At 45.5% G+C, this 115,343-nt stretch carries 113 protein-coding genes, 1 tRNA gene, 1 other RNA gene, 1 pseudogene and 1 other annotated feature (1 of these 117 running past the window's edge); of the genes and pseudogenes, 90 read left to right on the forward strand and 26 right to left on the reverse strand.

Annotated features, from left to right (window positions below; genetic code table 11):
• Positions 1-67: 67 nt before the first annotated feature.
• Positions 68-592 carry a 3D domain-containing protein gene (locus AA84_RS19370; RefSeq protein ID WP_420542178.1) on the forward strand — a complete coding sequence of 175 codons (525 nt, stop codon included), beginning with the start codon at positions 68-70 and terminating at the stop codon, positions 590-592.
• Positions 593-1,078: 486 nt separating this feature from the next.
• The gene (locus tag AA84_RS17395) at positions 1,079-2,650 is read left to right on the forward strand and encodes a DUF4153 domain-containing protein (RefSeq protein ID WP_236628075.1); all 1,572 of its coding nucleotides are present in this window, start codon (positions 1,079-1,081) and stop codon (positions 2,648-2,650) included.
• Between the two features lie 58 nt (positions 2,651-2,708).
• On the opposite strand, the gene AA84_RS0107340 is transcribed toward AA84_RS17395, so the two are convergent.
• Positions 2,709-3,482 (reverse strand): 2-keto-4-pentenoate hydratase, encoded by a 774-nt coding sequence (locus AA84_RS0107340; protein ID WP_037563232.1) that lies wholly within the window; start codon positions 3,480-3,482, stop codon positions 2,709-2,711.
• 227 nt (positions 3,483-3,709) lie between these two features.
• On the opposite strand from AA84_RS0107340, the gene AA84_RS0107345 reads away from it, so the two are divergent.
• Positions 3,710-3,967: a holin gene (locus AA84_RS0107345; protein ID WP_223362573.1), complete on the forward strand. Its 258-nt coding sequence runs from the start codon at positions 3,710-3,712 to the stop codon at positions 3,965-3,967.
• A 330-nt stretch (positions 3,968-4,297) separates the two neighbouring features.
• On the opposite strand, the gene AA84_RS0107355 is transcribed toward AA84_RS0107345, so the two are convergent.
• A tRNA-Arg gene (locus tag AA84_RS0107355) sits at positions 4,298-4,371 on the reverse strand.
• Positions 4,372-4,988: 617 nt separating this feature from the next.
• Here AA84_RS0107355 and AA84_RS0107365 point away from each other — a divergent pair.
• The 5 genes from AA84_RS0107365 (at position 4,989) to scfB (ending at position 7,949) form a co-directional block, all read left to right on the forward strand.
• Entirely contained in the window at positions 4,989-5,207 is a 219-nt protein-coding gene (locus AA84_RS0107365) for a hypothetical protein (RefSeq protein ID WP_028976653.1), read from the forward strand.
• 222 nt (positions 5,208-5,429) lie between these two features.
• Positions 5,430-5,570, forward strand: coding sequence for a hypothetical protein (locus AA84_RS18985; protein WP_156031452.1), 141 nt, complete (start codon positions 5,430-5,432; stop codon positions 5,568-5,570).
• Between the two features lie 372 nt (positions 5,571-5,942).
• The gene (locus AA84_RS18990; protein ID WP_156031454.1) at positions 5,943-6,083 is read left to right on the forward strand and encodes a hypothetical protein; all 141 of its coding nucleotides are present in this window, start codon (positions 5,943-5,945) and stop codon (positions 6,081-6,083) included.
• Positions 6,084-6,202: 119 nt separating this feature from the next.
• Positions 6,203-6,352, forward strand: coding sequence for a six-cysteine ranthipeptide SCIFF (gene scfA, locus AA84_RS17400; protein WP_037563235.1), 150 nt, complete (start codon positions 6,203-6,205; stop codon positions 6,350-6,352).
• A gap of 190 nt (positions 6,353-6,542) precedes the next feature.
• Entirely contained in the window at positions 6,543-7,949 is a 1,407-nt protein-coding gene (gene scfB, locus AA84_RS0107385) for a thioether cross-link-forming SCIFF peptide maturase (RefSeq protein WP_028976655.1), read from the forward strand.
• A 59-nt stretch (positions 7,950-8,008) separates the two neighbouring features.
• Here scfB and AA84_RS0107390 read toward each other — a convergent pair whose 3' ends face one another.
• Together AA84_RS0107390 and AA84_RS0107395 are read right to left on the reverse strand one after the other, a co-directional pair.
• Complete coding sequence (locus AA84_RS0107390; protein WP_028976656.1) at positions 8,009-9,010, reverse strand: zinc-dependent alcohol dehydrogenase family protein; 1,002 nt, start codon at positions 9,008-9,010, stop codon at positions 8,009-8,011.
• Between the two features lie 86 nt (positions 9,011-9,096).
• A complete protein-coding gene (locus AA84_RS0107395; protein WP_028976657.1) occupies positions 9,097-10,014 on the reverse strand; it encodes a YczE/YyaS/YitT family protein in 918 nt (305 codons plus the stop codon).
• Between the two features lie 375 nt (positions 10,015-10,389).
• Here AA84_RS0107395 and AA84_RS0107400 point away from each other — a divergent pair, with 375 nt between their 5' ends.
• The 3 genes from AA84_RS0107400 to AA84_RS0107410 all read left to right on the forward strand — a co-directional run bounded on the left by AA84_RS0107400 (position 10,390) and on the right by AA84_RS0107410 (position 14,838).
• A complete protein-coding gene (locus tag AA84_RS0107400; protein WP_028976658.1) occupies positions 10,390-11,331 on the forward strand; it encodes a 2-dehydropantoate 2-reductase in 942 nt (313 codons plus the stop codon).
• Between the two features lie 34 nt (positions 11,332-11,365).
• A complete protein-coding gene (locus tag AA84_RS0107405; protein WP_028976659.1) occupies positions 11,366-12,436 on the forward strand; it encodes a PTS sugar transporter subunit IIC in 1,071 nt (356 codons plus the stop codon).
• A 431-nt stretch (positions 12,437-12,867) separates the two neighbouring features.
• The gene (locus AA84_RS0107410) at positions 12,868-14,838 is read left to right on the forward strand and encodes a fructose-bisphosphatase class III (RefSeq protein ID WP_028976660.1); all 1,971 of its coding nucleotides are present in this window, start codon (positions 12,868-12,870) and stop codon (positions 14,836-14,838) included.
• A 67-nt stretch (positions 14,839-14,905) separates the two neighbouring features.
• Here the strand turns inward: AA84_RS0107410 and AA84_RS0107415 are convergent, their stop codons facing one another.
• Both AA84_RS0107415 and AA84_RS0107420 read right to left on the reverse strand, forming a co-directional pair.
• On the reverse strand, positions 14,906-15,697 hold the full coding sequence (locus AA84_RS0107415; RefSeq protein WP_028976661.1) for an SDR family NAD(P)-dependent oxidoreductase: 792 nt from the start codon (positions 15,695-15,697) through the stop codon (positions 14,906-14,908).
• An 83-nt stretch (positions 15,698-15,780) separates the two neighbouring features.
• Entirely contained in the window at positions 15,781-16,431 is a 651-nt protein-coding gene (locus AA84_RS0107420) for a TIGR01906 family membrane protein (RefSeq protein ID WP_028976662.1), read from the reverse strand.
• A 235-nt stretch (positions 16,432-16,666) separates the two neighbouring features.
• Between AA84_RS0107420 and AA84_RS0107425 the strand changes: the two genes are divergently transcribed.
• The gene (locus AA84_RS0107425) at positions 16,667-17,830 is read left to right on the forward strand and encodes an iron-containing alcohol dehydrogenase (protein WP_028976663.1); all 1,164 of its coding nucleotides are present in this window, start codon (positions 16,667-16,669) and stop codon (positions 17,828-17,830) included.
• A gap of 69 nt (positions 17,831-17,899) precedes the next feature.
• On the opposite strand, the gene AA84_RS18605 is transcribed toward AA84_RS0107425, so the two are convergent.
• The 3 genes from AA84_RS18605 to AA84_RS0107440 all read right to left on the reverse strand — a co-directional run bounded on the left by AA84_RS18605 (position 17,900) and on the right by AA84_RS0107440 (position 19,191).
• Positions 17,900-17,995 carry a YjcZ family sporulation protein gene (locus tag AA84_RS18605; RefSeq protein WP_037563237.1) on the reverse strand — a complete coding sequence of 32 codons (96 nt, stop codon included), beginning with the start codon at positions 17,993-17,995 and terminating at the stop codon, positions 17,900-17,902.
• A gap of 77 nt (positions 17,996-18,072) precedes the next feature.
• Positions 18,073-18,759: an SOS response-associated peptidase gene (locus tag AA84_RS0107435; RefSeq protein WP_028976664.1), complete on the reverse strand. Its 687-nt coding sequence runs from the start codon at positions 18,757-18,759 to the stop codon at positions 18,073-18,075.
• A gap of 69 nt (positions 18,760-18,828) precedes the next feature.
• The gene (locus tag AA84_RS0107440) at positions 18,829-19,191 is read right to left on the reverse strand and encodes a YolD-like family protein (protein ID WP_028976665.1); all 363 of its coding nucleotides are present in this window, start codon (positions 19,189-19,191) and stop codon (positions 18,829-18,831) included.
• A gap of 144 nt (positions 19,192-19,335) precedes the next feature.
• On the opposite strand from AA84_RS0107440, the gene AA84_RS0107445 reads away from it, so the two are divergent.
• From AA84_RS0107445 to AA84_RS0107495, 11 genes are all read left to right on the forward strand, one after another.
• Positions 19,336-20,580 (forward strand): aminopeptidase, encoded by a 1,245-nt coding sequence (locus AA84_RS0107445; RefSeq protein WP_028976666.1) that lies wholly within the window; start codon positions 19,336-19,338, stop codon positions 20,578-20,580.
• Between the two features lie 89 nt (positions 20,581-20,669).
• A complete protein-coding gene (locus AA84_RS17410; protein ID WP_051577870.1) occupies positions 20,670-21,734 on the forward strand; it encodes a tetratricopeptide repeat protein in 1,065 nt (354 codons plus the stop codon).
• A 211-nt stretch (positions 21,735-21,945) separates the two neighbouring features.
• A complete protein-coding gene (gene tig, locus AA84_RS0107455; RefSeq protein WP_028976667.1) occupies positions 21,946-23,250 on the forward strand; it encodes a trigger factor in 1,305 nt (434 codons plus the stop codon).
• A gap of 471 nt (positions 23,251-23,721) precedes the next feature.
• Entirely contained in the window at positions 23,722-24,990 is a 1,269-nt protein-coding gene (gene clpX / locus AA84_RS0107460; RefSeq protein WP_028976668.1) for an ATP-dependent protease ATP-binding subunit ClpX, read from the forward strand.
• A 402-nt stretch (positions 24,991-25,392) separates the two neighbouring features.
• Positions 25,393-27,111, forward strand: a complete 1,719-nt coding sequence (gene lonB, locus AA84_RS0107465; protein ID WP_028976669.1) for an ATP-dependent protease LonB — start codon at positions 25,393-25,395, stop codon at positions 27,109-27,111.
• Positions 27,112-27,394: 283 nt separating this feature from the next.
• Entirely contained in the window at positions 27,395-27,979 is a 585-nt protein-coding gene (yihA, locus tag AA84_RS0107470) for a ribosome biogenesis GTP-binding protein YihA/YsxC (protein WP_028976670.1), read from the forward strand.
• Positions 27,980-28,116: 137 nt separating this feature from the next.
• Complete coding sequence (gene hemL / locus AA84_RS0107475; protein WP_028976671.1) at positions 28,117-29,409, forward strand: glutamate-1-semialdehyde 2,1-aminomutase; 1,293 nt, start codon at positions 28,117-28,119, stop codon at positions 29,407-29,409.
• A 147-nt stretch (positions 29,410-29,556) separates the two neighbouring features.
• The gene (locus tag AA84_RS0107480) at positions 29,557-30,249 is read left to right on the forward strand and encodes a DUF421 domain-containing protein (RefSeq protein WP_028976672.1); all 693 of its coding nucleotides are present in this window, start codon (positions 29,557-29,559) and stop codon (positions 30,247-30,249) included.
• Positions 30,250-30,470: 221 nt separating this feature from the next.
• Entirely contained in the window at positions 30,471-31,874 is a 1,404-nt protein-coding gene (locus AA84_RS0107485; RefSeq protein ID WP_028976673.1) for a LysM peptidoglycan-binding domain-containing protein, read from the forward strand.
• Positions 31,864-32,850 (forward strand): hypothetical protein, encoded by a 987-nt coding sequence (locus AA84_RS0107490; protein ID WP_028976674.1) that lies wholly within the window; start codon positions 31,864-31,866, stop codon positions 32,848-32,850. The genes AA84_RS0107485 and AA84_RS0107490 overlap by 11 nt, the downstream gene beginning before the upstream one ends.
• Entirely contained in the window at positions 32,801-33,847 is a 1,047-nt protein-coding gene (locus AA84_RS0107495; RefSeq protein ID WP_028976675.1) for a protein kinase family protein, read from the forward strand. The genes AA84_RS0107490 and AA84_RS0107495 overlap by 50 nt, the downstream gene beginning before the upstream one ends.
• A gap of 10 nt (positions 33,848-33,857) precedes the next feature.
• Here the strand turns inward: AA84_RS0107495 and AA84_RS0107500 are convergent, their stop codons facing one another.
• Positions 33,858-34,040: a hypothetical protein gene (locus tag AA84_RS0107500; protein ID WP_010026919.1), complete on the reverse strand. Its 183-nt coding sequence runs from the start codon at positions 34,038-34,040 to the stop codon at positions 33,858-33,860.
• A 489-nt stretch (positions 34,041-34,529) separates the two neighbouring features.
• Between AA84_RS0107500 and AA84_RS0107505 the strand changes: the two genes are divergently transcribed.
• The 18 genes from AA84_RS0107505 (at position 34,530) to obgE (ending at position 53,318) form a co-directional block, all read left to right on the forward strand.
• Positions 34,530-37,163, forward strand: coding sequence for a valine--tRNA ligase (locus tag AA84_RS0107505; protein ID WP_028976676.1), 2,634 nt, complete (start codon positions 34,530-34,532; stop codon positions 37,161-37,163).
• A gap of 101 nt (positions 37,164-37,264) precedes the next feature.
• A complete protein-coding gene (locus tag AA84_RS0107510) occupies positions 37,265-38,587 on the forward strand; it encodes a bifunctional folylpolyglutamate synthase/dihydrofolate synthase (protein ID WP_028976677.1) in 1,323 nt (440 codons plus the stop codon).
• Positions 38,588-38,747: 160 nt separating this feature from the next.
• Positions 38,748-40,454, forward strand: coding sequence for a sensor domain-containing diguanylate cyclase (locus AA84_RS0107515; protein ID WP_420542177.1), 1,707 nt, complete (start codon positions 38,748-38,750; stop codon positions 40,452-40,454).
• A gap of 141 nt (positions 40,455-40,595) precedes the next feature.
• Complete coding sequence (locus tag AA84_RS0107520) at positions 40,596-41,582, forward strand: SPOR domain-containing protein (RefSeq protein ID WP_028976679.1); 987 nt, start codon at positions 40,596-40,598, stop codon at positions 41,580-41,582.
• A gap of 377 nt (positions 41,583-41,959) precedes the next feature.
• A complete protein-coding gene (gene radC / locus AA84_RS0107525) occupies positions 41,960-42,646 on the forward strand; it encodes a RadC family protein (RefSeq protein ID WP_037563241.1) in 687 nt (228 codons plus the stop codon).
• A gap of 112 nt (positions 42,647-42,758) precedes the next feature.
• Entirely contained in the window at positions 42,759-43,799 is a 1,041-nt protein-coding gene (locus tag AA84_RS0107530) for a rod shape-determining protein (protein ID WP_028976681.1), read from the forward strand.
• Between the two features lie 43 nt (positions 43,800-43,842).
• Positions 43,843-44,715, forward strand: a complete 873-nt coding sequence (mreC, locus tag AA84_RS0107535) for a rod shape-determining protein MreC (RefSeq protein ID WP_028976682.1) — start codon at positions 43,843-43,845, stop codon at positions 44,713-44,715.
• Positions 44,716-44,717: 2 nt separating this feature from the next.
• Positions 44,718-45,233, forward strand: coding sequence for a rod shape-determining protein MreD (mreD, locus tag AA84_RS0107540; RefSeq protein WP_028976683.1), 516 nt, complete (start codon positions 44,718-44,720; stop codon positions 45,231-45,233).
• Positions 45,234-45,338: 105 nt separating this feature from the next.
• Positions 45,339-46,031: a septum site-determining protein MinC gene (locus tag AA84_RS0107545; RefSeq protein WP_028976684.1), complete on the forward strand. Its 693-nt coding sequence runs from the start codon at positions 45,339-45,341 to the stop codon at positions 46,029-46,031.
• A gap of 26 nt (positions 46,032-46,057) precedes the next feature.
• Entirely contained in the window at positions 46,058-46,855 is a 798-nt protein-coding gene (gene minD, locus AA84_RS0107550) for a septum site-determining protein MinD (protein WP_010026357.1), read from the forward strand.
• A 205-nt stretch (positions 46,856-47,060) separates the two neighbouring features.
• On the forward strand, positions 47,061-47,852 hold the full coding sequence (locus AA84_RS0107555; RefSeq protein ID WP_028976685.1) for a M23 family metallopeptidase: 792 nt from the start codon (positions 47,061-47,063) through the stop codon (positions 47,850-47,852).
• Positions 47,845-48,684 (forward strand): M50 family metallopeptidase, encoded by an 840-nt coding sequence (locus AA84_RS17415; RefSeq protein ID WP_051577872.1) that lies wholly within the window; start codon positions 47,845-47,847, stop codon positions 48,682-48,684. The genes AA84_RS0107555 and AA84_RS17415 overlap by 8 nt, the downstream gene beginning before the upstream one ends.
• A 68-nt stretch (positions 48,685-48,752) precedes the next feature.
• Complete coding sequence (locus tag AA84_RS0107565; RefSeq protein ID WP_051577875.1) at positions 48,753-49,910, forward strand: ribonuclease E/G; 1,158 nt, start codon at positions 48,753-48,755, stop codon at positions 49,908-49,910.
• Between the two features lie 62 nt (positions 49,911-49,972).
• Positions 49,973-50,051 (forward strand) — a sequence feature (ribosomal protein L21 leader region).
• Between the two features lie 56 nt (positions 50,052-50,107).
• Complete coding sequence (gene rplU, locus AA84_RS0107570) at positions 50,108-50,416, forward strand: 50S ribosomal protein L21 (RefSeq protein ID WP_028976687.1); 309 nt, start codon at positions 50,108-50,110, stop codon at positions 50,414-50,416.
• Between the two features lie 12 nt (positions 50,417-50,428).
• Positions 50,429-50,755 carry a ribosomal-processing cysteine protease Prp gene (locus AA84_RS0107575; RefSeq protein WP_028976688.1) on the forward strand — a complete coding sequence of 109 codons (327 nt, stop codon included), beginning with the start codon at positions 50,429-50,431 and terminating at the stop codon, positions 50,753-50,755.
• 16 nt (positions 50,756-50,771) lie between these two features.
• Positions 50,772-51,068, forward strand: coding sequence for a 50S ribosomal protein L27 (gene rpmA / locus AA84_RS0107580; RefSeq protein ID WP_028976689.1), 297 nt, complete (start codon positions 50,772-50,774; stop codon positions 51,066-51,068).
• A 427-nt stretch (positions 51,069-51,495) separates the two neighbouring features.
• Positions 51,496-52,053, forward strand: a complete 558-nt coding sequence (locus tag AA84_RS0107585; RefSeq protein WP_037563244.1) for a Spo0B C-terminal domain-containing protein — start codon at positions 51,496-51,498, stop codon at positions 52,051-52,053.
• On the forward strand, positions 52,035-53,318 hold the full coding sequence (gene obgE, locus AA84_RS0107590; RefSeq protein ID WP_028976691.1) for a GTPase ObgE: 1,284 nt from the start codon (positions 52,035-52,037) through the stop codon (positions 53,316-53,318). The genes AA84_RS0107585 and obgE overlap by 19 nt, the downstream gene beginning before the upstream one ends.
• Positions 53,319-53,328: 10 nt before the next feature.
• On the opposite strand, the gene AA84_RS0107595 is transcribed toward obgE, so the two are convergent.
• Positions 53,329-53,865 carry a transcription repressor NadR gene (locus AA84_RS0107595; protein ID WP_028976692.1) on the reverse strand — a complete coding sequence of 179 codons (537 nt, stop codon included), beginning with the start codon at positions 53,863-53,865 and terminating at the stop codon, positions 53,329-53,331.
• 224 nt (positions 53,866-54,089) lie between these two features.
• Here AA84_RS0107595 and AA84_RS0107600 point away from each other — a divergent pair, with 224 nt between their 5' ends.
• The 9 genes from AA84_RS0107600 (at position 54,090) to yajC (ending at position 61,947) form a co-directional block, all read left to right on the forward strand.
• Positions 54,090-55,586, forward strand: a complete 1,497-nt coding sequence (locus tag AA84_RS0107600) for a LysM peptidoglycan-binding domain-containing protein (protein WP_028976693.1) — start codon at positions 54,090-54,092, stop codon at positions 55,584-55,586.
• A gap of 145 nt (positions 55,587-55,731) precedes the next feature.
• On the forward strand, positions 55,732-56,289 hold the full coding sequence (locus tag AA84_RS0107605) for a YhcN/YlaJ family sporulation lipoprotein (RefSeq protein WP_028976694.1): 558 nt from the start codon (positions 55,732-55,734) through the stop codon (positions 56,287-56,289).
• Between the two features lie 247 nt (positions 56,290-56,536).
• Positions 56,537-57,268: a YebC/PmpR family DNA-binding transcriptional regulator gene (locus AA84_RS0107610; protein ID WP_028976695.1), complete on the forward strand. Its 732-nt coding sequence runs from the start codon at positions 56,537-56,539 to the stop codon at positions 57,266-57,268.
• Between the two features lie 238 nt (positions 57,269-57,506).
• On the forward strand, positions 57,507-58,106 hold the full coding sequence (gene ruvA / locus AA84_RS0107615) for a Holliday junction branch migration protein RuvA (protein WP_028976696.1): 600 nt from the start codon (positions 57,507-57,509) through the stop codon (positions 58,104-58,106).
• A gap of 15 nt (positions 58,107-58,121) precedes the next feature.
• Positions 58,122-59,126, forward strand: a complete 1,005-nt coding sequence (gene ruvB, locus AA84_RS0107620) for a Holliday junction branch migration DNA helicase RuvB (RefSeq protein WP_028976697.1) — start codon at positions 58,122-58,124, stop codon at positions 59,124-59,126.
• 3 nt (positions 59,127-59,129) lie between these two features.
• Positions 59,130-59,336: a DUF2905 domain-containing protein gene (locus tag AA84_RS0107625; RefSeq protein WP_028976698.1), complete on the forward strand. Its 207-nt coding sequence runs from the start codon at positions 59,130-59,132 to the stop codon at positions 59,334-59,336.
• 70 nt (positions 59,337-59,406) lie between these two features.
• The gene (gene queA, locus AA84_RS0107630) at positions 59,407-60,453 is read left to right on the forward strand and encodes a tRNA preQ1(34) S-adenosylmethionine ribosyltransferase-isomerase QueA (RefSeq protein WP_028976699.1); all 1,047 of its coding nucleotides are present in this window, start codon (positions 59,407-59,409) and stop codon (positions 60,451-60,453) included.
• Entirely contained in the window at positions 60,453-61,598 is a 1,146-nt protein-coding gene (tgt, locus tag AA84_RS0107635) for a tRNA guanosine(34) transglycosylase Tgt (protein ID WP_028976700.1), read from the forward strand. Before queA ends, tgt begins: the two co-directional genes overlap by 1 nt.
• Before the next feature lie 25 nt (positions 61,599-61,623).
• Positions 61,624-61,947 (forward strand): preprotein translocase subunit YajC, encoded by a 324-nt coding sequence (gene yajC / locus AA84_RS0107640; RefSeq protein WP_028976701.1) that lies wholly within the window; start codon positions 61,624-61,626, stop codon positions 61,945-61,947.
• 53 nt (positions 61,948-62,000) lie between these two features.
• Here yajC and AA84_RS0107645 read toward each other — a convergent pair whose 3' ends face one another.
• Complete coding sequence (locus AA84_RS0107645) at positions 62,001-62,378, reverse strand: TIGR04086 family membrane protein (RefSeq protein WP_028976702.1); 378 nt, start codon at positions 62,376-62,378, stop codon at positions 62,001-62,003.
• Between the two features lie 212 nt (positions 62,379-62,590).
• Between AA84_RS0107645 and AA84_RS18355 the strand changes: the two genes are divergently transcribed.
• Positions 62,591-63,085 carry a YetF domain-containing protein gene (locus AA84_RS18355; RefSeq protein ID WP_028976703.1) on the forward strand — a complete coding sequence of 165 codons (495 nt, stop codon included), beginning with the start codon at positions 62,591-62,593 and terminating at the stop codon, positions 63,083-63,085.
• Positions 63,086-63,092: 7 nt separating this feature from the next.
• Here AA84_RS18355 and spoVB read toward each other — a convergent pair whose 3' ends face one another.
• The gene (gene spoVB, locus AA84_RS0107660) at positions 63,093-64,646 is read right to left on the reverse strand and encodes a stage V sporulation protein B (protein ID WP_028976704.1); all 1,554 of its coding nucleotides are present in this window, start codon (positions 64,644-64,646) and stop codon (positions 63,093-63,095) included.
• Positions 64,647-64,895: 249 nt separating this feature from the next.
• Between spoVB and AA84_RS0107665 the strand changes: the two genes are divergently transcribed.
• The 10 genes and pseudogenes from AA84_RS0107665 (at position 64,896) to ssrS (ending at position 77,720) form a co-directional block, all read left to right on the forward strand.
• Entirely contained in the window at positions 64,896-65,183 is a 288-nt protein-coding gene (locus AA84_RS0107665) for a post-transcriptional regulator (RefSeq protein ID WP_028976705.1), read from the forward strand.
• 70 nt (positions 65,184-65,253) lie between these two features.
• Positions 65,254-67,501, forward strand: a pseudogene (gene secDF / locus AA84_RS17425) (protein translocase subunit SecDF).
• Between the two features lie 23 nt (positions 67,502-67,524).
• Complete coding sequence (locus AA84_RS0107675; RefSeq protein ID WP_028976706.1) at positions 67,525-67,869, forward strand: LapA family protein; 345 nt, start codon at positions 67,525-67,527, stop codon at positions 67,867-67,869.
• Positions 67,870-67,928: 59 nt separating this feature from the next.
• A complete protein-coding gene (gene recJ / locus AA84_RS0107680) occupies positions 67,929-70,259 on the forward strand; it encodes a single-stranded-DNA-specific exonuclease RecJ (RefSeq protein ID WP_028976707.1) in 2,331 nt (776 codons plus the stop codon).
• A gap of 71 nt (positions 70,260-70,330) precedes the next feature.
• Positions 70,331-70,843, forward strand: coding sequence for an adenine phosphoribosyltransferase (locus AA84_RS0107685; RefSeq protein WP_028976708.1), 513 nt, complete (start codon positions 70,331-70,333; stop codon positions 70,841-70,843).
• Positions 70,844-71,174: 331 nt separating this feature from the next.
• Positions 71,175-73,349, forward strand: a complete 2,175-nt coding sequence (locus AA84_RS0107690; protein WP_028976709.1) for a RelA/SpoT family protein — start codon at positions 71,175-71,177, stop codon at positions 73,347-73,349.
• A gap of 16 nt (positions 73,350-73,365) precedes the next feature.
• Positions 73,366-73,812, forward strand: a complete 447-nt coding sequence (gene dtd / locus AA84_RS0107695) for a D-aminoacyl-tRNA deacylase (protein WP_028976710.1) — start codon at positions 73,366-73,368, stop codon at positions 73,810-73,812.
• Between the two features lie 608 nt (positions 73,813-74,420).
• Positions 74,421-75,680 carry a histidine--tRNA ligase gene (gene hisS, locus AA84_RS0107700; RefSeq protein WP_028976711.1) on the forward strand — a complete coding sequence of 420 codons (1,260 nt, stop codon included), beginning with the start codon at positions 74,421-74,423 and terminating at the stop codon, positions 75,678-75,680.
• A gap of 24 nt (positions 75,681-75,704) precedes the next feature.
• Positions 75,705-77,477 (forward strand): aspartate--tRNA ligase, encoded by a 1,773-nt coding sequence (gene aspS, locus AA84_RS0107705; RefSeq protein ID WP_028976712.1) that lies wholly within the window; start codon positions 75,705-75,707, stop codon positions 77,475-77,477.
• A gap of 56 nt (positions 77,478-77,533) precedes the next feature.
• Positions 77,534-77,720, forward strand: a non-coding RNA gene (ssrS, locus tag AA84_RS18610) — 6S RNA.
• A gap of 71 nt (positions 77,721-77,791) precedes the next feature.
• On the opposite strand, the gene pilO is transcribed toward ssrS, so the two are convergent.
• The 8 genes from pilO to AA84_RS0107745 form a co-directional block, all read right to left on the reverse strand.
• The gene (gene pilO, locus AA84_RS0107710; RefSeq protein ID WP_160168709.1) at positions 77,792-78,205 is read right to left on the reverse strand and encodes a type 4a pilus biogenesis protein PilO; all 414 of its coding nucleotides are present in this window, start codon (positions 78,203-78,205) and stop codon (positions 77,792-77,794) included.
• A gap of 73 nt (positions 78,206-78,278) precedes the next feature.
• Positions 78,279-78,800, reverse strand: coding sequence for a hypothetical protein (locus AA84_RS0107715; protein WP_028976714.1), 522 nt, complete (start codon positions 78,798-78,800; stop codon positions 78,279-78,281).
• Positions 78,797-79,729, reverse strand: coding sequence for a type IV pilus biogenesis protein PilM (gene pilM, locus AA84_RS0107720; protein ID WP_028976715.1), 933 nt, complete (start codon positions 79,727-79,729; stop codon positions 78,797-78,799). Before pilM ends, AA84_RS0107715 begins: the two co-directional genes overlap by 4 nt.
• 11 nt (positions 79,730-79,740) lie before the next feature.
• The gene (locus AA84_RS0107725; protein WP_028976716.1) at positions 79,741-80,493 is read right to left on the reverse strand and encodes a prepilin peptidase; all 753 of its coding nucleotides are present in this window, start codon (positions 80,491-80,493) and stop codon (positions 79,741-79,743) included.
• Between the two features lie 12 nt (positions 80,494-80,505).
• A complete protein-coding gene (locus AA84_RS17430) occupies positions 80,506-80,970 on the reverse strand; it encodes a prepilin-type N-terminal cleavage/methylation domain-containing protein (RefSeq protein WP_051575063.1) in 465 nt (154 codons plus the stop codon).
• A gap of 18 nt (positions 80,971-80,988) precedes the next feature.
• Complete coding sequence (locus tag AA84_RS0107735; protein WP_028976717.1) at positions 80,989-82,197, reverse strand: type II secretion system F family protein; 1,209 nt, start codon at positions 82,195-82,197, stop codon at positions 80,989-80,991.
• 4 nt (positions 82,198-82,201) lie between these two features.
• Positions 82,202-83,236 (reverse strand): type IV pilus twitching motility protein PilT, encoded by a 1,035-nt coding sequence (locus AA84_RS0107740; protein WP_028976718.1) that lies wholly within the window; start codon positions 83,234-83,236, stop codon positions 82,202-82,204.
• A gap of 23 nt (positions 83,237-83,259) precedes the next feature.
• The gene (locus AA84_RS0107745; RefSeq protein WP_028976719.1) at positions 83,260-84,918 is read right to left on the reverse strand and encodes a GspE/PulE family protein; all 1,659 of its coding nucleotides are present in this window, start codon (positions 84,916-84,918) and stop codon (positions 83,260-83,262) included.
• A gap of 102 nt (positions 84,919-85,020) precedes the next feature.
• Between AA84_RS0107745 and AA84_RS0107750 the strand changes: the two genes are divergently transcribed.
• From AA84_RS0107750 to AA84_RS0107760, 3 genes are read left to right on the forward strand one after another with little or no spacing between them, the layout of a single operon-like run.
• The gene (locus AA84_RS0107750) at positions 85,021-85,437 is read left to right on the forward strand and encodes a type II secretion system protein (RefSeq protein ID WP_236628077.1); all 417 of its coding nucleotides are present in this window, start codon (positions 85,021-85,023) and stop codon (positions 85,435-85,437) included.
• 13 nt (positions 85,438-85,450) lie between these two features.
• Positions 85,451-85,951, forward strand: coding sequence for a PilW family protein (locus tag AA84_RS0107755; RefSeq protein ID WP_028976721.1), 501 nt, complete (start codon positions 85,451-85,453; stop codon positions 85,949-85,951).
• Positions 85,929-87,464 (forward strand): hypothetical protein, encoded by a 1,536-nt coding sequence (locus AA84_RS0107760; RefSeq protein WP_152540359.1) that lies wholly within the window; start codon positions 85,929-85,931, stop codon positions 87,462-87,464. Before AA84_RS0107755 ends, AA84_RS0107760 begins: the two co-directional genes overlap by 23 nt.
• Before the next feature lie 66 nt (positions 87,465-87,530).
• Here AA84_RS0107760 and AA84_RS0107765 read toward each other — a convergent pair whose 3' ends face one another.
• On the reverse strand, positions 87,531-88,214 hold the full coding sequence (locus tag AA84_RS0107765) for an RsfA family transcriptional regulator (RefSeq protein WP_028976723.1): 684 nt from the start codon (positions 88,212-88,214) through the stop codon (positions 87,531-87,533).
• Between the two features lie 118 nt (positions 88,215-88,332).
• The gene (locus AA84_RS0107770) at positions 88,333-89,670 is read right to left on the reverse strand and encodes a replication-associated recombination protein A (RefSeq protein ID WP_028976724.1); all 1,338 of its coding nucleotides are present in this window, start codon (positions 89,668-89,670) and stop codon (positions 88,333-88,335) included.
• Between the two features lie 251 nt (positions 89,671-89,921).
• On the opposite strand from AA84_RS0107770, the gene cymR reads away from it, so the two are divergent.
• The 21 genes from cymR to AA84_RS0107880 all read left to right on the forward strand — a co-directional run bounded on the left by cymR (position 89,922) and on the right by AA84_RS0107880 (position 110,082).
• Entirely contained in the window at positions 89,922-90,344 is a 423-nt protein-coding gene (cymR, locus tag AA84_RS0107775; RefSeq protein ID WP_010025435.1) for a cysteine metabolism transcriptional regulator CymR, read from the forward strand.
• 52 nt (positions 90,345-90,396) lie between these two features.
• Positions 90,397-91,563: a cysteine desulfurase family protein gene (locus AA84_RS0107780; RefSeq protein ID WP_028976725.1), complete on the forward strand. Its 1,167-nt coding sequence runs from the start codon at positions 90,397-90,399 to the stop codon at positions 91,561-91,563.
• Positions 91,564-91,601: 38 nt separating this feature from the next.
• On the forward strand, positions 91,602-92,696 hold the full coding sequence (gene mnmA, locus AA84_RS0107785; RefSeq protein WP_051575070.1) for a tRNA 2-thiouridine(34) synthase MnmA: 1,095 nt from the start codon (positions 91,602-91,604) through the stop codon (positions 92,694-92,696).
• Between the two features lie 205 nt (positions 92,697-92,901).
• Positions 92,902-93,570, forward strand: a complete 669-nt coding sequence (locus tag AA84_RS0107790; protein ID WP_028976727.1) for a tetratricopeptide repeat protein — start codon at positions 92,902-92,904, stop codon at positions 93,568-93,570.
• 19 nt (positions 93,571-93,589) lie between these two features.
• Positions 93,590-95,947 carry an SF1B family DNA helicase RecD2 gene (gene recD2, locus AA84_RS0107795; protein WP_028976728.1) on the forward strand — a complete coding sequence of 786 codons (2,358 nt, stop codon included), beginning with the start codon at positions 93,590-93,592 and terminating at the stop codon, positions 95,945-95,947.
• A 216-nt stretch (positions 95,948-96,163) separates the two neighbouring features.
• Positions 96,164-96,361: a hypothetical protein gene (locus AA84_RS0107800; protein WP_028976729.1), complete on the forward strand. Its 198-nt coding sequence runs from the start codon at positions 96,164-96,166 to the stop codon at positions 96,359-96,361.
• A 74-nt stretch (positions 96,362-96,435) separates the two neighbouring features.
• Positions 96,436-97,497, forward strand: coding sequence for an AI-2E family transporter (locus AA84_RS0107805; protein ID WP_028976730.1), 1,062 nt, complete (start codon positions 96,436-96,438; stop codon positions 97,495-97,497).
• A 319-nt stretch (positions 97,498-97,816) separates the two neighbouring features.
• Positions 97,817-100,459 (forward strand): alanine--tRNA ligase, encoded by a 2,643-nt coding sequence (alaS, locus tag AA84_RS0107810; RefSeq protein ID WP_028976731.1) that lies wholly within the window; start codon positions 97,817-97,819, stop codon positions 100,457-100,459.
• Between the two features lie 38 nt (positions 100,460-100,497).
• Positions 100,498-100,764 carry an IreB family regulatory phosphoprotein gene (locus tag AA84_RS0107815; protein ID WP_010024681.1) on the forward strand — a complete coding sequence of 89 codons (267 nt, stop codon included), beginning with the start codon at positions 100,498-100,500 and terminating at the stop codon, positions 100,762-100,764.
• Positions 100,761-101,198: a Holliday junction resolvase RuvX gene (gene ruvX, locus AA84_RS0107820; protein WP_028976732.1), complete on the forward strand. Its 438-nt coding sequence runs from the start codon at positions 100,761-100,763 to the stop codon at positions 101,196-101,198. Before AA84_RS0107815 ends, ruvX begins: the two co-directional genes overlap by 4 nt.
• The gene (locus AA84_RS0107825) at positions 101,191-101,511 is read left to right on the forward strand and encodes a DUF1292 domain-containing protein (RefSeq protein WP_037563251.1); all 321 of its coding nucleotides are present in this window, start codon (positions 101,191-101,193) and stop codon (positions 101,509-101,511) included. Before ruvX ends, AA84_RS0107825 begins: the two co-directional genes overlap by 8 nt.
• 260 nt (positions 101,512-101,771) lie before the next feature.
• Positions 101,772-102,857: an endolytic transglycosylase MltG gene (gene mltG / locus AA84_RS0107830; RefSeq protein WP_152540360.1), complete on the forward strand. Its 1,086-nt coding sequence runs from the start codon at positions 101,772-101,774 to the stop codon at positions 102,855-102,857.
• A gap of 99 nt (positions 102,858-102,956) precedes the next feature.
• Entirely contained in the window at positions 102,957-103,631 is a 675-nt protein-coding gene (locus AA84_RS17435) for an O-methyltransferase (protein WP_231516872.1), read from the forward strand.
• Between the two features lie 4 nt (positions 103,632-103,635).
• The gene (gene udk / locus AA84_RS0107840) at positions 103,636-104,280 is read left to right on the forward strand and encodes a uridine kinase (RefSeq protein ID WP_028976735.1); all 645 of its coding nucleotides are present in this window, start codon (positions 103,636-103,638) and stop codon (positions 104,278-104,280) included.
• An 84-nt stretch (positions 104,281-104,364) separates the two neighbouring features.
• Positions 104,365-104,835, forward strand: coding sequence for a transcription elongation factor GreA (greA, locus tag AA84_RS0107845; RefSeq protein WP_081787905.1), 471 nt, complete (start codon positions 104,365-104,367; stop codon positions 104,833-104,835).
• A 343-nt stretch (positions 104,836-105,178) separates the two neighbouring features.
• Positions 105,179-105,754: a YrrS family protein gene (locus AA84_RS0107855; protein ID WP_028976738.1), complete on the forward strand. Its 576-nt coding sequence runs from the start codon at positions 105,179-105,181 to the stop codon at positions 105,752-105,754.
• Positions 105,755-106,024: 270 nt separating this feature from the next.
• Positions 106,025-106,666 (forward strand): class I SAM-dependent methyltransferase, encoded by a 642-nt coding sequence (locus tag AA84_RS0107860; protein WP_028976739.1) that lies wholly within the window; start codon positions 106,025-106,027, stop codon positions 106,664-106,666.
• A 19-nt stretch (positions 106,667-106,685) separates the two neighbouring features.
• A complete protein-coding gene (mtnN, locus tag AA84_RS0107865) occupies positions 106,686-107,384 on the forward strand; it encodes a 5'-methylthioadenosine/S-adenosylhomocysteine nucleosidase (protein WP_028976740.1) in 699 nt (232 codons plus the stop codon).
• A 274-nt stretch (positions 107,385-107,658) separates the two neighbouring features.
• Positions 107,659-108,576, forward strand: coding sequence for a PLP-dependent cysteine synthase family protein (locus tag AA84_RS0107870; protein ID WP_028976741.1), 918 nt, complete (start codon positions 107,659-107,661; stop codon positions 108,574-108,576).
• A 30-nt stretch (positions 108,577-108,606) separates the two neighbouring features.
• Positions 108,607-109,740 (forward strand): bifunctional cystathionine gamma-lyase/homocysteine desulfhydrase, encoded by a 1,134-nt coding sequence (locus tag AA84_RS0107875; RefSeq protein ID WP_028976742.1) that lies wholly within the window; start codon positions 108,607-108,609, stop codon positions 109,738-109,740.
• 117 nt (positions 109,741-109,857) lie between these two features.
• Complete coding sequence (locus AA84_RS0107880; protein WP_028976743.1) at positions 109,858-110,082, forward strand: YrhC family protein; 225 nt, start codon at positions 109,858-109,860, stop codon at positions 110,080-110,082.
• Positions 110,083-110,197: 115 nt separating this feature from the next.
• Here the strand turns inward: AA84_RS0107880 and AA84_RS0107885 are convergent, their stop codons facing one another.
• The 3 genes from AA84_RS0107885 to sda form a co-directional block, all read right to left on the reverse strand.
• Complete coding sequence (locus tag AA84_RS0107885) at positions 110,198-110,530, reverse strand: acylphosphatase (RefSeq protein ID WP_232057159.1); 333 nt, start codon at positions 110,528-110,530, stop codon at positions 110,198-110,200.
• 104 nt (positions 110,531-110,634) lie between these two features.
• Complete coding sequence (gene sigK / locus AA84_RS0107890; protein WP_028976745.1) at positions 110,635-111,336, reverse strand: RNA polymerase sporulation sigma factor SigK; 702 nt, start codon at positions 111,334-111,336, stop codon at positions 110,635-110,637.
• A gap of 118 nt (positions 111,337-111,454) precedes the next feature.
• Positions 111,455-111,595 carry a sporulation histidine kinase inhibitor Sda gene (gene sda / locus AA84_RS17440; protein ID WP_037563254.1) on the reverse strand — a complete coding sequence of 47 codons (141 nt, stop codon included), beginning with the start codon at positions 111,593-111,595 and terminating at the stop codon, positions 111,455-111,457.
• Between the two features lie 537 nt (positions 111,596-112,132).
• On the opposite strand from sda, the gene AA84_RS0107900 reads away from it, so the two are divergent.
• From AA84_RS0107900 to yqeK, 5 genes are all read left to right on the forward strand, one after another.
• A complete protein-coding gene (locus AA84_RS0107900) occupies positions 112,133-112,648 on the forward strand; it encodes a YqeG family HAD IIIA-type phosphatase (RefSeq protein WP_028976746.1) in 516 nt (171 codons plus the stop codon).
• Positions 112,649-112,654: 6 nt separating this feature from the next.
• Positions 112,655-113,755: a ribosome biogenesis GTPase YqeH gene (gene yqeH, locus AA84_RS0107905; RefSeq protein ID WP_028976747.1), complete on the forward strand. Its 1,101-nt coding sequence runs from the start codon at positions 112,655-112,657 to the stop codon at positions 113,753-113,755.
• 131 nt (positions 113,756-113,886) lie between these two features.
• Positions 113,887-114,183 carry a ribosome assembly RNA-binding protein YhbY gene (gene yhbY / locus AA84_RS0107910; RefSeq protein WP_028976748.1) on the forward strand — a complete coding sequence of 99 codons (297 nt, stop codon included), beginning with the start codon at positions 113,887-113,889 and terminating at the stop codon, positions 114,181-114,183.
• An 8-nt stretch (positions 114,184-114,191) separates the two neighbouring features.
• Positions 114,192-114,773: a nicotinate-nucleotide adenylyltransferase gene (locus AA84_RS0107915; protein ID WP_028976749.1), complete on the forward strand. Its 582-nt coding sequence runs from the start codon at positions 114,192-114,194 to the stop codon at positions 114,771-114,773.
• Positions 114,763-115,343, forward strand: partial view of a bis(5'-nucleosyl)-tetraphosphatase (symmetrical) YqeK gene (gene yqeK / locus AA84_RS0107920; RefSeq protein WP_028976750.1) — the 5' portion only. Its footprint extends 10 nt past the window's final position; 581 of the gene's 591 nt are visible here — the first part of the coding sequence; the start codon lies at positions 114,763-114,765; its stop codon lies off the right edge, out of view. Before AA84_RS0107915 ends, yqeK begins: the two co-directional genes overlap by 11 nt.

Raw genomic sequence — 115,343 nt, forward strand, 5'->3', positions numbered from 1 at the left:
CCGGATCGCCCGCGGCAAGCGAGCAGCTGGAGTGTCGTTTGTGCACAAGGTGATGAACAAAGCCCGAATGGAAGGCGGAAGTAAGGACTGGGCGCTTTTTGCCCGGTTTTTCTTAACTGGTTATTACACGAAGCATTTAAACTGTAACAAAACAAGAACGGTTATGATACACGGCTGTTATATAGAATTGGTAAATTGTATTCAGACGAAAACAAAGGATGGTTGTGTCATGAAAAAACTAACATTAATCCTCGCCGTGATCGTTCTTCTAATCTCCGTACTACCGAGTTCTTTTGCTGCAGCAAAAAGTAAATCGAAGAAAATCACCGTCAGTGCAACGGCTTATTGCGAAATGGGCCGTACCGCAACCGGTTATAATTATAAGAAACATCCGAAAGCAAAAGCGATTGCGGTGGATCCTCGTGTCATCCCGCTTGGCTCAAAAGTTTACATTCCTGGTTACGGCTATGCGATTGCGCGCGACACCGGCGGACGAATTAAAGGAAAAATCATTGATGTACATTTTAAAACGAGGAAACAAGCCATTAAGTGGGGAAGAAAAAAACTAAAGATTCGTGTCTATCGGCACTAAATAACAAAAAGGCTCATGTCCCGAGTTTAGGACGTGGGCCTTTTACATTATTAAAGTCTTTTTCTCTATTATTGCACCCGCGAATGATAGCGATCCCATGCGACGGCTGCAACGACTGGAATAATCACACAAATTGAGCCAAACACACCAAGTACAGTCATTTTACCCACCATCCTCATTTTTTGTTACCGCTTACATAGTTAGTATACCCGCCTCAGCTTGTTTTATACAAGTGAAAATGCCTTTTTTTTGCACGCATAAAGCAATGCTATTCAGCTGGTGACCGCTTTTGTGTGGATGATCCGCCGTGTTTGTTATAAAACAGTAAAAACATATCGAAAAACAATAAAATAATACTGATTTTCAATAATATCTATGCTATAATCCAATCGAGGTGAATGAAGTGGTGAAGAGGATACAACCTGCAATGACTGGTTTTTACTTATCCTTTATTAAGTTAGTTAAAAAGAAAGGTCGTGACGACAGATGGTCAATGATTTAGCAGAAAACGGAGCGAAAGAGAAACGGCCGCATGGCTATCAGAGGGGCAGCAAGCTTTTGCTCGGAACGATCCTGCTTGGCCTGCTTGCAAACGAGTGCTTTGTTGATCAGGCCTTCGGTATTTCGGTTCCGTTATTTGTACTAGCATTTTATGGTGTTTTTTTCTGGAACCTGGGCAGCACAGCTCTTGTACAGAAAAATTTTGCCGGGGGATTGATGATTCCCATTCTCTTGTTGACGTTAACCTATGTCCTTTTCTCAAATGAAGTGTTTCAGGTGCTCAATGTGCTCGCGATTTCAACCCTGATCGTGATGCAGACGACGCTTTCTGCGAAGCGAGCAAGAGCCGATTGGTATGCGCCCTCATTTGTGATTGATGTACTGATCGGCTTTATCTATCGTCCGTTTGCTTTTCTTGCAGTTCCTTTTAAAATTGCAGCGGAGCAGATAGGGCGACGGACGGCGGGTGGGAAAAACAAAACGTTGACGAATGTCTTCATTGGAATTGTACTCACCTTTCCGCTCGTGGTCATCATACTTATGCTGCTTTCTTCGGCGGATGAGCGATTCAATTACTATTTAGGGGCATTCCCCCATTGGCTGGCTGGTTTCAATCTCGATACATTAATGCCGCGTTTGATTTTTATAAGCGCTGTGGCTCTGTTTTCGTTCAGTTATATTTGGAGTTTGATGATGAAACCAAAGCAGCCTGCACGTTACACGGATTCAACGGAGCAGACGACGTTTGCAGGCTGTATGGATGCGACGGTGGTAACGACCATCCTAAGTATAATCAATGCCATTTACGTATTCTTTACACTGATTCAGTTTTCCTATTTGTTTGGCAGCTTCTCGCTTGGTCTTCCGCAGCAGTTTACCTATGCTGAATACGCACGACGCGGTTTTTTTGAACTGGTACTGGTCACTTTGATCAACTTTACACTTTTACTGGTACTGCTGCATCTAACAAAACAGAGTAGCGGGCGCGTCAACCGTGCGATACAAATCTTGGAGTCATTGCTCGTTTGCTGCACGATGGTCATGCTTGTTTCTGCATTTATCCGTATGTACCTTTATGAACAAATGTATGGATTTACTTATTTACGTGTGCTTACCCATGCGTTCATGATTCTGCTCTTTGTATTATTTCTGGTCACGCTGTTTCGTATTTGGAAGAAAGGGATCAAGCTATTTAAATACTACTTGCTCGCAGGCATAACCGCGTTTGTCGTGATTAACTATGCCAATATTGATGTATTGATTGCCCGATGGAACATTGATCGGTACAGTCAGACGGGGAAAATTGATGTGGCATACCTGGCAACACTGTCGAATGACGCAACCCCTTACTTGGTTCAATTGCTCAAGGCCAAGGATGACGCGGTTCGGAAAGTCGCGGAAAACCGACTTTTTGAACAGAAACAGATACTCAATCAACCACAGGCATGGCAATCGTTCAATCTCTCTAATCTGCGTGCAAAACAGTTGCTTGATCAAGAACAGTTGCAACGAAATCAACTCGATCCATCACTTTCTCATGAAATCTATGATGATTAAAAAATAACGCAAAACAACCGGATTCGCAGAGAATCCGGTTGTTTGCTCATTGATTGATTCAATTCACATGCAAGGTGACATCGCCCAATTGATGCGTAAATGTTGCAACATAAGTTCCTTTTTCCAATTTTTTCGGCAAGCAGAAGGTACCGGTCGAAACCGTTGTTCCTTTGCTGACTTTTTTTCCTTCTTGTGCGAGTCGTGCAACAAGCCATTTCAAGGCATGCAGTGGATTTCCGAGTACTTCGGATGCTTCTCCTGATGTCAGCGGCTTGCCGTTCAAGCGTACATCAGCATGAACATGGGCTAACTCGTCAACGGTCGGTTTTTTTGCTGCGGGTTTGCCGACAACGAGTCGACCGCACACGGCACTGTCTGAGATAACCAGTTCAAGTGGAAGGTTTGGAAACCAATCCTTGAAACGTGAGTCGGGAACTTCGATACCGGGGGCAACATCTGTTTTTGCGAGCAGCTGTTCTTCGTTATCTTCAGGAGACAAATCTTCCAAGGCGGTGAATTCCAATTCGAGTTCGAGGAGTGGCTCGTTGAGTGTTGCCAATGCAAGCTCGACCCCGTCATGCAAGACACTTGAAGCAACAACTTGTCCGTAAAGCGGCGAATCAGAGTTGAACATGTCTTGTGTCTGTTTGCTTGTTAAACTGATTTTATATCCCTTGACGGTTTCCTTTTTCTTTGCGTTAAATGCGTGCTGCACCTCATAGGCATGTTCCAAACTCAATGTCGAGGTATCCGCATTTTTAAAATCAAGCGGTTCATTTTTACTCAATGCCTGATACAACTGTTCTGATAAATCATCCTTTGTAACCAACATCCTAAGCGCCTTCTTTTCTGTTTTTTTATTTATCTATCTTTTTTTGTAGTGCTAATTATAATACTGAGAGATCGTGCGTCAACCCTCATTCACAAAAAAGTCAGAAAAAACGGGTTTATTTCTAAGGTAAACGGTTCACTCATTTAAAGAAACGATGAATAAACTATTTGTGAAAACACAATGTTGCCCGTCATGCTCCATACATGTCAGGGCTTAGAGGTGGTTGAATGAAGGAAATTATGAACCAAATTTTGTTGATTGCAACACTGATCGCGCCGATCACGACCGCACTTGTACAGGCTGTAAAGCAAACCGGCAAAATTAGCGATAACGATCTGCCGCTGAGCGCCCTTGGTATTGGCATCTTTCTCGGATTCTGTGCTTCGTTCTTGTTCACGGATGTCCCTATTGCTTACCTTGTTTGGGCAGGTGGAATCAGTGGCCTTGCCGCAACGGGTTTATTTGAGACTTTTAAACATAGGTAAAAGGGGATCCGATAAAAAACACTTGAAATATAACTAAACATAGTTGTATAGTATGAATAATCCTTCCGTTATATAAATGGATAGTCACCTTTTTACTCTGCTGAGATGCAGAGTTTTTTTTATGACGGATCGGTAAACCAGCGCTTGATAAAAACAGTTTGACAGGGATAAAGCCCCATTGCCATGATTTCTTGGCATAGAAAAGAACCTTCTTTTCTGATTCATTAAATCAAGAAAGAAGGCTAAACTTTGAAAAGAAAATATGATTATTCATTACATTTTGCTGATAAATAAATGGCTCCTTCAGAAATCTTATTATATCAGCGTTTATGTCCCAGAAGGGATTCGAACCCATGACCCACGGCTTAGAAGGCCGTTGCTCTATCCAGCTGAGCTACTGGGACAAATGTATTCACTTTTTCATGACGACCTATATTATTTTAGAGAATATGACAGGATCTGTCAATGGTTGCTGCAAAAACTTTTTCATCCGTGCTTTTGTTTGGTCAGAAGATCCCAAAAGCAATATACCCGTTGATTCATTCCTCAAACATAGGTATGACATGCTATAATCACACAGGCGATAAATGAAGCATATGAGCGGATGCGGTGACGCCCTCTGAAGGGGGGAAAGCCGACGATAGTATCCAAGCATTAACATTGATGACTAGTTTTGCAATGCTAATACTGATGCTGTCAGATAAAAAGAAATGATCCGCTTCATATGCCATTGCAGTGGCTTTGATTGAAGCAGACCATTTTCCGAAAGTGTAAGTTTTCATTGATGCGCTGCATCCACTCTTATCGCGGATATTGCTATTCCGTCAGTGTTCACGCACTGGTGGTTTTATTTTACATTTCTTGTTTCTTTATTATACCCGTTTACATGTAATGCAATGAGCAGAAAGATGACGGCTCAACATTGTGCAGTCCTCGGGAATGACATTCCTTCTTTAAGAAGGAGAGCTATACCCCAAAGCTGCCGAATCTCTGTTAAAGATGCCGTTAGGACAAAGCAGCAGTGGACAAACACCTTGATACAGCGCAAGTAGATATTGCTAAGAAGGTTATTGATGGATTGACTTCTATTGCTCAAACAGTCGTTGCTGGCTTTAATCAGCGCGTTGTAGCTGACGCCAAGGCAAAAGGAGTTTTCACATCTGAATTTGCTGCAAGTGTTAAAGAGGATGCAGTTAAAGCCGTGATTGCACAGGGCACCAGAGCTGATTGCGCTCGGTAAATCTGCGATTGGCGACATTGAAGAGCTGATTCCGCACTGGTGACCGTTAAAAAAAGATAAAAATTCAACATTTAAGAAACTATCATTGCTTCTCCGTAATGTAGTTAATCATGTGGGAGGACGTAAAAGATACGAGGTCACGCATGAAAAATGCGTTGTTACACGGTTGAAATTTGCCTTATGATTATAATAGATAGTTCAGAAAGGTTGGTCGCTACTTTAATGAAAAATGAAGATGAAAGATTGTTGCGATTATGGTTAAAAGTTCCAAAAAAATATAAAAAAGCAGTTATGGAAATTTTATGGTTTATTGGTTGGGGAATAGCGATTTTTACGGTTTATAAACTATTCTTTGGTAAATAGCATCTGCTAAATGAAACGCCCAAGGAATGGGGCAGAATTTAAGCATTAATGAATTTTGAATAGCTTTATTGATACTGATGTTGAATCATAGAATGTGTATAAAATAGCCATTTTGTTTAATCGATATGAACCAACTTTATGCGTTTTTTGTTTTCTGTAAGTAAACTTCTTAAGCGTTCGCTTTGAATAAAATCGGGAGGAAATGGGGGGCGAATTTTCTATTTGGTTGTCGCTGGTTTTCGATTATTTTGCAGGGTGCATATAGGTGACATATTATGTTGTAAACGGTAACGGATGCTACGATCGAGGTGTGGTCAGACATGATCTAAGATGATCTGAATGATCAACAATGCGCAGAGGAGCGGTTTACTAATGAGTAAGGAATACCATTCATTTGTTGAATTGCTGAAGGATGCACATCGTCGACTGGATCAAATAGAACGAGATATCCTAATGATTAATGAAGTCTGTGCTCGTATTGAGCATCAGCAGCTTGTTAAGCATGTCAAATAAATAGATCTTTGTTTTATTCTTTTATGTCTTTCAATGGCAAACATCACAGTCACCAGTCGATTCTTTTTGTATACTGATCTGAGTAGTGGTCTGAAGACAACGAAAAGAGGTTAGAAAAAATGAAAAGAATTGTTACCTTGAACACGATGAATTTAAAGGCGTCTGCAACAAATGGCGGACATGGCGAATGCCAAACATCCTGCCAGTCTGCATGCAAAACGTCTTGTGGTGTTGCCAATCAGCAGTGCGCAGAACCGGCAAATCGATAAGACCGTTAGTCAACCGCTCAACTGAACATTCAGCTGGGCGGCTATTTTCTTTGCTCTAATTTATGATTCTATTAAGCATGATTGGCACAGTGAAGCTCCGAAGCATGCACATGAATTTCGTGTGCGTCCTGTGCCCGACGTAGAAGTAATGAATAACATTTTGTTTTAAATAAGGAGCCGGATCGATCAGATGATTCATCAATACAAATTAAACGGATACAATATTGTGCTTGATACGTATAGCGGCTCGGTTCATGTTGTGGATGATCTCGCTTATGATGTGATTGAAATGTATGAGAAGAACGCACCCGATGCTATTGTGAGGCAAATGTTAGTTAAATATAGAAAGGATACGGATGTTTCAGAAACAAGCATACGCGAAACGATTGACGATGTTGCAGAACTCAAGAAAACCGGCAAACTCTTTTCTGAAGATGCGTTTAAAGATCTGTCGTTTAATCTAAAAAAGCGAAAAACCTATGTGAAGGCTTTATGCCTGAATGTTGCTCATACATGTAACTTGACTTGTGAGTATTGTTTTGCCAGCCAGGGAAAATACCATGGTCCGCGTGCGATCATGAGTGAGGAAGTCGGCAAACGAGCGATCGACTTCTTACTTGAGAACTGCGGGTTCCACCGTAACCTTGATGTCGACTTTTTTGGCGGCGAGCCGCTCATGAACTGGAAGGTCGTCAAGAGCGTCGTTGCCTACGCGCGCAGCAAGGAGAAGGAATACAACAAACAGTTCCGTTTTACACTGACAACGAACGGTTTGCTGCTGCGTGATGAGGTTGTTGATTTTCTCAATCAGGAAATGCACAATGTGGTGCTGAGCCTTGACGGGCGTAAAGAAGTACATGATCGTCTGCGCAAAACGATCACGGGAAAGGGAAGCTATGATTATATTGTCCCTAAGTTCCAAAACTTCGTGAAAAAGCGCGGTGAGAAGGAATACTATGTTCGCGGCACATTTACACATAATAATGTTGACTTTACTAATGATCTTTTTCATATGGCCGATCTTGGTTTTGACCGTCTTTCAATGGAACCGGTTATTTGTGATCCTAAGGAACCGTATGCGCTTAAGGAAGAGGATCTTCCGGTCATCTATGAGCAATATGAAATCCTTGCCAAAGAAATGCTGAAACGTGAAGAAGAGGGCAAAGGATTCATTTTCTATCATTACATGCTGGATTTGAATGATGGCCCTTGTATTCATAAACGAATTTCAGGTTGCGGGTCAGGGACCGAATATTTGGCCGTGACGCCGACAGGTGAGCTGTTTCCTTGTCATCAGTTCGTTGGCGAAGAAACCTATAGCATGGGAAATATTTGGGACGGAGTTAAAACACCGGAAATTCAGGAAGCATTTAAAGAAACCAACTGCTATTCGAAACCGGAATGCCAAGATTGCTGGGCAAAATTGTACTGTAGCGGCGGCTGCCCGGCCAATTCGCTGCATGCAACCGGTTCGCTTAATGGCAACTTTGAATTCAGCTGCGACATCTTCCGCAAGCGGATTGAATGTGCGATGATGATCAAGGTCGCCCAATCGATGAAAGCGATGGACCGGGAAAAACAGGCAGCGAATCAGTGAATTTAAGTCATAAAAAAGATCCCTTCTCATTTTGAGAGGGGATCTTTTTTATGATCAGATCACTGAGCGATGCGAGCAACCGCCTTCGTGATTTTTTCCTTAATTGTTCCATCGAGCATTTTTGGAATATCCTCGAGCTGCAGCTCATGCGTGATTAGTGTTTCGACATCAATTCGATTTGTCATCATCTGTATCGCATCCTGCATGGCGTGAGGATTAATAAATGCACCTTTTATGGTCAATTCCTTAAAAAAGACATCATAAGCGTTAATTCGAATCGAAGCTTCAGGATCAGCGACGCCGAACATCAGTACCTGTCCGCCGCGGCGTGCCAAGGCGATCGCGCGTTCCTGAGTTGCGGTAACGCCGACACATTCAATCACAAGATCATAGCTTTCTCCATGTTCTTCCTTCTCAGGATTGAACACGTCATCGGCACCAATTTGCTTGAGCAGCGCAACCTTCTTTGGATTCCGGCCACTGACGGCAACCTTCTTAAGGCCCATACTTGCCAAGATAGCGGTGAAGATCTGTCCCATAAAGCCATCGCCAACCACACAAGCGGTATAATGGGGCTTGATCATTAATTCATGAATGCCGTGAACCGCACAGCTGACCGGTTCCACCATCGCAGCAGCTTTTAACGAGAGGCTATCTGGAATCGGATAGACGTTTGTTTCCGGTACGTTCACAAATTCGGCCATACCGCCGTCTCGTGTGACACCGACTGCTTGATTGTTTTCGCAAAGCTGAGGACGGCCTTCGTGGCAGAAATGGCAAAATCCACATGGAATATTGGGGTCGATCGCAACCCGGTCACCGACGTTTAAAGCGCCGTGAACCTCTGATCCCAGTTCAGCAATGACTCCGGAAACTTCATGTCCGAGAACAACCGGCATGTTGGCATCACCTGAACCGGGAAGCCCCTTGTACAAATGTTTGTCTGTGCCGCAAACACCGACATAGCTGACTTTTACTTTGATTTCGTGATTTTTTAGTGGAGCTGCAGGGCGATCCTGCATTTCCATATGTTCTTTTTCCGTTAAAACAAGTGCTTTCATAGTAAAAAACTCCTTTCCTATTAGGCACGTACGACGCGAATTTGGGTGTAAAACAGATACACTATTATTTACCCTTTTTAACAGGACTAATCCTGTTTATCCTCCGATTTTTTTCTGCGGTTCTGCTCTTTTTTCAGAAGAAGCAATTGGGCAAATGAAGTTCTCAGCACCCGGCGTGCCTGTGTGGCGGTTTGACGTACCTGTCGAGTCTTCTGTTCGAGTTCTTGATCTGAAAAATGCGAGAGCTTTTTTTGTATTTCAACCGTGTGAATATAACTTCCCTTCACCAAATTGTAAGTTGATTTTCCTGCAACATCGATGCCGTGTCCAATTTTTTTACCGGATGGCTCTTTGCTGAAATCGACGAGCTGGTTTATCATTTTTTCACTGACATGCTGATCCCAAAAGGTAATCAGCGGTCCGGCAAAGAACGAAATAATAATTGTTGCGAGGCCAATTGGTCCGCCCATGATCAATGCGCCGATCATAAAAGCGATATCCTGTACGATACGGCAATAGAGATAACGGATCTTCAGCCGCGTTGATGCGATCGGGGCGAGTGCATCGTAGGGAGCGACGCCGAGGTCTGCGGTCATGTAGAGTGAGGTACCGAGTGTAAAGACCAGCAAACCAAGAATACCGTTTACGATTGATGTCAGCAGGGTTGGCTGATAGTGGAATATGGTCGAATATAGGGTTGAGAACCAATCGATCAGGAAACCGGCAAGTACCATATTAAAAACGGTTCCGATTCCGATCTTTTTTCGATCAAGGAGAAGGACAAGGACGATGATCACAATATTCGCCAGCAGTTGATAAACGCCCAAGCTTAAATGCAGCTTGTCTGATATGCCGATATTAATTGCAGTAAATGGATCAAGACCGACATTGCCGACTTTGCACAGTGTCGCACCCAGTGCGAGAATGGCTACGCCGACGAGGGAAACTAAAGATCTAATGACGCGTTCAAAAAACTTATGCGGATGCGTTTCTTCTTCAATCACAGAATTTCCTCCAATTTTTTTGCTCTATGCTGTTGTCAAAAGCTAAAATGATTTGATGTCCCATTGATTCTGCAGTTCCTCCGTATCAATGAGCGACAATTATGAAATTTATTTCCGGGCGGTAGTTCTCTATTAATTCTTTCAATAACTCATTATTTTGTCAAGGATAGCGTTAGCCGAGCGGCGCGATTCAAGGCGGATAAAACACGTGTGAAAAGTTTTTTCAGTTGCCTTGAGGCCACGTTTCTAATTGATAGAATGCGCTTTTTGATTACGCCTCATCCGAGATGAAAATATGGGAAAAATTTCACAAAAACGTCACGGTGAGAATATTATGTAAGCGCATACAAAACGATCAGCCAGGAGGAATAAAAAATGAGAATAGTGATTGCGGGGGCCGGCGCGATGGGGAGCCGTTTTGGAGTGATGCTGCACCATGCAGGAAACGATGTCGTTCTGATTGATAAATGGCGTGAACATGTTGAAGCAATTAAAAAAAACGGGTTAAGCGCGAACATTAATGGCCAACGGAGTACAACACGAATGCCCATTTTCTATCCTGATGAAATAGCGTCAAACAGTACGCCGGCCGATCTAATCATCGTGTTTACAAAGGCCATGCAGCTGGAAGACATGCTTCAATCGATTAAACCGCTTTTGGGATCGGAAACGATGGTCCTTTGTTTGCTCAATGGCCTAGGGCATGAGGATACGCTCGCGCGTTATGTACCCAAAAAAAACATCGTGCTCGGTATTACGATGTGGACGGCGGGATTGGAAGGACCGGGGAAAGTAAAGCTATTTGGAACCGGAGAAGTAGAATTACAAAATATTGATGCTGAGGGTGAAAAGCATGCCAAAAAAATTGTTGCCGAATTGAGAAACGCCGGTCTAAACGGGGTTTACAGCAGCAATGTGAAGTATTCGGTTTGGCGAAAAGCGTGCGTGAACGGGACGTTGAACAGTACGTGCACGATTTTGAACGCAAACATTAGCGAACTTGGCGCGACAACCGAAGCCATTCCGATTCTTAAAGCCATTATCAGTGAGTTTGCTGCAGTCGCGGCAAAAGAGCATGTCATCCTCGATCAAAAGGAAATTTTGCAGCATGTGGTTGAGACCTTTGATCCGAATGGGATTGGTCTTCACTATCCATCCATGCATCAGGATTTGATCAAAAATAATCGTTTGACAGAAATTGATTATATTAATGGTGCTGTTGCTAGAAAAGGAGCGGCTTATGGCGTACCGACACCTTATTGTGCTTTATTGACAGAATTGATTCATGCGAAGGAACAAATCCTTAAAGCAAAGTAGCTGAAGCCCAGGATTCATAAAGGGGGAATTGATGATGACGGAACATGAAGAACGACTCACCACGAAAGTTTTTATAAACAAAGTACTGTCGGGAACAGCGTTAGGGATCATTGTCGGTCTGATTCCCAACGCAGTACTGTGTGCGATTCTTAATTTGTTTGGCGATAATAGCATCGCGCTTTTTATTTCCCATGCGGTTGTTGTTTTTCAAGTCGCAACACCACTGCTTATTGGTGCGTTAATCGCTGTGCAATTCAAATTTAGTCCGATGAATATGGCGGTGGTTGCCGGGGCGGCTTATGTGGGCTCAGGTGTCACGCAGTTTTCACCGGCGATTACAAACAATGTGACCCACGCAGTGGGCGGCTATCTAAGCGCTGGGACCGGAGATCTGATTAATACAATGATTACAGCATCGATCGCAGTGCTTATGGTGCTTTGGATCGGGGCGAAATTTGGGTCGGTGAGCATTGTGCTTTCTCCGATTGTTATTGGCGGAGGTGCCGGTATTATTGGCTTGATTCTGCTGCCGTACGTTTCCTACATTACGACATCATTGGGCAGAATCATTAATGCCTTTACAACACTTCAACCCATTTTGATGAGTATCTTGATTGCCTGCTCATTTGCGATTCTCATTATCTCACCAATATCGACCGTTGCAATTGGAATGGCAATTCAACTGAATGGTGTCTCTGCGGGTGCGGCAGCCATGGGTGTTGCTGTAACGACGATCGTTCTGGTTATTCATTCGTGGCGAGTGAATAAATCCGGAGTGACCTTGGCCATTGCGTTAGGGGCAATGAAGATGATGATGCCGAATTTGTTCCGCCATCCGATTATCCTGCTTCCGATTCTAACTACTGCCGTTGTCAGCGCCGTCCCGGTTGCAGTGTTCGGTGTATCCGGTGTCCCTTCATCCGCCGGGTTCGGTCTCGTCGGCTTGGTAGGCCCCCTTGCCTCGATTACCGCCGGCCTTAATCCCTGGCTTGCCGTCCTCGTTTGGTTCATCATCCCGATCGTTGCCGGCCTTCTCGTGCAGTTTGTGCTCGAAAAACTATTGCGCCTATATAAAAAAGGAAAAGTATTCCATTATCTCGGATGATGGAGAGATAATGTGCAGCGCGCGACGTCCTAAGATGCCGCAAAAGGGGCAATGCGGAATCGCCCACAGCTAAGCATAGATTGTTTTTAAATAGAATATGCAGGGTGTCTCAATGGTCGATCACGATGAGACACCCTTTGTTTAATTGTAATGCGCATGGATTCGAGCGTTGTGATGCGGCAGACATGGCACGTCAGGAGGTGAATCTCTTTTTGGGACAGCCTCTGTTTGATGATGATTCTGTGATGCGACGTGATTTCGTTTCTTAATCAGAATGAAAAACAAATATGAGACACATATTGTTTAATGTGATATACTTAAACGATGATAGAAGCGATTGGAACAGGAGATGTTTTTCTTTAAACGTTCCGTTGAAAACGCTATCTTTATCGGCGCGAATCAGCACTATTTTAGGGGTGAAGGAGAAACCAATGGACACAAACTATTTGGATTTGCTCGCTGAAAGGTATGATCGTGAAGAAAAAGTTGTGACCGAATTGATAAACCTTGAGGCAATATTGAATCTGCCAAAGGGAACCGAGCATTTTGTCAGTGATCTTCATGGAGAATATTACGCATTTCAGCATGTGCTTCGAAACGGTTCCGGCAATGTGAAACAGAAAATCAGCGATTTATTTAAAAATTGGACACAAGAAGAAACGGATGCTTTTGCCACCCTCGTTTATTACCCGGAGGAAAAACTTCAACTTGTACGAAAGACGCTTCATCAAGATTCCTTTAACACCTGGCTGAAGACAACGATTGAACGAATGATTAAACTGACCGCGTTTGCGTCCACAAAATATACAAGATCCAAGGTGCGCAAAGCGCTGCCAGAGCATTTTGTCTACATTATCGAGGAACTCCTTTACAAAACGGACGAATTCTCCAATAAAAAAGAGTATTACTCCAAAATTATTAATCGGATTATTTCATTAGGTCAGGCAAATAAATTGATCATCGGACTGGCGTATACCATCCAGCGATTGGTTGTCGATCATCTCCATGTTGTCGGTGATATTTATGATCGCGGACCATACCCGGATCGAATTATGGATACGCTGATGAGCTACCACTCTGCGGATATTCAGTGGGGCAATCATGACGTGCTTTGGATGGGGGCTTATGCAGGTTCAAAAGTGTGTCTTGCCAACTTGATTCGCATTTGTGCTCGTTATAATAACCTTGATATTATCGAGGATGTCTATGGAATCAACCTGATCCCTTTGCTCAATCTTGCGGATAAGTATTATCATGATCGACAATCATTCCGGCCAAAAGTCGTGCGTGAAGACCGACTCTCGGAAGAAGAACGGCTGCAAATAACGAAGATTCATCAAGCGATTGCAATCATTCAATTTAAATTAGAAATGCAAATTATGAAACGGCGTCCGGAGTTTCATATGGAGCATCGAATGCTTCTCGAATGCGTCAATTTTGAAAAGCAAACCATTGACCTAAACGGGAAGACCTACCCGCTTAAAGAGACGTGCTTTGCGACCATTGATCGCGATGATCCGGGCAGGCTGCTTGACGAAGAGACCCAGGTGATCGATAAACTGCTCTATTCGATGCAGCATTCTGAAAAGCTGGCTAGGCATATGAACTTTTTAGTCAATAAAGGGAGCCTCTACCTCAACTATAACGGGAATCTGCTTATTCACGGCTGCATTCCACTTAATGAAGACGGAAGCATGAAGCAAATGACGGTTCAGGGAAAGCCTTTGTCTGGGAAACAGCTGCTTGATGCCTTTGAACGTTTCGTACGTGACAGTTTTGCCCATCCTGAGGAAACGGATGACTTTGCAACGGATATGGTTTGGTATCTTTGGACCGGAGAGAACTCTTCGTTGTTTGGCAAGAAAGAAATGACGACTTTTGAACGCTACTTTATTGAAGATAAGGAAACCCATGTCGAACAAAAAAATCCTTACTATGCATTGCGTGAACAGGAATCGATTTGCCGAAACATTTTGCGTGAATTTGATCTTGATCCTGATGAGGGACACATCATTAACGGGCATACGCCGGTTGAAGAACGGAACGGAGAGAATCCAATTAAAGCAAACGGCAAAATGATTGTCATTGATGGCGGCTTTTCTAAAGCATATCAGCCGAAAACCGGGATAGCCGGGTACACACTGCTTTACAATTCCTATGGGATGCAACTCGTCGCGCATCAACATTTTCATTCAAAAGAAGACGTTCTGATGAACGGAACCGATGTGTTTTCGGTACGGCGGCTGGTTGATCGAAGATTGCGACGGAAAAAGGTTCGAGAAACCAATGTTGGTCGTGAACTGATGAAGCAAATTGCTGTGCTGGACCAATTGCTCTTTTATAAATATCAAAAAAAGGCATGCATTCAAACGGATCGTCCCAATGAACATTTCTTGGTTTAAACGAAACGTCCAAACAAGGCGCGATGGTCTTGTTTGGACGCTTTTTAATCAGCAGTTTTTTGCTGGATTAATGATATTTGATTGATCCGCCATTTACTGGAAGTTCAGCCCCGTTGATATAAGAAGCTTGATCTGACGCCAGAAAGAGAACCGCGTGCGCGATCTCTTCGGGTCGGCCAATTTCGCCGCGGGGGATCTGTCGGACATTTTTGGCAAAATGCTGCACCGCTTTTTCGCCGTCCATAGTGAACTTCTCAGCCAGCATGTCGATCATACCTTCGGGCCGTTCCCACATATGTGTCCGCGTTGGTCCAGGTGAAACGCAATTAACGCGTACACCGTCTCCGCCAAATTCATTGGCAAGCGCACTGGTCAAATTTATCACGCCGGCTTTGCTGACACTGTAGTCAATCGCAAATTCATCAGGAACATGACCACTTTCTGATGCGATTGAAATGATCGATGCATGCGCTTGATTTCTTAAATAGGGCAGCGCGGCACGTGTGGTCCGGATCATGGAATACAAATTTGTCTGCAAGGTTTTATCCCAGTCATCATCCGTCAATTTTAGAAAACTGTCTTTATAGTTAGCGATACCGACATTATTGACTAAAATATCGATATGTCCGAAATGATCGACCGCTTCTTTGACGAGTGATTCTGCTCCCTCTTTTGTACTGAGATCGGCGGTTACGGGATGAAGTGTATCGGCGGGTGCAAGATCTTTTAAATGATCAGTAGTCAAATCACCACCCGCTACTTTTGCGCCTTCCTTTAAAAAAGACTTGGTGATTGCAAGCCCCATACCATTGCCGGCGCCGGTAATCAGGGCAACCTTATTTTGTAAGCCTAAATTCAAAAAAATCCCTCCTTACTCCTTTTGTTCCCCAGTTGAGGTGATGCCAAACATAACGGAGACGGAGTCCATGGATTGGGTGAGGCTCAAAGTGAAGTGCTGCGCTTTTTTAATTGTTTTGCGATGATCACGATGGCGCATACGGCAGCGACAATCATGAAAAGAATCAGCAGCGCAGCGTGAAGGAAGAAGGCTTCCGGGAGAATCGTAATAATCGGATCGGTCTGCGGATTAAATACCCAATAATCATTTCTGAAGAATAGTTTGTGGAACAGGATGAATGTCCCGTCAAAATCAATGGCAAACATCATGAGCGGGAGGAGCGTAAACATAATAAGCATGATTGCTGTCGGTTTAAAAAAGCTGAAATCCCGTTGCTTGCGCTTATGAAAAATTCCGATGACACTGATAATCGCTGAAACAACCAGTAGCAGTTCAATGGCCATAAAAATACGTTTCACATCTTGAAAATGAATGCGACCCGCACGCGAATAATCGAACGAAGGAAGGTGAAACGTCTGCGGCAGCGGGTTGATGAGGTACTGGATCGTATAGTTGTAATTCTCCACGATCTGATCATAGCTGAAGCCAGATTGACCTACGAGATCCAGATGCTGCACATCAAAATAATAAAGCGGCGTAAAACCAAGTGTAACAAGTACAGCAAAGCAGATGATAAAGATGGCAATACTGACAGCCAGTCCAAGCTGGCCGAGGCGATAGGTTGAAAAGAACAATCCATGACACATCCTTAAGCTTAAGGTTGAACCGCTAACTTCGTATACGCTCATTATCACCTATCGGACAAGAAAATTCAAAAAGAAATGTGACTAAACACCGGACTTGAGCGTATTCAACACGCATGATCGTTTTTGACAATGGGGTTTTCTCTTAACGAGAAAGCTGTGCTGCGGTTATAATGAAGGAGAACGAAATGACGGAAGATCTATTATGAAAGCGAGTGATCCTTTTATGGACAATTTTATTTATCACAACCCGACTAAACTCATCTTCGGCAAAGGGCAGCTTGATCAATTGAAAACAGAGGTCGCGAAATACGGCAAACGTGTTTTATTGGTCTATGGGGGCGGGAGTATTAAACGCACCGGGCTGTATGATCAAGTGCTCGAACAGCTTAAGGCAATGAGTGCCGAGGTCTATGAACTTGCAGGCGTTGAACCTAATCCACGATTGACAACGGTAAAAAAAGGCATTGCGCTTTGCAACGACCATGCGATTGACTTTTTGCTCGCTGTGGGAGGCGGAAGCGTGATCGACTGCACCAAAGCGATTGCTGTCGGCGCGAAGTTTGACGGTGATCCTTGGGCGTTTATTACTCGTCAAGAGACGGCAGAGGATGCCCTTCCATTCGGTACGGTGCTCACGCTTGCCGCGACCGGATCGGAGATGAACCCAAACTCTGTAATCACAAATTGGGAAACGCATGAAAAATACGGATGGAGTTGTCCATTTTCATACCCTGCATTCTCTATCCTTGATCCCAGCTTCACGTTCTCTGTACCGAAAAATCAAACCATCTACGGTATGGTGGATATGATGGCTCATGTCTTTGAACATTATTTTCATCCGGCAAAACATACACCCCTTCAAGACCGCCTGTGTGAGTCGATTTTGCTTACGGTCATTGAGGCTGCCCCGAAGCTTGTTCATGATCTTGAAAATTATCAGCTCCGCGAAACGATTCTCTATTGCGGCACAATGGCTTTGAATGGGATGGTTTCGATGGGCTTTGAGGGTGATTGGGCAAGTCACAATCTAGAGCATGCAGTATCCGCAGTGTATGATATTCCACATGGCGGCGGCTTAGCGATTCTGTTCCCAAATTGGATGAAGCATAATCTAGACGTTAATGTCGCTCGATTTAAGCAACTGGCCGAGCGTGTTTTCCATGTCGATCCGCTGGGCAAATCGGATCGGGAGGTTGCCCTTGAAGGAATCCGGGCGCTTCGTGAATTCTGGACAAGCATTGGGGCACCAAGTAGACTGGCGGACTATTCGATTGACGACAGCAAGCTTGATCTTCTCGCTGATCGTGCGATGGCCCGAGGCGCTTTCGGTCAATTTAAGGTTCTCGGCAGGCAAGATGCACTTGCCATTTATCAAGCTTCGCTTTGAGACTACAGAAAAATCCGCCAGCTTCTGAAGGAGCGGCGGATTTTTTTTGTCCTTTGATGGACGAAGAAATCAATAAACATAAGCAGCACCAATAATGATAAGTAAAATGAACAAAACGATCAGCAATGCGAAGCCGCTGCCATATCCGCCATATACAGCACCCATGAGTCGACACCTCCTCATCACGAGATACTTTATTTATATGAAACGATCGGTATCTGCGCTTGAGTTTTTGCCCAATTTTACTCGTGATGGGTTTGCTGCTTTTCGATCAGGTAAGGGGCGTTGTTGCGCGGTGAGTTGACATCGCGTGATACTTCGTAGCAGTCCATCTGCCCTGAATCATACGGACGAAGAAGATCAAGCAGTTTTTTCGGATCGCTGGAAGCATTGAGCCAACGTGCTTCATCTTCATGATTCAAGATCACCGGCATTCGGTCATGAATCGGCCGCATGATTGAGTTTGCCTCAGTCGTAATAATGGTGCAGCTGTGAATCAATTGCTGGTCTTTGGTCTGCCAGGAATCCCATAACCCGGCCATTGCAAAAAGCGATCCGGATTTCATAACAAATCGAAAGGGCACCTTTTCCCTAGGCGTCTGATGCGTCCATTCATAAAAAGAATCAGCAACAATAAGGCAGCGTCTTCTGCGGAACGCGTGGCGGAAGCTTGGTTTTTCCGCAATGCTTTCAGCCCGGGCGTTGATCAATTTCCAGCCGATTTTCTCGTCCTTGGCCCAAGAGGGAATTAAGCCCCAGCGGAGGAATCCCATTCGATTTCCACCCGAACTGTTGACGACAGCGACAATATTCTGACCGGGTGCGACATTATAATTGGGTTGATAGCGCGCTTCTCCCGATGCGTGCTTAATCTGAAATCGATAAATCAAATACTCAAAAGGAGCGATTAGCGTAAATCGTCCGCACATCGTATGATCCCTCCTGTCTTGATGTTCCACATAAAGTATAGCAGATCTGAACGCAGATTCTGCAAGGAGTCAAACGTCCTGCCGGCTGCTGAATCGAACGTCAACAATAGTTTGCGGTGGGAGGTTTTGAGAGATACCTGATGAATTGGAAATGCGTACCTTCTGAACATACGAATCAATGGATACGGTACAGTTCTTCAATGTATGGATTTTCCCATCATGATAATAGTCAAGATCGATGGGCAGCTTTCTGCTTGAGGCATCATGAATCATACGTTCAATTTCCTCAAGCTTTTGCTCATCTAATTGCGGTTTTGCGATTCTATCCGCGTGGCGTGCCATTTCTCTGAGTACGGCAACATGTTCAGGGAGCATCATTCGGCTTGACTCCCAGCGCATATTTGATCCTTTTGTCAATTTGTTATGCTTCACCCGAACCCCTCCTTATTTTCTAAGGAATAGTATACACGAATATACGTTCTCAGGTGGAGTCTATCAAAAGGTTTACCGGATCCAAAGTTTTCCATAGGTATAAAGTGGGCTATAATTAAGAAAAAGAAACATGGAGGCAAGATTATGGAACCATTTGAAGCATCATTAAAAAAGTTTGCCAAACTGGCGATAAAAATTGGCGTTAATCTGCAGCCCGGGCAAGGCTTGTTCCTGACGTCGCCGATTGAAGCCGCACACTTTGCGAATCTTGTTGCTGAGGAGGCCTACCAAGCGGGTGCAAAAGACGTCACGATGCGATGGGGCGATGATGAAACGGAAAGGTTGCGTCTGGAGCGGGCACCTGAAGAAGCGTTAAAGCAGATTCCAGATTGGAAATTTGCTGCGCAAAATGCAGCAGTCAAAGATAACTATGCAGTTTTACATATTTACGGACCCAACCCGGATTTGTTGGATACGATCGACGATGCGCGTGTCGGTGCCTATATGAAGGCATCCAGTAATGGGTTGAAGCCGTATATGGAATGCATTATGAAAGATGAAACGCAATGGTCGATTGTCGCATACCCGACAAAGGCATGGGCGAAAAAAATCTTCCCGAACAAAAATACAGGCGAAGCGCAAACGCTGCTCATGGAAGAAATTCTGCGTATCAGCAGAGTCAGCGGCAATGAGGATCCAATTGAAGCATGGAACGAACATAATGAAACGATGCACAAAGCCAGTGAATTTATGAACCGCATGAACTTTAAACAATTAATTTATTCTGGTCCGGGCACTGATCTGACGATTGATTTGCCACAAGGGCATATTTGGAGCGGTGGTTCAGGCCCTTCGACAAGCGGGATTATGTTCAACGCAAATATTCCTACAGAAGAGGTATTTACGATGCCGCATAAACGCGGTGTCAACGGTACCGTTTCCAGTACCAAACCGCTGAATGCCGACGGCCGCATCATTGACGGTTTCTCGCTCACTTTTAAGGATGGGGAAGTCGTTGATTTTACAGCAGAAAAAGGCGCAGATGCGTTGAGGCATCTGCTTGACTCTGATCCGAATGCGCGCCGGCTCGGCGAAGTGGCATTGGTTCCGCATCATTCACCGGTGTCTGAATCGGGACTCGTTTTCTATAACACGCTCTTTGATGAGAATGCATCGTGCCATTTGGCATTGGGGAAAGCATATCCAACATGTATTAAAGGCGGTAACGATCTCGATGAAGTCGGCCTAGATCAGGCGGGAGTAAACGATAGCTTAATTCATGAAGATTTTATGGTTGGATCTGAAGAACTGGATATTGATGGCATCACTCAAGACGGCAGGCGCGTGCCCGTATTCCGCAACGGTGCCTGGGCATTCTCATTTGATTGAGCAAATTTGAGGGAGCTTTTCGCACCTAAATTGCGAAGCCTGCCAGAAACTGATATTCTTAAAATAAAGTTTTGGAAGCGGGACGAACGATGAAAAAAAAAGGTGGATCGATTGGCGGCAGCGACAAGGTGGTGCCGATTCCTCATTTGGAAGAACGCTTACTGAGCAAAGCCATGCTGCTGGTTGAAGAGAATAGACACAAGGAAGCCTGTCAGTTGTTTGGCAAGCTTTTGGAATTGAATGTGCGGGATGTTCGTGCGCTTTACGGGTGGGCCGTTTGCTCCATTGAACTGGGGGATTACTCGGAAGCGGAAAAAGCCGTGGTGCTGCTGCTTGAAGCAGATACTCCCTATTTTTACGAGGTGTTTCGACTTTATCTTACCATTCTTATTGAGCGCAAGGATTATACAAGCGCGATCCGTGAGATCCTGACGATTCGTAAGAAAAAAGGATTACCCATCGAATTCAAAGAGTTTTTGGTTCACATGCAGAAATTCTGTCAGATTCGTCTGCATGAACCCTCGTGGAGCGATGTTGGTTTGGAGGAAGCCGATGAAACGGATCAAATGACGAAACCTGATGCGGACACGGAGCATCGGGAATCGTCCATTGACTGGCCGGCATTGGAGAAGGCGGACACCATTAGCCAAATGCTGCTCCTCAATAACTTAGCTGATCAATTAAAAACAACCCATCTTCCGGAAATCCAGCGTTTTCTACTCGATGATCAGCAGCCTACCGAGCTTAAGACGATGTTGCTTTGTGCGGTTAAGGAAGGACATCTTGCTCAGAAAGTGGCCGTGCACAAATTTGGTGAAATTTACGATGCACAGCTGGATCACGCGGATTTTTTGAATAAAGAGTTTGCGGATCAAATTGAAGCTGTAATTCGCCGGACGATGGAATCGGAAAATCCGACATTGACCACGTCGGCAGTTGAAATGGAGCGCATGTTTACCATGAATGTTTATCCGAAACCGATTGTACCGAGTCAACCAGAAGTTTGGGCAGCGCTCTTCTGCTTACGGGCGATGGGCGGTGAATCGGAACAGGAAAAAAAAGACGTTCTTGCGCATTTTGGTGTCAATGAGGATGATTTTTGCGCGGCGAGCAGCATGCTGCATGGTGTAGAGGCATACGACATTTGGTCTTAGCGTATTGAAACATGTGGTTATGTCGATAATTTGCAACAAATGTGTTTTTCATAGGAAACGGTTATGTTATAATAACATGGTTTGCAATTGCGTTGCCAAAGTAGTCGAGTCATTAGCCTCGAACTGGCGGACAAATGATGACTTTGTACGCCATTCAGGCAGAAAACCAAGATGCAGAATAGCATGAAGATAGATGTTGGAGGTAAAACGAATGACTGTAGATGCAAAATGGGAAAAAAAAGAAGGTAATGTAGGCACACTGACGTTCTCAGTTGATGCCGAAAGTTTTAATCAAGCCCTTGATAAAGCTTTTAAAAAGGTTGTTAAAAAGGTCAACGTACCTGGTTTCCGTAAGGGCCGTGTGCCACGCGTTCTTTTTGAACAGCGTTTCGGGGTAGAAAGTCTGTATGAAGATGCAATTGATTTTGTTCTTCCGAGTGCGTATTCTGATGCAATCGATCAAACCGGTATCGAACCTGTGGACAAGCCACAAGTAGACATTGAAGAGATTGGTAAAGGCAAAAAGCTGGTACTCAAAGCAGATGTAACGGTTAAACCGGAAGTTAAACTCGGTGACTATAAAGGTCTTGAAGTCGAAGAGAAGAGCACGGACGTTACCGATGAAGATGTCGCTCACGAAATCAAACATCTTCAGGAACGCTATGCGGAACTGGTTGTTAAAGAAGACGGAGAAATCGAAAAAGGCGATACTGCGGTTATCGATTTTGACGGCTATGTCGATGACAAACCGTTTGAAGGCGGAAAAGCTGAAAACTATTCACTTGAAATTGGATCCGGCTCCTTTATTCCCGGATTTGAAGATCAGCTCATCGGCGCGAAAGTCGGAGCTGAAAAAGACGTGGTTGTAACCTTTCCGGAAGACTACCATGCTGAAGAATTAAAGGGCAAGGAAGCGACGTTTAAAGTAAAGGTTCATGAAATTAAACAGAAACAGCTTCCTGAACTCGATGATGAATTCGCCAAGGACGTTGATGACGATGTTGAAACGTTCGCTGAATTACAAGAAAAAATCAAGAATCATCAGAAAGAACATCGTGAAGCTGATGCTGAAAACAGCAAGCGCGACGGCGTTGTGCAGCAAGCAGCCGCAAATGCAGACATTGACGTTCCTGAAGTGATGATCACGAATGAACAGGACAATATGGTGAAAGAATTTGAACAGCGTCTTAAAGGACAAGGCATGACTCTGGAAATGTATTCTTCACTGACAGGTACCGACGAAAAAGCGTTGCGCGATCAGATGAAGGAAGATGCTGAAAAACGCGTGCGTGCAAATCTGACACTTGAAGCGATTGCTAAAGCTGAATCCATTGAAGCTTCTGACGAAGAAGTTGAAGAAGAACTGAAAAAAATGGCGGATCAGTACAAGATCGGTGCAGATCAAATCAAAGCTGCAATGGGCGGAACTGACTTCATTAAAGGTGATTTGAAACTGCGCAAAGCTGTTGATTTTCTTGTGGAAAACAGCAAGCCAAAAGCTGCCGAAGCTAAATAAAGTGTGACATACATGAACTTTTTTGGCGGACGGTCTCGTCTGCCAATTATTTATATCTAAAGAAAGCGAAGAAAAATAAATAATTTTTCTTTGCAATACATAGTGTACTCAGTAAGGCATATAGCTTATCGGGAGCATGTATTTATGTTACAATGCCTACATAGTTAGTTGCCGAGTAGAACATCCGCTGCTGATCCAGAAATATCCGTTCTTATGCTTGGCTTCATCAATAACGATCAGTCTATGATGTTACAATGCCGGCAAATCATTTCCATTTATGCAGGTATTTTGTGATAAAATGCAGCATGGTTTTCCAGATGCAAAGCTTTCCAAGCCTCGTTCGATTTACGAGAAAAGGGGAAGGCTAAAAAATGCAGCGAATGCATGGGATGAACAAGAGTCAATACAAAAATTGACCAAGATTTCGCTCTTCTGAAACGTTGATAAGGAAAGCAGAACAGGGGTGAAAAAATGTTTAAATTCAATGAAGAAAAAGGACAGTTAAAATGCTCATTTTGCGGTAAAACCCAGGATCAGGTGCGTAAACTTGTAGCCGGACCGGGCGTTTACATTTGTGATGAGTGTATTGAGTTATGTACGGAAATTGTAGAAGAAGAATTAGGCACCGATGAAGAAATCGAATTTAAAGATATCCCGAAGCCACAGGAAATTTGCTCGATCCTGGAAGATTATGTTATTGGGCAAAAGGATGCAAAAAAGAGCCTGTCCGTGGCTGTATATAATCACTATAAGCGGATTAACAGCAAACAAAAGCCGGATGATGTTGAGCTTTCCAAGAGCAACATTATGATGATTGGGCCGACTGGTAGTGGTAAAACCCTGCTTGCTCAAACGCTGGCACGAATCTTGAATGTTCCGTTTGCTATTGCTGACGCTACCTCGCTTACTGAAGCCGGTTATGTTGGCGAAGATGTTGAGAACATTTTGCTCAAGCTGATTCAGGCGGCTGATTATGATGTTGAAAAGGCCGAAAAAGGGATTATCTATATTGATGAAATTGATAAGATTGCCCGCAAGTCGGAAAATCCGTCAATTACACGTGATGTATCTGGAGAAGGCGTGCAGCAGGCATTGCTGAAAATCCTTGAAGGAACGGTAGCAAGCGTGCCGCCACAGGGTGGACGCAAGCACCCACATCAGGAATTTATTCAAATTGATACGACCAATATTCTGTTCATCTGCGGCGGTGCCTTCGACGGGATTGAACAAATCATTAAACGTCGATTGGGCAAAAAGGTTATTGGCTTTGGTGCTGGCAGCAAAACACAGGACATGCATCGTGACGATGCACTGAAAAATGTCCTTCCCGAAGATTTGCTGAAATTTGGTTTAATTCCGGAATTTATCGGTCGTCTTCCGGTCATCAGCACGCTGAAACAATTGGATGAACATGCACTCGTTGAAATTCTGACAAAACCGAAGAACGCGCTCGTTAAGCAATACAAGAAACTGCTTGAACTTGACGACGTTGATCTTGAATTCGACGAAGAAGCGCTCGAAGCCATTGCGAAACTTGCGATCGAACGGAAAACCGGCGCCCGTGGGCTGCGTTCGATTATTGAAGGCATGATGCTTGATGTGATGTATGAATTGCCGTCCCGCGAAGATATTGATAAATGTATCATTACAAGGGAAACGGTTGAAGGCAAGGCACGTCCAACCCTAATTCTCGACGACGGAACCGAAGTCAGTGTTGAAAAGCCAAAAGAAAGTGCATAAGCTTTCGCTTTTTAGAAGAAACGTCTCCATCCGGGGACGTTTTTTTTATCCCGTCTTCAAGCCAATAGACCCGTGTCTTAACCGAGAATCAAAGTGGAACTTTCGCTAATTTAAAGGAACTTTCGCTAAGTGCGCATACGTCCTGTATGCAACGCGAAAGTCATCACATCCTGTGAAAGTACGTCCTGTATGCAACGCGAAAGCCGCCGCATCCTGCGGAAGTAAGGACCGGGTGCTTTTTGCCTGGTTTTTCTTACAGATAGATCACGCAAAACCCGGTTTTTTGCCTAGCTTTTTCAGGTTTGGTGTTTAACTCACTTTTTGATTGGAAATAATGGCCTTTAGAAGCAGAGCCACGAAAACAGGAGCCTGAATGTGTGGCCGCAATGGGAGGCAGAGCGAATGAGTTGGATGATCTTGCTTATTTTCACACAGATTTTTTTCGGTGTGATCATTGGTCTGTATTTTTTCAGTCTGCTGCGCAATCAGCGGGTTCAGAAAATATCTATAGATAAGGAATCAAAGAAAGAAATGGCTGAATTAAACCGAATGCGGAGCAGAGCGTTGTCCGAGCCGCTTTCCGAACGAATTCGGCCAAGAGGCTTGGACGATGTGGTGGGGCAGCAGGATGGGATCGTCGCACTTCGCGCAGCGCTTTGCGGAAAAAACCCGCAACATGTGCTCATCTATGGACCGCCAGGGGTTGGAAAAACAGCAGCAGCACGGCTTATTCTTGAAGAGGCAAAACGCAATTCGGAGTCTCCTTTTAGGCCTTCTGCACCATTCGTTGAGCTGGACGGAGCAACCGCACGTTTTGACGAGCGAGGCATTGCCGACCCGCTGATTGGATCGGTTCATGATCCGATTTATCAAGGCGCAGGTGCCATGGGACAGGCAGGAATTCCGCAACCTAAGGAAGGTGCGGTCACCAAAGCGCATGGTGGCGTATTGTTTATTGATGAGATTGGCGAGCTGCATCCGATTCAATTGAATAAATTGTTGAAAGTGTTGGAAGACCGCAAAGTGTTTTTGGAAAGTGCCTATTATAACGAAGAGAATCATCAGATTCCTGCATACATTCATGACATCTTTAAAAATGGGCTACCTGCTGATTTTCGCCTAATCGGTGCGACAACACGACGCCCTGAAGAGATTCCGCCTGCGATTCGTTCGCGTTGTCTGGAAATTTTCTTCAATGAATTGACACGCAGCGATCTTAAAAAAATTGCCAAACGAGCCGCGCACAAATTAAACCTGAATATTTCCGATGAGTGTTTGACAAAAATTGCTGAATATGCGAAAAGTGGACGTGAAGCCGTAAACATCATGCAGATTGCCGCAGGTGCTGCATCAGAGAAAAAGGAAAAAAATGCAGCGATTCATATGGATGAAATTGAGTGGGTCATACGTTCCAGCAGATTGGTGCCGAAACCAAATCGTAAGGTCCCGGCCGCTCCTGAAATTGGATTGGTCAATGGTCTTGCCGTTTATGGACCGGGGCTTGGCACGTTGATGGAAGTGGAAGCGTCTGCCGTGAAGAGCCGTCATGAAGGCAGCCTGATGATTACGGGGATTGCTGAAGAAGAATCGATGGGCAACTCATCGCGAACGATCACACGAAAGAGTATGGCACGCGCATCCGTGGAAAATGTATTGACTGTACTGAACCGAATGGGTCTGGCCGCATACCGCTACCATATACATGTGAACTTCCCTGGAGGAGCACTAGTTGACGGACCGTCAGCCGGAATTTCCATGGCTGTAGCGATCAGCTCGGCAATTATGCGCCGAAAAGTGTATCCAGACATTGCGATGACTGGGGAACTGGGGCTCCACGGTCAAGTCAAACCAATTGGCGGTGTGATGGCAAAGGTAGAAGCAGCAGTTGAAGCAGGCGCGAAACGGATCATAATTCCTACTGAGAATATGCAGGAGACGCTTAAGCATTTTGATCAGGCAGAAATCATTCCGGTTGAAGCGTTGCATCAAGTTCTGGAACTGTGTCTGTGCCCTGCAGAAGCGGATGAAGGTACCGGACAGCTTAGAGCAGGTTCCGAACTCTCGTTTAATCGTTCTCTATCTGCCCGACCAGCAAATGCAACGATTGAAAAACAAGGATAAAGGGTTCATCGGATTCCGGCTGCTGTATCAATCAGCACCCGGAATTTTTTTTTCGACAAAGCGAGTAAATACTTCAAGGTGTAACAAACCACGCAGAGACGTGCTTCCCGGATTCGCATGGTTATGCCCTGTTGATGTGCGTGCTTGGAGCGTTGTAAAAAGATCAGAGAAGCCGTAAGCCTGACGCTGATTGGACAGTATCGCGTCAGTTAAGATAGAATGTGTATACATGAGCAGATGCCGTACTTGCGCATAGCGAGTCAATCTGAGGAGAGAGATGAACATGAAAATAAAACAAGCAGACTATGTGATCAGTGCCGTTGGTCCGGCGCAATACCCAACGGAAGGTTTTCCGGAGATTGCGCTTTCCGGCCGATCAAATGTTGGAAAATCGTCCTTTATCAATACAATGCTCAATCGTCGCAATCTTGTGCGTATCTCTGAGAAACCAGGCAAAACGCAGAAATTGAACTACTTTATTGTTAATGGATCGTTTTATTTTGTGGATGTACCTGGATATGGGTATGCAAAGGTATCGAAAAAAGATAGAGAAGCCTGGGGACGAATGCTCGAAAAATACTTTGCCGAGCGTCAGGAGCTCAGTGCCGTCGTCCACTTAGTCGACCTACGCCATCCGCCGTCCAAGCAAGATATTCAGATGCACGAATTTCTTACTTATTACGGGCATCCGGTCATAACGATTGCGACCAAAACGGACAAGATTCCAAAGAGCAAATTTCAGAAGCACAAACAAATCATTCGTCGCGATTTAGGGCTTAAACCAGACGATCCTCTCATTCTTTTCTCATCATTTAATGGAATGGGGAAGGAAGAGGCATGGCGTGCGATTGAATCCTTTTTGAACTAAAATAGATACGGAATAAGGCAAGCGGTGCGAACGAGTGAACAACCATTTGAATGATCAATTCGATTAAACCGGTTCCGCTTGCTTGGTAAGCGATACATACACATGTGAAGAACATGTGCGAGGGGGAGTCAGATAAGATGAATTTCAGTAAATCAATTGCGGCTTATGAAGAAGCAAAACCGTTAATGCCTGGCGGTGTCAGCAGCCCTGTCCGCTCTTTTCCATCTGTAGATCTCAGTCCTATTTTTATGGATCATGGGAAAGGGTCGAAGATCTATGATGTTGATGGAAATGAATATATTGACTATGTGTTAAGCTGGGGGCCGCTCATTCTTGGCCACGCTGATGAAAAAGTTGTCGCTTTTATTAAAGAAACGGCTGAAAAAGGGACAAGCTTCGGGGCGCCAACAGTGCTTGAGAGCAAATTGGCAAAGTTAGTTATTGAGCGTGTTCCATCAATTGAGAAGGTGCGGTTTGTCAATTCTGGAACAGAAGCGACCATGAGTGCGATCCGACTGGCACGTGGATACACCGGACGGGATAAAATTTTGAAGTTTGAAGGCAGCTATCATGGCAGTGCGGATTCACTCTTAATTAAAGCAGGTTCAGGAGTGGCGACACTTGGGCTTCCGGATAGTCCTGGTGTTCCGGCAGAACTTGCTGAGGATACCCTAACGGTGCCTTATAATGATGCGGAAAGGGTCGCTGAGATCTTCAAACAATATGGCCATGAAATTGCTTGCGTGATTGTTGAACCGGTTGCCGGCAACATGGGCGTTGTCCCACCAATTGATGGATTTCTGCAGTCTCTGCGGCAGATTACAAAAGAATATGGTGCGTTGTTGATCTTTGATGAAGTCATGACCGGATTCCGTGTTGCATACGATTGTGCCCAAGGTTATTTCGGGGTGACTCCGGATTTGACGACGCTTGGCAAAGTAATCGGTGGCGGGCTGCCGGTTGGTGCCTATGGGGGACGATTGGATATTATGAGCCAAGTAGCCCCTGAAGGCCCTGTGTATCAGGCAGGGACGCTATCTGGAAATCCGCTTGCGATGGCAGCCGGTTATATGACGCTGAGTCAGCTGACCCCTGAGGACTATCCGCAATTCCGTGAAAAAGCAGATCACTTGACCAAAGGGTATAAGAAAGCAGCGGAAAAATACGGCATTCCGCTTACCGTTAATCAGGCGGGTGCCATGATGGGGATCTTTTTTACAGATCAGCCGGTTATTAATTATCTGAGATCGAAATCATCGAATCTGGATCATTTTAAGACTTATTTTGCGCAGATGATCGAGCAAGGTGTGTCCTTGCCGCCATCGCAGTTTGAAGGGGTTTTCTTATCAACCAAACATTCAATGGAGGATATAGAGAAAACGATTCAAGCAGCAGAACATGCGTTTCAATTCATTGCAGAACATGAATAAGGACTAGATCGGAATGACAGGTTCCGATCTTTTTTCATAACCAAGAATGAAGCCATGTGTAGTGAGGCGCCCGCACATAAATAATTTTCACGATCTCGTGAAAGACTAACTTTGAGACTAAGATTGGTCCGAAGGTGGTCGGAAACGATGCATTTTGTACAAGTAGCTGTTGAACTGATTGTCGGGTTTGTCTCTTTGTTCCTAATGACGAAGATATTGGGAAAGGCAACATTGGCACAAGTCACTGCTTTCGATTTTATTTCAGCGATCGTACTTGGTGAATTAGTTGGAAACGCGCTTTACGATAAAGAGATTGGCATTGGATCGATTGTTTTCGCAGTTGCACTTTGGGGGTTGATGATCTACGCCGTTGAATGGTCCACCCAGAAGTTCCGTGGAACGAGGCAACTCTTTGAAGGGAAACCAACAATCGTTATTCGCAATGGGCATATGGATCGAGAAGCGATGAAAAAGGAAAAGCTGGACATCAATATGTTGCAAAATCTGCTTCGGCATAAAAATGTCTTTTCCATTCGTGAAGTTGCGTTTGCAATATTGGAAACGGACGGGTCCATCAGTGTAAAACAAAAGTCGCAATATGCGACGCCGACGATGGAGGACCTTCAGAAGCAGCAAAAACCGGTGTATTTGCCGATAACAATCATTGAAGACGGAGAAGTGGATTGGGACAATTTAAAAGAAGCCGGATTGAACGAAGAGTGGCTGCTAAAAAATCTTCGCAGGCATCATATTCGCAGCTACAAAGATGTCTTTTATTGCGAATGGAAAAAAGATGAAGGGGTGTTTATCGAGAAAATGAATGCCAATGAGAGAAGATGAGGTTGTCCAAAAGCCTAGGGCTGAGGGCAGCCTCTTTTTTGGCTTTTGCTGTTAATGAGGGAAGCGGCTTTAGCACATGCATGCGCGAGAATCGTGCGGAATAGCTTGTTGACCGGTGCCGAGAACAGCGTATAAATTCGTACACATCCCGCCCATTTCGCATAATTCATTTTTTGATGCATAGAACAGTATTAAGAATGGATGAGAGGGTGGAAGGAAGAATGTCTCAATCGTCGAATGATCGATTACAGTTTTCAATAAATGAATCGGTATGGCTCAGAGAAGATGCACCAGCTGAAGAAATACTATCAATGGCGCTGGAACCGGATATTACGGTTGAAGAGAACTGGAATGACGTGACCATCAAAGGTTTTCTTCGATTGACCGGAGAATATAAGCCTGCAGATGTGGAAAATGTTTCAGAACAACATACAGCACCGTTCCGCACCATAGATGAAATCATGGATACGGGTAATGGAACAGATAAGTTAGAACATCGTTTTCCAATTGATATCACCATTCCTTCGGATCGCGTCCCAAATCTGGAAGATTTATTCGTGGTTATTGATTCGTTCGACTATGAACTGTCCGAGCATCGCCATATCCAGCTGCAGGCCGATATCTCAATCACCGGTCTAGCCAACAAGCAGCCTGTGACAAATCGAACGGAAAAGCCAAAAGCGGCAGCTCCTGTCCAGAAGCCTAAAGCAAAGCCGGCAGAACCCGTTAAAGCGCCCGAGCCAGTGCAAAAGCCGGCGGCAAAAGCAGAGCCGGCGCAGAAGCCTGAAAAAAAAGTGGAAAAACCGGCGAAACTGGAAAAAAGTGCAGCGAAAAAAACGCCAACGAAAAAAGCTGCGGATCAAAAACCTGAGTCCAAAAAGGAACCGACCAAAAAAGCAGCTGCCAAGAAAGAAACCGTCAATCAAGGGACTGCAAAAAAAGCAGCTGCCAATAAGGATACGCAGCCGGCAAAAGCAGCGAAAAAGCCTGCAAAAAAAGCAGAAGCCTCGGCTTCAAAATCAAAGCGCGGATCAGATGATGTATTCCAAAGTGGCGGTGATTTGAGCGCAGACTTTGACGAAATGCCGACCGATCGTTTGAGCGATGAAGCGGCGGAAACCTTTCAGTACGATGCATTTCGAAAACCGGAGGATGACCCGAGCGATACCGGCACGCCGGCAATTGCCTTCAATCGAATGGATCCAGAAGCTCAAGAAACCCCGGAATCGGCGCGTTCAGAAGTTCCAGCATCAGCAGCGCCAGCAGCGCCGTCAGCACCTCCGCTTGGATCGGAACTGGCAACACCGCCGGAGGACGTGCAAGAAAAGCCGACGGTTACAGAAGGTGCCCAACAAAAAGATGCGCCTGAAGGTAAAGAGAAGGCAGCACCAGATCCAACGAGCCTTTATTTAACGAAAGTACTTGCTGGTGATGAGGAAGAACAAAAGACGCGTATGAAAATTTGCATTGTGCAAGCGGGTGATTCAATTGAAACGATTTCTGAGCGCTATCACGTACCAGTAACCTCGCTTTTGCGCAAAAATGCGCGAACAACTGGAGACATTGAACCAGGTGAACTTCTTTATATTCCCAAGAGCTCAAAGGCTGTAAAAGATGAATCCTGATCTAGCGGCTGTTCTGTCCGCGCTTCAGGCGAATTATGGATTTCGACAGGTGAACGTTGCGCGTGAGCAGCCATTGCTTATTGATACGGAACGCGGGATTAAGAAAATTCGACGATGGACAGATGAAGCCTTGCTTCACTTACATTTAAAGTGGCGGAACCACGTAAAGAATGAACGTTTTTTTGTTGATCGGATGTATGTGACTCGGGCGGGGCTTCCATCGGTACGGCTCGGAAATTATTCAATGACGTGTCACGACGCGCCAAGGGAGCTGCTTGCACTGAACAATAATGAACAGCAATGGGCCGCCTTTTTAACTGATCTTAGCCGAACGAGCCGCAACTCGCCCATCAACGAATCGATGACAGAAATGCAGATCCAAGTTCATTCACTTTTTGAACAAGCAAAACAGATGCGTGTGGATCCGGAGATTTGGGCTATTGTTTCTGCTTGCTACTCGTCCGCATGTACGCGGGCTGCAGAGGCAGACCGTTTGCGTGAGCTGCATCAATACAGGCGGTCCGCTTTTTTATTGCCTGCAGATTTTTCACGTGAGTCGTGTAAGGCGCTCTTTGATACACTGTTCTTTGAACTTGGGCAATCCGAACCATCGGATGGATGCGGCGTTTTAGCGCGCTTTGTCTTAACCGAGGCTTTGCAGGCGCAGCGCGGGCAATCAATAGGTAAGCTGCTTCAAGAATTGGCGTTAAAGGGCTTCCTTGATCGGGAAAATGCGGATTTGATGCTTGCCGAATGGGTTGCTCCAGACGAGTGGATCGGTCTCTTGCAAGCGAGTTTGCAGGGCGATGTACCGGCGGATCGATCGTCAGAGGTATTCAAGTGCGTCTGGGATCAGAAAATTGAGTTGATCCGTTTATTGAAGAACATTGGCGTACAATCGGGGATGGCAGGCGGAGGTGCACCAAATGGATCAGAAGGACAGCAGCTGGATCAATCGAATACTCTTTTACTATGACCTTGTTCCGATCAGCCTTGCCGCCGAGGGCGGCCTAACCCGAGTTGATACGTATTTTGGACGCTTTGCTTTGAAACGAAAAGTTTTAAATGACCGGCAAGTTCGTGCACTTCAGACGGTTTACGCGCTAGCACGGCGACTGGTGATTGATGCGGTTTGTCCGCTTCCGACGAAATACGGCGATCTGATCATTCGTGACCAAGCGACCAGCTATTATTTAATGCCTTGGTTTCAGGAAACCGTTGATGCATCGAACCTCCCGGAACGTTATCGCCATCTCTTTCATAAAGCGGCACAACTGCATCGTCAGACGATGGAAAAAAAGCAAGAGTGCGCCACGCTTTACCAAGGGATGGTACGGGTACTCGGTCAGCGGCAAATGATTTGGGAACATTTTCTCTATACTGCCGAGCATCATGTTTACCCGTCGCCGTTCGAGCAGACTGTCCTTCAAAGTGCGTTTATTTATCTTGAAAACATGCAGCGTGCACGTGACTTTTTCAGTCGTGATAAAGATGAAGAAGGAAAAAGTAAAAAAATGCGTCGTGCGCTCTGTCACGGACGCCTTACTCCACTCCATCTATTGATTGAAAATGAACGCAGCTGTCTGACCAACTTTGAAAACAGCGAAGACGGCTTTTTCATTGTGGAAACGGCTGCTTTATTTGAGCAGGCAGCGGTAATGCTTGAGCGCAAGCAATCGGATTGGCGTACTTTTTATCAATCGTATCAATCGGCTTGTCCGTTAGATGAAGAAGAACAGGGTTTTTTGCAGCACTTTCTTTTGTTTCCCAGTGCTCACGCCGATTTGCTTATTCGTTACAGTCAATCGGAGACGGCCGATGAGCAATGGTTTGTAAGCCGATGGACCCGTCTTTGTGAGACGCATCAATTCATGTATACAGCAATCACAAAAATGATGAAAGAAGAGCAAAAGAGGAAAGATGAGCTGCGTAAACAAAAAGAAGCGGAAGAAAAGCAAGAGGCTGACGGTTAATTCGAATCGGTTACAGCCAATGTTTTAAAAACCCGATATAAATAAAAAAGAGAAGGGCGGTCAGCATGACATCCAAAGTGGTCGGCAGAAAGATCGTACGGATAAGCTGAAACAATGCAAGCGGAAGTACGATCACGCCTAAGCCTTCCCGGCATTTTTTAAAAAAAGGTTGCAAACGATTTTTCTTGAACACGCAAATCACTCCCATTGTTTCCATGACCATTCTCTTGGCTATACTATAGTCTATGAGCGGTGTATGCTTCATGTGCGGCAATTTTTTATAAGCAAACATTGACGAAGCAAACCGTATGTATATATAATAAGTACAAAACACATCTACGATCTGTGTTAAAGTGAAAATGCTGAGACAGGGAGAAGTACATTTCTTTAAGCTAGAAGAGACGAAACAAGTCTCTGTAAGAGAGAGAAGCCGGTGCGCTGAGAGACTTCTTTAGCCTGCGGAAATGGAAGTAGCCCTTGAGCAGTCTTTCTGAACGGTCGAATCGGCCTATTAGGAAGGTTCCGGGAATCCGTTATCGAATGAATGAGGCGCGTTTTTACGCGTAAATAGAGGTGGTACCACGGAGCTTTCTTCGTCCTTGTGACGGAGAGAGCTCTTTTTGCGTTTCAACACCTCATCCAAAATGGTTCAGATTATAGGTTAGAAAAAGGAGCGGTCAAGATGGAAAAAGAGTTGGCGACAAAGTACGATCCGAGCCAGACCGAAGAAAAGTGGTATAAAACCTGGCTGGAGAAGGATTATTTTAAAGCGGAGGGCGATCCGGAAAAGAAACCGTACTCGATCGTTATTCCGCCTCCAAATGTTACCGGAAAACTTCACTTGGGGCATGCTTGGGATACAACGATGCAGGATCTTTTGATCCGTTTCAAACGGATGCAGGGCTACGATGCCCTTTATTTGCCAGGCATGGATCATGCCGGCATTGCCACGCAGGCTAAGGTTGATGCGAAACTGCGTGCGGAAGGCAAGTCCCGTTATGATCTTGGGCGTGAAAAATTTCTAGAAGTTGCTTGGGACTGGAAAAAAGAATATGCGTCCTTCATCAGGAAACAATGGGCGAAGCTAGGGTTATCACTGGATTATTCAAGAGAACGGTTTACGCTTGACGAAGGCCTTTCCAAAGCCGTACGCAAGGTATTTGTCAGTCTCTATAACAAAGGATTAATTTACCGCGGCGCTTACATTATCAACTGGGATCCGGCTGCACGTACCGCGCTTTCTGATATAGAAGTTATTTATAAAGAAATTCCCGGTCATCTGTGGCATGTCAATTATTCACTTGCAGACGGTTCCGGATCCATCCAAATTGCGACGACGCGTCCGGAAACGATGCTCGGCGATACGGCGATTGCTGTTCATCCCGATGATGAACGCTATAAAGCGATCGTCGGCAAAAAGGCAGTTGTTCCGCTGATTGGACGAGAAATTCCGATTGTTGCCGACAGCTATGTTGATCAGTCGTTCGGAACAGGAGCGGTGAAAATTACTCCGGCGCATGACCCGAATGACTTTGAAGTCGGCAACCGACACCATTTGCCGCGTATCCTTGTCATTGATGAGACCGGGAAAATGAATGAAAATGCCGGCAAGTATCAAGGATTGGATCGCGAAGAATGCCGCAAGCAGATCGTTAAGGATCTGGAAACCTCCGGCGAACTTGCTTACGTCGAAGAACACGCGCATGCGGTCGGTCATTCGGAACGTACCGGTGTTGTTGTTGAGCCAATTTTGTCGACCCAATGGTTCGTCAAAATGAAGCCGCTCGCGGAAGCATCGCTGAACATGCAGGAAACGGATGATCGCGTGAACTTCGTCCCTGAACGGTTTGAAGGCACCTATCGCCGCTGGATGGAAAATATTCGCGACTGGTGCATTTCTCGCCAGCTTTGGTGGGGTCACCGCGTCCCGGCTTGGTATCACAAACAGACCGGCGAAGTTTATGTTGGCATGGAAGCGCCAAAGGACAGTGAAAACTGGAAACAGGATGAAGATGTTTTGGACACCTGGTTCAGTTCAGCACTGTGGCCGTTCTCAACGATGGGCTGGCCGGATGAAGATGCTTCAGATTTCAAACGCTACTTCCCGACCAATGCGCTCGTTACCGGATACGACATTATCTTTTTCTGGGTCGCACGGATGATGTTCCAATCCACAGAATTTACTGGAAAAAGTCCATTCAAAGACGTACTGATTCACGGTCTTGTCCGAGATGAACAAGGACGGAAGATGAGTAAATCGCTTGGAAATGGAATCGATCCGATGGATGTTATTGCTAAATATGGTGCTGATGCGCTCCGCTATACGCTTGCTACCGGAACAACGCCGGGGCAGGATCTGACCTTCCAATGGTCAAAGGTGGAAGCAAATTGGAACTTTGCCAATAAGATCTGGAATGCCTCACGGTTTGTGATCATGAACCTCGAAGGCTTCACGTTCAGCGATATCGATTTGTCCGGCAAGAAGTCGGTTGCCGATCGTTGGATACTGCAGCGCTTGAATGCGACAATCGAAAAAGTGACGGCACTTTATGAGACCTATGACTTTGGCGAAGCCGGCCACTACCTGTATCAATTCATCTGGGATGACTTCTGCGATTGGTACATCGAGATGGCGAAACTGCCACTATACGGGGAAGATGAAGCGGCAAAAGCAACAACCAAATCGGTACTCACTAATGTGCTTGATAAAATTTTGAAATTGCTGCACCCGATTATGCCGTTCATCACTGAAGAAATCTGGCAGCACATTCCGCATGAAGGCGAAACGATCATGCACAGCGACTGGCCGACCGTTAACGCGCAATGGAATGATGCAGAGGCAGAACAAGAAATGACCGCACTGCAAAATGTGATTCGTTCTGTGCGCAACATCCGTTCGGAAATGAATGTCGCACCGAAAAAACCGGTTGAACTGCTCATTAAAACGAAATCAGAACAAGAAACAACAATTTTTGAAGCAAATAAAGATTATATTGAACGTTTCTGTAATCCGGAAACGCTGGCGATTGGCACGGACATTCAGGCTCCGGAAAAAGCCGTATCTGCAGTCATTTCCGGCGCAGACATTTATCTTCCGTTGTCCGGTTTGATTAATGTTGATGATGAAATCAGCCGATTGAAGAAGGAACTTGAAAAAATGAATGCCGAGGTCGAACGGACCAAGAAAAAATTAAGCAATCCAAGATTCGTTGACAAAGCGCCGGAGCAAGTAGTGAACAAAGAACGTGAAAAACAAGCGGATTATATCGAAAAACGGGATAAATTAGACGCACGAATTGCTGAATTACAAGCGTGATTCGACTAAAATAGAAGATACAGTCATGGTTGATGACGGTGGCGGGATGTATCCCCCACCGTTTTCACATGGGGAACAAAAGTGATGCGGAGGACGCGGCAATGTTTGAAACAATTGATGAAACACTGAACTGGATTCACGGGCTGATCCCGCATGGAATCAAACCCGGTACGAAGCGAATGGAATGGATGCTGGCTGAATTAGGCAATCCGCAGCAAAAGATTCGTGCGGTTCACGTCGGCGGAACGAATGGAAAAGGATCGACGGTATGCTATTTATGGCATATTTACCAAGCTTCAGGCATGACGGTCGGCACGTTTATTTCACCATACATTACTTCCTTTAATGAGCGGATCATGGTGAATGGCAAACCAATCCGTGATCAAGATCTGATTAAGGCGGCGAATCTTGTCTATCCGCTGACGCTTGCTGTAGATCGAGAGACCGATCTCGGCCTTCCGACTGAATTTGAAGTTGTGACGATGCTTAGCTTTGTTTATTTTGCCATGATTCATCCTTGTGATCTGGTGATCTATGAAGTCGGTCTTGGTGGACGGCTGGATTCAACCAATGTCATTCATCCGCTCGTCAGCGTGATTACCAATGTTGCAATGGATCATATGAAGCAGCTCGGCAATACCATTAAACAGATTGCTTTTGAAAAAGCCGGAATCATCAAGGAAGCTACAGCTATTGTTACGACTGCCGAACATCCGGATGCCCAGGCTGTAATTCGTGATAAAGCTAGAGAAAAAAATGCTGAATTGTATCTCCTCAATACTGCGTTTTCCTATGATTCGCTCGGACATGATGAAGACGGCGAGCATTTTAATTTTACTGCCGACAAGCTTCATCTAAATGATCTTGTTCTCCACATGCGAGGGGAACATCAGCTGAAAAATGCCTCGGCTGCCCTGATGGCTGTCCAACATTTGGCGGAATGCTGCGGGCTTCCCATCACCGAGGCGGCTATTCGTGAGGGGCTTCTGAAGGCGGCTTGGCCGGGGCGTTTTGAACGGATGAAGCATGATCCACTCGTTATTATTGATGGTGCACATAATGTTCAGGGAACTGAAGCGCTTGTCCGCACCTTGACCAGATATTATGAAGGGCGAACGATTCATCTGCTTTATGCGGCACTGAAAGATAAACAATATGAACAAATGATTCATTTAATTGAATCGGCGGTGCATGATGTGACGTTTACCTCCTTCGATTACCCGCGCGCAGCAAGCAGTGATCTGCTCTATGCCGCGGGGCATCATCGAATCAAGAAAAAAGATCCGGACTGGATGCATGCTCTGAATGACATGATTGCTAAAACGAAAGCCGGCGAAATGGTGCTGGTGTGCGGGTCGCTCTACTTTATTTCTGCGGTTCGCCATGCCCTGCGTGATGGGAAGTCAAATGAAATGCGACCGTAATTTTAACTACAAAAACAGAAGGGCAAAAGAAGTTGAAGGGGCAAAAAAAAGCCTTTTCAACTTCTTTTTATTTTGCTACAATTACAATTAGTCAAATTGTAATAGGAAAATAGATAATTGTAAAAATTGGATTGTAATCGCACAGGATAAAAAGGGGGAAGTGCGATTGACATTACTGAAGCAAAGGGCAGTGATCATTTTTTGGCTCATGTCGATGGCAGGGCTTCTTCCGCTAATCTACGTCCTTGATCCACCAAGAAACATCACTTTTTCTTCCTTATTCACTGTAAGCATTGTCTTTATTCTCACCGCAATTTTCAGTTTTAAAGTTAAAGGGACCGATATTATTGTCCTTCAGGGAATCGGACTAGCTACCTTTCTAATATTCGGACTATTCATTGAAACGTTATTGACGCAACTGTGCATTATCACCTATTTGCTTTTTCAGCGGGTCGGGAAGTCGGATTTTTATCGGATACCGGTCAACTTGACCATGTTTTTGTTCGTTTCCATTTCTTCCGGATGTGCTTATTACGCACTAGGCGGCCAAGCAGTGACGGGAGCCCGCAATGTTTTGGCGTTGCATTTATGGCCGATTATAGCTTTCTATATTGCTGCCTATCTATCCAACAGCCTTCTTTTACTTGTCATTCGACGCGGGCTGCTCAATCAGCAAGTTGTTCTGAAACTATTCGACCGTGATTCTGCTTGGGAACTGGTGATTACGGCTTTAATGTTGCCGCTTGGTATAGCCTTCTATCTCATGTATACAACCAGGGGATGGGAAGGTATGATGATGATTGCGATTCCAATGGTCACGTTGTCAGTTATTATGAGACAAATCAACAACAGCCAGGAATTAGTCCATTTTCTTCAAAACGTGAATCATCTTGGTCAGCAGCTCACGGAAGAATTGTCCGTGAACCGTGTATTTGACCACTTGTTTGCTCAAATGCCCGCGATGATGACAACAGCGGATTATCTTTATGTTGTCCTGTACACGGAACCGGAGCACCCAAAGCTTGTCCGTCTCTATCGCAAAAATCAGGAAAGTGACTTTGTGCCCTTTCAGCAAGAAGCCGATATCAGTATGAATGTATATCAAGAAGCGAAAACGGTCACTGAAAGTGGAGAGGTGTGTGCAAAGTATCCGTTTCTCGACGCGGTGTCAAAAGGACAAGCGCGATCTTATTTGTCGGTGCCGATGATGCATCGTGGACAAGTCATCGGTGTTTTGACAATCGCTTCACATATCAACAGAGCCTTTACAAAAGCAAATAAAATCGGAATTGAAATTGTTGCCGATTTTCTTGCAATAGGGCTTGAGAATGCGAAGAATTTTGAAATTCGAAAAAAGGAAAGCGAGCATTGCCCGCTGACTGATTTGTTTAATTATCGCTACATGATGAAAATGATCCATCAAATGGTTCATGATCCTTCGCTAGAGGTTTTTTCAATTGTTATGATTGATATTGATAACTTTAAACGAATTAATGATCGGTTCGGGCATCAAAACGGCAATGCGATCTTAATTGGTGTCGCGAATCGATTGCGGAAAACGATTGGAGAACGTGGAATTGCTGTACGGTACGGCGGTGAAGAGTTTACCGTACTGCTTCCTGAAATCGATTCTGGCCAATGCTTTTCAATTGCTGAATTGATTCGCCGCGCGGTTGCAACGGAACCCTTCATGATTTTCAATGAAGAAGACAACCGCTACGACAAAATTCATGTGACGATCAGCCTTGGCACGGCAACGGCGCCTGTAGACGGCACGGATCCGTCTGAATTGATCTATAACGCGGATCACGCAATGTATAAAGGAGCAAAGCAGCAAGGAAAGAATCGAGTCGCTCGCTACTTTTGACCAATCGATGCTGTGCTGAAAATAGTCGAGAAAAAGAGAGAAATTTTTTGCGGATGAGACGACAAATGTCTCGTTCTTTTTTATGTCCGCTGTGCTAAGCTAGTCGGAAGCAGAGCTTTGTTTGGACAAAGGGGGATACCTGTGACCGCTAGGAATAATAAAACGCCCCAAGTGACGGTATCGTTTAATGGAGAAAAACATGCCTTGGAAGAGTGGACAAGAAAAGAAACAGCCGCAGATCAGGATAAGTCGCTGGACTGGATCGGCGCTTTCTCCGATGAGAACGATGAACTTCAGCAGCAACCCAAAAAAATAAGTACCGATTCAAATGCTTTTACGGAAAAAAAGCAGCCACCAGCAAAAAACAAATGGCAATCGGCGCACAAGAAACCGATGACGAAACTGCGTATGATCCGTTTCATCGGCTTACCGGCAGCGGCAGCGCTTGTCGTCGGATTGGTGATTGGCATGTCTCTTTTAATGGTGCTAAACGAACAAACGCCAAAAGAGAAGAACACATGGGCGAGCGGCGCGCAATCCAATCAGCAGACCGGCACCTCGACGATTGCCAGTAGCGATTTAAATTTATCACTCTATCTCATTCAGGCGGGTTTGTTTGGCTCGCCGGCTAAGGCGAAGCAGATTGCATCTCAGCTGAACGCACCTGCAGTTGTGATGCCTGTAACGGGAGGCAACGCCATTTTTGTTGGCGCAGCACAAAACGAAAAAGAAGCGGACCAAATGATTAAAGCGTTTGAAGGGAACGGCATGGATGTGTTTAAAAAGAAAATGACGCTGCAAGCGGCTGCTGCAGCAGCAAAAGATCAAAATAAAGCGAAGACGGCACGTGCGGCAAAGAAAATGATTCAGCAATATCTCGCCTTATCGGCGCAGCCTAACCGAATCGCAGCTTCTGGCCAGAATGTACTGCAAACCGTGGACAAGCTCTATAAATCCGTATCAGGCTTAAAATCAGATCGTGCTACTAAACAAGTGATGGATGATCTTAAACAAACGCGTGCAGCAGCAGCCCAATTGACCACAGATTCGTCCACACAACAGGCGGCTGCATTTCACAAGTGCCTGCTTGAGTCGATCGCACATTATAACGCGTTGATCCATTCTTAAAGAAACCGGATGTTTCATTAAGAATGTGTGGCGCCTGCAGAGAACAAAGCGCACAACGTATTGAAGTACAACAGATAAGAGGCGGCTTTGCTGCTAATACTGTGATGAGCGGTATGGCTTTAATCAGGCCGTTCTATGCCCGTAATCAAAGGCTTCTACGAGGCATCGATGTTGCGCGCGTAACAGAACGATTACAAAAAGATTATTATTGCTTATTTTTGCGTTTTTGTGACATAAACGGATGATTCGCGTCGAAAATAATGGGCGACTGTCCTAGAAAATAGACCATTTTTGTCATTTTTCATTCTGCAGAAAATCCTGAAACACGCTATGCTTGGCTTAAGGGATCTTCAACGTGCAGAATGGGGGAATGGTTTATGGTGAAGAATATAATGATGAAAGATGTACCAAATGGTGATCGTCCTCGAGAACGGTTGATTCGCGAAGGCGCTCCTGTTTTGTCAAATCAAGAGCTGCTTGCCATCCTCCTGCAGTCAGGGACAAGAAATCAGTCTGTAATGCAGCTTGCCGGCCGATTGGTCAGTCAATTTAACGATCTTGAACAATTGCGGGAAGCGAGCATCGAAGAATTGAAGCAAGTTAAAGGGATTGGCGCAGCAAAGGCGGTTCTTTTATTAGCCGTTTTTGAAATTGGTCGGCGTATGAGTCGAAAGGCTCACGATGCCAGGTACGCGATTCGTTCTCCCGAAGATGGCGCCGACTATGTGATGGAGGAAATGCGCACATTAAAACAGGAGCACTTTGTGGCATTATTCTTGAATACCAAGAACCAAGTGCTGCATAAGTGCACCATTTTTGTTGGTAGTCTCAACGCCTCTATCGTTCACCCACGTGAAGTGTTCAAAGAAGCAGTACGGCACTCGGCTGCTTCGATCATCTGCTTTCACAATCATCCAAGCGGCGACCCAACGCCCAGCAAGGAGGACATTGATGTAACCAGACGCTTAGCCTCTTGCGGAAAAATGCTTGGTGTGGACGTCCTGGATCATATCGTCATTGGGGACCGGCGATTTGTTAGTTTGAAACAGAAGGGGCTAATGTAAAATGAAAAGCGCATGATTCCAAACATTTCATTTCTAGCCCCCCTATAAATTCAAGATCAATTAAGATATAATTAAATGCATGAGTTTTTGCAATCGAAGGGAGATTACATAGATGTTTGGCGGATTTTCTAAAGATATGGGTATTGACCTTGGGACGGCGAACACGTTAGTGTACGTTAAGGGGAAAGGTGTTGTCGTCAGAGAACCATCGGTCGTCGCCTTACACACAGACAATGGTGTGATTGAAGCAGTCGGAACGCCGGCAAAGAACATGATCGGCCGCACACCGGGAAATATTGTTGCAGTTCGTCCGATGAAAAATGGTGTGATTGCCGATTTCGAGACAACCGCGACAATGATGAAATATTTTATTAATCAAGCACAGAAACAACGCTCCGTTTTTTCACGCAAGCCAAATGTGATGGTTTGTGTCCCATCGGGAATTACAGCCGTTGAAAAACGGGCCGTAGAGGATGCGACAAAACAAGCGGGTGCGCGTGAAGCATATACGATTGAAGAGCCCTTTGCAGCAGCAGTTGGTGCCGATTTGCCGGTTTGGGAACCAACCGGAAGCATGGTGGTAGATATTGGCGGAGGTACAACGGAAGTTGCCATCATATCACTTGGCGGGATCGTGACCAGCCAATCCATTCGTATCGCCGGTGATGATATGGACGAAGCGATCATTCAGTATGTGAAGAAAACCTATAACCTCATGATCGGGGAACGCTCCGCTGAAGCCTTGAAGCTTGAAATCGGATCTGCAGGCGATTCCGAAGAAATAGAAAAAAGTAAAATGGAAGTACGCGGCCGCGACTTGCTAACCGGTCTTCCGAAGACCATTGAAGTATCTGGAAAAGAGATCGCCGAAGCATTGCGCGATTCGGTCAATCAAATTATCGAAGCAGTCAAAGTGACACTTGAGAAGACCCCGCCTGAACTTGCTGCCGATATTATGGATCGCGGAATTGTTCTTACCGGAGGCGGAGCATTGCTGAATAACTTGGATCATGTTCTGAGTGATGAGACAAAGATGCCGGTAATTGTTGCAGAAAACCCGCTTGATTGTGTTGCAATCGGTACAGGACGTTCGCTTGAAAACTTGCCGTTAATTCGCTCCAAGGCGAACTCAATCTCATTAGCAAACAAATAATCTTTCAGCGCTAAAACGTGTGAACAGCTAAGCAGGTGTCTGTATGCCTTCATTTTTTTCAAACAAAAAATTAATCATCTTATTGACCAGCCTCATTGTCTTGATCGCACTGATCAGCTATTCCCTAAAGCAGGGGACACGTGCGAATTGGGCGGAACAATTTGTTCAGGATGTTGTCGGCGGTTTTCAATATGTGATCAATGTACCCGCTCGCTATGCAGCGGGTTTCTTTCAGAATGTGAACGATATTGAAAATGCTTATAAAGAAAATAAGCGGCTAAAAGAAAATCTGGCAAACTATGCCAGTGTTGAACAGGAAAACCGAACCCTCTCTGCGCAGAACAAGACATTAAGAGCGCAGCTTGGTTTAAAAAATGACCCGAAACTATCTGATTTTCGAAAGTATTCGGCAATGATGATCGGCAGAACGGTTGATCAATTTAATCAACTGTTGACGATTGATAAAGGTCGAGTCAACGGGATTAAGGACGGAATGCCGGTCATTACTTCCGGAAAACGGCTGATCGGCAGCATCACGAAGGCGAGCAGTTTCACCAGCAAGGTATCGCTGATCTCGGACGATCAGAACATAAATCAAATTTCAGCCGTTATTCAACCGAAAAAGGGCGACCCGATTCCGGGCATGATTGAAGGCTATGATCAGAACAAGGATCTTTTGTATTTTCGCAAAATCCCGATCAAAGCTAAAGTGCAAAAAGGCCAAGTGGTGACAACATCAGGCTTAAGCGGCAAATACCCTGAAGGACTCGTCATTGGTACGGTCATCAAAGTAACAACCGATCAATATGGGTTGACGAAGGCCGCTCAAGTGAAGCCGGCTGCAAATCTTAACGATCTAAGCTATGTTCTGGTCCTGGAGCGCAAAGCATCGGTTGCAAGTGATGAGGGGGAATGAGAATGAAGCAAAGTAAAATTTTCTTTCTTCTCTTCTTTCTATTCATCATTCAAGGGACCGTTATCCCGCTTATCTCTCTGTTCCATGCATGGGACAATGTACAATGGGTTCCGGAGTTTGTTTTTGTCGCCATCCTGATGATCGCGTTTTTCGGATCGCTCAGTTGGGGGATGAGGTATGCCCTCGTCTTTGGTTTTATGACCGACATCGTCTATTCATCGGTGCTCGGTGTCTATGCGTTCAGCTTAACGCTCACCGTTTATTTGATTTCTATGATTTCCCGATGGGTGAATTTAAACCTAGTGATGACCCTTCTCCTTGTTGCTGTCGGCGTTGTCGTTATGGAATTTCAGGTGTATGTCATTTACTTGATGATCGGTTTAACGGATCAGAATCTCAGCGTTTTCTTTCAAGCACGTGTGCCTGCAACGCTTGCGCTCAACGCACTCTTTACTCTGCTGATCTATTATCCATTTCGCCGAGATTTAGTGAAAATGTCTGACTGGATTAAAAAATGATTTAGTCCAGTTGCCGTTATCCAAACTTTTGTAGGGAACTGTATGTTTTAAGAAGGAATTTATTCTATTAATATTGAATATCAACATATCGAGGTGAAAATCCCGATGCCAGCCACTCAGTCACTTGTGACAATAAAAGGGCGCAAAGATGGTCTTGTTCTTGTCATGAATGAAGCTTGCGCTTATCGCGATTTGTTAATCGAACTTAAGGAAAAATTGGCAGCGAGTACGAATCTAGATCAAAACGGTCCGGTCATTTCTGTGAAAATTGAAGTGGGTAATCGTTATATCAGCACAGATCAGCGGGATCAGCTTAAACAGATCATCCACTCTTATGATCATTTAAAAGTGGAAGCCATTCATTCGAATGTGCTGACTTATGCAGAACTGGACCAGATCAAAGAGCAGGAGAAAATAGTCACGATGGTTCGAATTGTACGTTCAGGCCAAGTGCTCTCTGTTCAAGGAAATCTTCTCTTAATCGGAGATGTCAATCCGGGAGGCGTTGTGTCTGCCTCAGGAAACATATACGTTCTTGGGTCTCTGCGCGGAGTCGCTTCAGCAGGGCAAGGCGAAGATGGAAACAACGCGGTAATTGTCGCATCGATTATGGCGCCGACACAGCTCAAAATTGGGGAAACCATTAGCCGCAATGAGCGCAACACAGCCGAAGTGTTGACAGAACGACATAGGTTCGAATGTGCGTATTTGGACGATCATATTGGAAAAATCGTGATTGACCACATACAAGCCACAATAAAAAAAGGAAATCTACCATTTACGTTTAATAAGATGTAAGATTGATAGAAAAGGGGTGTGTAGCGATGGGAGAAGCAATCGTTGTGACATCTGGAAAAGGCGGGGTTGGAAAAACAACAACTTCCGCAAATGTCGGTACTGTTCTTGCCCTGCAAGGGAAAAAAGTCTGTCTTGTGGATACGGACATCGGCCTGCGCAATCTGGATGTTGTTATGGGACTTGAAAACCGAATCATCTATGATTTGGTTGACGTTGCACAAGGCCGGTGCAAGCTTAATCAGGCATTAGTGAAGGACAAGCGTTTTGAGTGCCTCAGCTTGCTGCCGGCAGCCCAAACAACCGATAAGGACTCGATCCAACCCGATCAGATGAAGAAAATCATTGATACGTTAAAAGCCGATTTCGATTACATTATTATTGATTGTCCGGCTGGCATCGAACGCGGCTTTAAGAATGCGGTTGCAGGGGCGGATCATGCGATTGTCGTGACGACACCTGAAATTTCTTCCGTTCGCGATGCTGATCGAATTATCGGTTTGCTGGAACAAGAAAAACAAGTTTCACCACCGCGATTAATTATCAATCGCATACGGCAGCATCTGCTTAAAAGCGGTGAAATGCTTGAGATCGATGAAATCATGAACATATTGGCGATTGACTTGATTGGTATTGTCATCGATGATGATGGCGTGATCTCTTCGTCAAATAAGGGGGAACCAATCGCGCTCAATCCTTCATCAAAGGCTGCAATGGCTTATCGGAATATTGGAAGACGGATTCTGGGAGAAACCGTTCCGCTTATGGATCTTGATGAAAAGCAAGGCTTTTTCCATCGGGTTAAAGCCTTGCTTGGAATGAGATAATCGAGAGAGTTAGCTTTTAAAGCGTCCGTGCGTAAAGAAATTCTTTGCGCATGGACGCTTTTTTCTTTGCTCATATTTAATAAAGACCGGGCATACAGTCTTTGTAGAGGCTTGTTCACAATGGACAAGATCATGCGATAGGCAAAATGCTGAAAGAAATTGAATGAACGAATAAAACGGATCCATGCGGAAAGGAAGCAAACCCATGAGCGATTTTATGGATTATAAGCGAAGACATCAGTTGCGCAAACAAAGAAAACTAACGATGCTGCGAGAGTCGCCAAAGGATTACAGCCTTCATCCCAAGAAATCAGGGAGCAGCATGATGAATGCGCCTTATTGGGCAGATCTGGAAGAGCCCCAAAAACCGCCGGTTAATCATACTCGCCGCTTCATGCTGCAATGTGTGGTCTCAGCTTTGCTTGTCGGGGCAGTCTATTGGGTAAATACAAACGACAGTCAACTCTCGGCGGTAAAACATTCCATAAAGACAGCGATGACTCAGGAATTCCAGTTTGCTGCCGTATCGCAGTGGTATGAGAACTATTTAGGCGATCCAATCAGTTTCCTTCCCAATATCCCCAAGGACACTAAAAGCGCCGATGAAGGATCAAGTGAGCATCAAACGCAAACGGATAAATCATCTTTTGCTAACCCGGTGACCGGCGAGGTGAAGACACCGTATAAATCGGCAACGAAGGGAGTCACCGTTGAAACCCATGCACATACAACCGTTAAAGCAGTAAAAGATGGTCTGGTTGTATTTGTCGGAAAGAAAAAGACAATTGGCGAAACGGTCGTCATTCAACATAAAGATAATGATGAGTCATGGTACGGAAAACTCGATGCGGCGGATGTAAAAGTATATCAGGAGGTGAAAAAAGGTCAAAATATCGGCGTTACTTCCGGTACGAACAATAAAAAAGGAAGCTTTTATTTCGCCCTAAAAAAGGGGGAAAAGTTTATTGATCCGATACAGGTGATGTCCTTTGACTAAGCTGCTTCCTAAGATTAAGATTCACCCTGTTTTCTGGCTGGTCATTGCTGCCGGAACATTGACCGGGCATCTTTGGGGAACGGTAATGGCCTTTGTCATTGTGCTGATTCACGAACTCGGTCATGCATTGACTGCTCGATTGTTCGGATGGAATGTGCTCGAAATCGAATTACTTCCCTTTGGTGGCGTCGCAAAAATAGATGAGCGCGAGACGCATCCTTTTTATCAGGAATGTTTGGTGCTGATTGCCGGACCACTGCAAAACGTTTGGCTGCCACTGCTTTCTTATGCGCTGCTGAATTTTCCGTTTTGGGGAATGAACGAACACAATCTCTTTCTCATGCAAAATAATGCGCTGCTGCTCTTCAATCTGCTGCCGATCTGGCCGCTTGATGGAGGACGTCTGACTCATGTCTTGATGGAGATGGTTTATCCCTATAAACTGGCTTATCGCCGCGCGCTTTGTTTCTCCGCAATTGCTTTAGGATTGTTCGGTGTAATCAGCTTGCTGCTCTATCCCTTTTCAATCAACAGCTGGATCATTTTTTTATTTATTCTCGTTGCGATCTATAAAGAGTGGCGCGTGATCCCGTTACGCTTTATTCGTTTTCTGCTTGCGTTATCAAGCGGCAAGCAGAGATTCGTACGGTTAAAGAAGCTGTCAGTTCCAGGTGAAATGTTGCTTACTGAAGTTTTTGCAATGTACTATAAAAATGCCGATCATCGTTTACGAATTATTGGCGAACCGAAGTCTGAACTTGATGGTATCGGACTGGTTCGTGATTATTTTAAAGGTGATTGTGAAGCAGCCACGATTCGTGAATGCCTATAAGTGCGAAGTTGCACCGCCCGATTCAATTTGGGATAATGAGCCTAAGCGAATTATGGGTGGGGGTTGCGATGGTCCAACTCGATTTAAGCATTGCGCTTGAAAAGCATTTGGAAGGCGTTCGAGCGGCAGTTTTCGAAAATGGGCGGGTGGTGTCCTTTTATCTTCAAAACGATGCAGCGGATCTGCGAATTGGGGATATCTTTCTTGGCCGTATTTCTGAAGATCGCCTCAGTCAAGTCGGTTGGTTTGTTGATCTCGGAGAGGGAAGGAGCGGCTTTCTTCCCCACAACCGCTGCGTCAAGCATCGCCCGGAGGATAAAGGCGCGTTTATCCTCGTTCAGGTTGATAAAGAGCCATGGAATCAAAAGGAAGCCGAACTTACAGAACATGTGCAGATGAAGGGGAAAACGATTATTTATTTGCCCTACAGTGGCTATGTTGCCGGATCACAGCGCCTTCCCGAACAAGTGCGCGATTCATTGAAGCGGGCGGCTGCCGCTTGGTGCGTTGATAACGAGGGCGTGATTGTGCGAACAGCAGCAGCCAAGCAGCAGCTGCAAACACTTCGGCAAGAGTTTCTTAATTTGAAGGATCAGTGGCGTAACGTTGAGAAAGCGGCTTCCTCGGCAACGCAGCCGAAACGGATCTGCCGCCAATTATCTTTTCTTGGCGAACTGTTTAATGAGCATCATTTTCCAGAGCATTGTACGGTGCTTACTAATTTTTTGATTGCCCAGAATGAAATTCCGGAAGGAGCGTCGGTACGGCATCTTGCGGAAACAAATCTCTTTCGTTCACTAAATATTGAGTCTATATATACGCATGCCTTTGCATCTAAAGTAGCACTGGAGTCGGGGGCGTCCCTTGTCATCGACTATACGGAAGCGTTGACGACAATTGATGTGAATTCAGGCTCAATGAAGATTCAGAAGAATCGTGATGAAGCGATTCGGCGAATTAATCGCAATGCAGCTAGGGAGATTGCAAGGCAATTGAGATTGCGTCAGATTGGTGGAATCATAATCATTGATTTTTTACGGATGAACCACGAGTCGGATCGGCAAGCCCTTTTGCAGCAGCTGATCCATGAAACCAAACCGGATCCAAACCATGTTCAGGTCTATGGATTTACTCGAGTTGGCTTAGTGGAAGTGACAAGAAAACGTCAGAGCTGGGGAATTCAGAATCAGGTCATGAGCATGATGAAAAATGCAGCTCATCGTTGACAGACAGCAATGGACTATGTTAAGATTCAACATGTTATTATGTTGTTAAAGGACTTAGGAGCATCTCGCTCCAACCGCTCAGAATAGGTTATAATGCCCGCCAATTTGGGCAGCCTTTCTCTGGCGAGTCTGAGATGACAGATATGTTTGGACAAACCGATTTGTCACAAACATAATCTTAAAGGAGGTGCATCGGAATGTACGCAATTATTGAAACCGGAGGCAAGCAGCTGAAGGTAGAAGAAGGAAAAACGATTGTTATTGAAAAGCTTGCCGGTGAAGCAGGCGATGCCGTTACGTTTGATAAGGTGCTTTTTGTTGGCGGAGAATCTGTAAAGGTCGGCGCACCGACTGTTGAAGGTGCAACGGTAACGGGTAAGGTTGTTGAACAAGGCCGCGACAAGAAAATTGTTGTGTTCAAGTTCAAAAGAAGAAAGAACTACCGTCGCAAACAAGGTCACAGACAGCCATTCACAAAAGTTGTCATTGAAAAAATCAATGCGTGACGGTGGCTTGCGGTGGTTAATCTAACCATTCATCGTGATCCTCATGGGCAGATTGTTGCCTTTAATTTAACCGGTCATGCCGATAGCGGTCCCTACGGAAGTGATCTTGTGTGTGCAGCGGTTTCTGCTGTTGCGTTCGGATCGGTTAACGCCGTTGAATCGCTGGCAAATCTGCAGTTGGACGTGCGGCAGAAAGATAGTGGTTATCTTGAATGTGCGATCCCGGATCACGCTGCTGGCAGTGATTTGGAGAAAGCCCAGTTGATCTTGGAAGCAATGCTTATCTCAATGCGTACGATTGAACAGTCGTATGGTCAATATATTCGTATTAGTGATTAAAGGAGGTGCCTTAAAGATGTTGAAATTAGATCTTCAATTTTTCTCATCGAAAAAAGGTGTTGGTAGTACAAAAAACGGTCGTGACTCCATCGCAAAGCGTCTAGGCGCAAAACGTGCAGACGGTCAAACGGTGACAAGCGGCTCAATTCTGTATCGTCAGCGCGGGACTAAGATCTATCCGGGAACGAACGTTGGACGCGGTGGCGACGACACATTGTTTGCAACGGCAAATGGTGTCGTTAAGTTCGAAAAGTTCGGTAAGAACAAGAAAAGAGTCAGTGTCTACCCGGTAGAAGTGGCTAAAGAAGCTTAATGCTTTTTGTGCATGAATAAGTATTGAGGCGGCAGATGACTTTTTGCGCAAGCAAAAGGTTTATCTGCCGCTTTTTTACAGGAAAAGAAAGTATAAGATTTTGCCCTGTCTTCAAACCAATAGCCCAGTGTCTTGGCTAAGAATCAAAGCGGAAGTACTCTGGCGCCAGCGGGATTGCGCTTTGTTGATGCGTGCCAGCGAGCAGATGAAGTGTCGTTTAAGCCTATCCAGTTTTTTTCATGCAGCGACTTTTGCTCAATTAGAATGTGCCTCTACAGGGCATCGAAGGCCTGGCTGCTTAAGTCGAAAAACGCCGCAATCGCCAGTGGGGATGCAAGGTTTTTTTTCATGATTTGAGTGACGCTTTCGCTTGTCGTTCCCCGACAGGGATCTGTTATACTGGTCTTGTGCGATTGGAGGTGCGGCAATGTTTAATGAACAAAAAGCGATGGAATTGTTGAGTTTCGCGCGGCATGGCCTATTGAATGATTTGCAGTTGATTAAGGGTTATCTTTTTCTAAAGCAGCCGGAAAAAGCGGAAGAAATTGTTGAACGGGTCACAGAGAAACTTCATAATCAAACGGGACTGACTCGTTTGCAGATCCCGCAATGTGCGGTTTTTCTAATGCACTACAGCTGGACTGCTCAGGACTTTCATGTTACTTTTCATATTGACGGTAAGCAGAAGAACTTATCTGCCTATGATCATTCACTGGCGCTCTTGTTCAAGGAACTTTTTTCGATCATCGAACAACATGCGTCGCCTTTGTCAGAAAATAAGGTAGAGATTATTTTTGATACAACGGAACCTGAAACACGCATATCGGTCTATTTTATAGGGATACTTACGGATCCTCATGCTGCGGAACAACAGGTAAACAATCAGATTGTGTATCAATCGTTTCAATGGGTTGAACACTACATAATAAACGATGGAAGCAATGAAAATGAAGTGAGGTGGACAATGTGTTTGTCGATCAAGTAAACGTGTTTGTGAAAGGCGGCGATGGCGGCAACGGCATGGTTGCCTTTCGGCGCGAAAAGTATGTGCCTGACGGAGGTCCGGCGGGCGGCGACGGCGGCAAAGGGGCCGACGTGATCTTTGAGGTTAATGAAGGGTTGCGCACCTTGATGGACTTTCGTTACAAACGCCATTTTAAGGGAAAAAAGGGAGAAAACGGCCGAACGAAGAATCAACATGGCAAAAGTGCGGCTCCGCTCGTTGTCCAAATTCCACCGGGAACGGTTGTTAAGGATAAGGAAACAGGGAAAGTGCTTGCTGACTTGACTGAGAACGGGCAGCGTCAAGTGATCGCAGCAGGCGGACGCGGCGGACGTGGCAATACCCGTTTTTCGACACCGGCAAACCCGGCCCCGTATATTTCTGAAAATGGCGAGCCGGGTGAAGAACGCGAAGTACAGCTGGAGTTAAAGCTCTTAGCAGATGCGGGGCTTGTTGGTTTCCCAAGTGTTGGCAAATCAACGCTTCTTTCTGTCGTGACTTCAGCAAAACCAAAAATTGCTGAGTATCATTTTACGACGCTTGCGCCGAACCTTGGTGTTGTAGCTGTTGATGAAGGGCGAAGCTTTGTACTTGCCGATCTTCCGGGACTGATTGAAGGTGCAAGCAGTGGTGCGGGTTTGGGGTATCAATTCTTGCGCCATATCGAACGTACACGGGTCATTATTCATGTGGTTGACATGTCGGGAAGCGAAGGCCGGGATCCTTATGAAGATTATCAGAAAATCAATGAAGAGCTGAAAAGTTATCAACTGCGTCTCTTAGAACGTCCACAGGTTATCGCTGCTTCGAAAATGGATATGCCGAAAGCTGAGGAAAATTTGAAAACATTCAAGGAAAAAGTTGGTCCTGATGTTCCGATATTCGCTATTTCTTCTCTGACGAAAGCAGGATTAAAAGAATTAACACAAGCCGTGTATCAATTGATCTTGACCACACCGGAATTTCCAATGGAAAAACCGGAGCAAGAGGATGGCAAGGGATTGTACACTTTTAAAAAAGAAGAAGCACCGTTTGTGATTACACGGGATTCGGATGGTGTTTTCAATGTTTCTGGTCCAAAGGTCGAACTGTTGTTTAAAATGACGAACTTCAATCACGATGAAGCTATTCGGCGTTTTGCGCGTCAGCTGCGCGGTATGGGTGTGGATGATGCGTTGCGTGAAAAAGGGGTCTCTGAAGGAGATACCGTTCGGATTATGGATTTTGAATTTGAATACTCTGATTAAAAAAGGCAGGTTACAAGAGGTAACCTGCCTTTTTTAGCGCATGTATTGCATGATTGATCTTTTCTAGGTCACTTGCTTCAAGTTCATGAACGTGCACGCCGTCGGTGAGGGAAGAGAGCAGTGATGCACCGGTTTTTTGTAAGTTTTCGACAAAGTGTTGCACATCGGAACGATTGCGCACCATCAATGAGCGAGTGATTTCGCCATATAATGGATGTTCCACAGTTACGTTCAGAACCGTCACACCGCAGTCAACAATTCGATTCAATTCGTCTTCGGTCTCGCTGATTGAATGTTTGCATGCAACGATCTTTGTGATTTGCTCCTGTTTGCTTTTTTGGAGCAACAGATAGCCTTGCGAAGTGGCTATAATCGGCTGCCCTTCAGCCTTGAGAAGCGAGATATCTTGAACAATGACTTGTCTGCTTACCTTCATTTTTTCGGCGAGTTCATTGCCTTTAAGCGGATCTGGTGTTTGCGCCAAAAGACTCAGAATCGACTTTCTGCGCTCATCCCCGGATATTCTTTTTCCTCTTGTCGTTTTCATGGTTTTGCACCCCATCAATTTTTTACCCATTCAATCGTTTGATTTGAATGATTGTGTGTGACTGCTCTTTTAAGTATAAGACAAATCAATGCTTCTGTGTATGGGTGACGGCTTGGCTCCCATTGATTTGAGTGATCGGCCGATAACTTTCGATTGGAAAGAGTGGCAAAATGCCCAGAAACACCATATATATAAAATGACTTTCACAGGAGGGATGGAGAACCGTGAAATTATATGTTGTCCAAAAAGGCGATACCATGGAAGAAATCGCAAGAAAACATGGCATGACAATTGACGAATTCAGGAAAATGAATACAGATTTAAGCGAAGGTTCCTTGCAACAAGGGGAGAAGGTAAAGGTGGCAATTGGAAAACAGCCGATCAAGCGAAAGATTTCCGCTCGATCCGAGGTGACGCACGCGTCTGCTCCTCAACCTCAGCCGCAGGCGCCTGAACCGGAACCACCGCAAACACCTGAACCAGCGCCTTCCCAGCCGCAGGCTGTGCAAGAGATCAAGGAACAGCCGAATGCAGTTCCTAATGCCCATGTTTCCGGAACAGAGGATACAGAATATCCGCAAATTCTCTACCCCAAAAGCCCGGAAGATAACGAATGGAGTCCGACAGACACAGGGATGTATCCCAATTATTCTGCCCCACAACCGTCGTCGGGCAGTCCAACAAATGAGGGGCCTTCTGATCCGAACGCAGGTAGCGCGGTTAGTCCTGCTTATGGAGGGTCAACCTATCCAACCTACCCGAACGTGGGAAATGTGGTCAGTCCGATTACACAAAGCCCAACCTACCCGAATGTAGGGAATGCGGTCAGTCCGGCAACGCAAGGGCCAACGTATCCGAATATGGGGAATGCGGTCAGTCCGGCAACGCAAGGGCCAACGTATCCGAATATGGGGAATGCGGTCAGTCCGTCGACGCAAGGGCCAACGTATCCGAATATGGGGAATGTGGTAAGTCCGTCGACGCAAAGCCCAGCGTATCCGAATATGGGGAATGCGGTCAGTCCGGCAACGCAAGGGCCAACGTATCCGAATATGGGGAATGTGGTCAGTCCGTCGACGCAAGGGCCAACGTATCCGAATATGGGGAATGTGGTAAGTCCGTCGACGCAGAGCCCAGCGTATCCGAATATGGGGAATGTGGTCAGTCCGTCGACGCAAGGGCCAACGTATCCAAATATGGGAGGCCCCGTGAGCCCTGCACAACAAAGTATAAATCCATATTATCCTACCCAAACTGGAGCAAATCAGAATTATCCGCAGAAAAAAGGCGGTTCATATCCGAAATTGCAGCCTTGGAAAGGGAAACAACCGCAATACCCAATTGGAACAAAATCAGTACCTTTGGATCAGCCGTATACAGGAGCTTCTAAAGGTGGCAAGCACCCTTCAATTGTGTCTCCGCAAAAGGGTGGTGCATATGGAAAAACGCAAGGATCACAAACGGCGCCTGCTTATACGGGAAAGCTTTCACCGGTTGGTACCGGCTCCTATGGGATGCCACCATATCCTTATACTCCGGTTAATTCGAAAAAGCCATGTAACTGCGGCGGACCGGTTTCAAACTATGGAAATGCTCCGGTAGCAGGGTACTATGCAGGCAATCAGCCACCACATCAGAAACCGATTCCTTATAGTGCACTGTCAAATCCTAAGGCACCTACCTATCAACCGTTAAAACAAGAAGGAAAGTCAAAAAAATAAAGATGCGTGCAATGAGTGAAGACGGTTTTAGACGCGAATCGCTGCTTCTCAATTCGTTTTCTATTTTTTGTCAGTTTATCGGTAAAAATTCTTAGCGTAAAAATTGCCTCCTTCACACATCATAAGTGCGAAAGGAGGAGTTAAATTGAAAAAAGCAGTACTTAAATTGGGGACCGTACTCTCACTTGGGGCTTTCTTGGCAGGGTGCCAAGCAGATAATGCGGCAAACAACAATCCAAATGTTGCACCGCGAGACGTCAATTATCGTACGGGGTACAACAATCCGAATACAGCGCCTGATTACACAAATTTCAACAATCCGAATGGTCCGCGTGCAAATCAGATGAACTATGGCGATCAGAGGCGTTTAGCAAAACGTATCTCTGATCGGGCCGCTTCAGTTGATGGGGTGGATCAAGCGCATGTGCTCGTCACAGGCAATACGGTTGCAATTGGTGCCGTACCGGAAAAAAATGAGAACGTTGCAAACTTGAGAAAGCAGATCCGTCTTCAGGTTCAGCCACTAGCCGGTGATCGTGAAGTGCTCGTTTCAACGGATAATCGTTATGTGAAGCGCATAACCGCAACTGAAACAGATTTTAATGCGGGAAAAGCAACACGTGAAGTGCGTTCTGATATCGTTGGCATTATTGACGATCTGACCAATGCAGTGAAACGTCCTTTTGAAAACAACAGTCGCTGATCAATGCCTCTAAAGCAGCAAAAGAGCAAAGGCAGAGCCCTTTGCTCTTTTTTTTAGAATAAAAAATGGTTATAATGGGAACGGAGTGAATTTTACGGAGTACGCGAAAGTATAGGATAAAAGAACATAAATGGTAAAAAACGACGACGAACAAGAACAGAGGACGGCAATTGCCGGTTCTTTTTTTGACATTTATGTTTTTTCGACTAAGATGCGTTCAGCCGTAATTTTTGGGAGGAGAACCATTATGTCTGGACATTCAAAATGGAATAACATTCAGCATAAGAAAAATGCTGTTGATGCAGCACGCGGAAAAATTTTTATGAGGTTATCCAAAGATATCTTCTTGGAAGCGCGCCATGGTGGCGGCGATCCGTCAATGAATTCCGGGCTTCGCCACGCGATTGAAAAGGCGAAAGCTGCAAATATGCCAAATGACAATATTTCCCGGGCAATCAAGAAAGCAACCGGCGATCTTGATGGTGTGACTTATGAAGAAATCACTTATGAGGGGTACGGACCAGGCGGTGTAGCTGTAATGGTCGACGTCCTGACGGATAATCGTAACCGCTCTGCCTCGGATATTCGCCATGCCTTTACAAAAAGTGGCGGAAATCTAGGCGAAAGCGGCAGTGTCGGATTTCTGTTCGACAAACAAGGCATCATTGAAATTGAGAAGAATGATGAACTGGATGAAGATACAGTGATGATGGATGCAATCGATGCGGGTGCAGAGGACATGAAAACGGAGGATGACCGGTTCATCATTATTACAACACCTGACGTCTTTGAAGATGTTCGCAAAACATTGAGTGAAGATAAAGGATATGAAGTTGACCGCGCGGAAGTTGCCATGATCCCGACAACAAAAACAGCATTGACCGGCAATGATCTTGAAAAGATGAAAACATTGATTGAAGTGCTGGAAGACAATGATGATGTTCAGGATATTTATACCAATCTTGAAGAAAACGATTGATTCAGCAGAAGTGGAGAAAAGGGGCATTCGTCGCGGATGCTCCTTTCTTTTGCGAGATAAGGAAGTTCATGATTTTGAATTTGCTTCTCCTGAAATAAGCGGCATATCAATCGCTGCGAGACATGTAATCGCTCGGACGCCTTGCATTGTTTTTATTGGGACAAAAATGTGTCATATGCTATGATAGAATGAGTGAACTGACTTCAGAGCAGAAATGAACGGATGAGGAGTTACTTACGTGTTTGATTACATAAGGGGAATTTTAACCTATCTTTCCGGAGGCGGGATCGTTATTGAACAGGGCGGGTTCGGCTATCGAATTATTTGTCCTAATCCATTTACCTATCAGCCTTTGCTGAAAAAGGAAGCGAAGGTTTATCTGTATCAATATGTACGCGAAGACGCGAATATTTTATACGGATTTCAGACGAGGGAAGAACGGGAACTGTTTGTCCGACTGCTCTCTGTTTCCGGAATTGGACCGAAAAACGCACTAGCGATTCTTGCCTCCGGTGATCCGGATGAAGTGATTCAAGCGATTGAAGCGGAAAATGAAAAATATTTGACCCGTTTTCCTGGCATTGGCCGCAAAACCGCAGGGCAAATCATCCTCGACCTAAAAGGCAAACTGCAGGAATTCGCAATAAGTCCTGCTGCAGAACTGTTGGATGAACCCGAAAAGCGGTTAAACAATGCACTTGCCGAAGCGATGGACGTTCTGTCTTCGCTCGGATACTCGGAACGAGAAATTCGAAAAATCGTGCCTAAACTTGAACAACAGAATCTTAGTGCTGAAAATTATGTCAAGGAAGCGTTGAAACGATTATCAAAGCTATAAAAGGAGGGCGTCTAATTGGAAGAGGATCATCTGCTTTCGCGTGATGCGTTGCTTGAAGATCAAGGGCTGGACCAATCCATTCGTCCTTCCGACTTAGATCATTATATCGGTCAGGAAGAACTGAAGCGGAATCTTAAAATCTTTATACGTGCTGCAAAAGCGCGGCAGGAACCGCTTGATCATGTTCTTCTCTATGGACCCCCGGGGCTAGGAAAAACGACGCTTTCAATGATTATCGCAACGGAGATGGGTGCAGGAATTCGCACCACTTCCGGCCCGGCACTGGAACGACCTGGCGACCTAGCTGCGGTGCTCTCATCCTTGGAACCGGGCGATGTTCTTTTTATTGACGAAATTCACCGGCTGCCGCGCCATGTTGAAGAAATTCTGTATCCGGCGATGGAAGACTTTTGCATGGATATCATGATTGGAAAAGATGAAACCGCGCATTCGGTTCGGCTGAACTTGCCGCCGTTTACCTTAGTTGGGGCTACGACACGTGCCGGGTATCTGTCTCCGCCGCTTCGCGATCGTTTTGGCGTGATTCACCGCCTGCAGTTTTATACACCGGAAGAATTGTCTATGATTATTAACAGAACGGCAGGTGTATTGAAAACAGAAATTGCCGAGAATGCCTGCATTGAAATTGCCAGACGTTCGCGCGGTACGCCGAGAATTGCTAATCGCCTGTTGAAACGGATTCGCGACTTTGCACAAGTTGAAAACAATGGCATGATTGATCAGCAGACGGCGCGAGATGGGCTTACGCGACTGCATGTTGATGAAGCAGGACTCGATCGTGTTGATCGTCAACTGATTCTGGGGATAATCAACCAATTTAATGGCGGACCGGTCGGTTTAGATACTCTTGCCGCATCAATTGGCGAGGATCGGCATACGATCGAAGACGTTCAAGAGCCGTACTTGCTGCAGATTGGATTTATTCAGCGCACACCGCGCGGACGGATTGTGACCGACCAAGCGTACCGGCATTTTCATTGTAAACGAGAGGACGAGTGATAAATGGGTGATTTCGGGAAAGTGCTCATGATTGCTGGCGCCATTATCTTTCTAATCGGCCTTTGCTGGCCGCTTATTGGGCGGCTGCCTGGAGACCTCATTTTTAAAAAGGGAAATGTCACCTTCGTCTTTCCAATTGTTACCTGTATTCTTGTTAGTTTGCTCTTATCCTTAATTATGTACTTCATTAATTTATTTCACAGAATGTAAGAATGCCGGCAGCAGAACGCACTTTATCCACTGCGTGTGCGGCATTCTGGAAATGAAAGAGAGTGCTGATATGGATTTATCTGATTTTGATTATGATTTACCTGAAGAATTAATTGCGCAGACCCCGCTGAAGGATCGCGCCGCATCACGTTTAATGGTGCTTAATCCAAATAAAGACATGATTAACCATCATCATACATTCAGCGAAATCATCGATTACCTGAATCCCGGTGACTGCCTCGTGCTTAATGACACGAAAGTATTACCGGCACGGTTGATCGGTCATAAAGAAGAGACCGGCGCAAAAATTGAATTGCTGCTGCTAAAACAAAAGGAAGACGACTGCTGGGAATGCTTGGCCAAACCAGCGAAACGTGTTCATAAGGGAGCGCGCGTTTCATTTGGCGATGGCAAACTCATCGGCGAATGCGTTGAGGAACTGGATGAAGGACGGCGCATGATCACATTCCACTATCAGGGCATTTTTTATGAGGTTCTTGATGAGCTGGGCAAGATGCCGTTGCCTCCTTACATCAAAGAACAGCTTGATGATCCGGATATGTATCAAACCGTCTACGCAAAGCACCGCGGTTCTGCTGCCGCTCCGACAGCAGGCTTGCATTTCACAAAAGAATTGTTGGCCGACATTGAAAAAAAAGGTGTACATGTTGTCTTTATCACGCTGCATGTCGGTCTGGGCACGTTCCGTCCGGTTAAAGTGGACAAGATTGAAGAACACACGATGCACGCTGAATTTTACCAAATGACCGCTGCGGCTGCCGATACGCTGACCCAAGCCCGCATGCAAGGCAAGCGAATCATTGCCTGCGGAACGACTGTGATTCGCACACTGGAAACGATCGCGGCTAAATACGATGGTCAGCTCAGAGAAAGTTCGGGTTGGACCGATATTTTTATCTATCCGGGCTTTCGCTATCGCGCCATTGACGGGATGATTACCAATTTTCATTTACCAAAATCGACGTTGATTATGCTGGTCAGTGCGTTTGCCGGACGTGATTTTACTCTGAAGGCGTACCGCGAGGCGGTAAAAGAACGGTATCGTTTCTTTAGTTTTGGCGACGCTATGTTTATTGAGGAAGGAATTAACCATTAATGAGTCAACCTGCAGTTACTTATGAATTAATTAAAACAGATAAAAAGACAGGCGCGCGGCTTGGCAAGCTGCACACACCACACGGGACCTTCGATACACCGATGTTCATGCCCGTAGGCACGCAGGCGACGGTGAAAACGATGAGTCCGGAAGAATTAAAAGAAATGGGTGCCGGGGTCATCTTGAGCAATACCTATCATCTTTGGCTGAGACCAGGTGAAGACATTGTTCAGGAAGCGGGCGGTCTCCATCCGTTCATGAATTGGGATCAAGGTATTTTAACCGATTCCGGCGGCTTTCAAGTGTTCAGTCTCAGCAAGCTGCGCGATATCTCAGAGGAAGGTGTTCATTTCCACAATCATTTGAATGGGGAAAAGCTGTTCTTGTCTCCTGAAAAGTCGATTGCAATTCAAAATGCACTCGGTTCTGATATCATGATGGCTTTCGACGAGTGTCCGCCGTTTGATTCATCGTTTGACTATATGAAAGCATCTGTAGAACGGACAAGCCGTTGGGCCGCACGCTGTCTCGAAGCCAATGTCAATCCGGACCGTCAGTCGCTTTTCGGAATTGTTCAGGGCGGCGGGTTCAAAGCATTGCGCATGCAGTCGGCGCGTGATCTTACGTCGCTTGATTTTCCCGGCTATGCGATCGGCGGACTATCGGTTGGTGAACCCAAGGAAAAGATGAACGAAATGCTGACCTATACAACGCCGCTGCTTCCTGCGGATAAGCCACGCTATTTGATGGGCGTTGGCTCTCCGGATTCGCTGATTGACGGCGTGATTCGCGGTATCGATATGTTTGATTGTGTGCTTCCAACACGCATTGCCCGTAATGGAACATGTATGACTGAGCATGGCCGGCTCGTGATCCGTAATGCGAAATTCGCTCACGATTTTCGTCCGATCGATGAATCATGCGATTGCAAAGTATGCCGGAATTACTCACGTGCCTATATCCGGCATCTTGTAAAAGCGAATGAAACCTTTGGATTTCGCTTAACCACTTACCATAACCTTTATTTTCTGATAAAATTAATGAAGCGTGTCCGATCTGCGATCAGAGAAGATCGACTGCTTGAACTTAAAGCGTCATTCTTTGAGTCGTACGGGTTTAATAAACCGGGTGCAAAAAACTTTTGAGGTGTAGAAGGGACGATTTGAATCAATGCAAATCATTTTCTTGTTATTGTTCGTGGCGATTTTCTATTTTCTGTTAATTCGCCCGCAGCAAAAAAGAACGAAAGAAGCCAGACAAATGCAGTCTTCTCTTTCAAGAGGGGACAAGATCGTAACCATTGGCGGGCTTCAAGGAACGATCGATTCACTCGATGATCAAACAGCTACATTGCGTTGCGGAGCAGGTAAGCTGACTTTTGAACGTAACGCGATTCGTGCGGTACTGAAAAAAGCAAATGCTCCGGAACCGGAAAAGATTGAAGAAGGCAAAGATAAAAAGACTGAAAACGATACTGAAACGGAAAAGAAATAATGAACGGAAAAAGGCGGCCGGATTACGGCCGCTTTTTTCATACGTATGCCGATTCAGTGTTTCGACGCAAACAAGTTGACACCAATCGCACCGCCAAGTGCCGAGGCGGCAATGTTGGCGATCAGAAACAAGTACTGATTGACTCCAGGCGTCTGATCCAGCCCGAGATATTGAAAAAAAAGATTGAACAGACAATACGCTAGACCGGTGAAGGTGCCGATCAAAAGTCCTTTTTCTTTTGATTTTGCCCCGGCAATGACCCCGCCGACAAACAGAGCAACGAGTGAAATCACAATCGGAAGAATGGACCCGTTTGATTCAGCAAATGATGTAAAGCGAAGCAGCGATGCGAGCAGAAATGCTGAAGCAAGGACAATCACAATCGCTGCGATCATGCCGTACGTAACGGCGCTCAGCCAATTTCTAGACATAGTGATCACCTCCGAATATAAGGATTACAGGAAAAGCAGATCTTGTCGGCTGATGGACCGCACACCGGCCGACAAGTCGCGTGCGGCCTCCGAATTCCTGATAATAAATCTTATTCGGACAAGTTCGCTTTCATGACCGATCCAATTCATGAAATCAGTTCCTTTGCTCATAATAAATATATCGATTGAATTTATTCGAGAGGGGGATGGGCATGGGTACATCGGTCATTCGTATGGTCTGTCTGAGTTTAATGATTGCTATAGGGTTTCACAATATCTTATCCAAAAAAATATCGGAACTCAGCGCATTGCAGCAACTTTTGATTTTTGCAGCAGCTAATCTTATTGTTGTTGCCGTTGCCTTTCCAGATCATCCGCTGCTGCCGATGCTTGTTCCATTTATCATCCTTCTGCTCATTGAGCACATGCGATTCTGGCCTGCATACCTCGCCCATTTTATTAAGGGTTCTGATCCGATCAAAAAAGCAGAACCACAGCCTCGCTCCTATGGGCCGCCGAGAATTGGACTCTCGCTGATTGAAAATGGTAAAATACGGCACGATCATTTAACAGAGATTGGAAAGACGCAATTTTGGCTCAGACAAGAACTGCGCAAATTTGGCTACCGCAATATTCATCAAGTCAATTACTTGACCATGGACTCATTGGGCAATTTCTACATGGATTTAAAGAAATACTTGCATTAAATTTAATTTAACTAAACCATTTGCCAATCAGCGGGAGCTGGCTCACTTGCTCCTTTTGCACGAGTCCGAGAAAAGAAGCGAGTACGAGGTACAAGATGCTGATCAAGGCCAGTAATGCGACCGTTCTTGGAAGAAGTGACCAGCCAAGCAGGGCATGATGTGTCAATATATTTGCTGCATAAGCAGTACAAGCGATCAGCAGAAACGTCCGAATATAATCGCGAATAATCAATGAGAATCCGATTTTTTTAAACATCACGGCAGCATGCAAAACCGTCACAAGAACGACGTTGGTGCAGATCGCAAGCGCTGTTCCTTTTATACCGAACTCAGGTCGGCAAGTCAGGAGAAACAGCATGATGGTTTTGACAACCGCTCCGGTCAATGTGTTGTACATTGCAGCTTTAGCTAGATCAAGTGCTTGAAGGACAGCATGCATCGGTGCTTGAAAATAAAAAATCATGAAGAACGGCGACATTAGATAAAGAAATTGCGCGGATTCCGGCGAGCTGTAGATAATCGTCATGAGTGGTTCAGCAAAACAATACGTCACGACAACAGATAAACCGCCGGTGACCATTGCGATGCGCAGCGCTTGATTCAGCCGATAATGGATCATACGAAAAGACTGGCGCGCATAGGCCTCACTGACCGCCGGGACCAGCGAGACGTGCAGTGCATGCGTAATGAAGCTAGGCAGCAGAAGCAATGTCATCGCATATCCGGTTAACTGCCCGTACAATTGCGTTGACTGTGCAATTGAATAGCCGGCAATGACTAAGGCATGAGAGACAATCATCGGTTCAAGGAAATTGCCAAGCGAAGAAATTAAGCGGCTGCCCATAGTTGGCAGGCCAATCCGAAGCAGATCGCGCAGTACTTCACGGGTGCCCTTCAGCGCTTTCTGTTTTGGCCGCTTTAACTTGATTCCTTCGCCATGTTTAAATACATAGAGCATGTACATCAGTGAAGCACACTCACCCGCGGAGCCAGCGACCATTGCGCCTCCTGCCGCGTAAGCAACGCCATAAGGCATCAAAAGATTGGCTAGAGTGGCAACAAGCGAGATCCGCACCACCTGTTCCACAATCCCTGAGTAGGCATAGGGTTTCATGTTGCGTATTCCTTGAAAATAACCACGCAGCACTGAGCTGACGGCGACAATTGGAATGACCGGTGTGATTGCGAGCAGCGGATAGACAACCCGCGTATCGGCGAACAGAAACTTGGCGGTGATTGGGATCAACAGCAGCATCATTGCTGTGAGGACGACGCTGATGACACCGACAATCGCAAGCGACCAACCAAGCACCAGTTTGATCTTTCGGTAATTGCCGAAGGTTTGTGCTTCAGCGACTAATTTGGATATGGCAACAGGGAGCCCCAATTCGGTTAGCGTCACCACAAGCAGCATGGCAGGAAATGCCATCATGAAGAGTCCGACGCCTTCATCGCCGATCACACGGGCTAGAACCATCCCGTTAATCATGCCGAGAATACGTGTGACGAGTCCAGCTGTCATTAGTATAAAGGATCCTTTTAAGAATGATTGTCGTGTCATGATCGGACCTGCCTTTACGTGCAAATTAATGAATCTCAGTAGTGGGGAAAAAAGGATACGTGCATGCAACTTCTTATTTGCACGCGGTCTATGAGGAGTATATGCGAAGGAGATGGTCAAGCATGACAAGCCGTCTTCTTTTTTTCTAGGAAAGGGTGAAACACATCAGGAAAAGAGCAGCGACTTCACACATTCTGTTTTTTATTGCTTCTTAAATATGCTATTATATGCATTATGGGAGGAATCGACATGCCGGATGAACGGAACGATATGGAAAAATGGCGGATCACCATTGAGCCGTTTTTGCGTAGCAAATTAAATGAATTTCATTTGCTCGGACTGAATCATTTGAAAATGGATGAATTCTGGCAATTTGTAAAAGAATCTCTGGAAAAAAAGAAAACGGACAAGCCTGAACGGATTCATGAAGTCGTTGCCGCAGTGATGGCACTGACCGTGAACGACTACATGAACAAATTGCGCGTCGATATGTTTAAAAACAGTTCAACAGCTATTGACCAGTCGCTGTTTAAATAAGCAGCCGCGTATACAGGTATTTTCCGTAAGAACCGGAGCTCGGATAAAGAGAAGGGAGCAGGCTTGAACAATGGTTAAAAAAGGACCGATCTTTTCCTTTTTTGCGCTATTGATTGTGTTGGGTATCATCATTGCTTTTTCAGTAAAACCCATCATACATAACGTGAATTTAGGACTTGATCTGAAAGGCGGATTCGAGGTACTGTATCAGGTCAAACCGCTTAAATCAGGTCAAAAAATTGACAATGAAGCGATGAGTAATGCGGTCGCATCGATTAATAAACGAATCAACGTACTGGGTGTCAGCGAACCGAATATTTCAATTGAAAATGGGAATCGAATTCGCGTTCAGCTCCCCGGCGTTAAAAATGAACAGCGTGCGCGGGAACTCTTGTCGACAACCGCAAAGCTGGAATTTCGTGATTACAAAGACCGACTGATGATGGACGGTTCCGACTTGGTTCCGGGCAAAGCGAAGGTTGCTTTTGACGAGATGAACAAACCGAAAGTAACCCTCCAATTAAAGGATCCGTCTAAATTCGCCAGTGTCACAAAGAAAATCACCGGCTATTATCCAAATAACGTGCTTGTCATTTGGATGGATTACCAAAAGGGTGATTCCTATGAAAAGGAAGCGGCCAAAAACAAGCATAAGTTTATTTCAGCGCCTTCTGTAAGTCAGGAGCTGAATACATCGGATGTAGAGATCTCCGGTAGTTTTACGGTACAGGAAGCAAACGACCTGAAAGACTTGCTTAATTCCGGGTCATTGCCAGTTCGTCTTGTCGAAACCTATTCCACTTCAGTGGGTGCACAGTTTGGACAAGATTCCATGAAAGAAACGATCTATGCCGGTGCAATCGCTGTTGCGGCAATCATGCTGTTCATGCTGTTGTTCTATCGATTGGGCGGACTGATTGCCAGCCTGACGCTCGTCATCTATATGGCTGTCGTTATGGGCGTATTCGTTGGTATGCAGGCAGTGCTGACCTTGCCGGGAATTGCCGCGATGATCCTTGGTATCGGCATGGCTGTTGATGCCAACATCATTACACTTGAGCGAATAAAGGATGAATTGCGGGGCGGGAAGACCGTGCTTTCTGCATTTAAAGCAGGGAACAAACGGTCACTGCCGACTGTTGTTGACGCCAATCTGACAACGATTATCGCCGCAGCGGTGCTGTTCGTACTTGGTGTCAGCGCGGTGAAGGGCTTCGCCGTAATGTTGCTGATCAGTAATGTGGTTACTTTTGTGACGTCTGTTTACGGTGCGCGCATCTTGCTTGGCTTGCTGGTTCACAGTCATGCACTTGATAATCACCCATGGCTGTTCGGTGTGAAGAGGAGTGATATCCGTGGATCTAAATGATAAGATGAACTACAAACATTACAATAAATTTTACGACCGTTTGGACTTTATGAAGCACCGAAATCTCTTTTTCACGATTTCCGTTGCATTGATCATTCTGGGGATTGTTTCACTCTTTATTTTTAAGTTGAACCTAGGTATCGATTTTTCAAGCGGAACACGGGTTGACGTGCAGAGCACGCAGCCGATTTCAGTAGAAAAAGTGGACAAGGCGTTTCGCGCAATGAACTATGAACCGGAACGACCGGTGCTTTCCGGTACGCACAATAACATCGCAACGGTGCGCATCAACAAAGAATTGGATCATAATCAAATTGCGGAATTAAAGAGCAAAATGAAGGATCAGTTTGGTATTGAACCGAACGTAAGCACCGTATCGCCTCAAGTGGGGCGCGATTTGGCGAAGAATGGTTTGTATGCCTTGATCATTGCCTCTGTTTTTATCATTATCTATGTATGGGTGCGCTTTGAATTTCTGCAAGGACTAACAGCAGTGCTGGCGCTGATTCATGATGCCTTCTTCATTGTGACCGTGTTCAGTCTGCTGCATATCGAAGTAGATATTTTGTTTATCTCAGCAATTTTGACCATTATCGGTTATTCGATTAACGATACGATTGTTACGTTTGACCGCGTACGCGAGAATATAAAAATAAGCAGAAAGCGGCTGTCCACAATCGAAGAATTCGGCGATATCGTAAATCTGAGTATTCGTGAGACACTGACTCGATCACTGAACACCGTGATTACCGTGCTAATTCCAGTTGTTCTTCTTTTGATCTTTGGCAGCGAATCGATTCGCACGTTTACGATCGCCTTGTTTGTCGGACTGCTTTGTGGTGTCTACTCGTCCATCTGTATTGCTTGTCCACTGTGGGCCGTGTTGAAAGTTAACTATTTGAAGCGACGCAAAAGAAGAAGAACGGTTTCAACACAACCGCAAAATTAATGAAAGGAATGGGGGCGCGGCAAATGAAGAAACAGTGGAAGATTCTGCTGATCCTTATTTTTATCCTGATCATTGTTCTGTTTTCGATTGCTAATGTGGATTCAGTCAAGTTCAGCTTTTTATTTGGCAATGTACATCTGCCGCTAATTCTTGTCATTATCGGTTCGGTCCTGATTGGTGCTGTACTGATCGGTTTATTTACTTATCCGCCAATCTACAAACAGCGTCACCGGATCACCAAACTTGAGCGTGATCTAAGACGGATGATTGAGCTGCATCCGGAGGATTCGGAACGCTTGAAGGTGGATCTGGGCGGCGAAGAAGCTGCAGCGAATGAGACACGCGCAGGAAATCGACGGTCAAAATGATGATAAAAAAATCCGGCTGAAGCGAGGAACCGGTTTGAATAAGGGAGGCGCTAAGGCGGGTGCTTGAATCAAACAATCGTTGGAAGATAAGAGAAGTAGATGAAGAAAAGGTGCAGCGGCTCTCTGAGTCGCTGCATATTTCTGTGATGACGGCACGTTTGCTTGTTGCTCGCGGCATCGAAGCATCAAAAGAGGCCCAGCTTTTCTTGCACGAAGAAGAGATGAAATTCTATGATCCTATGATCATGAAAGGAATGCGCGAGGCTTCATCACGTATACAGCAAGCGATCGCTTCCGGGGAACGGATACGGATATTTGGCGATTACGATGCGGACGGTGTGACGTCAACGGCGATTTTGACACGAGCGCTGCGCGCATGCGGAGCGGATGTCACTTCCTATATCCCGAATCGCTTTAAAGACGGCTATGGGCCGAATATCGGCGCTGCCCGGCAGGCAAAGAAGGATGGCATCACACTGATCGTCACTGTGGATTCGGGAATTGCTGCGTTTGATCCTGCAGAATGTGCCGGACGGATGGGGATTGATTACATCATCACCGATCATCATGAGCCGCCGGAACAGCTGCCCGAGGCGTACGCCATACTGAATCCGAAACAAACGGATTGTCCTTACCCGTTTAAGGAATTATCAGGAGCAGGCGTCGCGCTTAAATTGGCACAAGCGGTTTGTGACACAGCTGTTTTTGATGAGCAGTGGGTCGCACTGGCTGCGATCGGTACAATCGCCGACCTTGTTCCGCTTATCGATGAAAACAGGCTGATTGCTGCTCAGGGCTTGAGAAAAATCAACGAAGGATCGCTACCCGGCATTGATGCGCTGAAGGTAAAAGCGTCGGGTGCCGGTCCTATTGACAGTGATGGGATCGGGTTTCAAATGGGACCGCGATTAAATGCAGCCGGCCGCATGACGGATGCTGCAGAAGCACTTGATTTGCTCCTGAGCGAGGACATGGATGAGGCGGTTATGCTGGCGGAGCGGCTTGATGCGTTGAATCAGCAACGCCGGTCGATTGTCGATCAGATTGCCAAGGAAGCAGACCAACAAGCAGCAACTTATATGGATCAGGGCAGCAAAGCCCTTGTTCTTTCGGGGGAAGCCTGGCATCAGGGTGTTATTGGCATTGTAGCATCTAAAATTGTCGGCAAGTATTATCGTCCGGTGATCATTCTCAGCATTGACAAAGAAACAGGGATTGCGAAGGGATCCGGCCGTAGTATCGAAGGATTTAATCTTTATGAAGGTCTGAAGGCGTGCAGCAATCATTTGATTCAATTCGGCGGACACAAAATGGCGGCCGGACTGTCTCTTGCCCAAACAGAGATTGATCACTTTCGTGCAGCATTTAACGAGCAAGCGAACCATATGCTGGATGCACAAGAGCTCATTCCGCAACTGACGGTTGACGGTACCGCTAAAGTAGATGATCTTTCTGTCGAGCTGATCGAAGAAGTAGCGAAGCTGGCTCCGTTTGGAACCGACAATCCGAAACCGCTATTCCTGATTCCACAAGCGCCGTTGGCGAAGCTTGCTACAGTTGGCCGGAATAACGATCATCTTAAGTTGACGCTGAAGGGGAGCGAAAAGCAGCTCGAAGGCATCGGTTTCGGCTTTGGTAAATGGATACAGAAAATCGCACCTACGGATGAACTTGCTGCGGTTGGCGAACTGGGCATTAATGAGTGGAATGGATTCCGCAAAGCGCAGCTCATGATCCGAGATTTGCGTGTGGAAGGCGTGCAAGTGTATGATTGGCGTGCTCTGCGCGATCTTCAGGAAAAACTTCAGGTGCTTCGCGCAGAATCCGTCCCACTGCTTACTTTTCAAGAAGACACCGCCGCCCATTTCCAATTGGACGACGTGATGCGCTACGAATCCGGCATGACGCTCTCAGGGCATGTCGTTGCATTATTAGATCTTCCCGATGATGAAGAGCAGTTGTCTGCATTCCTTAGTACGCATCCGCAGCTCAACCGCTTCTATTGCATTTTCTATCACTCTCGTGATCATTATTTCTCCGCATTCCCGGAACGCGATCACTTTGTTTGGTATTACGCACTAATCCGGCAGCGTCATCGCTTCGAACTGCGCAACATGATGCGGCAAATTGCCGGTTACAAGGGTTGGAGCGAACAATCGATTTCTTTGATGACACAGGTGTTTTTTGAACTTGGTTTTGTTAAAATAGAGAAAGGCATTTTATCAGAAATTCCTTCACCTGCGAAAGCGCCGCTGACTTCCTCGGAACTCTACCGAAAGGAAAAAGCGCAGCGCGATTTGGAAGCACGGTTTTGTTATGCACCGATCAGCGAAGTGAAACAGTGGCTGATTGTACAATTGAGACAGAGCGAAAAGCAAGGCATCAAATGAGAGATGACAACAATGCGGTCTTTAAGAAATAACACCGAATTGATCATTTATGGAAATGGAGCGCATGTCAGATGGATTATGCAAACTATATTAAGTCGGTCATGGATTTTCCGACGAAGGGAATTAATTTTAGAGATATTACCTCGCTTCTTGAGGAAGGACCGGTATATCGGGCGGCCATTAATGATCTCGCTGCTTTCGCTGAAAGCAAGAATGCTGAAATTGTAGTCGGTCCTGAAGCACGTGGTTTTGTCATTGGCGGACCGGTGGCGTATTCTTTGGGAATCGGATTTGTACCGGTTCGTAAACCGGGGAAACTTCCGCGTGAAGTGGCTACAGTTTCCTATAAAAAAGAATACGGGATTGATACGCTGTGTATTCACAAAGATTCGATCAAGCCAGGGCAACGCGTCTTAGTGACCGATGATTTGCTGGCGACCGGCGGCACAATTGAAGCAACGATTAAGTTGGTGGAACAGCTTGGCGGCGTTGTTGCCGGGGTTGCCTTTTTGATTGAATTGACCGGACTTGGCGGCAGTGAGCTTCTTAAAGATTATGATGTTCTGTCTTTAATCAACTACTAAACGTACAATCGGAGTGCCTGACTTCAGGCACTCTCTTTTTCGCAGAAGAGAAAAACTGAGCGTAAAGCGCGGGCAAGATCTGCTCGGTTATTCTGAAAACTGGCACAAATAGGGTTTCTCATTTCTCTCAAAGGGAACACTAGATAAGCAAATACTTTACAATCTTTATTGATTCTTTGATAATAGGTTTAACAGGTCTCGATGATTGGGAGAAAAGCCATCCATCATCGGTCGTGATAACTGATTTGTTTGAATTATAATTATAAAATAATGGCTCTCATCAATTTGGGTTCAAAAGGGAAATGAGGATCGGCATACAGGTGATGATACGATGACGATGGAAGAACTAATTCAGCAGGCATCGACCTACTTAGATGCAAAAGATATCGAAATAATCAAAGAAGCTTACCGGTTTGCGGATGAGGCGCATAAGGGACAAGTCCGCAAATCGGGCGAACCCTATATCATTCACCCAATCGAAGTTGCCGGTATTCTAGTCCAACTGAACATGGATGTCATTACGATTGTCAGCGGTTTTCTGCATGATGTCGTTGAAGACACGCCGGTTACGCTTGATGATATACGCGCGGAATTCGGAGACAATGTCGCAGAACTTGTCGATGGTGTGACGAAGCTGAGAAACTTCGAATATACCTCGAAAGAAGATCAGCAGGCCGAAAATCACCGGAAAATGTTTGTGGCAATGGCTCGTGATCTGCGCTGCGTCATTGTAAAACTTGCCGATCGTTTGCATAACATGCGCACACTGAAATACATGCGGCACGAAAAACAAATTCAAAAAGCGAATGAGACGCTTGAAATTTATGCACCGCTCGCGAACCGGCTGGGAATTTCAGCGATTAAATGGGAGCTGGAAGATATATCGCTCCGCTACTTGAAGCCGCAGCAATACTATAAGATCGTCAACTTGATGAAACAAAAGCGCGAAGAACGTGAAGCGTATATCGCCAAAGTTGTTGAGGATCTCAAGGCTTATGTAAAATCCGTGCACATTCCTGCAGAAGTGTCCGGACGGCCAAAACACATTTACAGCATCTATCGCAAAATGGTCAACCAGCATAAGCAGTTTAATGAAATCTATGATTTGTTTGCGGTACGTATTATTGTCAAAACGATCAAAGATTGTTATGCGATTCTGGGTATCATCCATACGCATTGGAAGCCAATGCCTGGACGTTTTAAGGATTATATTGCAATGCCAAAGCCGAATATGTACCAGTCGTTGCATACAACGGTCATCGGTCCAAAAGGTGATCCGCTGGAAGTTCAGATTCGTACCGAAGAGATGCATGATGTAGCGGAATACGGAATCGCCGCACACTGGGCTTACAAGGAAGGCAAAGTTAAGAACATTAATAACAAATTTGAGGACAGGCTCACCTGGTTCCGTGAAATTCTGGAGTATCAGAATGAAACCGATGATGCCAAGGAGTTCATGGAAACGCTCAAAATGGACTTATTCTCAGACACCGTGTTTGTCTTTACCCCGAAGGGTGATGTCATTGAACTTCCGGTTGGGTCGGTGCCGATTGATTTTGCTTACCGTATTCATACTGAAATCGGCAACAAAACGGTCGGGGCGCGTGTCAATGGCAAAATGGTTCCACTGGACTACAAGCTGAAAACCGGCGATATTGTTGAAGTGATGACCTCCAATCATTCGTACGGCCCAAGCCGTGACTGGCTGAAAATTGCAAAGAGTTCGGCGGTGAAGAACAAGATCCGCCAATGGTTTAAACGGCAGCAGCGCCAGGAAAATGTAGCACACGGTCGTGAACTTTTGGAGAAAGAATGCCGCAGTCAGAATATAAGCATTAAGGAAAACTTGACTGAAGAGAAGATCATGGAGGTTGCCAAAAAGTTTAACTTCTCCCATGAAAATGAGCTCTTCGCAGCGATCGGCTACAATGGCATCACCGCCAAACAAGTCCTTACCCGTTTTACGGAAGATACGCGTAAACCGACGGAGGCTGAAGATGCCGAGGAGAAGATGAAACAGCTCTCCGAACCCAAACCAAATACGCAGAATCGTCGCAAGACCTCGTTGGGCGTGCGTGTCAAAGGGGTCGATAATCTGCTCGTTCGTTTGGCGCGCTGCTGCAATCCGGTACCTGGCGATGCGATTGTCGGGTACATTACCCGCGGGAGAGGAGTCACGGTTCATCGAGTGGATTGTCCGAATATAAGTCATGAAGATGATCGGCTTATGGATGTTGAATGGGAAAACAACGAGTCCAAGGCGAAAGAATACAATGTGGATATTGAAGTCACCGCCTATGACCGCAATGGACTGCTCAATGAGGTGTTGCAATGTGTCTCCGATTCACATACGGCCATTAACGGAATCTCCGGTCGCGCGGATAAAAATAAAGTGGCAACGATTCATATGACCATTGCCATTACCAATATCGATCATTTGTATCGCGTCGTTGAGAAAATCAAACGGATTCCCGATATTTATTCGGTTCGGCGCGTGATGCAATAAAAAGGATGAAGTGTCAATGAAAGTTGTGTTACAACGGGTAAAGCATGCAAAAGTGGACATCGACGGCCAAACGGTCGGTCAAATTGAAAAAGGTCTGCTGCTTCTGGTTGGAATTAAAACCGGCGACACTGAAGAGGATCTTCGTTATGTTGCCGATAAACTGACCGGGTTGCGTATTTTTGAAGATGAGAGTGGAAGAATGAACGGTTCAATTAAAGAAATGGGTGGTGCTGTGCTGTCAGTATCGCAGTTCACTCTCTATGGCAATACGTCAAAAGGAAGACGGCCGAGCTTTATCGAGGCAGCACGTCCCGAGATTGCCGAACCGCTTTATCACGCATTTAATGAAAGGCTCAGAGCGAATGGACTTCATGTCGAAACCGGCGTTTTCGGTGCCGATATGGCAGTATCTCTGGTGAATGACGGACCGGTCACATTGATTGTGGAGAGCAAAAATCAATAATTACTGTAACTTATTGTTCCAATTGTTTGCTATTTATGAGGAATTGGTTACATCGATGACGTGATTAGTTACACGTTTTGCAGGGGGAGTTATAACTTTGCGATGCGTGGTTACAACCTCAGAGTGATATGCACCGTGCACTGAGAAGGATTGATCTAACCCTGTTTTACTTGAAATCCGCTCGATGCACAAAAATTCGCGAAACCTTGACATTTTATTGGAAGATACGTACTATTAAAAGACGAACAAAACCAGTGACGAAGAGGTTTTTCGGAGCAATCGATCGAGAGAGAAGGCATGCCTGAGGCTGGAAGTATGCCGATCGTTCCCGGGAAATAGACACTTCAGAGGTGCTTTACTGAACATCCGATTTACTTTTTTTAATTGGACAGTAGGAAAAGCCGTTTCCGGGCGTTAACCGGCTCTTGAGAGGAAGCATTTCAATGCTTTAAATGAGGGTGGCACCACGAAGCTAATTCGTCCCTTGTCTGTCGGCTCACCGATGGACAAGGGACTTTTTATTTATTCATATCCAGCATCCGTACTTTTAAGCAGAGAAAAATAAAGGATTAAGCATGCGAAAACAGTTAAAGGAGGAACATTCTGCAATGATACAAATTCCCCGCGGAACCTATGATGTTTTGCCTGAAGATGCATTCAAGTGGCAGAAGATCGAAGCAGCAGCGCGCGAAATCTGTGCGCGCTTTAACTACAAAGAATTACGGACGCCGTTGTTCGAGTCGACCGCTTTATTTCAGCGTGGTGTCGGCGACACAACCGATATCGTCCAAAAAGAAATGTATTCGTTTAAAGATCGCGGTGGGCGTGAACTGACGCTGAGGCCTGAGGGCACCGCTTCTATCGTTAGGGCTTATGTTGAGAACAAGCTGTACGGCGATCCCAATCAGCCACAGAAACTTTATTACATAGGACCAATGTTCCGCTATGAACGTCCACAAGCCGGTCGTAACCGCCAGTTTACTCAGTTTGGCTGCGAAGCCCTTGGCTCTGCAGATCCGTCCATTGATGCAGAAGTTATTTCGCTCGCAATGACCTTTTATCAAACCCTTGGCTTGAAGAAATTGAAGCTTGTTTTGAACAGTCTCGGCGATCCGGAAAGCCGCAAAGCGCATCGTGATGCACTGATCGCCCACTTTAAACCGTCCATTGGCGAATTTTGCGATGACTGCCAGCAGCGTCTTGAGAAGAATCCGCTGCGCATTCTCGACTGCAAGGCGGATCATCATCACCCACTGATGGCGACTGCCCCGTCAATCATTGATTATCTGAATGATGCATCGCGTGACTATTTCAACAAGGTGAAAGCCATCTTGGACGAGATGGGTATCGACTATGAACTCGATCCGACGCTTGTCCGTGGATTGGATTACTATAACCATACAACCTTCGAAATTATGGGAGCTAGTCAAGGTGCAATCACGACCTTGATGGGCGGCGGCAGATACAATGGTTTGGTCAGCGAACTTGGCGGGCCGGAAACACCGGGCATTGGCTTCGCGCTCAGCATTGAACGCTTGCTGCTTGCCCTTGACGTTGAGGGCATCTCCTTGAATTCCGATCCGGCACTTGACTGCTTCGTCGTTGCGATCGGCGAAGCAGCCGAGCAAAAAACACCGGTGCTGCTGAACCGATTGCGTTTGGCCGGGCTGACCGCTGATAAAGACTATATTGGGCGTAAAGTCAAAGGCCAATTCAAACAAGCCGATCGCGATAAAGCGAAGTTCGTTGTCGTCGTTGGCGATGAGGAGCTTGAACAAGAAAAGGCAGTAGTTAAGAATATGGCTGATGGATCTCAAGAAGCGGTCGCGTTTAAGGACTTAACGGATTATCTTAAAGAAAAAATCTGATTCAATATAAATGGAGGGAACGACATGTATCGCAACACAAATTGCGGTGAATTAACCGAGGCATTCGCCGGCAAGAAAGTTACCTTGGCCGGCTGGGTGCAAAAAAGAAGAGATCTTGGCGGAGTTATTTTTATCGATCTTCGCGACAGGTCAGGGGTTGTCCAGATTGTCTTCAACCCACAAGTCTCACAAGAAGCTTGGAACAAAGCAGATAAACTGCGCAGCGAATATTGTGTCACTGTGACCGGTGAGGTCGTAAAACGCGATCCAGAAGCCGTGAACGAGAAAATCAAAACCGGTACGATTGAAGTGATGATCAACGAGATAACCTTGCTGAATAAATCGAAAACACCGCCGTTTCCAATTGAAGACGACATTGAAGCTTCTGAAGATATCCGTTTGAAATATCGCTATCTGGACCTGCGTCGTCCGGAAATGCTCGAAACGTTGAAAATTCGCAATAAGATTACCCATACATTGCGCGATTTTCTCGATGAAAACGATTTTCTTGATGTCGAAACCCCGATTTTGACCAAGAGCACTCCGGAAGGCGCACGTGATTACCTCGTACCGAGCCGTGTGCACCCGGGTGAATTTTATGCGTTGCCGCAATCGCCGCAGCTATTCAAACAGCTGCTGATGGCATCGGGAATTGAAAAGTACTATCAGATCGCACGTTGCTTCCGCGATGAGGATTTGCGTGCTGACCGTCAACCTGAATTTACACAGGTCGACATGGAAATGTCCTTTTTTGAAATCGACAAATTCCAAAACATGATTGAAGAAATGCTCGTGCGTGTCATGAAGGAAGTCAAGGGCGTTGACATTCCGCGTCCATTCAAACGCTTGACCTATGCCGAAGCCATCGACCTGTACGGCAGTGACAAGCCGGATACACGATTCGGTATGACATTAATCGATCTCACCGACATCGCTGCGGACAGCACGCTGAAGGTATTCAAGGAAGTACAGGAAAAAGGCGGCTTGGTTAAAGCGATCAATGCGAAAGGCGTTGCTGCACAGTTCTCGCGCAAACAAGTTGACGAAGACCTGCGCGCCGTGGTTTCCCCGTACGGCGCAAAGGGACTGGCTTGGCTCAAGGTTGAGGAAGGCGGCATGAAAGGACCGATTGCCAAATTCTTTGATGAAGCACTGACGGCGCGGATTATTGAGCGTACGAACGCTGAACCGGGCGACTTACTGCTGTTTGTCGCAGATAAGAAGAAGATTGTTGCCGACAGCCTTGGCGCCCTGCGCCTGCATCTTGGCAAACTGCTGGGTCTGATCGACGAATCTGCCTACAACTTCTTATGGGTTACGCACTTCCCACTGCTTTCCTACAGCGAGGAAGAACACCGATACGTTGCAGAGCACCATCCATTTACGATGCCGGTGCTTGAAGACCTCGATAAGATCGAGAGCGATCCGGGCAGTGTACGTGCACAATCCTTTGATATGGTACTTAATGGCTATGAACTTGGCAGCGGTTCGCAGCGTATCTCGGACCACGACTTGCAAGAACAAATGTTCAAAGTACTTGGCTTCACAAAAGAACGTGCTGAAAAACAGTTTGGCTTTCTAATGAGCGCATTCGAATACGGCGTTCCGCCGCATGGCGGCATGGCGCTTGGCATTGACCGCATTGTGATGCTGCTCGCCGGCCGTTCAAGTTTGCGCGACACGATCGCATTCCCGAAAACAGCCAGCGCGTCCGACCTGCTGACCAAGGCACCAAGCGAGGTCAGCCTGGCTCAATTGGCCGAACTGCATCTCGACGTGGCAACCATCTTAAAATAAAGGAATCTTGAAGCAAAAGTTAAGATATGTTAAACTGAATGCATAAGATAATGAAAAAAGTCCTGAAGTGTTAGTCTAAAGTCGTTATGTTTTGACCGAACATATTTTGATAGGGAGTTCGATTGTTCTCACTCGGAGCGCATGCCCGCGCTCGGGACGCGTGAACTGTGGGACAGGACACCCACCTGCTTATAACTGCGGGTATCAAATCTGCGGCTTTGCAACGGCACGTTCGGGATTTTTTGTTTTGGAAAAAATAAAGCCGGAATGACGGAGATGTGGTCCGTATTCCGGCTTTTTTACTATATAGATGATTATTTTTTCGCTGAATAGAGGGTTAAGCTCAATGATGCTTGTGATCCGGTTTGCATTGAAAATTGGGTGATGTTTAAGATGCGTTCCATCTTTTCGAGATCACAAATGAAATCTATAATTTCCTGTGTTGATTTTGCGGATAATTGTATGGTATAGCTGTTCGCGTTCAAGGAAGAATTTTGGCTTCTATTTACTCGAGTAATCGTATCAACGTACACTTGACGAACCGTAGCCTGAGCTTGGAATTTCACAAAGAAGGATTCAATTTCTGGCTGCTTTGGCAGGGTTTCTTCGTTTATTGCATTGTCCTCTCCATCAGCGCTGCTTTTTTTTGTTAAGGCGGCCATTTCTTTGTAATTCTGAACAGAGCTTTGCGTGAGAGTAAGATTTTCTTTCAAAGGGATAATTTTCATAAAGTAGAAAAATCCAAATCCAGAGCAGACAATGAGAACAGCGGCAACAATAACGATATAGGTCTGTCTCATATCAATTCTCCTTCTTCTTAGAGATCGTCATACTTAGAAACAAGTGAACCTGTCCCTTTTTGAACGTTTTGGAATTAACAATTTTCGTTGCGATCACATTTGAAAAGGTTTGATTTCTTAATCGCGATGTAAATAAATCGGCATCGGAAAATGAAGTAATCTGATATTCTGCTGTGAGATTTCCTGTTGAATCAATGTCCGTACGGATTACCTTTGCCCCTTTAGGCAATTGTTCATTAATTATGGTTAACGAGTCATAGATCGAGAGCTTATTTTTCTTAATTTGATTTACCGCGTTGATCGTGGAAAGTGATTTTGTACGCCCATTCGCGATTTTTTTCTCCGATTGTGCTTTCCAATAGCTCTCTTGATTCTGCGCAGCCTGAAGTTGGACACTTAAATTCATCGTGTACCAAGTAAAGAAGGCAAGTGTGAGTACGCAAACCCCTGCAAAGACGATCGCAAAGCAAATCAATGCTTTCGGCGTTTTCCGTTCGTAGGGGAGAAGATTGATATCAATCATTTCAGCCCCTCCTTCATCGCAAGACCGACGGCAGGAATGCTCGTTTCATTGATTGTTTCAGAATAGTTGATCTTTTCGCGGTCAATCGCAAGGCTTTGCACGTCCTGCGGAACAAGCGCTTGAAGTGCATTCTGAAGCAGAGCGGTATGCCCATGATCGCCAAATAAATAGATCATTGCAACCTCGTCAGTACCTTTGCGCACGCTGTACTGATAAAAGTTCAGCATTCGTTCAATTTCCGTCGCCGCATTGAGGTAGAACGTATCCGATTCCGCTGTTTCAAGATTGACTTGGCGAACAAACATCGGAATGTCGCCACTAAAAATCGACACATAGAGTGATTCGTTTTCAAGGTGCACGTACATCCGCTGCTGCTCAGCAATTTCCGGGTGAAAATGCTGCACCCAGCGATCAATTCCTAAAGCGCTGAATTCGGCATTGACCGGATTCAAACCGGCATTGGACTGCAGTTTCCTGTATTTCAGCACGACATGTTCCGGTGCCGCGATAAACAACACATTGGTTCCGGTTGCTTCACGTTGAATCACATGGAAATCGAAAACCGGTTTATCGAATGGAAGTTGAATCTTATTTCCCATTTCGATGAAAAAGTAGTTTTGCAGTTCTGAATCCGATTTGACACCGGGAAAATCAAACTGGCGAAGGATAAGCTGGGATGTCGGAATGGCAAAGTACGTTTTCTTGCCCTTTGCTTTAAGCGCGCGAACCATGTCCTTTAAATAATCCGTGAAGGTTTGTTCATCCTTAACGCGTCCGTTTTCCACAATACCTCGCTCAAGTGGCTTCTCAAGATAAGTGAAACCAGCAGGAAGGTCGGCATTGCCGCGCGAAAGTACCATCCGAATCGCATAATCGGATACAGTTAATCCAACGCTGGCATGATTTTGAAAGAGTCGAAACACAAGCATCATTCCTACTATTAAAAGATTAGATCAAAATATAAGGTGATTAGCTGATCGCCGAAGAAGAAGCTGGTCAGTATCCCTAAAGCAATAAATGGAACAAAGGGTACCGGCTGCCGGCGTTTAATCAGTCCCAGAAGTTGTCCGCCGAGGCCAATGACAGCACCAAAGAATGTGGCTAGAAAAAACCCTGAAATGACGAGTTTCCAACCTAAAACCAGGCCTAGGATGGCAAACAATTTGATATCGCCGCCACCCATGCCGCCGCGACTGATTAAGGCAATCAAGGCAAGCAGTCCGAACCCCGCTGCAAAGCCGAGCGGCGCGTCCCACCACGGATGAGGAGGGTAAATGACCCGAAAGGCAACGAACAATGGGAAAAAGAACAGCAAAATCTTATCCGGAATCAGCATATATTCAAGATCAGATACGAGCACGATCATCAACAATGAAACAAGAAGCCAGCCGCATAGCATCTCTTCAATTGATGTTGCGCGTAGGAAACTAAACAAGAATAAAAGTCCCGTTGCTGCTTCGATGATTGGATAGATTGGTGAAATCTTTGAATGACAGGTGCGGCATTTGCCTTCCAGCAAAATATAGGAAAATACTGGAATCAAGTCAAGGATAGTCAAACGCCGCCCGCACGACGGACAGTGCGAAGGCGGCATAATGATTGACTGGCCGGCGGGAACCCGCAGACCGACGACGTTGTAGAAAGAGCCTAGGATGAGACCTAGGAGTAAAATATAATATGTTGATAATAACATAATTCGACTATATTACTCTTCCGTTGGTTCAGATGTACTAGAAGATTCACTAGATTTTGAGGAAGAATCCCCCTTATTGTAAGCTAATAATTGATTTTCCGTGGCTTTGTGTTCGCTAAATGTTTCAGGTAAACTTGTGTCAGTAATTGTGTATTCCCCATCAGCATATGTAATGGAGTAGTCATTTGGAAGCGAACTTTTAACAGATTTGTCAAGATAATCGTCTAATTGACTCGGTCCAAATGTTGTTGTAGATGTTGAAGTATGGTCAGCAACATATAATTTCGCGGCATGAATTGCGGTTAGAGCATCTTGTACCTTTGCTTTATCATTTTGTTTGTTAATAATTGACACGACACTCGGAATTGCGATGGCAGCCAAAATAGCTAAGATAACGATTACCGCCAAGAGTTCAATCAGTGTAAAGCCTTTCTGGTTTTTCTTTTCGTTCGCTTTTTTCATAATCTTTTTGAGCATACGTTTTCCTCCTGTCTCTTACACGTTTTGATAGATTTGGAACATAGGGATAATGATGGCTAGAACGATAATACCGACAACAACAGCGAGGAACAGGATAACGAGGGGTTCAATGAGGACCTTCATACGCTCAGTCATCTGTTCAACGTCATCTTCGTAATACTTGGCGACACTGTTCAGCATTTGATCGAGCATACCGGTTTTTTCGCCGATTGCGGTCATGTGGTGAACCATTGCCGGAAAAATATTCTCCTCCCGAAAGGCTTGTGATAAGGGTCGTCCGAAATCAAGGGCTTCGGAGACTTTATGTATGGCCTGTCGGATGGCTAGATTCGATGTGATCTTCTCAATTGAGTGCAATGCATCGATGACAGGTACAGAACTGGAGAGCAATAGCGCAAGCATCCAGAGCAATCGGGAAAGTTCACTTTTATAGACTATTATACCTAGTAAAGGCAACTTGATTATAGCATAATCTAGTCTTAATTTACTAGATTTATTTCGTCGGAGGATCGTAATCATAAATACTGCCGCGATCGCTAAAAGAAAGATCACATACCAGTAAGCGCGAAGCCAGTCACTTATTGTCAAAATGACGCGTGTAATCAGCGGCAGTTGCGTATTCAGGCCGGCGAACATGGTGCGGAACATCGGGATGATGGTCGTTAATAGAAACAAAACAACACCGATCGACATCATAAAAACAAAGGCAGGGTAAACCATCGCTGTGCTCAATTTTTGCCGTGATTTATGCTGGCGTTCGTAATAGGTCGCCAGATGGTCCAGACTTTCCTCCAAGCGACCGCTGCCTTCACCGGCACGAATCATGTGAATGATCATTGGGCTAAAAATTTTCGGGTGATTTTCAAATGCCTGAGATAGGGACTGCCCTTCGCGAAGATTGGTGGCCATATCCATAATCGTTTGCTTAAAGTATTTATTCTTTTCCTCTTGATCCGTTAAAATTTCTAGGGCATCGGAAACCGTCACGCCGGCTTTAATGATCGTCGCAAACTGTCTCAGGAAGACAACTTTTTCTTGCAGTTTCACGCGAGAACCAAACGAAAGTTCCTTATACCAAATGGAATCGTTATGTTCCTGGATGGACTGGATTGTTAATCCTTGATTGGCAACTTGTAGCAAGGCTTCTTGTTTGGTTACTGCGGTGATCTTTCCTTTTTTTATTTTGCCGTATGTGTTGGTACCGACATAGTCAAACAGCGGCATGTGTTCACTTCCTTGTTAAAAATGTTTCGATCGATTCACCGGCGATCTCGCGCCGCGTCAGCATATCCTGAACGCAGGCAGCCATCGTTTGCATGCCCTGCGCGCGATTGACCTGGATGACACTTGGAATCTGGTAGATCTTCTTCTCGCGAATCAAATGACTGATTGCTTTATTATTAATCATGACTTCGGTCGCCACACGCCGGCTGGTGTAGTCCGGGGATGGAAATAAGCGCTGCGACACCACAGACACGAGCTCGGCAGCCAGTTGAATGCGGATTTGTCCCTGCTGTTCGGGAGGGAAGACATCAATGATTCGGTCAACGGTTGAGACTGCATCGTTGGTATGCAGTGTCGCCAAGACGAGGTGACCGGTTTCTGCAGCCGTTAGTGCTGTTCGAATCGTCTCCAAGTCGCGCATTTCTCCAACCAGAATTACGTCCGGATCCTCGCGCAAAGCAGATCGAAGCCCTAGTGCGAACGACTGGGTATCGTAACCGATCTCGCGCTGCTGAATGATACAGCGGTTGTGTCGATGCAAATATTCGATCGGATCCTCTAGCGTAATGATATGACGGCGCAGTGTCTTGTTCATGTCGTCCACGAGCGCCGCAAGTGTCGTTGACTTTCCGCTTCCCGTCGGCCCCGTCACTAAGAATAAACCATGCGGTCGGTGAATGAGTGACTTTAGAACATTGGGCAAGCGTAGTGAAGCGAAATTGGGTATGGATTGCGGTATGACACGAAAGGCGATACTGTAGCATGAACGTTGCCGAAACGCATTCACCCGGAAACGCGATAATTTGGCAATGCTGTAAGAAAAGTCAAGTTCACCGTTCGCCTCCAGCTTTGCCAATTGTTCTTCGGATAGAATACCGCGAACGATTTCATCGGTGTCCGCAGGCCGAATGATCGGTTTGTCGAGTGCAGTTAATTCGCCGTTCAAACGGATCGTCGGCGGAATACCAACGGATAGATGTAAATCAGAGGCTCCGCGCCCGCAGGCAATCGCCAAACAGTCCTTAAGAAATTCAATCATAGTTCTCCCCCTAAGTCTACAGGTCAGCTGATAATTTTGAGCAGTTCGTCCACGGTAGTAATTCCTTGAGCGACTTTCGACAATCCATTTTGAAGCATTGACTCGCCGCCGGAATCACGAACCAGATTTTGAATGTCTGTAAAGGAATTGTGAGTAATCAGTTTTTCAGACAGTTCATCGCTCAGCGTCAACATTTCATGAACCGCAGTTCGCCCAAGATATCCGGTATGATGGCATGATTTGCACCCGGTGCCCTTCATCAGGGTATCGGGGCATTCCTGGCCTGCTTTTTGAAACAGTGCCTGATCAATGGCGGTTGATGCAGACGGTCGCGCGCAGTCGCGGCAGACACGTCGCACCAAACGCTGGGCGACGACACCGGTGAGCGATGCGGCCACGAGAAACGGGTCAACCCCCATATCAATCAAACGGTAGATGGTGGTCGGCACGTCATTGGTGTGCAAAGTGCTGAGTACAAGATGCCCGGTCAGCGAGGCACGAATCGCAATTTCCGCAGTCTCAGAGTCGCGAATTTCTCCGACCATGATGATGTTCGGATCCTGTCTCAGGATTGCTCTTAATCCGGCGGCAAACGTCAATCCGACTGGAGCATTCGTCTGAATCTGATTGATTCCGTCAATTTGGTATTCAACCGGATCTTCGATGGTAATGATGTTTTGGGTCTCATTGTTCAGGTAATTTAAAGCGGCGTAAAGCGTTGACGTTTTCCCGGAACCTGTCGGTCCTGTGATCAGCATTAACCCGGTCGGTTTGGAAATCATGTTCACAAAGGATTTTTGCTGCGACTCGGTAAAGCCGACGTTTGGGATTTTCAGCAGTAAATCCTTTGTATTCAGAAGTCGAAGCACGATACGTTCACCAAAAAGGGTCGGAAGCGTCGAAACCCGTAAATCCAGCCGGTTCTTGCCAATCGCGACTTTGACTCGTCCGTCCTGAGGCAAGCGGGTCTCTGTGATATCAAGCTGACTCATGACTTTGATTCGCGTCACAAGCACGCTCAAAATCTCTTTTGGAAACGTGCGATACGTGTGAAGCTCACCGTCAATACGAAACCGGACCACAACACTGAATTCATGGGGATCGATATGGATATCGCTGGCACGATCTTCTACAGCACTTAAGAGACATTTGTTGATCACTTTCAGAATCGGCGTATTCTCGACTGAAGTCAGTTCCGGCTCGTCAATCGGGCGGTTGTTGATCGATGTCAGAATCTCATTCACCGAATCTTCCTCGTTATAGAGCCGGTTGATTGTGCTGGTAATTTCACTTGGAAGTGCCAAAACAACTTTAACATGAAAACCGGTCATCATTTGCAGATCATCAATGGCGTAAAAATTTAGCGGATTTGCCATGGCAACAAAAAGGGTGTTGTTCTCTTTTTTATAGCAAATCAGTTCATTTTGCCGTGAAAAGGACTGGTCGACGAGATTAACCGTTTGATAATCAATGACTAGATTCGATAAATGGACTTGAGGGATAGCTAACTGTATCGAAAGTGCGTCGATCAGTTGTTGTTCGGAAATATATCCGCGCTCAATTAAGGCATGTCCTAATTTTTGTGATGAATCTTTTTGTTCCAGTGTCGAACTCAGCTGGTCTTGTGTAATCATTCCTGATTCGACAAGAAGGTCGCCTAATCTTCGATGTGTGCGCTGCATGTGTCTGCCCTCCTGATTCGTAATCTTTTAAAACGATACTTTCATTCTACACCAAAACCCATTAAAATAGATCTGACGACAGATGCGAAAGGACTGCGACTGATGAACCGAAAACAAGCAGGGATGACGCTAATCGAAGTCATTGCCGCAATAGCATTGCTGAGTATCGTCATTTTAACTTTCGCGTATGTATTTATCCAGAGCCAGCAAGTGACAACCAATAACGGCGACCGTTTGAACGCATTGCAGCTCGCGCAAAAAGAATTGTCGCAAGTGCTGAGCGCGGAAACACCTCCGGTTAACTCCGGATCCACTGTTTCTTCACCGACAGCCAGTCCTCTACATACAGACTTTACGATTAAAGTTCCCGATGAACAAAATTCAATCTACAAAACTTATGTTTATGTATTAAACAAAGGGAGCGAAGATGACCAGCTTTTACCTATCGTCGTTCGAACCTACTATAACGATACAAAATACGTAGAACTTTACAACTATTATACGATAACAAGCAATTGAGAGGTACAGGAAGATGATACATAATTCGAGAGGCGTGACGCTTGTCGAGATGCTCGCCGCAATAACCATTGCAACGATTTGTTTTGTTCTTATTTTCAGTATCTGGCTATCCGGCGAAAAATCAGCGCAACATACCATAACGGAAAACGATCTCCAAGCAGACGCTCATCTCGTACAAGCACGGATTACACGTGCGTTTTATGAACAGAAGGATAACCTTACTTTAACAATCGACAATGGTGAAGTAATTCTTGCCACTGGTAAGGGTAGTTCTTCACAACAAGAGCACATATCGAGTCCTGATTTGTTTTATAGTGGGGATGGCTCAGAATTACAAGATATATCAGATGATACTGGGAAATTTATTGGCACAAAACTAACTATTGATTATGTTATAAAAAAAAGAACAGCGGCAGGTAGTGCTGATAACGAGGGTCCAAGTTTTCATCTCTCAACAACATTAAACTATCCATGGGAAGACGTAGGGGAGCGTGAACCAAGTGATGCCCCATAAAAGAACGTTTCAGAAAAGAGAATCTGGGTATGCACTCGTTATCGTTCTCCTTGTTATTACAGTTTTCTCTGTACTCGGACTCACCGTCATGTCGGTATCTTTTAACCATACAAAGCAATTCAGCAAAGAAACCACACAAACCCAGGCATTAAACGTCGCTGAGATGGGGTTGAAGGCATACAATAAAGAACTTCAATCAAAACTATTAGATGTAAGCGAAGTAACTCAAACAAACTTTAAGGATAAAGTGATAGAAATCTTGCCTGGAACGCTTAATTCAAGTTCAAATCTTGTGATAAATTCGATGCAAGGAAATCCGTGTTATACAGTAACCCATGGAGAAGTCGGCGATTCAACGGATGATAAAATTACCGTCACAATTACCAGTCGGGGAACCACAAATGATGGAATTCAGGTGATTATGCAAAAAATAACGTTCGAGTATCGGCCGGTGGATACAGCAGCTACTGGTGATGCTGATCACACACCACCGTATATGGGACTATCTCTTCCGTATATAAGTGGGGGGTACCATAATGGTTATTTGAGTTGGTTACCTGCAGATTATACACCTAAGTGGATTTCTGAAGGCGATTTTGTACATCAAGGTGATGCTTATGTGAATAATAATACTGTAATTATAAGCGGTCGGCAGCCTACAACTAATGATGTAGTGCATCAAACTGTTGATTTGACAACTGTAAAAAATCAATTCAAGAATATGCCCTTATCCTATCCAGTCAATCAACCCATAAATGGTGCCGCTTCGATTAATGAAGATGCAGTAATGCAGGCTGAATATAATGGAAGTGTTAACTTTAACAGTTTTAATTTAAAAAAATCAAATCCAAGTGTCACTATTAATGGAAAAGCCTTCTTGGCAAGCAGTATAAACTCTGGTAATTTAAATGAAGGAACGATCATTTTTAATGATGATGTGGCAATAAATGGCGATCTTAATGCTGGAAATAAAACTCACTTTCTGTTTAAAGGAAATGTATATATAAATGGCGCAATCAACGCAAGTGATCATACTTCAATGAATTTTGAAAAATCATTGCTTATAAATGGAAGCGATATTAATTTAAACAACGATAGTACGATTTCCGTAAATGGTAATTTAAATGTCGCTAATGGATCATTGAATGGTTCATCAAGCTCTTCCGCATCATTTAATGGTAATGTCTATTTTAATCATGATTATAATTCTTCAGGCTCACATCATTTCTATGGTTATGTTTTTATCAACGGTTCTTTTAATAATAGTGGACCATTGAGGTTTGAACGAACTGTTTATGTACGAAAAGACTTCTATCCAAAAGCCGAAGGTTATTCAGTTATTTTTAAAAAAGGGGTAATTACGGCAGGAAATAATGCATCATTTAAAACCAGTGGTAATGGCGAGATTGTAATAAATGCTCAATTAAGGGGTGGGGGCGAATCAGAGGATGATGACAATGATGGAAATCAATCTCCTATAACAATAATTGATACAAAAACAAACTATCAGTAGTAAATAAATTTGTGAAAATACACCCCCGAGCCGTTTGAACTCGAGGGTGTATGCATTCTTACTTGTTTATTTCGCGATCTTTTCCAGGTTGCCGTTTTGGTCCATTTTGAAGGCGGGTGCTGATGCAGCGTCTTGATCTTGAAAGGCGACCATGCGACGGGCGCGGTCCATGATGCCGACCAGTGCTTGATAGTCTTCTTCAACGGTTTTCTGGCGTGATTTTAAGGTTTCGATCTCTTGGTCGAGTTCGCCGATACGTTTTTGTAAACGTGCATTTTCTTGTTTTAAATGCGTGTTTTCTTTATCCAGTCGGTTGCTTGTTGAGCTCCCGTTTTGCAGATGCTGCAGAAAGTGGATAACATCGGTTAATGTGAGGCTGCTTGTTGAGGAAGCGGCTGGTGTTCCGGTTTGTTGTGCCGGAGTTTCAGCAGTGAACGATGTAGGATCCGTGAGGTCCGCGGTTTCCATAACAGGAAATGATTGAGTCACTGGACGGGATATTCTGTTTTGCTGTTCGGCACGTTTTTTTTGTTTACGCTGTTTTTTTGCGATTTGTATTGCTTGTTCGTATTTTTGGCGGACAATGGCGTTCCAGCGGAATCCGCATGCAGCCCCGGTTCGATTCAGCCGATCGCCAACTTCTTCAAAGGCGTCGAGCTGGGTACTTCCTTCTCTGATATGGCGCAGGACGGTCTCTGCGAGCAGAAGATCATCTTCATGCGACCATGCATCTTGTCTCACTTTTGTCATGTTCTATGCTCCTTCTTGCATTCTTGTTGATTTGTAAAAAGGATTGACAACTTTTAAGACTTTTATACACGATCGATTTTCAAGAGGATTGAAGCTTTAAAATAAAAAAAGCGCTGTATCAGCGCTTTTTTTTGTCGCGCTCGACAAAATAGTCGAGTCGTTTTTGAACGGTTCGTTCATAGCCGCGTGGGGAAGGATGGTAGAAGTGCTTGCTGCGCAGCTTGTCCGGAAGATAGTCTTGCGGTACGTATCCGTCTTCGAAGTCGTGCGGATAGAGGTAACCTTTGCCATGTCCAAGCTTGGCCGCACCTTTATAGTGAGCATCACGCAGGTGGATGGGAACGTCGCCCGTTTTTTCATCTTTTACGGCAGCGAGTGCTTCATCAATACCGCTGATCACAGCATTGCTCTTTGGCGCTGTTGCGACATAGAGAGCTGCTTCGGCAAGCGGGATACGTGCTTCAGGCATCCCGATAAATGTGACTGCGGTCACCGCGGTATTGGCAATCAGAATCGCATTGGGGTCGGCAAGACCAACGTCTTCAGCGGCATGGATGAAAATACGGCGGGCGATAAATTTCGGATCTTCGCCAGCGGCGATCATCTTGGCGAGCCAGTAAAGCGTGGCATTTGGATCTGATCCGCGCATACTTTTGATGAATGCAGATACCGTATCGTAGTGGTTGTCTCCGTTTTTATCATACTGTAAGACCTTTTCCTGAATCGATTCCTCAGCGACGCTGCGATCAATATGGATGACGCCGTCGGCATTTGGGTCTGTGGTCAGCACGGCCAGCTCTAGGGCATGCAGTGCCGTGCGGCTATCACCATTTGCAACGCGAACAAGATGATCCAACGCATCCTCATCCACTTCGATGGACGATTCGCCGTAACCTCTTTTTTTATCGGTCAATGCATGGCTAAGAATCGTACGAATTGCTTTATCCGTCAAGGGCTCGAATCGAAATAATCGAGATCGAGACAGAAGTGCTGCATTGATCTCGAACATCGGACTTTCGGTTGTTGCACCGATGAGAATAATTGTACCTTTTTCAACGGAAGGCAGGAGTGCATCCTGCTGTCCCTTATTGAAGCGATGGATTTCATCAATAAATAAAATGGTTTTCTGCTGATCGAATTTCAATCGTTCTTCCGCAGCCGCAATAATCTTGCGAATATCGCCAACGCCGGATGTAACGGCGTTGAGCTGTTCGTAATAGGCAGAAGTGGTTTGAGCAATGATATGGGCAAGCGTCGTTTTGCCGGTCCCCGGTGGCCCAAAGAAAATCATCGGCGTCAGTTTGTCTGCTTGAATGGCACGGCGCAGCAGCCGTCCCTGACCGACAATTTGCTCCTGACCGACAAATTCATCGAGTGTTTGCGGACGCATCCGATCGGCGAGCGGCCGACCGTTTAAATTCGATTGGTCATCGGTTGGAAAGTCAAACAGATCCATCCCGATCATCCTCTCATTTTTCTGTATTTGCGGGAATCCTTCTTGATGACGTGCAACGCCAAGCATTTTCGTCTATAATAATTTAAGGTCTGAACATAGTTTACCATAAATCAGAAGCTATGTTCGTAGGGAATGCTTGTTTTAACAGAGTGGATCCGCGTACTGCTTCGGGGCAGACGTGCATCTTTGTCTCACTTGACAGGGTATAAATGAAAGAAGATAAATGTTGATTTAAGATGGGGTGTAACGAGATGAAAATTTCAACGAAAGGCCGTTACGGCTTGACGATTATGATGGCGCTTGCCAAAAACAAAGGTCGCGGACCGCTTTCGCTGAAGGCGATTGCCAATGAACATGATCTTTCCGAACACTATTTGGAACAATTAATTGCTCCTTTGCGCAATGCGGGGCTGGTCAGCAGCATTCGTGGAGCCTACGGCGGCTATGTTTTGGCGAAAATGCCGAGCGAAATCACGGCAGCCGACGTGATTCGTGTTCTGGAAGGGCCGATTCAACCGGTGGAAGTGATGGACGATGATGATCCGGCGAAACGTGAGCTGTGGGTGAAAATCCGTGATGCGGTACGCGATGTATTGCAAGGGACGACGCTCGACGATTTGATTCATTACGATTCCGATCCTCAAGTACAGGATCCGGATATGTTTTATATTTAAGCGAACGCGGGTTAGCTCGCGTGATTCGATTGATTTAAAGGAGTGATAAGGCGTGAATCCGATTTATCTTGATCATGCCGCAACAACACCGATTGATCCGGAAGTGCTTCAGGTCATGGTGGAAACGTATCAGCAGGTGGTAGGAAATCCGTCGAGTATTCACTCGTTCGGCCGACAGGCGCGCAAGATCGTTGATGAATCGCGTCATACAATTGCAAAATATATTGGTGCACGCAGCCGCGAGATCGTCTTTACCAGCGGTGGTACGGAAGGCGATAACATCGCTATTCTCGGTACGGCTTTCGCTAACAGCGATAAGGGAAAGCATATCATTACGACAAAAATTGAGCATCACGGTGTGTTAAAAACATGCGCATATTTAGAAACGCAAGGCTTCACGATTGACTACCTCGATGTGGATCGTACAGGACGCGTTTCACTTGATGAATTAAAAAGCAAACTACGTGAGGACACCATTCTCGTCTCGATAATGTTTGGAAATAATGAGGTTGGCACGATTCAGCCGATTCGGGAAATCGCGCACTTGCTCGCCGATCATCAGGCTTATTTCCACACGGATGTTGTGCAAGCCTTCGGTACGGCCGACATGGACGTTAAGGATACCCCCATCGACTTGATGTCGATGGCCGGTCACAAAATCGGCGGCCCAAAGGGTATCGGTTTTATTTTCGTAAGGGACGGTTTGTCGCTTCAGGCATATACGCATGGCGGTGATCAGGAGCGCAAACGGCGCGCCGGTACGGAAAATGTTCCGGCAATTGCCGGTCTGGCACGGGCAGTCGAAAAAGTCGGCGAACATTTTCATGAGCGGATTGACAACTGCTTGCATGCACGTCAAATAATTCTTGAGACACTTGATGAGGAAAAAGTGACCTATAAAATCAACGGTAATCCGGATCACTTTTTGCCTCAGGTATTGAATCTTTATTTTCCGGGAACCAATGTTGAAACGCTGCTCACAAAACTGGATTTAGCGGGAGTAGCAGTCTCCAGCGGTTCTGCCTGCACGGCGGGATCGGTGGAACCGTCACATGTGCTGACGGCAATGTTTGGCGAGCGAGCTCCGGAGACGGTCAGCTCAATTCGTGTTAGTTTCGGAGATCATATAGATGAAGATCAATTACGAGAGGCGGGGCGGATCATTGCCGCATCTGTCCGTGATCTCGTTTCGTTAAGAAAGGTGGGTGAAGTTTCGTGACTGGAAAATCCCCAAGCCGGACACGTGTCGTTGTTGGCATGTCGGGCGGAGTGGATTCAACCGTTGCCGCGCTGTTGCTGAAGCAGCAAGGCTATGATGTCGTTGGTATTTTCATGAAAAATTGGGACGATACCGATGAGAACGGGATTTGTACGGCAACGGAAGACTATGAAGATGTGGTCCGCGTTTCCAATCAAATCGGGATACCCTATTATGCAGTCAATTTTGAGAAACAGTATTGGGATCGTGTTTTTTCGTATTTCCTGGATGAGTATAAATTAGGGCGGACACCGAATCCGGATGTCATGTGCAATAAGGAAATTAAATTCAAAGCGTTTCTCGATCACGCGATGGCGCTCGGTGCGGACTATGTGGCAACCGGTCATTACGCGCGCGTTGACCGTCGCGATGGCAAAACAGCGATGATTCGTGCAGTCGATCAGAATAAGGATCAAACTTATTTCCTGAATCAGCTCTCGCAAGAACAGATCGCCAAGGTGATGTTCCCGCTCGGTGATCTGAAAAAGCCAGAGGTACGCGAAATTGCACGTGAACATCACTTGGCAACGGCTGAGAAAAAGGACAGTACCGGTATCTGCTTTATCGGTGAACGGAATTTTAAGGAGTTCCTGAGCCATTATCTGCCGGCAAACCGCGGTGAGATCCGCACCCTTGATGGTGAACTCAAAGGGTATCATGACGGGCTCATGTACTATACCAATGGTCAGCGCCAAGGACTTGGTATTGGCGGTCCGGGCGGCCCATGGTTTGTTTGTGGCAAAGACTTAAAGCGTAATATTCTGTATGTGGTGGAGGGATCCGAACACCCTGCGCTGCAAGCAAAAGGATTATTGGCTGACAAAGTCAATTGGATCTCCGGCACCGCAAAGCGCAGTGAGTTCCACTGCACAGCAAAATTCAGATATCGCCAGAAAGATCAACCAGTGACTGTTCATGTGCTCGACGACGAACGGCTTAAGGTCGTGTTTGATCAGCCGGAACGTGCGGTTACGCCGGGTCAATCGGTGGTTCTGTATGATGGTGATGAGTGCCTCGGCGGAGCAACGATTGCAACGATTTTAGGACAGGGAACAGATAAAACACTCGACTTTACAGACTCGGCTTTGCGCTAAAAGCTTGAGTCTTTTTCACAGGCATTTAAAGCGCAACACTTTTTTTATAAAACGAACGGACATGTGGATTTGAAGCGAGCAAGCTGCTCGGTCGTCCGCGGATACAAGCTAGATGGAGCGTACACCGCACTCTAAAGGAGATTGGGCGCTTTTCTCGCCCTTTTTTATACATAACGGAAAAACAGAACTATTTGGAGGCGATGGCATGAAGACGATGGAACAGGTGCAACGCTTGATTACTGAGAAAAAGTTCGAAGAAGCTGCGAAAGTGCTGGACCGTGCCATTTCCGAGTATCCGAATGACCCTGCCGGCTACACAAATTTCGGCAATCTGCTGATTGCGATGGGAGAAAATGCGCGTGCGGTCAACTTTTTCAAAAAAGCTCTGGAACTGGATCCAAGCTATGGTAGTGCCGCTTTTGGTTATGGTAACGCACAGTTCGAACGCGGTCGATATGCAGAAGCGCTGACTCAGTTTGCCGATGCACAGCGCGCGGGAATTAATGATGGTGACCTGTTTTACATGATCGGACGCTCAGCAAGCGAACTCGGCCATGCCGGTCAGGCACTCGCTGCCTTCCAGCGCTCGGTGGAATTAAATGAAACGGATACAGAAGCTCGGTTTCAATATGCACTTTCCTTGGCGAGGCTTGGAGACGTGGATGCGGCAGAAAAACAGTTTTTAACTGTGATTGAAGCCGACGCAGCGCATGCGGATGCGTACTATAATTTAGGTGTGATTGCTGCATTCCGAGATCAGATTACGAAAGCACGGCGCTTGCTTCATAAAGCGCTCGAACTTAGCCCAAACCATATACTGGCTGCAAATGGATTGAAAAGCTTAGATAAGCAGCAAACTGATCGGCAGAACTAAGCGAAAGGACGACGGGACAATGGAACAGACCACCATGGATCTTTTTTCAGATCAGACAAATTCAGTAAAGGGTGAGCCGATTCGAATCGTATTCCAGAACAGCGATAACGGATACACCGTGATGATTGTGAGAATTAATGAAACCACGGAGCCCATCAACGAAAAAGAGATCACAATGGTTGGTTTTTTCCCAACGATCCATTTGTACGAAACCTATCAATTTGCCGGCAAGTTGAAGACGCATCCAAGATATGGTCAGCAATATGAGGTAGAGACCTATCGAAAAATGCTGCCGAAATCGAAGTCCGGGGTAATCAGCTACCTCTCCGGCGATCTTTTTCCCGGAATAGGGAAAAAAACGGCGGAGATGATCGTTGGCGAACTTGGCGAACACGCGATTTCTGATATTTTAAATGATCCTTCATGTTTGGAGCGTGTACCGAAGCTCGATAAAGACAAGCGTTCGATGATTGCCGATACGTTGCTTAAAAATGAAGGATTGGAGAAAATTCTGATCGGGCTCTCGGACTACGGATTTGGTTCACAGCTGGCGACGAAGATCTATCAAGTATACGGAAATGATAGTCTCGAGGTTATCGCGGAGAATCCATACCAGCTGATTCAGGATATCGAGGGTATTGGTTTTCAACGTGCGGATGAACTTGCCGCATCTCTTGGCATTTCCGGAAACCATCCGGAGCGGATTCAAGCGGCCTATTTGTATTGGTTGAATGAACGGGCGATGAATGATGGCCATGTTTTCATGCCGGAACAAGCGACAATTTCAGAAGTCCAAAGACTATTATCCTCAAAAGAGAGCATCGATGAAGCGGATCTCATCCATGAGATTGATGTTCTGGAAGAGGATGGAAAATTGATTCGGGAAGACGATCAGCTTTATCTGCCGCAGCTTTACTATGCGGAAAAAGGAATTGTCACCGGCATTCAGAAGCTGGTTGAACAAGATGCAGAGGATGAATACTCGGAAAGCGAATTCCTCAAGGCGCTTGGCAAGGTTGAGGATAAGCTGTCGATGCAATATGCTGAGAGTCAGCAGCAAGCTATCCGTGAAGCGATCCAGTCCCCGATCATGATCTTAACCGGCGGGCCGGGAACGGGAAAGACGACGGTCATTCAAGGGATTGTAGAAGTCTATGCGGAGCTGAACAGTTGTTCGCTCGATCCGAAAGATTATGATGAGGATCATCCTTATCCTGTGTTGCTTGTTGCACCAACCGGACGTGCGGCAAAACGGATGAAAGAATCGACAGGACTTCCGGCTGTGACGATCCATCGGTTGCTCGGATGGAATGGTGGTTCCGGTTATGCGCATGATGAAAACGATCCGATTGAAGGAAAGCTGCTGATCGTCGATGAGATGTCAATGGTTGATTTATGGCTCGCCAATCAGCTGCTTAAGTCGTTGCCGGATGAGATGAAGATGGTCATTGTCGGAGACGAAGATCAGCTGCCTTCCGTTGGTCCCGGGCAGGTACTGAGCGACTTGATTCAATCCGACGCCGTTCCGGTGATCCGATTAACCGCTATTTTCCGTCAGGCGCAAGGCTCATCAATTATCGAACTTGCTCATGAAATCAAAGAGGGTAAAGCGGTCGATGTCGCAGAGCCGCGAAAGGATCGCCGTTTCTTCAAATGCCATCAGAACCAAGTGATTGATGTCATCTGCAAGGTCGCTGCCGGCGCACAAAAAAAGGGCTATCCGCCGAGGGACATTCAAGTGCTTGCGCCGATTTACCGTGGCAATGCCGGTATCGAACAGATTAATCGCTCCCTTCAAGAACTCTTTAATCCGAAAAATGACCAGAAACGTGAGCTGACGTACGGAGATCATATCTTCCGTGTTCATGATAAGGTATTGCAGTTGGTGAACAATCCTGATGAGCAAGTATTTAACGGTGACATTGGTGAGATATCCGCTATTTTTCGTGCAAAGGAGACGACAGATAAGGAAGATACGGTGATCGTCACTTTTGATTCGTCGGTTGAAGTCAAATACCTCAAGCATGATCTGAATCAGCTGACACTCGCGTACTGCTGCTCAATTCATAAGGCGCAGGGCAGCGAATTTCCAATTGTCATCCTGCCAATTGTTAAGGGGTATCACCGCATGCTGAAAAGGAATCTGATTTACACGGCGGTGACCCGGAGCAAGGATTCTCTCGTTCTATGCGGCGATGTTGAGGCATTTAATCAAGCGGTAAGCAGTAATGACGTGGATCAGCGCAACTCTAATCTTGCGCGAAAAATAGGCGAACGGCTGCATCTGATTGAGGAATCGGAACCTCAGTTGCATCCTGATGAGCCGGAGTTTGATCAGCCAACCGAAGCAGAAAACGCTCCCATCGCAAAGGATTGATGAGGTAGCGCACGTTACTTTAAATCAATAAGATGAATAAACTTGGTCACAAGCAATGGTTCAGATGCTGATTGGCCAAGTTTTTTTACGTATTGTCGTGCCCACAATCGAGTTTTGTTCTCTTTTTTTGATTAGGCATGTATATTTTCCAGCAGATATGGACATGGATGCCAGTAATGAAAGATGTAACAAAAGCTCATTACTGAGGTGAAAAAAATGAAATGTCCCAATTGCTCAAGTACTGATATCGGAAAAATAGGTGTCAATCAATTTTATTGCTGGAAATGTTTTATCGAATTAACCTTGCAAGATGGGAAATTGTCGCTGAGTCAGGTTGAGGAAGACGGCAGTTTGACCGATCTTGATGATTTGTTTCAAGAGTCTGAATTGGAAGCGAAAGCGAATGGTTTCTAAGCATTCATTCCGATCTTGTTTTATCGCTCATGATTCGCTGCGAATTGGGTAAAACTAGTTTTGGAGGGATCATGATGCGAAAATGGACTGCCCTGCAGTGGATGAAGATGCTGCTCATCATGTTGCTGCTTTTTCTAAATGGCTATTTATTCTACCGTTTGTTGCCGTTCATCGGGAGTGTTACCCATTTTTTGATGCATATCGCTATTCCTTTTTTTGCGGCAGCAATTATTTCGTATTTGCTGCACCCTTTAGTCGGCCGTGTGCAGCGCTTGGGGCTGCATCGGACGGTAGCTATTCTTGTGATCTATGCTGTTTTTTTTAGTCTTGTCGGTCTTGCCGTCTATAAAGGCGGTCCTGTTTTGCTGCATGAACTCCGCAGTTTGGATCACGAGATCACCAATTATCAGCAGTTGTATGAAACGAATCTGGATCGAGTGTACACGTCCACTCCAGAGGCGGTACATGATCAGGTGAATGAAGCGCTCGTTCGAATCAAACACAGTTTGAATAAAATGGGAAAAGGGATCATTGACTGGTGTTCCAATGTGATTCGCTCATTCTTGACCTTGCTCTTGATTCCTTTTCTTTCTTTTTACATGCTCAAAGATGCGGCGCTGATTAAGAAAAAGGTCCTGCTGTTTGTGCCAAAAAAATGGCGGAAACAAACGGCAGATCTCTGCGCTGAGATGGATCAATCCATAGGGATGTATATTCGCGGTCAGTTGACGGTCTGCGGTATACTGGCGGTGATGGCGACGATCGGACTATGGATCCTGAAGGTCCCTTATCCGATTGTGTTCGGACTGTTTATCGGAGCAACGGATTTGATCCCCTATTTCGGACCGTTTATTGGTGCGGCACCGGCCGTACTTGTGGCTGCGACGAAGTCGTTTTACGCCATGTCCGGCGTGATTTTGATGATCATTTTAATCCAATTTCTTGAAGGCAGTGTCATCGAGCCAATTGTGGTCGGAAAGAGTGCGGAAATCCATCCGCTCTATATCATGCTGGCAGTCGGTGCCGGAGGTGAGCTCGCTGGAATTGTGGGTATGTTGCTTGCGATTCCTTGTTTCATCATCATTCGCACGTGTTTGCGCCACCTGAACGAGCGGTTTCGAATCATTGACAAGTAAGGGGAATTTCATCTATAATTACGGCAGAATAGTGAAACCGAGACGAAAAGAATAGCGTGAAGCGTGCGGGCAGCGAGCTCATCAACCGAATGCAATGTGCGGGAACGGCTTTTCCGCCGTTCATCGGGGCAGCTGCAGCTGTTTGACGGGAAGAATTTTCCTGAGCGCTGTGATACATAGGCTGCGTTGCTTCTTTTCCTTGCGGCGCAGATTAAGCTTAAAAGCTTTCGTCCTTTCTGGTGATGGGATGAGAGCTTTTTTCATTGAGCGTCCGATTGGTTTACATAATGCTGTAACAAATTGAGTGGGGGTTCTTGTGATGAAACAATTAAGTTCATCGGAAGTTAGAAAAATGTTTTTGGACTTTTTCAAAGGAAAGGGTCATTCGGTTGAACCTAGCGCATCGCTGATTCCGGTCGATGATCCATCCTTGCTGTGGATCAACAGCGGTGTAGCGACACTGAAAAAATATTTCGATGGACGAGTCGTTCCTAAAAATCCGCGTATTTGCAACGCGCAGAAAGCGATTCGAACAAATGATATTGAGAATGTCGGTTATACGGCGCGCCACCATACATTTTTCGAAATGCTTGGCAACTTTTCAGTTGGCGATTACTTTAAAGAGGAAGCCATTACTTGGGCTTGGGAGTTTCTGACCAGTCCGGATTGGATTGCCTTTGATCCGGACAAACTGTCAGTAACGATCTATCCGCAAGATGAAGAAGCCTATCAGCTGTGGCATGAGAAGATCGGTCTTTCGGACAGCCGAATTATTAAGCTGGAACATAATTTTTGGGATATCGGTGAAGGCCCAAGCGGCCCGAATACAGAGATTTTCTATGATCGCGGACCTGCGTTCGGCGATGATCCGGATGATCCTGAACTGTATCCGGGCGGTGAGAATGAACGCTATCTTGAAGTCTGGAATCTTGTGTTCTCGCAATTTAATCACAATCCGGACGGCAGCCATACGCCGCTTCCAAAGAAAAACATTGATACCGGTATGGGACTTGAACGGATGGTCAGTGTCATTCAGGATGCGGAAACGAATTTTGATACCGATTTATTCATGCCGATCATTCACAAAATTGAAGCACTGTCTGGAGCAAAATATCAAACCGGTAAAAAGAACACGGCATTTAAAGTTATCGCCGATCATGTGCGGACGGTGACGTTTGCGATTGCCGATGGCGCCTTGCCCTCGAACGAAGGCCGTGGTTATGTCCTGCGCCGCTTGATCCGCCGTGCGGTACGCTATGCAATGGATCTTGGACTGGATAGGCCGTTCATGTTCAAATTGGTACCGATCGTTGCCGATATTATGAAGGATTACTACACGGAGGTTGCTGAAAAAGCAGCGTTCGTTCAGAAGGTCATTAAAGGCGAGGAAGAGCGCTTCCAAGAAACGATTCATGAAGGTGTCGCGATTCTGAAGCAGTACATTGATGAAGCAAAGGGCCGAGGCGAAAAGGAGATTGCCGGTGTCAATGTGTTTAAGCTTTACGACACTTTCGGGTTCCCGCTGGAACTTACAGAAGAATACGCGAATCAGGCTGGGCTTTCGATTAACAAAGATGGCTTCCAAAAGGAACTTGACGCGCAGCGGGATCGTGCGCGCGCGGCACGCAAAGACCAAAAGTCAATGCATGTTCAGAGCGATACGCTGCGCAATATCACCAATCCAAGCACGTTTATCGGATACAACGACTTCAAGGTAAACGGAGTAAAAGTGATCGCACTTGTGAAAGACAATGCAACCGTTGATCATGCGGTTGAAGGCGACACCGTGCAAATTATTTTGGATCGTACACCATTTTATGCGGAAATGGGCGGTCAAGTTGCCGACACAGGTGAATTGAGCAATTCAGACGTGCAACTCGCGGTCACCGCTGTTCAACACGCACCGAACGGACAGAACCTGCATACTTGTGTTGTAAAGCAAGGTCATCTTGCAATTGGCGATTCTCTGAATGCACAAATTGATGTAAAAGCACGACTTGCGATCCAGAAGAATCATACCGCAACACACTTACTTGATCAGGCACTTAAAGATGTACTCGGTTCGCATGTCAATCAGGCAGGGTCTTATGTGGCTGCCGATCGCCTGCGTTTCGATTTCTCACATTACGGCCAAGTCACCGATGAAGAACTGCAGCAAATTGAAGCGATTGTTAATGAAAAGATTTGGGAACAGCTGCCAGTCACAACCAAGGAAATGCCGATTGATGAAGCCAAGAAGCTGGGTGCGGTTGCTTTATTTGGTGAAAAATACGGTAAAGTCGTACGTGTCGTTAGTGCTGGAGATTACAGCATTGAATTATGCGGCGGCTGTCATGTAGCTAATACGGCCGAACTAGGGTTATTCACGCTTGTCAGCGAGAGCGGCATCGGCGCCGGCACACGACGGATCGAAGCTTTGACTGGGGAAGCAGCATTTAAACGTCTGAATGCAGTTAAGCTTCAGTCGAAAGCCATTGCTGCATCGCTGAAGGTGGCGCTGGATCAATTGCCGGAACGTATTGACGGACTTCAGCAACAAATCAAGAACCTGGAAAAAGAAAACACGGCGCTAATGAATAAGCTTGGTAGTGCGAAAACCGGAGAACTGGAACAATCTGCGAAAAAGAACGGTGACGTTGCGTACATTGCAGAAAAGATCGACTCGGTGGACATGAATCAGCTGCGTGCCATGGCCGACGATCTGAAGAATAAGCTGAAATCGGTTATTGTTGTTCTTGCTTCGGTCGAAGATGGGAAGGTCCATTTTGTTGCCGGTGTAACGAAAGACCTGATCCAAAAAGGCTTCCACGCAGGCAAAATTGTTAAGGAAGTTGCGGCCATTTGCGGCGGCGGCGGCGGCGGGCGACCGGATATGGCTCAAGCCGGTGGCAAACAGCCTGAAAAAGTACGGGATGCACTCGATGCAGTTTCTGATTTGATTGAGAAAGCGGCTGTCCGCTGATTCGACCTTCACGAGCAGTACAAAATTCTGTTTGGGGGATGGGTATCATGGATAAAACAATGAAGTTCAATTTTGGAGATCAAAAGGATCACAATGCGCGCGAAGTCTTGTTTAAAGTCTATGATGCTCTTGATGAGAAAGGCTATAATCCGATTAATCAAATTGTCGGTTATTTGCTATCAGGAGATCCTGCATACATTCCAAGACATAAGGATGCGCGAAAATTAATTCGCAGACTTGAACGTGATGAAATTATTGAAGAACTTGTTACAACATACCTCAAAGAGAAATGGGAAAAAGAATGAGAATAATGGGTTTGGATTTTGGCTCCGTGACATGCGGTGTCGCGATCAGCGATCCGCTTGGCTGGACCGCACAAGGTATTGAAACCGTTCAATATGTCGAACATAAGAAGAATCTGCTGTTTGATCGCATTGGCCAACTGATTAACGACTATGCTGTTGAATCCGTCGTGGTTGGACTTCCTAAAGATTTAATTGGAACAGAATCCGCTCGAGCGGGGGCGTCACGCGGTTTTGCAAAGAGCATCCACCGAAAGTTTAAGCTTCCCGTGGAGCTTTGGGACGAACGCTTGACGACCATGGCGGCCGAAAGAATTTTGATTTCTGCAGATGTCAGTCGAAAGAAAAGAAAGCAAGTGATCGATAAAGAAGCAGCAGTGCTCATACTGCAAAGCTATTTAGATAAAAAAAGAATGGAGTCAAAAAAAGATGAGTGAACACGAACATAACCATTATCCAATCTTCCTCCCGGATGAGGAAGAAAAAGAACGCATTGTCATTCCGGAAGAAAATGGCGATGAAAACCTATTTGACGTCCTTTTTTATTTTGATGTCCCGGAAACGGACAAGTCTTATGTCGTGGTTGTTCCGGCTGAACAGGATTTGGAAGAAGATGAGGAGCAGGAAGTTTTTGCATTCCGCTATGAAGGCAACGACGATGATTTCAAGCTTTTCCCGATTGAGACGGATGAAGAATGGGATATTGTTGAAGAAATGATTAACACGTTTAGTGATGAAAGCGATGAATGAGCCCCTGGCTAGGGGCTTTTTCCATGCAGTATAAGAAAGCATGTGTTTTTTTGGTCAAAGGCTGTGCATCAAGCGAGCAACTGGAGTGCTCGTCAGGCACAAAATTGATGGTTCACAACCGCATCCTGCGCGGGCTATGCCCAGTTTTTCTTAAACGGAATAAATCAAAAACGTTCGGCGTATGTTGTCGAAACGTGATAAATTCGGTAAATAAATAGTGTATAATTGATGGGTACTCTTGAAAGGAGCGGCTCATTTCTATGAAAAAGAAGCATTGGCGTATCTTCGCAGCTGCTGTGATTCTTCTTTTCGCACTCACTGTGGGAGCGGCTTGGGGGTTTAATCGTTATTATACCCGTTTGTTGACGCCGATTAATAAACAAAACGACCGGCCGATAACAATCACGATTCCATCCGGTGCATCGGTTCGCGATATGGCTCAGATTCTTGAAAAAAAAGGATTAGTTCGCAAAGCATGGGCGTTTGAATTTTACGCACGATGGAATCATTTAAATACGTATCGCTCAGGTACTTATTCGTTTAATCAAACAATGTCGGTTGGTCAATTGATGAATAATTTGAAAAATGGTGCTCATCGAGGAATCATTGTTCTTGTTGATGTACGTCAGGGAATGTGGGTCAGTGAAGTTGCAGCTCAAATGGCGAATGCGGCTAAATTGGACAAACCGGATGTTCTGAAGAAGCTTAAAGATCATCATTATGTAAACGATCATTATGTGAAAAAATATCCATTTTTAACAAATGAAATCTTTCAAAAAGGGATTGAGTATCCGCTCGAAGGGTATCTTGCTCCGGGTATCTATCGATTTAAAAAAGGGAAATCGCCGCTGACGCTCGATCAGATGGTGAACAAGATGCTTGATAAAACGGCGCAGCGGCTGCACAGCTATTCCGGGGAGATTAAGACGAATAAGCTTGGGTCAGTACACAAGATTTTAACGATGGCATCACTGATCGAGCAGGAAGCACCGGATCAAAAAAATCGTGAAAAAATCGCAGGCGTTTTCTACAATCGCTTGGATTTGGACATGCGCCTGCAAACGGATCCGTCCATTGCTTATGGACAGCAGCGCAGAATCCGTGCATACACGAAAAAAGATTTAAAAACGGATACCCCCTATAATACGTATACGCGTTCCGGTCTGACGGTTGGACCGATTGGTGCTCCGGCGCTTGACGCGATTGAAGCCGTTCTGAGGCCGATCAAGTCAAAGAATGTTTACTTTTATGCACGACCAAACGGCAAAGTGTATTATTCACAAACCTATAAGCAACACCAAGAAGTCATTGCTAAATACCGTCATGAATGGGCGGAAAAATCATAAATGCTATCTCTTTTTAACGCATGAAAGAATAGTGGAATCGTAAAGAACTGTAGCGTCCGTGCAGCTGCAGGGGGCAATGGCAAGGAAAGGAAGATTGGGTTGATCGATTTTAAGGAGCTATCCGCGTATGCGGATGCGTTCACTTGCTCAGAAAACGAGCGACTTAAGCAAATGGAGCAAAAAGCTGCTGCAAGTTATATTCCGATCATGCAGCCCTCATCGATGGCTTTTCTCCAGCAATTGATTCGCTGGACGGGTGCACGGCGAATCCTCGAATTGGGAACGGCAATCGGCTACTCATCGATTCGAATGGCGCTTGCAGCAGGATCAGATGCATCGATCATTACCGTTGAACGTGATCCGGCAATGATTGAAGAAGCGAAGCAGAATATCGAAACGCTGAATCTGCAGCACGTCATTCACATTGTCTACGGTGATGCAACGGAAGAATTACAGGAAGTTGCAGACGCTGCACCGTTTGATCTGATTCTGATTGATGCTGCAAAGGCTCAGTATGAACGTATGTTTCATCGCTATACACAATTACTCCGGGAAAAAGGGATCATTGTTACAGACAATGTCTTCTTTCATGGCCTTGTTTGTGATATTGACGGAGTAAAAAAACGGCAATTGAATCGATTGGTGAAGAAGGTAGACGCATACAACCATTTTCTTGCACAGCAATCAGACTTTGATACTGTTTTTTTGACAGTCGGCGATGGTATGGCCGTCAGTACGATGAACGTACATGGGTTGCATTGGGAGGAACGCTGAGATGATGAAAAGAAGCAAGCCGATTGTTATTGGAGTCGCAGGAGGCTCGGGATCGGGAAAAACGACGGTAACGCGTGAGATATACCGTACATTTCCAGACAAATCGATCACAGTGATTCAACAGGATTCTTATTATAAATCACAGGATGATAAACCTTTTGAAAAAAGGCTGCTGACAAATTACGATCATCCGCTGGCGTTTGATAACGATTTGTTGATTTCTCAAGTCAAAGAACTGCTAAAGTTCCACCCAATAAAAAAACCAACGTATGACTATACAGTACATACAAGATCTGATAGAATTGTACCCGTCGAACCTAAAGATGTCATTATCCTCGAAGGCATCTTAGTTCTTGAAGATGAGCGCCTGCGTGATCTGATGGATATTAAGGTGTTCGTCGATACAGATTCGGACCTACGAATTATTCGGCGGCTGCTTCGTGATACTGAAGAGCGAGGCAGAAGCGTTGAATCCGTTATCAATCAGTATTTAACCGCTGTACGGCCAATGCATCTGCAATTTGTTGAGCCAACGAAACGCTATGCGGATATTATCATTCCGGAAGGCGGAAAAAATTCAGTTGCCATTGATCTGATGGCAACCAAAATTCGCGCAGTACTCGAAGAGAAGAATAAAACAACGATGTGAGCAGTACAGGGTGTTTTCAAAATTTGTAAACTCTTGCGCTGTCTATGAACCCGTATGATTAAACGAATCAGGAGTGTGGCAAATATGTCGGAAAAACTTCACTACATGACCGCTGAAGGTAAAGCAAAACTTGAACGTGAATTGAACGAATTGAAGACTGAAAAGAGAAAGGAAGTTGTCGAACGTATAAAAATTGCACGTGGATTCGGCGACCTCTCTGAAAACTCGGAATATGATGCGGCAAAGGATGAGCAAGCCTTTGTTGAAGCGCGTATTCAACAGCTTGAAGTCATGATTCGCAACTCCGTTATTATTGAAGATGACGAGACGACGGATGTTGTTAAGATCGGAAAAGCAGTCACTTTTAAAGAATTGCCCGACGGCGAAGAGGAAACTTATCAAATTGTCGGCAGCGCAGAGTCTGACCCATTTCAGGGAAAAATTTCCAACGATTCACCGATGGCTAAGGGCTTGATTGGTTTGTCTGTTGGTGAAGAAGTCAGTGTCAGCACACCGGGCGGCGACATTCGTGTTAAAATTCTTAAAGTAGAGTAACCGCTGATCGCACAGAAAGGGCGCAAATATGCACGGAAGCAGTTCCGGCATTTTTGCGCTTTTTCTCTTCGTCATCGATCCGGCTCATTTTGCTAACATAATGCGATTTATGCGACATACCCTTTATTTATGCGGACAAATGACGCAGTTTTGCTTGGACAGACATGATGCAGTGCTTGTCTTCGAATTTATTTATAGTGTGCGTGTGAAAGCTGGCAGGCACGAACCAGCTTGTCTTATTCTATTTCATTATTAGGATCAATCAATGATGACCATTCAAACAATCGAGTAATTAATTCACTGTATAATCACTGTCGTTGGTCGTTAAAAGGAGGATGTCTTTATGAGAAGTCAGCGAGGCAATGGCTACTCATCCCGTTATGAACAGCGGAAAAGCAAAATGGATCGGCTGCTCAGTTGGACAATTGGGATTGTTTCATTGCTCATACTTGCAATTGGATGTATTATTCTCATTTCCGTTTTTCACACATCACCAGATTCGAAACCTGCGGCATCATCGGAATCACAATCCAGTACTCAGTCTAGCGAATCGAAAAGCAGCGATACTCAATCGGATTCAAGCTCAGATCAGTCTTCGGATGAATCAAGTCAGGCAGCGAATGATGAAGGCGAGAGCAGTACCGACTCCTCAAGTTCGAGTGCTGATTCCGGATCTGATGAAAGTCATCAAGCCTCTTATGAAATGGGTTCTGCGGATTGGAACGCGCAAGTACATGCCATTTCAGAAGCGACAGGTATCGATGAGACCAATATGACGATTCGCTGGCTTGGTAATGGAGGAACCCCGAGCAGTTCGCTTGCACGGGTCAGTCCAAAAGGCGATGCCAATGCCATCTATGTTGTTCACCTCATCTATAAAGATGGAAAATGGCAAGCCGATAATGTCAAGGCTCCATAAATCATGCAACCAACCGTCACGCACGGCTGGTTTTTTTATATAGTGACTTTTTGTTCTATACCATTCATTACCGTCTAAATCATACAGAAAATTCGCGTAGGCCTCATCGCTTGGCAGGAAGGAATCGGAATCCAGTTTACAAAATCAGAAATAATCGCATGTTTTCATTGAATACGCAAGCGAATTGTGCTAGTTTAGTGACATTAGATCATTTAAACCATACTAATAGTATAAGAATTAAATGATTTAAGCGCCAAGGGGGAATATCGCGTGGGACGCGAATTTATCCACACATTCGAGCAATGGGCAGATGATTACGATCGTTCGGTATTTGGCGGGGATCGTGAATATAAAGAGGTATTCAAGGATTATGACCGGATTTTAGAAACAGCAACGGTTTATGCACGTGGGGCGGTGCTCGAATTTGGGGTAGGCACAGGCAACCTGACAAAAAAGCTGATTGCTCATGGATTCAAGGTTACAGGCATTGAACCGTCAAGGAAAATGCGGGAGAAAGCGATGGAGAAGCTCCCCAATCTACACATTCTTGATGGTGATTTTCTTAATTTTCCAAAACTGAACGATCCCATTGATACGATTATCAGTTCGTTTGCCTTCCATCATTTGACCGACCAGGAGAAAGACCGGGCAATTGACCACTATAGCCGTTTTCTTCCGATTAATGGTAGAATAGTTTTTATAGACACGCTGTTTGACAGTGAACGTGAAAAGAAAAAGATACACCACTGGGCGAGTAGCCATGGGTATACCCGTTTGTTGAACGACCTTCAAACGGAGTATTACCCACTTCGGCAAGACTTGGCAAATCTTTTTCAAAGGCACCATTTTCAGCCCTATTTCAAACAATTGAACCGGTTTGCATGGCTGATTGTTGCCAATAAAAATGAATGATATTCAGGAGGATCCAGTTGTGAGATTAGGCATCATCGGTGCAATGGAAGAAGAAGTTTCATTATTAAAGAAACGCATGAGCGGAGTCGAAACCATCGAAATTGCCGGCTGCCGTTTTTATAAAGGAACCATTGAAAAAACAGAAATTATTCTGCTGCAATCCGGAATTGGAAAGGTCAGTGCAGCGGTTGGCACAACGTTGCTTCTGGATCATTATCATCCACAAGCGGTGATTAATACAGGGTCTGCGGGAGGAACAGATCCATCACTTTCAATCGGTGACGTTGTCATCTCGTCATCAGTGATCCACCATGATGCGGATGCAACTGCGTTTGACTATGCGCCTGGTCAGATTCCGGGCATGCCTCCAGCTTTTTTACCGGATCACAAATTAATTGAAGCGGCGCTCGCAGCCAGCAGTGCTGATTCAAAGCACAAAATGGTTAAAGGTTTAATTGGCTCCGGGGATTCATTTATGTCCGATTCTGTGCGCATTTTAAAACTGAAAGATACCTTTCCAGATTTAAAGGCAGTTGAGATGGAAGCGGCAGCGATTGCACAAGTCTGTCATCAGTTCAAGGTACCGTTTTTAGTCATTCGATCATTATCCGATATTGCCGGAAAGGATTCAAATCGATCGTTTGATCAATTTTTGGAAACAGCGGCGAAGCATTCAGCCGAATTTATTCTTTCAATCTTAAAGGAGCTTAACTCATGAATAGGCACCTATCCGTAAACGTGACAAGCATGTGTAATAAGCGATCACAAGAAAATACGCAGTTTGATGAGGCGGCGGTTTCTCGATTAGCCAAATTTTCGCCCAGTCATACAATGGATCAACACTTGAATAGCGTTACAGTTTCAGCTGTTGTCTGTTGCCCGAGCAGCTGAGCGGCAGGTCACGTACTTGTCGGCGCAAAAAATTGCGAAAAAATGCCGGCACACCAAGCTGAGCAGAACGACTTTGTGCCCAGAGACAAGGAGAGAAAGATATGGCAGTTTATGATAATGTACATGAGCTGGTAGGCAGAACACCGCTAGTGGCTCTGCATGCGTTTCCGCTTCCGAAAGGCGTGCGCCTCTATGCGAAATGTGAATACTTCAATCCGGGAGGAAGCGTTAAAGATCGCCTTGGTGAAACGATTATCCGTGAAGCGATGCAGTCTGGGAAGCTTAAACCTGGAGGAACATTGATTGAGCCAACAGCAGGCAATACGGGAATTGGCCTTGCTCTTGCAGCTGTGGGAAAGGGCATCCATGTACTCTTCTGTGTGCCTGAAAAATTTAGCGTTGAGAAACAAACCTTAATGAAAGCACTTGGCGCTCGTGTGGTCAAAACCCCGTCAGATCAGGGGATGGCAGGTGCGATCAAAAAAGCAAAAGCGTTCGAACAGTCAATTAAGAACAGCTATTGCCCGAATCAGTTTGCCAATCCGAATAACCCGAAGGCCTATTTTGAGTCACTTGGACCTGAACTTTGGGAAGATTTGCATGGCTCCTTAGATGTCCTCGTTGCCGGAGCCGGATCAGGCGGAACGTTTACAGGAACTGCGGATTACTTAAAGAAACGAAATCCGGAGATTAAGACGGTTGTTGTGGAACCTGTGGGTTCAATTTTAAATGGCGGTGCACCGGCGGAACATCGAACAGAGGGAATTGGGATGGAATTCATTCCTTCTTTCGTAAAAACCGAGTATTTTGATGAAATTTATACAATATCTGATGAAGATGCATTCAAACGACTCAAAGAAGCGGCTGCGCTTGAAGGGTTACTTATTGGCAGTTCATCGGGATCAGCGCTTCATGCGGCTCTGCTCGAAGCTGAAAAAGCTAAACCTGGGACAACGATTGTCGTTATTTTCCCTGATTCCAGTGAACGCTATCTTAGTCAACGCATCTATGAATCTTAAATACTGAAGCATAATTTGGAGGAAAACATGATGAGACCGAAAACTCAAGTCATCCATGCAGGCATTTTTGGTGATGAATTCACAGGCAGTGTATCTGTACCGATCTATCAGACGAGTACTTACAAGCAAGAAGCAGTGGGAAAAACGAAAGGCTACGACTATTCGCGCTCGGCCAATCCAACACGCCGCGCGCTCGAGGTGCTGATTGGCCAGTTGGAACATGGGAAGGCCGGCTTTGCCTTTGGCTCTGGAATGGCAGCTATTTCCTCGGTTCTTATGTTGCTGAACAGCGGCGACCACGTTGTGATTACTGATGATGTGTATGGCGGTACATTCCGTGTGATTGACAAAGTTTTCAAAAGGCTCGGGATCACCGCGACGTTTACAGATACAAGCAAACCGGAAGCAATCGAATCCGCGATTACCGATCATACCAAAGCCCTGTACCTTGAAACGCCGACCAATCCGCTTCTTAAGGTTACTGATATTCAGAAGGCATCGGCAATCGCACACCGTCATGGACTGCTCTTGATTGTTGACAACACGTTTGCTACGCCATACTGGCAACACCCGATCGACTTAGGGGCGGATATTGTGCTTCACAGTGCCACCAAATATATCGGCGGTCACAGCGATGTTGTTTCAGGACTAGCCGTCGTTGCGTCGGAAGAGTTAGCAGAACGGCTTTACTTTATTCAGAATTCGGTTGGTGCAGTACCTGGTCCTCAGGATGCATGGCTGTTACTTCGCGGGATTAAGACATTGGGCTTGCGTATGGAGCAAATCGAAAAGAATGCCAACCAAATTGCTCAATTCCTTGAGGGCCACCCAAAGGTGAAAAAGGTTTACTATCCGGGTTTGGAGAGCCATCCCGGTCATGCACTTGCAGCAAAACAAACCTCTGGCTTTGGCGGCATGATTTCATTTGATGTCGGTGATGAACAAACGGTGAATCAAATACTCTCAAAAGCGCGCTATTTTACACTTGCTGAAAGTCTTGGTGCAGTCGAGAGCCTGATTTCGGTTCCGGCGAAGATGACCCATGCATCAATACCAAAGCCGCGAAGAGACGCATTGGGAATCACCGATGGCCTCATTCGTTTGTCTGTCGGAATCGAGGATGCGCAGGATTTGCTGGATGACCTTGCACAAGCCTTGGACTGAGCCCGCAGTTCAGATTCAAATTTTTTCAAAATCAGTTACTCGCACTTCTTGTCAGAAACTACCTCATTTCTCTCTGCCCCGCTCATGTTATAGTAATCTTGAAGGGGAGGAATGAACGTGGAAGAAGAGCAGAAAACCATTTTGAACAAAATCGTCGATTATAAAAGAGTGGGGATGTTGTGTCTGTTTCTCAGCGCATTTCTTTATGTCGGGACGTTCATTCCGCCATATCACGCAATTGAATGGAAACTTGAGGTTTTATCCGGAGTAAGTCTACTGTTTTTAATCAGTTCTTTTATTTGCTGCTGGAGATCGACGAAACTGAAAGAAAAGCTTCAATAAGTATGTCAAACCTGCTGGACGGTGCATCTCAGCAGGTTTTCATTTAAGGCTTGGACCTCATCAAAGACACTAAAACCCGCAGCAAGGGCATCTTTGCTGCGGGTTTCATCAGCTTTCAATCAGAGTTTCGAATTTCAAATTGCGTATAGTTTCGTGGTTCGCTATATTCGTAAATGGATACGTTGGAGATACGTGAGAACGGACTTCCTTTTTTAATCGTTTTAACAAACTGATGGATGTCTGACTTTTCACCTTCGGCCGCAATTTCAACACTTCCGTCGATGCGGTTGCGTACCCAACCTGAAATGCGATAGACATTTGCGGTTTGCCAAGTAAAATAGCGAAAACCGACAGCTTGTACTTTTCCTTTCACAACAATATGCACGCTTTTCAGTTCTTCTGGTTCGCCCATCAAATGCAAACCTTTGCTTTTATGGGATTCGTTCATCATAATGCCTCGATTCTGATTCATATTCTGAACTACGCTAAGTAAAGTGTACCATTGAATCGAGTTTTGGTTAATGTTCCTGCTTCGATCGCTTGCGTGTTCCATTACTGATTCGGTTTTCGATAGATCTCATGAAATAATTTCATTAAGGCACGTTTTTCGATACGGGAGACATAGCTTCTTGAAATAGACAACTTCTTGGCAATTTCACGTTGCGTTAATTCGTCCTTGTTATCCAGACCAAATCGGTCAATAATCACTTCGCGTTCACGTGGATCAAGAATATGCAGCGCTCCATAGATTTTTTTTGTCTCGAAATTAAGCGAAATTTCATCGACGACATCTTTATTTGTCGATTTCAAAATGTCGATCAAACTGATGGTGTTGCCTTCCTTGTCCTGTCCAATCGGATCATTCAAAGATACATCTTTTCTTGACTTTTTAAGTCCACGCAAATGCATGAGAATCTCGTTTTCAATACAACGTGCAGCATATGTGGCTAATTTTGTGCCCTTTCCGGTGGAATAGCTGTTGATCGCTTTAATCAATCCGATGGATCCGATGGATATTAAATCATCTGTATCCTCTTTTGTGTTGTCAAATTTTTTCACAATATGAGCAACCAAGCGCAAGTTGTGTTCAATCAGTTTATTGCGCGCATCTTCATCGCCCTCAGCCATACGTCGCAAACATTCGGCTTCTTCCGCAGCTGACAACGGCTGCGGAAAGGTATTGTTCTTGACGTAGGAGACAAGTAGCCAGACGTTTTTAAATAAATAGGCGAGTCCGCCAACGATGGACAGCATGACCCTTCACTCCTTTGGGAGATCTGATATTTCGTAGCTGTCTTCTAGTGTATGGGTATTCGCCCTGTCCTGTGCCTGTACCTTAAGAAAAGAATGGCGCGATCGTGGTGAATCCGGATCAGCCCGTCTGTTTCATTTCTTTGTCCAAACTGCGGCGTTTGATTTCTTCTTCAATCAACCGGATGAAGTCTGCGCTTAATTTGTATTCCTTGGCTTTAACGTAGGATTCAATAAGCAAATCGTCTGAAAGTATATCCATTGTCAACCGTTTCCGGTTTCTCACATCCTTTTTCCTGAAAATTAATCCACGTGAATTGTGCTTCGTGTATGTGGGATGACCTTAAATGATCAAAAGAAACACAGCGGTAATTCGTCAGGCTTGAAAAAGCGCTCAAGGCAGCCAGTTGTCAACCGCTACCAGCAATGATTACGTGAATAATGAGAAAACGATAATTCATATGTTCACTCTATCATGATCCAAGTTAGGGAACAATCATGAGTTTATCCACAGCGAAAGTGGATAAACTGTGCGTTCTGTGTGGGTAAATTAAGACTTATGTTTAAAACTAGTGTTGAATGATGTGGACAAATTTATCCACAGATAAACCCGTGTCACATCGTGTCGAAATATTTAGGGAATATTTAGCCATACTCTTTCATGAAATCATCAATTGATGGTCATATTTTCATGATTTGATTTCGAGTTTTCCCTATTCATGGGATAATTATGAATTAGGACTTGGTAAAATCGTCAACATGTGGGAAAATGGGATCAGAATATGAGGTGGAGAAATTCGTGTTAAGACAATTTTTGCCCGAAGAACATGTGGAAAGTGTATTAGATATAAACCCCAGCAAGTTAAAGAAACGGGGCATCAAAGCATTGGTCACCGACCTGGACAACACGTTAATCGCGTGGAATAAAGAAAAAGTAACTCCCGAACTTGTTCAATGGTTCTCAAGCTTGGAGGCAGCCGGAATTTCAGTCATGATCTTATCGAATAATAGTGAAAAACGAGTCAAGCTGTTTTCCAATTCATCCGGTGTTTCCTATATCTTTCGGGCGCACAAACCGCTCCCGTTCGCATTCAAACGAGCGATGCGGCTGATGAAAGTGCAAAAAGATGAAATGGTGGTTGTCGGCGATCAGTTATTAACCGATATCTGGGGAGCAAACCGAGTGGGTATGCACACGATCCTTGTCACGCCGATTGTCGATTCGGACGGATGGGCAACGAAATTAAATCGTCACCTGGAGCGGTTTATTTTGTCACGATTGAGGCACCGAGGATTGTTGAAATGGGAGGATTAATCAGGAATGGATGAAATTTATTGTGCCGGTTGCGGTGTAAAGATTCAGACCGAGGATCCGCAAGCGCTGGGTTATACCCCACAAAGTGCGCTGCAGCATGATCCGATTGTCTGTCAGCGTTGTTTTCGATTAACGCATTATAATGAAATACAGGATGTTTCGCTGACTGCGGACGATTTTTTGACCATGCTTTCCAAAATTTCAGAGCATGATGCACTGGTTGTCTATTTGGTTGATCTATTTGATAGTGCAGGGAGCTGGGTACCGGGTCTCCAACGTTTTGTTGGGGGGAACCCGGTTCTTCTGGTTGGGAACAAGCGCGATCTCTTCCCGAAGTCCACCAATCCCAACAAATTGTCCAGCTGGATACGCCGGTCAGCACGTGAACAAGGATTGAAACCGGTCGACGTGCGGCTGATGAGTGCATCAAGGAACCATGGTTTGGATGAAGTTGCTGCAGCAATTGACCATTATCGAAAGGGTCGTGATGTGTATGTTGTTGGTGCGACCAATGTCGGTAAGTCGACGTTTATCAACCATCTCATCCAACATTTAGGCACTGGCGATTCAGCGATAACGACTTCTCGTTTCCCGGGAACAACCTTGGATTTCATCGAGATCCCGCTTGGTGACGGGTGTAACTTGTACGATACCCCGGGAATTATTAATGATCACCAGGCAGCACATTTTATTGGTCCGCGTGATTTAAAGAAAATTATGCCGGTGAAAGAAATAAAGCCGAAAGTGTTTCAACTAAATGAGCGTCAGACGCTGTTTCTGGGCGGGCTTGGGCGGCTTGATTACATTGGTCCTGCACGAAGGTCGCTTATTGTCTACGCGTCATCGTCGCTTGTCATTCACCGCACAAAGATGGAGCAGGCTGATGATTTATATGCGCGCCAGCTTGGGCATTTGCTGACACCGCCGAGCGAAAAAGTTGATCTTCCGCCAATGGAACGTTTCGATTTTCGTACCGATCAGCAGGCGTGTGATCTCGTCTTTTCCGGTTTAGGCTGGATTACGATCAAGGGTCGAGGTGCGCGGATCACGGCTTATGCACCGAAAGGAATTGGTGTCTCGCTTCGCCCGTCGCTTATCAAAGGGTGAAGAACTAAGGAGACGGGTTGGACGATCGGCCTTCTAATGCTAAAGATGTATAATTAAAAGTGAACACGAACACTAAGATTTTGGCCATGACATGTTTTGTCATTGGTTCATGGAGGAGTTAAACGAAACATATGCTGAGCAATAATCAACGAAAATTTCTTAAAAAAAAGGCACATGCGCTTAAACCGATTTTTCAGGTTGGCAAGACGGGGGTGCATCCCCAATTTATTGAAGAGATTGACCGTGTGCTGGAAAAGCGTGAGCTGATCAAGGTGCAATTTTTACAAAATACTTTTGAAGATCCAACTGAGGCAAGCAGCGAAATGAGTCGGCACACAAACGCGGAGCTTGTTCAAGTGATTGGTCATACGGCAGTTTTATATCGGCCATCAAAAGAACACAAGCGTATCGACCTCCCGAAGAAGTAGGGATGATCATGGGAAAACGAATTGGTGTTTATGGCGGCACCTTTGATCCGCCGCACCTTATGCACCTCTTGATTGCCGAAGAGGCGCTTGAGGCCTGCGAGTTGGATGAGGTTTGGTTTTTGCCAACGTATCAGCCTCCTCATGTTCAAGAAAAGCATGCGCGTGCATCTGCTGAAGAACGGTCGGATATGGTTGAACTGGCGATTGAAGGAAATGACCGGTTTAAACTATGCCGCTTAGAACTTGAACGCAAAGGTAAATCCTACACTGTTGATACAATTGCATTGCTTCGTGAACGCTATCCGGATGATTGCTTTTATTTCATCCTAGGTGCAGACATGGTCGATGATCTCCCAACATGGCACAAAGTTGGCAAGTTAAGTGAAATGACCGCGTTCATTGCGTTTAATCGCCCAGGTTATCCGGAGTCGCATCCTGATTTTGCAGATGTGCAGTACATCGAGATGCCCTTGGTGGATTTGTCCTCAAGTTTTCTGCGCGAGCGTTTAAAGATGGGGCGGTCTTGCCGCTACTTTTTGTGTGACACAGTCATAAACTACATTAAGGAGCGTGGACTCTATGCAAATTGATGAAGCAGAGCAGGCAATTAAAGAGATTCTTCCGGAAAAACGTTTCGTTCATTCTGTCGGCGTGTCGGAAACGGCCGGCAAGCTCGCCAATCGATATGGGGGAGACGTGTATAAGGCACGATTGGCCGGGATGTTGCATGATATCGTGAAATATTTCTCCGATGATGAATTAAAGGCGATGATCCTGCGCAAACCAGGAACGTGGAGCGATTGCCTGAAGTATTCGGATAAATTATGGCATGCACCCGCTGGAGCAGTGTATGTTCAAGACAAGTTTGGGATTGACGATCCGGATATTTTAAACGCGATCATTTATCATACAACGGGACGTAAAGAAATGACGCTTCTTGAAAAAATTATTTTTCTTGCTGATTACATCGAACCCAATCGTTCTTTTCCAGGCGTCGATACGGTCAGAGAAGCGGCAGAACGCGATTTGAACGAGGCGGTGCGCTTAGAACTCCAGAAAACGATCGCCTATCTGGTCGCCAAACAACAAAGCGTCTATCCGAAGACTTTTGAAGCATATAATGATCTTGTAATGAAAAATGATAAAAAAACGAATGAGGT

This window comes from Sporolactobacillus terrae DSM 11697, from assembly GCF_000648615.1.
GTDB classification, from domain to species: Bacteria; Bacillota; Bacilli; order Bacillales; family Sporolactobacillaceae; genus Sporolactobacillus; species Sporolactobacillus terrae.

Bases quoted from the DNA above. Each gene is read 5' to 3' on its own strand.
- yhbY (WP_028976748.1), top strand. From the start codon at position 113,887: ATGCTGAGCAATAATCAACGAAAATTTCTTAAAAAAAAGGCACATGCG.
- recD2 (WP_028976728.1), top strand. From the start codon at position 93,590: ATGGAACAGACCACCATGGATCTTTTTTCAGATCAGACAAATTCAGTA.
- AA84_RS0107755 (WP_028976721.1), top strand. From the start codon at position 85,451: ATGATACATAATTCGAGAGGCGTGACGCTTGTCGAGATGCTCGCCGCA.
- AA84_RS0107425 (WP_028976663.1), top strand. From the start codon at position 16,667: ATGGACAATTTTATTTATCACAACCCGACTAAACTCATCTTCGGCAAA.
- cymR (WP_010025435.1), top strand. From the start codon at position 89,922: ATGAAAATTTCAACGAAAGGCCGTTACGGCTTGACGATTATGATGGCG.
- AA84_RS0107735 (WP_028976717.1), bottom strand. From the start codon at position 82,197: ATGCCGCTGTTTGACTATGTCGGTACCAACACATACGGCAAAATAAAA.
- scfA (WP_037563235.1), top strand. From the start codon at position 6,203: ATGAAAAGAATTGTTACCTTGAACACGATGAATTTAAAGGCGTCTGCA.
- aspS (WP_028976712.1), top strand. From the start codon at position 75,705: ATGTATCGCAACACAAATTGCGGTGAATTAACCGAGGCATTCGCCGGC.
- AA84_RS0107825 (WP_037563251.1), top strand. From the start codon at position 101,191: ATGAGTGAACACGAACATAACCATTATCCAATCTTCCTCCCGGATGAG.
- AA84_RS0107625 (WP_028976698.1), top strand. From the start codon at position 59,130: ATGGGTGATTTCGGGAAAGTGCTCATGATTGCTGGCGCCATTATCTTT.
- sigK (WP_028976745.1), bottom strand. From the start codon at position 111,336: ATGCTGTCCATCGTTGGCGGACTCGCCTATTTATTTAAAAACGTCTGG.
- AA84_RS0107740 (WP_028976718.1), bottom strand. From the start codon at position 83,236: ATGATTGAATTTCTTAAGGACTGTTTGGCGATTGCCTGCGGGCGCGGA.
- AA84_RS0107725 (WP_028976716.1), bottom strand. From the start codon at position 80,493: ATGTTATTATCAACATATTATATTTTACTCCTAGGTCTCATCCTAGGC.
- AA84_RS0107555 (WP_028976685.1), top strand. From the start codon at position 47,061: ATGAGCGATTTTATGGATTATAAGCGAAGACATCAGTTGCGCAAACAA.
- AA84_RS19370 (WP_420542178.1), top strand. From the start codon at position 68: ATGGAAGGCGGAAGTAAGGACTGGGCGCTTTTTGCCCGGTTTTTCTTA.
- scfB (WP_028976655.1), top strand. From the start codon at position 6,543: ATGATTCATCAATACAAATTAAACGGATACAATATTGTGCTTGATACG.
- yihA (WP_028976670.1), top strand. From the start codon at position 27,395: ATGAAAATAAAACAAGCAGACTATGTGATCAGTGCCGTTGGTCCGGCG.
- mnmA (WP_051575070.1), top strand. From the start codon at position 91,602: ATGTCGGGCGGAGTGGATTCAACCGTTGCCGCGCTGTTGCTGAAGCAG.
- AA84_RS0107410 (WP_028976660.1), top strand. From the start codon at position 12,868: ATGGACACAAACTATTTGGATTTGCTCGCTGAAAGGTATGATCGTGAA.
- AA84_RS0107750 (WP_236628077.1), top strand. From the start codon at position 85,021: ATGAACCGAAAACAAGCAGGGATGACGCTAATCGAAGTCATTGCCGCA.
- AA84_RS0107340 (WP_037563232.1), bottom strand. From the start codon at position 3,482: ATGTTGGTTACAAAGGATGATTTATCAGAACAGTTGTATCAGGCATTG.
- AA84_RS0107400 (WP_028976658.1), top strand. From the start codon at position 10,390: ATGAGAATAGTGATTGCGGGGGCCGGCGCGATGGGGAGCCGTTTTGGA.
- AA84_RS0107485 (WP_028976673.1), top strand. From the start codon at position 30,471: ATGTCTCAATCGTCGAATGATCGATTACAGTTTTCAATAAATGAATCG.
- AA84_RS0107545 (WP_028976684.1), top strand. From the start codon at position 45,339: ATGCCAGCCACTCAGTCACTTGTGACAATAAAAGGGCGCAAAGATGGT.
- tig (WP_028976667.1), top strand. From the start codon at position 21,946: ATGACTGTAGATGCAAAATGGGAAAAAAAAGAAGGTAATGTAGGCACA.
- AA84_RS0107405 (WP_028976659.1), top strand. From the start codon at position 11,366: ATGACGGAACATGAAGAACGACTCACCACGAAAGTTTTTATAAACAAA.
- mltG (WP_152540360.1), top strand. From the start codon at position 101,772: ATGAAAAAGAAGCATTGGCGTATCTTCGCAGCTGCTGTGATTCTTCTT.
- AA84_RS17430 (WP_051575063.1), bottom strand. From the start codon at position 80,970: ATGCTCAAAAAGATTATGAAAAAAGCGAACGAAAAGAAAAACCAGAAA.
- AA84_RS0107815 (WP_010024681.1), top strand. From the start codon at position 100,498: ATGGGTATCATGGATAAAACAATGAAGTTCAATTTTGGAGATCAAAAG.
- tgt (WP_028976700.1), top strand. From the start codon at position 60,453: ATGAGTCAACCTGCAGTTACTTATGAATTAATTAAAACAGATAAAAAG.
- AA84_RS17410 (WP_051577870.1), top strand. From the start codon at position 20,670: ATGAAAAAAAAAGGTGGATCGATTGGCGGCAGCGACAAGGTGGTGCCG.
- pilM (WP_028976715.1), bottom strand. From the start codon at position 79,729: ATGCTTGTGTTTCGACTCTTTCAAAATCATGCCAGCGTTGGATTAACT.
- AA84_RS0107875 (WP_028976742.1), top strand. From the start codon at position 108,607: ATGAGACCGAAAACTCAAGTCATCCATGCAGGCATTTTTGGTGATGAA.
- alaS (WP_028976731.1), top strand. From the start codon at position 97,817: ATGAAACAATTAAGTTCATCGGAAGTTAGAAAAATGTTTTTGGACTTT.
- AA84_RS0107690 (WP_028976709.1), top strand. From the start codon at position 71,175: ATGACGATGGAAGAACTAATTCAGCAGGCATCGACCTACTTAGATGCA.
- AA84_RS0107480 (WP_028976672.1), top strand. From the start codon at position 29,557: ATGCATTTTGTACAAGTAGCTGTTGAACTGATTGTCGGGTTTGTCTCT.
- AA84_RS18605 (WP_037563237.1), bottom strand. From the start codon at position 17,995: ATGGGTGCTGTATATGGCGGATATGGCAGCGGCTTCGCATTGCTGATC.
- AA84_RS0107770 (WP_028976724.1), bottom strand. From the start codon at position 89,670: ATGGATCTGTTTGACTTTCCAACCGATGACCAATCGAATTTAAACGGT.
- AA84_RS0107790 (WP_028976727.1), top strand. From the start codon at position 92,902: ATGAAGACGATGGAACAGGTGCAACGCTTGATTACTGAGAAAAAGTTC.
- AA84_RS0107445 (WP_028976666.1), top strand. From the start codon at position 19,336: ATGGAACCATTTGAAGCATCATTAAAAAAGTTTGCCAAACTGGCGATA.
- AA84_RS0107915 (WP_028976749.1), top strand. From the start codon at position 114,192: ATGGGAAAACGAATTGGTGTTTATGGCGGCACCTTTGATCCGCCGCAC.
- radC (WP_037563241.1), top strand. From the start codon at position 41,960: ATGGTGAAGAATATAATGATGAAAGATGTACCAAATGGTGATCGTCCT.
- mreD (WP_028976683.1), top strand. From the start codon at position 44,718: ATGAAGCAAAGTAAAATTTTCTTTCTTCTCTTCTTTCTATTCATCATT.
- greA (WP_081787905.1), top strand. From the start codon at position 104,365: ATGTCGGAAAAACTTCACTACATGACCGCTGAAGGTAAAGCAAAACTT.
- AA84_RS0107855 (WP_028976738.1), top strand. From the start codon at position 105,179: ATGAGAAGTCAGCGAGGCAATGGCTACTCATCCCGTTATGAACAGCGG.
- minD (WP_010026357.1), top strand. From the start codon at position 46,058: ATGGGAGAAGCAATCGTTGTGACATCTGGAAAAGGCGGGGTTGGAAAA.
- AA84_RS0107595 (WP_028976692.1), bottom strand. From the start codon at position 53,865: ATGAAAACGACAAGAGGAAAAAGAATATCCGGGGATGAGCGCAGAAAG.
- AA84_RS0107435 (WP_028976664.1), bottom strand. From the start codon at position 18,759: ATGTGCGGACGATTTACGCTAATCGCTCCTTTTGAGTATTTGATTTAT.
- mreC (WP_028976682.1), top strand. From the start codon at position 43,843: ATGCCTTCATTTTTTTCAAACAAAAAATTAATCATCTTATTGACCAGC.
- pilO (WP_160168709.1), bottom strand. From the start codon at position 78,205: ATGAAAATTATCCCTTTGAAAGAAAATCTTACTCTCACGCAAAGCTCT.
- dtd (WP_028976710.1), top strand. From the start codon at position 73,366: ATGAAAGTTGTGTTACAACGGGTAAAGCATGCAAAAGTGGACATCGAC.
- AA84_RS0107800 (WP_028976729.1), top strand. From the start codon at position 96,164: ATGAAATGTCCCAATTGCTCAAGTACTGATATCGGAAAAATAGGTGTC.
- AA84_RS0107675 (WP_028976706.1), top strand. From the start codon at position 67,525: ATGAAGAAACAGTGGAAGATTCTGCTGATCCTTATTTTTATCCTGATC.
- hemL (WP_028976671.1), top strand. From the start codon at position 28,117: ATGAATTTCAGTAAATCAATTGCGGCTTATGAAGAAGCAAAACCGTTA.
- AA84_RS0107805 (WP_028976730.1), top strand. From the start codon at position 96,436: ATGCGAAAATGGACTGCCCTGCAGTGGATGAAGATGCTGCTCATCATG.
- AA84_RS18990 (WP_156031454.1), top strand. From the start codon at position 5,943: ATGAGTAAGGAATACCATTCATTTGTTGAATTGCTGAAGGATGCACAT.
- udk (WP_028976735.1), top strand. From the start codon at position 103,636: ATGAAAAGAAGCAAGCCGATTGTTATTGGAGTCGCAGGAGGCTCGGGA.
- rplU (WP_028976687.1), top strand. From the start codon at position 50,108: ATGTACGCAATTATTGAAACCGGAGGCAAGCAGCTGAAGGTAGAAGAA.
- AA84_RS0107530 (WP_028976681.1), top strand. From the start codon at position 42,759: ATGTTTGGCGGATTTTCTAAAGATATGGGTATTGACCTTGGGACGGCG.
- ruvX (WP_028976732.1), top strand. From the start codon at position 100,761: ATGAGAATAATGGGTTTGGATTTTGGCTCCGTGACATGCGGTGTCGCG.
- AA84_RS0107665 (WP_028976705.1), top strand. From the start codon at position 64,896: ATGCCGGATGAACGGAACGATATGGAAAAATGGCGGATCACCATTGAG.
- spoVB (WP_028976704.1), bottom strand. From the start codon at position 64,646: ATGACACGACAATCATTCTTAAAAGGATCCTTTATACTAATGACAGCT.
- AA84_RS0107565 (WP_051577875.1), top strand. From the start codon at position 48,753: ATGGTCCAACTCGATTTAAGCATTGCGCTTGAAAAGCATTTGGAAGGC.
- AA84_RS0107390 (WP_028976656.1), bottom strand. From the start codon at position 9,010: ATGAAAGCACTTGTTTTAACGGAAAAAGAACATATGGAAATGCAGGAT.
- AA84_RS0107645 (WP_028976702.1), bottom strand. From the start codon at position 62,378: ATGTCTAGAAATTGGCTGAGCGCCGTTACGTACGGCATGATCGCAGCG.
- AA84_RS0107685 (WP_028976708.1), top strand. From the start codon at position 70,331: ATGGATTATGCAAACTATATTAAGTCGGTCATGGATTTTCCGACGAAG.
- AA84_RS0107495 (WP_028976675.1), top strand. From the start codon at position 32,801: ATGGATCAGAAGGACAGCAGCTGGATCAATCGAATACTCTTTTACTAT.
- AA84_RS0107610 (WP_028976695.1), top strand. From the start codon at position 56,537: ATGTCTGGACATTCAAAATGGAATAACATTCAGCATAAGAAAAATGCT.
- AA84_RS0107505 (WP_028976676.1), top strand. From the start codon at position 34,530: ATGGAAAAAGAGTTGGCGACAAAGTACGATCCGAGCCAGACCGAAGAA.
- AA84_RS18355 (WP_028976703.1), top strand. From the start codon at position 62,591: ATGGGTACATCGGTCATTCGTATGGTCTGTCTGAGTTTAATGATTGCT.
- AA84_RS0107885 (WP_232057159.1), bottom strand. From the start codon at position 110,530: ATGAACGAATCCCATAAAAGCAAAGGTTTGCATTTGATGGGCGAACCA.
- sda (WP_037563254.1), bottom strand. From the start codon at position 111,595: ATGGATATACTTTCAGACGATTTGCTTATTGAATCCTACGTTAAAGCC.
- rpmA (WP_028976689.1), top strand. From the start codon at position 50,772: ATGTTGAAATTAGATCTTCAATTTTTCTCATCGAAAAAAGGTGTTGGT.
- AA84_RS0107345 (WP_223362573.1), top strand. From the start codon at position 3,710: ATGAAGGAAATTATGAACCAAATTTTGTTGATTGCAACACTGATCGCG.
- AA84_RS18985 (WP_156031452.1), top strand. From the start codon at position 5,430: ATGAAAAATGAAGATGAAAGATTGTTGCGATTATGGTTAAAAGTTCCA.
- AA84_RS0107765 (WP_028976723.1), bottom strand. From the start codon at position 88,214: ATGACAAAAGTGAGACAAGATGCATGGTCGCATGAAGATGATCTTCTG.
- AA84_RS0107870 (WP_028976741.1), top strand. From the start codon at position 107,659: ATGGCAGTTTATGATAATGTACATGAGCTGGTAGGCAGAACACCGCTA.
- AA84_RS0107715 (WP_028976714.1), bottom strand. From the start codon at position 78,800: ATGATTGATATCAATCTTCTCCCCTACGAACGGAAAACGCCGAAAGCA.
- hisS (WP_028976711.1), top strand. From the start codon at position 74,421: ATGATACAAATTCCCCGCGGAACCTATGATGTTTTGCCTGAAGATGCA.
- yajC (WP_028976701.1), top strand. From the start codon at position 61,624: ATGCAAATCATTTTCTTGTTATTGTTCGTGGCGATTTTCTATTTTCTG.
- AA84_RS0107490 (WP_028976674.1), top strand. From the start codon at position 31,864: ATGAATCCTGATCTAGCGGCTGTTCTGTCCGCGCTTCAGGCGAATTAT.
- queA (WP_028976699.1), top strand. From the start codon at position 59,407: ATGGATTTATCTGATTTTGATTATGATTTACCTGAAGAATTAATTGCG.
- yqeH (WP_028976747.1), top strand. From the start codon at position 112,655: ATGGATGAAATTTATTGTGCCGGTTGCGGTGTAAAGATTCAGACCGAG.
- AA84_RS0107745 (WP_028976719.1), bottom strand. From the start codon at position 84,918: ATGCAGCGCACACATCGAAGATTAGGCGACCTTCTTGTCGAATCAGGA.
- lonB (WP_028976669.1), top strand. From the start codon at position 25,393: ATGAGTTGGATGATCTTGCTTATTTTCACACAGATTTTTTTCGGTGTG.
- AA84_RS0107510 (WP_028976677.1), top strand. From the start codon at position 37,265: ATGTTTGAAACAATTGATGAAACACTGAACTGGATTCACGGGCTGATC.
- AA84_RS17395 (WP_236628075.1), top strand. From the start codon at position 1,079: ATGGTCAATGATTTAGCAGAAAACGGAGCGAAAGAGAAACGGCCGCAT.
- clpX (WP_028976668.1), top strand. From the start codon at position 23,722: ATGTTTAAATTCAATGAAGAAAAAGGACAGTTAAAATGCTCATTTTGC.
- AA84_RS0107585 (WP_037563244.1), top strand. From the start codon at position 51,496: ATGTTTAATGAACAAAAAGCGATGGAATTGTTGAGTTTCGCGCGGCAT.